This is a genomic window from Variovorax sp. RCC_210 (assembly GCF_041355175.1).
Classification (GTDB): Bacteria; Pseudomonadota; Gammaproteobacteria; order Burkholderiales; family Burkholderiaceae_C; genus Variovorax.
Genome location: NZ_JBFUPJ010000015.1, coordinates 1 through 115,343 on the forward strand (window position 1 = coordinate 1; position 115,343 = coordinate 115,343).

Sequence of the window (115,343 nt, forward strand, 5' to 3'; positions counted from 1 at the left end):
TTAGGCTTCCTCATGACGCGTGAGATCGCGCATCAGAAGTCGTTCGAGAAGGCGCTGTACGCGATCACGCCCAACTTTCCGCCGGGCAAGCTGCCGGGCGATCCGCGCTTCACCAACGTCTATTTCGACATGTCCAAGGGCGGCGAGGTGCGCGGACCCTGGAACCAGGGACCGCAGTGGGAGTTCGTGGACGAGCCGGAACAACAGGTAGCCGTAGATGGAGAGGACGGCCAGGCGAGCGTGCAGCTCACGCCCGAAGAGGAAACCGCGGTCGCGGCCCTGGCGAGCCGAACAGCGTCCGATCCGCTGAGCGATCCGCAGACCGGGGCGGAGCTGGGCATGTCCGAGGACGCGGTGCTCGACCAGCTGAACGATCAGCTGAAGAAGTCGTCTTGACGACGCGGGTTGGCCTTGTCGAGGACATCATGTCCGTGGCACATCAAGTCAAAGGCCGGTACTCGATGCCGCCTTGATCGGCTCTGACCATAGGCGGAGCACTACGAGATTGCCAGCTAGACCTCGCTCCACTTGATGGCCACGAAGCTTGGTGCGAGGAGCGGCCCCTCCTTTGGCAAGCGCTTGGGGGCGATGGCAGAGGCCAGGAAGATCGAACCGGCTGAAGCCGCGAAGTGGCGAAGCGGCGACCCTGGCAAGACCGGGGTTTGCGTTTGGCTTCCAACCGCGTCGCTTTTTGGCATGTGCGTCAAGAAAGCTTCTGTCACAGGCCACCTGTCACATATGCAAACCATCCGAAGGTCCAGTGCTCGATCACCGAAACCAAGAAGAAGCCAAGAGTGATCCAAGCAACGCCATTGCCTTCGCCCGAGGACGCGCGTGAAAACCAAACCGCTCCCGCATTGTTGTTCCGTCGTGGTGCTTGTTGGAAATAGGCGTCGTGGCGCGCAAACGTGAAACCGGTCTCAATCCGCACGGGCGCGAGCCTCGGAGTCCTACTCTCCCATTCGGCTCTCCGTCTCCTTGATCCGATCTATCACTTGTTCCGGCGCTATGTCCTTCAGCAGTTCCTCGAACTCAGGATTGCGCGCCCCCGGCAGGTCCAAGCTTTTTGCAATTTCAGTCACAAGGCTCAATAGCCTGGTAATTTCGTGTTCTGCCAGAAGACTTACTTGAAGGTCCAAGTCAGCACGCTCATCTGCCACCTTGACCAGCCTGTTCTGACTAATCATCACGAAAGTGGAAATAAAGATGGCCTCGACTGAGGCGACCATTGCCAAAACGACAAACGTCGGATCAAATTTCGGAACAGGGCCGATCCAACCTAAATTGATGACAATCCAAGCACCGTAAATCACGACGTGCAGGTAGACAAAATTCATGCTGCCCGCCAAGCCGGTGACTGCATCTGCGACCCTGTCTTGCGTACTGGTTTCTGTACGCTTTACCTGTCGACGTTTTATCAGCGCCGCGATATTGCGGTCGATGACTGAACCACTCAAGGTCGGCTCAGCCTGGCCCGTCTTTGATGGAGCGTCAAACTTGTCGCATTCAGACTGTTCTTTCAAGCGCCCTCCTAACGGCTTGCGTTCCGAAATCAGGTTGCCAAGCTTTTCACCAAAACAAGCCCCGCGGCAGATTGGGGCTGGATGAAAAAGAACAGCGAGCTGCGTCTCCCGTGTCGGTCGATCTGGTACCGGCAAATGGCGTGCCTAAAGCACTGCACCGCCCTCGTCCAAGCCTGGTCCGTGCGCCTGCATTAGGAATCTACGGTTGCCCAGGAGGACTGTGTGCCGACCTGTAGGAAACGACACGAAGCAGCGTCACGCGCTCGATGCAGAGATGAATGCGTTGAAGGACCGGATGGTTACCCCGCGCTTCTGGACGAGCGACGCGCTTTCCTCAACTGACGGTGGCTAGATTGCGAGAGCACCCGAAGTGGCTCGCGTAAACATCGACCGATGCAACAAGTCATCGGTCTGGTCGAGCCGCTGAGAAACACGGGAATCGAAGTGCCATCTTGTTCTGCTCGACAGGCCATTTGGCTCGGGCGACCTCATCACGCCAATGACAGTGCCACCGTCCAGGCGACGGTCGGGTCGTTCAAAGCAAGGGTTGTCGAATGGCATGCGATGTCGGACCGTATCGGGTCGCGTCATGGCCTATCAATTCGACACCAACTGGACTTACATCTCGCACTTTGCCGGCGGCGTGGCCGGGCCGCTGCTGCACTGCGCAGGTGCTGACCGCACTCTTCCTTCTTGACGTGACGCTCTTCGGGCGCGCGCGGTTCCGAGCCGGGCTGGAGCTACCGGGTCTTTCCCGCAAGGTGCGGCATGGCGACGGCCACCACTGACGGCGCAGAGGGCGAGCCGGGCAAAGCTGCGCAAGTGGCCGCGGCGCATCAGCTGGCTGGTGGCGATCTGGCCGACGGGCGTGACGGCGCGCTTCCCGCCGGCCGCGCGTTCAAATCTGCCATGGGGCGGCCCGCCTCTCCCGCCAGCGGCCACCCAGCCGCATCGTTCCTCGGCGCAGGCGCTAGCTAGCGCGGCCGGCGGCGTCGGTGCTTCATCGTCACCGCGACCAGCGCCAGCACGGCAACGCCGACTGCGGCCTTGCGCGCAGCGCCCATGGGGTTGTGCCTGAACTCCGCGCGGCCGCCCATTTCGGCGTACAGGTTAGGCACATGGCCGCGCGACAGATCTTCGATCAGGCCCTCGCCCACATTCACTCGGTCGGCCAGCAGCAACAGCATCCAGCGCCGCAGATCGTTCTCGGAGTGCCGGAACGCATGGCGGCGCAGCCAGCCGCTCAGGCCCGAAGGCGGCAGCGTCGTGCCGAAGATGCGCGTGATGCCGGGGCGCTCGGTCGAGCACAGCACCTCCACATGCGAGTGCTGCTGCTCGGGTGCACCCACCGGGTTCGGCAGACGCGGCGGCGTACGTTCCATAGGATAGGCGGGTCGGTTGGCGTGATCGAGGTCGGCGCCCCATCCGACAATGTGCGCATGGCGGCCGACGTGGCGCGCGGGGCTCTGTTCTTGCGTGTCCGTGATGATCATTGCGGTTCGCTCCGTTGAGGAAAATGGCCATCGGTCTTGCTACGCGGCCAGCGACGCCGGCGGCACCAGCACCGTCTTGATGCAGTTGTCCAGCTTGCTGGAGAACAGGTGGTAGGCATCGGCCACGTCGCAAAGGCCGATGCGATGCGTGATCACGCGCTTGGGATCGATGCGCCCGGCCTGGATATGTTCGATCAGGCGCGGCAGATGCCGCTTCACGCTGGCCTGGTTCATGCGCAGCGTGAGGCCCTTGTTCAGCGCATTGCCGATGGGTACCGCATTGAAGGTCGGTCCGTACACGCCCACGATCGACACCCGTCCACCCTTGCGGACCGAGTTGATGCACCAGTGCAGCACGGTCGCCGCGCCCCCCTGCAACTTGAGCTTCACGCCCAGCAAGGTGTGGGCGAAGCTGCCCGCGGCTTCGCAGCCCACGCAGTCGATGCACACATCGGCGCCCAGGCCCTCGGTCATCTTCTTGATGTGGATCGCCATGTCGCCCACCTGCTTGAAATCGATCACCTCACACTGCGCGTACTGACGCACGAACTCCAGCCGATACTCAACGTGGTCCACCACGATCACGCGACCAGCGCCAAGGAGCCACGCCGACTTGGCCGCGAAGATACCGACGGGGCCGGCTCCGAAAATGACCACCGTGTCCCCCTCTTTGATGTCGCCCATTTCCGCGGCCTGGTAGCCAGTGGGCAGCGCATCGGTGAGCAGCACGGCGTCATCCACGTCCATGTCGGGCGGGATCACCGTGGGGCCGACGTCGGCCATCGGCACGCGCACGTACTCTGCCTGGCCGCCGTCGTACCCACCCGTGGTGTGCGAATAGCCGTAGATGCCGCCCACGGCAGTGGCCTCCGGGTTGGTGTCGTGGCAGTTGCTGTACAGCTCTTTTCGGCAGAAGTAGCAATTGCCGCAAAAGATGTTGAACGGAACCAGCACGTGGTCGCCAGGTTTCAGATGCTGCACGGCCGAGCCGACCGCCTCGACCACCCCGGTGAACTCGTGGCCGAAGGTCGTGCCCACGCGCGTGTCCGGCACCAGGCCGTGATAGAGGTGCAGATCGGAGCCGCAGATGCACGAGCGCGTGACGCGCACGATGGCATCGCCCGGATGCTCGATTTCCGGCTCGGCCTTGCGGGCCGCGCGCACGCGGTACGGACCGCGATAGTTCATTGCAAGCATGATGAGTTTTCCTTGTGGGTCGAAAGCAGATGCAGTGCATGGCAAGCCCCATGCCCGAGCGTGAATGCCCGCCGGGCCGCGCCGCCGGGCACACCGCTTGCAGGTCGGACTCACATTCACCGAAAGGAAACGCCCCATGTCCATAATTGACAAGCCCCTCGACCAGCAAGTCATCGTCATCACCGGCGCTTCCAGCGGCATCGGACTGTGCACGGCGCAACTTGCCGCGCAGCAGGGCGCCAGGCTGGTGCTCGTCGCGCGCAGCGGCGAAGTGCTGCAGCGTCTCGCGCAGGACATCAATGAACAAGGTGGGCATGCGGTATCCGCGCAAGCAGATGTGGCCGATCGCACGCAGATCGACCGCGTCGCACTGCTCGCCATCAGCCACTTCGGACGCATCGACACCTGGGTGAACGACGCGGGCATCTCGATCTACGGCCGGCTCGACAAGGTGAGCGAAGCCGACAGCAGACGTCTTTTCGACACGAACTTCTGGGGCGTGGTGAACGGCTCGCTCGCCGCGCTCCCCTACCTGAAGCTGGTACAGGGCAAGCTCGTGAACGTAGGCAGCGAAGTGTCGGACGCGGTGATACCGCTTCAGGGCATGTACTCGGCGTCCAAGCATGCGGTGAAGGGCTTCACCGACGCACTGCGCGTGGAGCTGGAGGACGTCGACAGGAGCGGCGTGACCGTGACCCTCATACAGCCGACCGCCGTCGACACGCCCTATCCCGAACATGCCCGCAACTACATGGACCAGGAGCCCAAGCTCCCTACGCCCATGATCGATCCGCTGCAGGTCGCCGAGGCCATCCTGAAGGCCGCCGTCAGTGGGGGGCGCGACATCAAGGTGGGCGGCATGGCGGTGATGAACACCGTGCTCGCGAAGGTGCTGCCCTCCGTGGCGGACCGCATGTCGGCCAAGCAGGTCGAGCGCCAGCAAAAGGGCGACCGGGAGCGCGATCCCGAGGGCGCGCTGTACCGCGCAGGCAATTCAGGACGCACCCACGGAAAGCACACCAAGGCGTCGCCAACATGACGGCGACCTGGGCGACTGCGCGCATCCCGCCTATGGCACCTGAGTCCTCTGCTCAACGAGTTGGGGCGCGGCTCGCGGGATGGTATCTGGGCGCTGCCTGGCGGGTATGTCGCGGGGCGCGGCGCAGATCAGGCGGCTGATTTCCTCGGCCGTGGGGGATGCGGGGAGGGTCGCCCAGCGCCAGACCGGCGTCAACGCGATCAGCAGACCGAGAACGAGGATCACTGCTTCGGCATTTCTTTTCAGGAACAGCATGTCAGTCGCCTCCGATCGGCGCCGACACCACACGAGCGCCCGCGGCTTCTTCCCGGTGTCTACGACTTCCGCTCGCCCACAGCCAGCCTCCCGCGCTCACCATCACCGCGCCCCATATCAAGAACCCCGTGTCCCAATAGGGGCGATGGACGAGGGAGACCACCTCGTTGACATGATGAATTCCAAGCAGGTGGTGATTGATGACCCCTTCGACCAGATTGAAGACACCCCAGCCAACCAGTGCTGCGCCCCAGATCAGTTTTCCAGACCAATACACGTGTCCCCGATGCGCAGCGCGCCACAACCGGTGCAAAGCGAGCACAACGAAGACGTACGTCACACTGTGAAAGATGCCGTCCCACAACGTGTTGAGGCGCAAATTTTCCACGGTTGTCGGGGGATACCAATTGCTCACCATGTGGTGCCACTGCAGCAACTGATGCAAGACGATGCCGTCGAAGAAACCGCCTAGGCCGAGACCGAACAGGACGCCCGCACTCACAGGGAACTGGCCTAAGGGGTTTGAGCGCACGGTGAATCCTTTCGACGATTGATCAAGAAACAGCCGCCGCGGCCATGCCGAGCCGGCATGGGCCGTCGCTCAAGGCCTCCTTAGGCTTCGGTTCCAGCGGGCCAGATGTCCCGTGCGGTGCCCTACCAGCAGCGCCACGGCTGTCAATGCGACGACGCTGAGCGCCACGGTGTTGCCCGACGCGGCGCGACCCATGTTGAGCGCAATCTCTCCGCTGCGCGGGCCGATCAGTTGCACACGGCGCTTGGTCATCTGCATGCCCAGTTCGCCCAACTCGTCAGACAACAGCCGCTCGGCCTCCGGCAGCACCAGCGTTTCTTCATCCGCCACGTGATGCATCACGTCGCGCATCAGCGCCATGACGGTTGCATCGTAGTCGCGCGCCTCCGGCTCCATCTGCCGCAGCAAGTTGATCAGCCGTCTCATCTCCTGGTGCTCTTGCAGAGATTCGGCGATCAGTTCGCCCTGCATGACGTTGCGCACCGCCGGGTAGAAGATTTCCTCCTCCAGCTGAGCGTGCACTTCGAGCGCTGTGCACATGGTGTTGACCAGCCCCTTCTTGACACGCACCGGTGCCCCCGACTTGTACTGGTGGAAAGTGGAAAGCACGTGCGTGTGATCCAGCCGGATCATGTTCGTCGCGCTTGGCAGGAGGCGTGAAAAAATGCTTGTCATGCGAAGACTCCAGGCAATTGAAGACGGGGAAATCAGACCAAGGTGACGAGTTTTTCCATCAGTTAGACCTTGCGCGCAGCCACTTGCTCGCGCATGGCGACCAGGCCCGAGCCGCTGGCTGCACGCGCCTTCACGACGAACTCGCTCTCGCGTTCCGCCGCTTCCTGGATCTGCACAATCCGGTCCATGGCGCTCGCATGCTCGACCTCGGCCGCGTCGAACAGGTCGGCTTTCTTGATGGCGCGGTCCAAGGCCGCATGAAATATTTCTTCCTCGATCGGTGCATGGACGGTCAGTTCGGTACCAATCTTGTTGGTCAACCGACGCTTCTCTTGCGCGACGAATGACGCCCGTGAATGGGTCAGTTGCTCGCACGCCTGGAACAGCTTCTTGACACCGCAGTGATGGGTGTCCAGGAGGATGCAGGCGTCGGCCTCCGCGCGTCGGCATGTGGGCATCGTGCAACTCCAGTTGGTCACTTGATTGGGAAGGCCGAAAGGTGAAATAGCACGCTTGCGGCCTGCGTAGGAAAACTTCGTTTTCGTCTGGCAGTGCACATCCGTCGCACATGCTGACGGAGTGTCGAGACCACACAGCGGCGTTCCATGGACACACACAAGATCAAGCGCATTCCTGCCCTTGCTCGCAGTGCCGTCCGGCGCGAAGCTTGAGAGATAGTCGCGGGGAACGGGTCGAGGGCAAAGGTGCCGGCGCCCGGCTCGAGGCCACGTGACCGGGCAGCTCCGCGCCATACGGCACGTGCCGGGAGCAAAGCATTCGTCGTCAGAGCGGCACCCAGTTCGGTGTGGTCGCCAGCGCACGGAAGAATGCGGCGGCATGGCGGTGCGCAATGTCGCCGTCCGTGATGCTCGGCAATTGCAGACCATGGAAGCCCATGAGTGCCCTGATGCGCTCGTCTCGCTTCACCAGCGCCATGGACCACTCCGGAAACTGCCGCACTGCAATGAAGGTCCTGTCTAGCACGACGGGAGCGCGATGTCGTGCGTCGGCTTCTATTCTTGCGTACAAAGCTTCGACGGCGAGTTCGTCGCCCTCGAGGTATTGGAGATAGACCGCGTCGAGCAGGCACAGCGCCCCCGTGATACCGGCCTCAGGATTCCTGGTGCGTGAAACCGTGAGGATTTCGCGCAGGTTCGTCGAGTTCGCTTCGATGGCTTGGCTGCCGTAGATGAGTCGCTTCAGCATCGTCAAATGCTAGCGCTACGCGAAGGGTCTGCGGCAAGCCGGCTCCGGGTACCCGCGAAGACGTGCGCGGCGCTAGCGAAAATTTTGAGACCGCCCGCTTGTTGGGAACAGGCAGGCCGTGCGCGGCCGGTGGGTTCGATGTGGCTTACCGCGCCAAGATGGTGGTGGAGGAAGCGTGGGGCACCAGTTGCACAGAGATCCGAGACGCCCGACTACATGGGCACATGATGTTCATCTCGCTCAAGCTCACCCAGCTGGACTGGTCGGCATCGTCGCCCGTGCCGAGACAGGACTAACGCCGGGCTATCAGGGCCACACAGGAGGGCTGCCCACCTGGTTGCTGAGGGCGAAGCGCTGCGGGAAATCCATGAAGAAAAGCGAAGCAAGCTCGCAGCCATCCGAAGCAACATTGACACATGCCGTCGACGATAGTTTTTCACTGGAAAGCCGTACTACGTTTTTGGAGGATCAGAGCCTACACCGTAGGTGTCGCGGCGCGTGAGCATCGCCTACATCAAGAGCTTGGAAGAGCGGTGAGGCGATGCGGACGCGGTTTCTAGATGGTTCCGCGCGTGGGAGCGAGAAATCGAGTTTTGGCATCTTGGATCTCACGCGCGTGAAGATCAACGGCGCAGCAGCTTGGTGCGCCGCCTACTACGCCGCTTTCCAGTACGCAGCGAAGCGCTTGACACTCGGCGAGAGTTTAGAAACCGTCTTACAGCTGAGACAGTTTGGTGACTGTCGGGTGGCGGCAGGGGTTGCTTTGGAGAACACCAATGGACATTCAACTGTTAATGCGTCTCGACCGCATGACGCCACCGCGAGTTTTGACCTCGCGGGCCGACCTTGCCGCCGCAGAGGAGCTCCTCAATAAGGGACTGATCGAAGCTTCGCACCAGACGCGGTTCACAAAGTCCGGCGCTGCGAAGCAGGCCATTCTGGTGAAGGTCATCACCGAGAAGGGAAGACTGGCCGTTGCGCAGGAAAAGACGCGTCCGCACGGCAATTCCGGCATCTGAAACGCTGTCGCGGACCTGCAGGAGCCGCTTGGAACGCCAGGTTGTGCAGGTGCACATTCGCGACGAATGGCCCACGCCGTCCATCGTCCCGGCGCAAACATCCATGGAAGTTTGCGGGCAACGTATGCCCGTTTGAACTACATCTGATCAGCTCGCTCAAGGCTTGCGGACGAGCGCCAACCCGGCGTGGTGCTGCTCATCACAGCCACGCTCCAGCTGGCGAACAACTTACGCCCATCGCGCACTTGTTGACGTCGTCGCCCCATCCGGCTGGGCACTCTTGGCAAGCAAAACATGCGAGACCCTGATGAGAGACGTCGATGTTCAGAAATGAACGAATCGAAGCGCGTATCTCCGCGCAGGACTTCCAAAGGGCGCGGCGATGGCATGCAGAAAGCTAGCCCCGGGATCCAGTCGAGGAGCGTCCTGGAGGTCTGCGCTGCGAGTCGCCCGGGGCAGCTCTGCCTCCTAGCGTCGTCTGGGCGCATCGGACGATTCGTTCACGCCAACGTGCCTGAACAAACACCGTATTCCTCTTCCTCTGGAAAGCACAACACGGCGGCCCCTCGCTTGATCGCATTGCTTTCTCTAGGGTTCGGCCTTGTCTCGATCTCCGTCCTCCTCTACACGGCGGCGGCGCGCTTGGCCTACGCAAAACTGAAGAGACGCAGGCTGCACGGCAAATAAAGCGGACCCGTGGGTCCGCCGTGCCAGCGCTTATTGGTCTACTGGTTTTTCTGACCGTGCCGGCCATCGTCGGCATGCTGCTGCGAACTGCCACCGCGCGAGCCGGATTGCTCCTGCTGTTTCTGTTGGCCTCCACTGCCGGACTTGCCTCCGCCACCGGAAGAGCCCGTGTTCTTGTGGCTCTGCTGGCCCGCCTTGACGTGCTGCTCGTGCGAGCCGCCGCGTGTCCCGCCCTGTTGATCGTTGGATTGAGCACCCTTGGTCATGTCGAATCTCCTGTGAAATGAATGAGAAACTGCGAGCGGCGCCAGCCGCGCGCACGGTGAACGGTATGGCGCGGCACAGCGCCGTTTGTAGGACAAGTTCGCACGCAAGGGTGGGGCGCCTTGAGATGAAAGCAGACCTGAGGCCAAGACGCCGAATGCCCCTGCAGCAGGTCTCACTGCGAGGAGAAACAGTCAAGCAGTTGACCCGCTTTCCGCTCGCACAAGTACCCATCCGATGACCTCGTCCAGCCAAGGCGTACTCCAGCCAGCTGTCTCCACCCCGGCAGAGCAGCACCCGGCCTCGAATGCCGGATCGACCGAGGTCCGACTGCGGCGAGGACTGACGCAAATGGATGGCCGTGCCCCGGCGGCATCTGCAGCGAGCAACACCACAACAGGCTGGTGACCACGGCCATCGCGCACCTTGGCAAGCTGGACGTACCAGTCGACGGCGACGTGCAGGACGCCCGCCTCACCGGCGTCGAATTCCATCGTGAGCGCGCGGTGGTTCAAGACGCTGTCACCGCCGGAGCAGGTGCTTTGGCACAGCCAAGCGCACGCGGTGAAGTCGGTCCAGCTGGTGACCCGGGTATTCCGCATGCGGCGGAGCCCGCGCTCATGAAGAAGGTCGCGGGCAGCTACGGCAAGACCTTCCACACCTGGCACAGCTGGCACACCGGCCTGCAGAAACAACTGCCCACCGGCGTGCGCCGGGTGATGATGAGCTTCACCGTCGACGGGCAGGGCGATGCCGCCATGGTGGCCACGCGTGATCAGCGCCTGGACACCGACAGCGCGCAATGCAGAATCGACCGCCAGGGCATCCAGCCACCGCCGGACGCATCTCAGAAGGGGCGCGCGGTGCAGTTACCTGACCCGACCGGCACACGGCGCGGCCATGGGCAGGCGCCGGTCGGCAGCTGTCGCTGAGGTACCGCGGCCGGGTGCGCGCAGTCACGGCGACGCAGACTCGCCGGTGCTGTGCCGCTTCACGTAGGCACGCGCTCTTTCGGCGAGCTTGTCCTCCGCAAGTTCCTCCGTGGGCTGGTTCAGACTTACGAGAAGGCAACGATGGACCCCGTGGCACCGCAGCTCCGCCCTCGCGTCGATGCTGCCGTCGTCGTTGCGCTTGATTTCCACGCGGCAGTCCCATCCTCTTTCCAGCTCGATGGGGAGGAAGTAGCGCGAACTCATCGCGCATTGCCTGCCGCGGAACGGCGGCGTGCGAAACGTGAGTGAAAAAGGTTCGGAAACATGCGAACTCCAAGAGTGGTCGAACGCATGGCAATTGCCATGCCCGCGCGATGCGGCAACGCGCGGACCCGCCCGCGGCGCGTCGTCCGACGGCATCGCGCAAACGGGGCTCCTAGCCTGCGGCACATGCAAGGCAGTCACCCTTCCACGGCATCTCTTGCCTCTTTCGCGCCGGCCGACGTCGTGAGCGCGGGGCTGTGCATCGGATGTGGAAACTGCGTGGCGGCGGCCCATGCGCTGCACTGCGACAACGGCGCGCAGATGGTGATGGACAGCCGCGGCGAGCTCAAGCCCGCCGGTGCGGCGCGATGGCTGGCCCAGGGGTCGCCCGGCTTCTCCCGCACCTGCCCCTTCGGGGCCGAGGCTTCCGACGAGACCTCGCTGGCCCTGGCGCTCTTCGGGGACGCGCGCCACGGCGACGAGCGGGTCGGCCGCTTCGAGGCCGCCTACGTCGGGCATGCGGCAGACGGCGGCTTTCGCGAGCGGGGCAGCTCCGGCGGCATGGTCAGCTGGACGGCCGCGGAGCTGCTGCGCGCGGGACTGGTCGATGCGGTGGTCCATGTAGCACCGGGCGGCGGCGGCCGGCTCTTCGGCTATCGCATCTCGCGCAGCGCGGACGAGCTCGCTGGAGGCGCCAAATCGCGCTACTTCCCCATAGAACTCTCGCAGGTGCTGCGCGAAATCCGGCGCGCGCCAGGGCGCTACGCCGTGGTCGGGGTGCCCTGCTTCATCAAGGCGGTGCAGCTGCTGCGTCGCGAGGACGCGTTGATGCGCGAGCGCATCGCCTTCACGCTGGGCCTGTTCTGCGGGCACATGAAGAGCGCCCGTCTGGTCGACAGCTTCGCCTACCAGATGAACGTAGCGCTGGCCGACGTGCGCAGCTTCGACTTCCGGCTGAAGGACGCCCGCAGGCCGGCCAGCTGGTACACCGCGCGCTTCGAGGTGCGTGACGGCCGTGCCGTGCAGCGCGACTGGTTTCATCTCGCGGAAGGCGACTGGGGCTCGGGCTTTTTCCAGAACGCGGCATGCAACTTCTGCGACGACGTGGTGGCAGAGACGGCGGATATTTCATTCGGCGATGCCTGGGTGGAACCGTATGCATCAGACGGCAGGGGCACCAACGTGGTCATTGCGCGCTCCCCTCGGCTGGCGCACCTGCTGGCGGCCGGCGTGGCGTCCGGCCGGCTCGTGCTCGCGCCTGTCGATGCGAACTTCGTGGCGCAAACCCAGGCTGCGGGTCTGCGCCAGCGGCGCGAAGGCCTGGCCTACAGGCTCGCCAGGCGGCCGGCGGCGCAGCGCCCGCGCAAGCGGGTGGCGCCGAGCGCGGGTCTGCCGCTGCGGCGCAAGCTCATCTACCGCACGCGCGCCGCCATCAGCGAATGGAGCGCGCGGCTCTTTCCACTCGCCCGCGCGGCCGGGGCGTTGAGGCTGTATGTGCTGTGGGCGCGCTGCATGCGCGCGCTGTACGGCGCGCTGGCGTACTCCAGCGGGTGGCTGGGCGCCTGGCTCGCGCGGCGAGCGCCGGACACCAAGACCTGAGTCGCGCCCGCGCCGACGGAAGGAAAAGTTGCCGCAAGAATTGCCGTGGGCGCTGTGCTGTGCTGTGCTGTGCTGTGCTGTGCTGTGCTGTGCTGTGCTGTGCTGTGCTGTGCTGTGCTGTGCGATGCAGCTGCAGCGCGACCTTGCCGGGCACGCCGCGTGCCGATCGAATCGCAATCCCTTTCTTTTCAGTTCCAAGCAAAATGGCCAATCCGCTTTCTCCCGATCTGGCGGCCACCGACCCGGTGCGACGGTGCGTGCACGAGGCGCGCAATGCGCTGGCCGCAATCTCCTCGGCCGGAGAGGTTCTGAGCCGCGCGGAGCCACCGCACGAACTTGTCCGAGAAGCCGGCGTGGTGGTGCAGAGACAGGCGCATCAGCTCTCCGCGCGCATCGCTGAAATCCTGGGCATGCTGCAGCCCGCTGCCGAGCCCTGCCGCGTGCTCGTGGTCTCGGACGACGCCCGCCTGTTGGTCAGGGCCGGCCGCGTGCTGGCATCCAGCGACTGCATGGTCGATTTCTGCGCCAACGTCGAGGAAGGGCTGAGCGCGATGCAGCAGGGCCAGCACAGGATCGGGGTGGTTGACGTGCGAACCTCACGCGGCAACGGCCTGGGTTTGGCCCAGCGCGCTCGCCGTTCGGGGTTCAACGGGCGGATTGTGGCGGTGTGGGGTTCGCAGTTGTCGAGGCACCATCAGGTCGAAGACGGACTGGCCGGTTTCGATGCCGTGCTGACCCGCAATTTCGATCCGTCGGCGCTGCGCGGCGCGCTCTGGCTCAACTAACCAAGGCACGCCCGATCCGTGTACGTTCACTCCGCCGGATGCGGGGCCCACGAGTCCGGCAGCGCGCGGTGCATGGCAGACGCGGCAATGGCCGCCCCGCCCATGGCAACAGCGATCTGGTTCAGGCCTACCGACACATCTCCCGCCACATAAAGGCCGGGCACACGGGTGGCATGGTGGGCGTCGGCCTGCACGTACCCGGCGCCGTCTAGCGAAGCGCCCAGGTTGCCCGCGAGTTCGGAATGCACCGTGACGCCCAGCGCGCAGTACAGGGTGTCGCAGTACGCGCGAACGCCTCCCTGGAACAACACCACGCGCTCTCCGACGCGGCGGATCGCCTCCACCGGCATGTCGTTCCACCGGATGCCGGCCCGCGCCAGTTCGCCGCGCTCGCGCTCGCCGATGTCAGCGCCCCCGCGTGCCATGAACAAGGTGATGTCGGCGCTGAAATGCCGCAGGTACAAGGCCTCGGCCACGCCGGCCGGGCCGTCCGCATAGACCCCGATCGAGCGCCCCGCCACTTCGTAGGCGTCGCACACCGGGCAAAAGCGCAGCAGGCCCTCGTCCAGCGCCGCACGCAGGTGCGTCATGACCGGCGGAACGTCGGTGACGCCCGTGGCCAGCAGCACAAACCGCGCCGCCACCGAGCTGCCGCCCATGTGCAGCCGAAAGCCCTCGGGCTCTCGCTGTACGAATTGCACAAAGCGGTCGAGCACCTGCACGGGGTACTCCCGCAGCTGCGTCCGCAGCGCGTCGCGCACCTCCGCGCCCGCAACTCCCCGCGCAAAGCCCGGATAGTTGTGCGTGCGCGGTATGCGGGCCACCCGGCTGTGGCCCGCATCAACCAGCACCACCGAGCGCCGAAAGCGCGCCAGATAGATGGCGCCCATCAACCCCGCGGGGCCGCCGCCGACCACGGCAACGTCGGCGCGCGCGGCGCGAGCGCGCGTGGCATCGGCGCCGGGTTCGCTCATGGGTGCGGTCGCGCGGGCGCGTCGAAGTCGGCCGCCTCGGGCGCCTTCATCGTGAGTTTGCGCAACGCGGACGCCAGCCCCGACAGCTGGTCGGCCTCCCGCAGGCAGGCGGCCCCGGAGCCGGGCACCGAGCTCTCTTGCGTTCGCGCGAGCCGGCGCAGGATGCTCTCCTTTTCCTGCAGCGCCCGCAGGCCGGTCCAAAGTGCCGCGTCGGCCACCTGCTCCTGCGTGGCGGCCAGAGTGCGCAGGCTGAACGCGTGGCCGGTGTGGCAGCGGTAGCGAACCAGGCGCTTGTCGTCCAGCTCGAACAGAACACCGCCGCAGTCCGGGCAGCTGAAAAGGGAAGGTTGGGCAATGGCTTTCAGATTCTCCACGGCTTGGTCCCCCAGAGCCACCGCGTACTCCCGGCGCAGCTCGTCAGGCGCGTCGAAGTGACGATCGTCGGGCATTGGCACGGCAAGCCGCAGCAGCAGCGCGGGCAGTTCGGCCAGCACAACCACGTGGTCGGGCTCCACGGCATCCAGTGCCGCGCGGGGCATGCTCGGCTCGTGCGCATCTTCCGGGTCCTGAACGACGACGGTGCCTCCGCAGTCCTTGATGGCGCGCAGCCCGGCGCTGCCGTCGTCCAGCCCGCCCGTGAGCACCACGCCGACGGCGGCCGGTCCGCAGGACAACGCAGCGGAACGAAAGAGCGGGTCAATGGCAGGGCGGGCATGGTGTTCCTTCGGTCCGCGATTCAACCGGACGACGCCGCCCTCGAGCAGCATGTGGTGATCGGGCGGCGCCACGTAGATGGTGCCCGCCTCCGGCACGTCGCCCTCGCGGGCCTGCACCGCGCGGTTGGCGCCGCGACGGTTCAGCAGTTCCGCCAGTTCGCTCCGGCGTGCGCCGATGTGCTGCACGAAGAAGATGGGCGACGGAAACCCGGCCGGCAGTGCCGCCACGAGGTCGAGCATTGCGTACACGCCGCCCGAAGACGCCCCGATGAATATGAAAGGCGTGCGCCCGGGCTGTGGCTGAATGGACATCTCTCGCGTTCGAATTTCAGGCATCTGTGGTCTCCCTGCGGCAATCCGCGTGCCCGCGGACGGCCTGGTCTATGGTGCCGCCGAGGGCTCCCCGTCGGTGCGGCCTCTCGTGCGAAGCAGGCGCTGAACGTCTGCGGCGGCCACCGGCTTCACCAGGTGCTCGTCGAAGCCGGCCTCCAGGGCCGCGCGCTTGTCGTCGGGCTGACCCCAACCGGTGGCCGCCACCAGGTACATGCCGCCGCCCCAGGGCTGCGCTCGGATGCGCCGCGCCACCTCGTGGCCGTCGATGTCGGGCATGCCGATGTCCAGCACCACCGCCTCAGGGCGGAAGCGCTCGGCGATCGCGAGCGCATCGGTGCCGTTGTGCGCCGTCTCCACCGTGAAGCCCGCGAGCGCGAGCATGCGGGCCATGCCCCACACAGCGTCCACGTTGTCGTCCGCCAGCAGGACCCGACGCGCACCGTCAGCGCCCGTCGCATCTGCGGCGATCGGCAGCGCCGGCGCGGGCGTTGGCGCTGATACGGCTGCGGGTTCCGGTGCCGATTCCGGTGCCGCTGCCGCTGCCGGTGCCAGCGCCGGCCCGGCGCTCGCGCGCGGCCCCGGCTGCGGAATGCGCACGGTGAAGCGGCTGCCGCGCCCCTGCCCGTCGCTTTGTCCGCGCACGGTGCCGCCGTGCAGTTCGACGATGCTGCGCACCAGCGCCAACCCGATCCCGAGGCCGCCGGCGGCCCGCGCGTGCGCGTGCTCGCTCTGCGTGAACATCTCGAACATGGCTTCCACCGTATGGGGGTCCATGCCGATGCCGTCGTCGGTCACCTCGAACACGGCCTCGCCCTTGTCGCTGCTCACCTCCAATGTCAAATGGCCGCCATCGGGCGTGTACTTGGCGGCATTCGACAACAGGTTGGACACCACCTGGGCCAAGCGGATCGGGTCGGCGTCCAGCCATATGTCCTGCTGCGGCGCGACATGCACGCGCAGCACGTGCCCGGCCCGCTCGATGAGCGGTCGCGTCGCCTCCACGGCCGCATCGGCAATGTTCTGCGCGCTCACCCGGTCGCGGCGCAGCACCAGCCGCCCGCGCCGCAGGCTGGACACATCCAGCAGGTCGCCCAGCAGCACTTTCATGGCGGTGGACTGGCGGCGGATCACCCGGGCCGCGCGCGCCTGGTCCTGCGCGGGCAGCGACTCGGGCGCAAGCAACTCCGCCGCGCCGCTGATGGAGGCGAGCGGGTTGCGCAACTCGTGCGAAAGCACCGCCAGAAAACGGTCCTTGGCGGCGTCCGCGGCTACCAGCGCCTTGCGTGCGGATTCGTTGGCGCGCAACGCGTCCAGCAGCTCGGCGCGGCTTTGCTCCACCTCTTCTTCGGCGGCTCGCTGCTCGCTCTGGTCGCGCAGCACCTTGACCATGCCGATGACCGCACCCTCGCCGTTGTGCATCGGCATGAGCGCGCCGCTCGCCCAGAAGCGCGAGCCGTCCTTGCACTGGTGCAGGCGGTCGTCGGCGGCGCGCCCCTGGGCCAGTGCAATGGCCGCCTCCTCCTGCGGCGCGCCGGCCGCGCGGTCCTCGTCCGTGAAGATGATGTCCCCCAAACGCCCGAGGATCTCGGCCTCGCTGTAGCCGAGCAGCCGTTCGGCGCCGGTGTTCCAGCTCTTCACTCGGCGCTCGAGGTCCATCGAGAAAATCGCGTAGTCCACGGCGTTTTCAAGCACCAGGCGAAACCGCTCTTCGCTCTCGCGCAGGGCGTCCTCGGCGAACTTGCGCTCGCTGATGTCGCTGCACACGATGAGCGCCGAACCGGGCCGGCCCTCGGCATCGGTGAGCACCGTGACGCTCTTGTGCAGCCAGATGAACGAGCCGTCCCTGCGCAGGTTGCGGCACTCGGTCTGGAACGCTTCGCCATGCTCGGCCAGGCGCTCGAACAGCAGCCGGGCGGCCTGCCGGTCGGCTCCATGCACCAACTCCAGCGCGTCCGTGCCGGCGAGCTCGCGCTCGTCGTATCCCATCAACCGGCAATAGCAGGTGTTGGTGAAGGTGAGCGTGCCGTCCAGGCGCGCCTGGGCTACCCCGACGGAGGCTTGGTTGACGATAGCGCTGAAGCGCTCCTGCGACTGCCGCAGCGACTCCTGCGCCTCCTTGCGCTCGGTGATGTCCACGAAGGTCAGCACCACGCCGGCAATATGGTCCTCGATGGTGCGGTAGGGGCGCACCCGCGCCAGGTACCAGCGCCCTGCATCGTCGCCCACTTCACGCTCCGAGGGCTGCAGCGTGAGAAGCACGCTGCGCAAATCGCTGGTGAGCTGCGAGTAGTCCAGCGGCGTGGTCAGGTCCGACAGCGGGCGTCCTACGTCGGTGGCGATGAGCTTGAACACCGCCACCGCGCTGGGCGTGAAGCGCGTCACACGGAACTCGCGGTCGAGAAAGACGGTGGCGATGGCAGTGGCGTCCATCAGGTTCTGCATGTCGCTGTTGGCATGGCCAAGGTCCTCGACCTTGCTCTTGAGCTCGTGGTTGACCGTGGTGAGTTCCTCGTTGATCGACTGCAGCTCCTCGCGGCTGGTCTCAAGTTCTTCGGTAGCGGAATGCAGCTCCTCGTTCATGGCGTGCAGCTCTTCGTTGCTTGCCTTGAGTTCTTCGGTGGAGGTCTCGTACTGCTCCACGGTTTCGCGCAGTTGTGCCTTCAGGCGTGCCACCTCGCGCTCCAAGTGTTGGGAGATGGGCTCGGCGTCCACCCGCGCCACCAGCAACTTCGGCTGCTTGCGCGGCTGCGCCTCGCGCTGAAGCGTCACCAACAGGCCGCCGCCGAAGTCGTCCACCGGCTGCACCTTCAGCGACACCTCGGCCTGCTCGTCGCCCAGGCGCACCGGCACTGGCGCCACCTCGACGGGCATGCGCTTGTCGCCTACGTGGTAGAGCGCCGTCTGCAGCTCAGCGCGCAGGTCTGGCACGATCGCGCGCAGCACGTTGCGCGAGGGTTCGCCGCCCGAAAAATGCAGGAACTGCGTGGCACCGGGCGAGATATGCAGCATCTCGTGCTCCGCGTCCACCAGGATGGTGGGCGGCGCGAGCCGGTCGAGCAGCTTCAGGTGCACCTCGGTCCATGTCATGGGCCGTCCGTCGCTTTGAGGCGGCTGCCCGCTCTGGCGCAGCGCGTGCGCCACCGCGAGCGTTGGAATCACCGGGCCCGAGCGCTTGAGGTCCAGCGCAATGGCCGCGCTGCTGCGCCCTGCGGGAATTGGCAGCACCGCGCGCGCCACGTGGCGCTGTGCGTAGAGGCGGTGCTTCCTGTCAATCAGCGCAAACAGCGGGCTGTTTTCTTCCACCGTCTCCGAGGCACCCAGGAAGAGCCGCCCGCCGTTCACCAGGGAAAAATGCAGGGTGTCGAACACGCGCGCCTGGGCGTCTCGGTTCAGGTAGATCAGCAGGTTGCGGCAGGTTGCCAGGTCGACGCGGGAAAACGGCGAGTCCGTCAGCACATCGTGCACCGCGAACAGCACCATCTCTCGCAGGTCGCGGCGCACCCGATAGCCGCGCGGCTCCCGGACAAAGAAGCGGCGCAGGCGCTCCTGCGACACGTCTGCCTCGACTGCCGACGGGTACAGCCCGTCGCGCGCGATGCGGATGGCGTCCTCGTCGATGTCGGTCGCGAAGATCTGGATCGAGGGCGGGCTTTCCATTGTGCGTGCATGCTCGCTCAGCAGCATCGCCAGCGAGTAGGCCTCCTCGCCGGTGGCGCAAGCCACCACCCACACGCGCACGGTGTCGGAGGCAGACTTGTTGCGAAACAGGTCGTGCACGATGCCTTCGAGCGCATGGAAGCACTCGCTGTCGCGAAAGAAGTTAGTCACGCTGATCAGCATGTCCTGCAGCAGCGCGCCGGCCTCGCCTGGACGGGTGCGCAGGCAGTCGAGGTAGGCTGCGAGGTTGTCCACGCTGTTGACCTGCATGCGCCTCCCAATGCGCCGCAGGACGGTTGCACGCTTGTAGTCGACAAAGTCTCGCCCCGTGCGGCTGCGCACGAAACCCAACACCTCGCGGAACGCCGCCTCGTCGGCCGGCTCGACGGAGACCGCCGGGCCGCCCGCGCCCCTGGCCCCGCGCGCGGCCGCCTGCACAGCGTCCCTGCCCATGCCACCGGGGTCGTCGGCGCTGTCCGGCGGCAAGATCTCCGGCGGCAGCCTCAGCCGGGTCTCCATGCGCAGGTAGCCGCGGATGCGCGCGCCGATCTCGCGCACCGGCAGCACCCAGTCGATCATTCCGGTGGCGATGGCCGACTGGACCATGCCGTTGTGCGAGGCCTCCTCCGGCTCCTGCGCCACGGTCAAGCCGCCGCGCTCCTTGATGCGCTTGACGCCGATGGCGCCGTCCCCGTCCACGCCCGACATCACCACCGCGACGGCATGCGGCCCGTGGGTGTCGGCCAGCGCACGAAAGAAATAGTCGACGGCCACGTGGCGACCGTGGCCCGGGGGGATATCGGCCACCTCCAGGAATTTGCCGCGCGTGCGAAGCGCCTTGCCCGGCGCCGCGACGTACACCGTGTTGGGCGTGATGCGCTCGCGCACAGAGACCGGCACCACCCGCATCGACGTGGCGCGCTGCAGTTCCTGCGCCAGCGCGGCCTCGTGAGCGGCGGACATGTGCAGCACCACGACGAAGGCCACGCCGGTGTCCGGCGGCGTCGTCTCCAGCAACGTTCGCAGCGCCTCCATGCCGCCGGTGGACCCGCCAAGGCCCACCACCGGCAACATGCTGTAACCCCGCGAGGGAACCGCGTCGTCGATCTGGTCGGCGAGCGCCTCCTCGAAGTGGTCGGGTGTCAAGTCGTCCAAGCAATTGCTCCCGTCTTGCTGCCGAGGGCTGGATATTGCGGCGAATTGCCCAAGCGCCGCCGACCCTCACGGCGGCGCTCGGCTTGCAGGCGGTGCAACTTCATCGCTGGGACTCCTTCGGCCGGTTGTACGGTGTCTTCATGCTGATGCCGAGCAGCGCAGCCGTGCGCCTTGTGGCGGCCGCAGCTCTCGTAGGTTGCCAGGATCAGCTGCCGCTCGACCTCTGCGAGCTGGCTTCCCACCTGCACGGCGATGTGGCTCTTGCCGTCCGTGCCTGCAATCTGTAACGGCGCCAGCGCCTGAGACGCGGGCGCGGTCCAAGCGGCGACCAAGGCGGCCTCCGAGGCCGGCACCCGCGGCATTGCCTCCGCCATCGCCGGTGCCGTCCGCACCACTGCCGGCAGCCATTGCTCGTCGATCACGTCGCCGGCGGCCATGACCCAGGCGCGCTGAACCGCATTGCGCAATTCGCGGACGTTTCCTGGCCACGGGGGCACCGCCAAGCGCGCGCGCGTCCCGGCGGTGAAGCGCTTGGCCCGCCCTTCTTGGCGCAAAAGGACTTGCATGAAGCTCTGGGCGATCAGGCTGACGTCCTCGCCCCGTTCGCGCAGCGGCGGCAGGCCAATGGGAAACACGTTCAGGCGATCCAGCAGGTCTTCGCGCAGCTGTCCGCGCGCCGCGGCCGCATGCGCATCGCGATGGGTGGCCACAATGATACGCACGTCGGTCTGTTGCACCTGCGCCGAAACCACCCGCGTGAAAGTGCCGCTTTCGAGCACGCGCAGCAGCTTCACTTGAAGTCCGAGCGGCATTTCCGTGACCTCGTCCAAGAACAGAGTGCCGCCGTGGGCACGCTCGACGAAGCCCTGGTGCTGGCGCTCGGCGCCGGTGCAGCTGCCGCGCTCGTGGCCGAAGATCTCGCTCTCGATGAGATGCGGGGAAAGCGCGCCACAGTTCACCGCCAAGAAGGGTTGCTCGCGCCGCCGGCTCAGGTCGTGCACGGCGCGTGCAACCAGCTCCTTGCCGGTGCCGCTTTCGCCGTGGATGAACACTGTCACGGCGGTGCCCGCCACGCGCGACACCTGCCGGTATCCCCTCTGCATGACCGGCGAGCGGCCGATGAGATGACCAAAGCGGTCGGTCTCGCGCCAGAGCTCCTGAGCCTCGTCGATTTCCGCGCGCAGCTGCGAAGGTGCAATGAGCCGCGAGAGCAGGCCCTTCCGGTGCTGCGGGTTGATCGGCTCGACGAGGTAGTCGGCCGCACCCATTCGCAGCGCGCGAATAAACGGTTCCAGGCTGGCTTGGCCGGCCATAAGAATCAGGACGGCGTCATCGGCAAAGCCGCTCTCGCCCATCAGGTCGAGGCCGCTGCCGTCGGGCAGGTGCAAATCCAGCAGCACCACCTCCGCCGGCTGCATGTCCACCCAGCGCCGCGCCGCGGCGAGCGAAGACGCGCAGATGACACTGTGGCCAGCGCGCTCTACCAGGGCGGCAATCGGGCGGGCTGACACTTCGTCGTCTTCAACAACCAGGGCATAGGCCACATTTTCTTTCCGTTGCTTGGAGACAGGCGGCGGCTGCCCCATTCCAACGTGAGCGCTGCCTGTGCCTCTCCTGAGTCTCGAATGATTTCGCGATTTCACGCGGCGGCGGACGGCTCAGTCGGCCAACTGTCGTGCGAGATCATGCACACGCTGTGTCAGCGTAGTCATACGCGCGACCTGCCGCTGCAGCACATCGGCGACCTCGTCGCGAGTTGCGTTGTCCTCGGCGGTGCGCAGCAATTCGAGCGAAATCGCCATGGCCCCGATGGGGCCACGCAGATCGTGATCGATGGCATGGGCCTCCCGCGCAAAACGCGCCTTGATCGCCTGCCGCGCCATCAGTGCGTCGTCTATCAACTCGGCGCGGTGCACCGCCACGGCCAACGCGGGGGCGGACATGCCCGCATAGGCGGGTCCCGAGACGGCCGCTTCCAAGGGCCCGGGTGCGCCTCGCCGCGCCCACAAGAAGAGTCCCGCCAGCGCGGCGCACGCGCCCAGTCCCACATAGATCGGCGCCGCCGCCGCGCCCCCACGTTCGGGCGCGCCTCCTGCGCCTGCCTTGCCTGTTTTTGTTTTCATACCGAGAGTGTGAAGTAAGGCCCCCGCCGGTCTGCCCCAGCCCTGCGGCAAGTTTTGCTGCAAGCACTGCCGAGCTGTCGCGCCGACCGCCTGGGCTAGCCGGCCGGACGCCCGCCGCCGACTGGACTCGTTCCGTCTCCCATGCACGCCGCGCGCCCCTGCGCAGTGAGCCCCGTAACGATGGCGCGCGGTATGCGCCGCTCGCCCGTCTGCGACACCACGCTCGGGTCGGTCAGCGCCACGAGCAGCGAAGCGCTGCGCAACGCCAGAATCAGGTGGATGTCCTCCGGCGCCGAGCACACCACCGGCATCTGGCGGCGCGACAGCAACTGCAGCAACTCGTAGCACTCGACGGCCCGGTTGGCACGTGGAACAGTTTTCTTCTTCATGGGCGAAGGCTTCGCAAGTGGAGAACACGTGCTGCGTAGCAACCGCCGTGCCCGTCGCCCGTCAGCCGTCGACGTCAACCGCCGCTCTGGGGGCCTGCTCGCACCCCGAAGACGGACTTGAACTGCGGCTCGTACACGTCGCGCGCGCCATGCGCCTTGGCGTCGGGCACACACAGATATATCTCGTGGCCCGGCCGCGCCTCCACGCGAAGGCCGCTGGTGCGAAGCATCGCTTCCACACCGGCATGGTTGGGCGCCCACCAGTTGGTGGGGTCGCCGGCCAGCCGGTGCTCGATGAAGGCCATGCGCGGCCAGCCGCTTTCCAGCAGCGGGGTGCGGTCGTCGATGCTGCAATCGGGCGGCGTCGCATAGACCGAATCGCCCGGCATGGTGAGGGTCTGGAACATCATGAAGCGCCGGGTGCGTGCGGACAGCAGGTCAAGCGCCAGCAGCGGATAGCGCAGGTGATAAAAGACGCCCATGAACCATACCAGGTCGAAGCACTCGTCGCAGCGCGCCAGGTCGTAGACCTGCATGTGGCGGAACTCCACCTGCTCGTGCAGGCCGAACTGCCGCGCGGCCCATCGCGCCTGCGCGAGGTAGTGCTCGTCGACATCGATGCCGACCACGCGGGCGCCGCGGCGCGCCAGCTCGAAGCTGTAGAAGCCGGCGTTGCAGCCCACGTCGAGCACCCGCCATCCGCTCAGGTCTTCGGGCACGAACGGACTCATCTCCTGCCACTTGAAGTTGGGAAAGTCGCCACCGAGGAAATGCCGGGGCAGCGTCTGGGCCCCGCCAGGCAGGTGCAGGTTGTGAAACCAGGGCCCGAGCGCATCGATCTGCTGCTGCAGCGGGCCCTCGGGGTCGGCATTGACAGCGTTCGCGTCGTTCATGCGCGCGCCCCTTGCCCCTCTTGCTCACGCGAGCGAAGCAGTTCCCGCGCGTAGCCTTCCAGCTCGCAGGCGCGGTGCGCCGCCGTGTGGTTCGCCAGGATGCGCAGGCGCGCCCGCTCGCCGACCGCGCGGCAGTCTTCCTCCGACATGCCGCGCAGCAGGTGCAGCACCTCGGCGTGGGTCTTGGCCAAGAAAATCTCCACCCCCGGCGTCAGCAACGACCCGATGCCGCTCCAGCTGTCGCTGATGATCGGCGTGCCGCACGCGGCGGCCTCGAAGAGGCGCACGCTGGGAGACCACCCAGCCTGGATCATGTCGGCGCGCGTCACGTTGAGCGCGAAGCGCTGCCGGTTGTAGAAGGCGCGGTGCCGTACCGGCGGCAGGTGCGCCGTGTAGCGCACATTGTCTGGCCAGACCATGTCCTGCGGGTACTGGGCCCCGGCCACTTCGAAACGACCTTCGGGCCAAGCCTGCGCCGGCCTCAACAGCAGCGCGTCGAGCGTGGGCTGGCGATCGACACTGTAGGTGCCCATGTAGCCGAGATCCACCCGCTCGGCCTGCGCCACAGCGGCCTGGTCCGGGTAGTACAGGCTCGGGTCCACGGAACAGTAGAGCACCCGCGCAGCCGGCGAGCCGAACTCGCGCTCCAGCCGGGCGAGCGTCGGACCGCCCGTGAACGACAAGTACAAGTCGTAACCGGCGATCTGGCGCGCCTCCAAATAGGGCGTGCCGCCACGCGCCAAGCCAGCCAGCGTCACGGGCGTGTCGATGTCGTAGAACGCGCAATGGCCGGATGCCTGCGCCTGCACCCAGTCGCCGACGGCCACGCCGTCGGGTACGAACGAGCCGACGACCACCAGGTCGGCTGTTGCCACCGCGAGGCCGTGCTCGCGCTGCAGCTCGTCAAGGTCCGCATAGAGCGCGGTGCGCCCGAACGGAGGTTCCGGCATGTCGCGGTGATCGGCATACCAGGGCACGTCGCGCTCCAGGAACAACACCTGATGGCCGCGCCGGGCCAGTTCGCGAACCAGCGCGCGGTAGGTGGTTGCGTGGCCGTTGCCCCATGACGAAGTGATCGACAGCCCCAGCACGACGATGTTCAGCGGCGCATCGCCGCGCTGGCGCGCCGGGCCTTGATCCTTCAGCGGCAGCGCGCTCATGGCGTTACCTCCAGCACCCGCGCCGCGCTGCGCCCTTCGAGCAAAGCCTCCAGCTGCGCGGCCCGATGCGCGTAGGTGTGCTCGGCCAGCACGCGCCGCCGCGCGGCTTCTCCGATACGCCGCGCGGTGGCGGCGTCCAGCGCCTGCACGTGGCCGGCCACCTGCTCGCCGTCGGCCGCCACCAGCACCTCCCGGCCCGGCTCCAGGAACAGCCCGATGCCTTCCCAGGGGTCTGTGATCAGGCAGCCGGCCGCGCCGGCCGCCTCGAACACGCGCGTGGCCGGCGAGAAGCCGTAGCGCGCCATGCTATCGCGGCTGACATTGAGAACAGCGAGCGGCGTGCGGTTCAGTGCGTTGTGGTCCGCGGTGTAGACGTGGCCCAGGTGGCGCACGTTCGGCGGCAGCGGCTTGTCGCCCCACCCGCTGCCGCCGAGCAGCAGGCGCTTGTGAGGCATGCGTGCGGCCGCCTCGAGAAAGAACGCGTCGACGCGAGCTTCCCGGTCGGGCAGGCGGTTTCCCAGGAAGGCGAGCTCGGCCTCGAAGCGCGGGTCAGGCGCCACAGGGTGATGGGTGGTTGGATCAAGCGCGTTGTAGATCGGCACGCACTCGCTCGCACCGAAGCCGCGGTATGCATCGGCCACGGGTGCGCCGCCGCCATAGGTCAGCACCAGGTCGTAGCGCGGCACGAGCGCGCGGAACGGGTCGTGCGCGTCGCCGGCCATGCGGTCGAGCGTGGCCGGCGCGTCGACGTCCCAGAACGCGATGCGGGTGGCGGGGCCTTGCAGGCCGAGCACGGCCTCCTCGAGCAGTGCGTCGAACACGCCCACGCCGCTGGCCTTCACCACCAGGTCCGCGCCGCGCGCATGCTCGACCATGCGCAGCGCGTTCACCTCGCCTTCACCCGGGTAGACGATGACTTCGGCCCACTCCGGGTCTGCCATGTCGCGGTGCTGCTGACGGCCAAAGGCGTCGGGCTCGTAGAAGCGAATGCGGTGGCCCCGCTCGTGCAGCGCGCGCACCATGCCTCGGTAATAGGTGGCCGCGCCGTTCCAATAGGCCGACACCAGACTGGAGCCGAAGAAAGCGATGTTCATCCGGTTCTTCATGCGACATAGCTCCTCAATGGCAAGGCGGGTCCCGCACAAGGCGCGGCATCGGATGCGGATGCGGATGCGGATGCGGATGCGGATGCGGATGCGGATCCAGGTTCGGGTTCGGGTTCGGGTTCGGGTTCGGGTTCGGGTTCGGGTTCGGCTTCGGACCGGGGACTGTGCTGCGGCCCGAGCTCGTCGAGGATGGCGAAGAGTTCGTCCACTCGGTGCGAGCAGGTATGGCGCGCGCGCACCGTGGCGAGGCCTTCCTGCGCGAGCGAGCGGGCGAACGCGGGGTCCTGCAGCACATCGCGCAGATGCCGCTGCATCGCCTCGCTGTCGTGTGCCACCAGAAAGTCGCGCCCGGGCGTGAACAGGCCTTCGGCATCGCTCCAAGGGGCGCTGACCAGTGGAATGCCGCATGCGAGTGCCTCGAACACGCGAATGGTGGGAATGCCGGGCAAGGCCTGCACATACGGCCTGCGCGGCACGTGCACGGTTGCCTGATACCGGGCGAACACCTCTGGCACCTGGTAGTTGGGAAGCCAGCCGCTGAACTCCACGCCGGCCGCCAGCAGGCGGTCGAGGGCACTTTCGGGATAGCGCACGCCGTGCACGCGGGCCTTCAGCCGCAGGCGTCGCACGGGATCGAGCAGGAACTGGTTGATCTCCGCAGCGCGCTCGTTGTCGCCCCAGTTGCCGATCCACACGAGTTCGCCGGCGCGTGGCTCGTCGGGCATCGGGTAAAAGCGGCGCACATCGGCCGCCTCGTGCCAGGTCCAGGCGTGCTGTGCCCAGCCGCGCTCGCGGTAGAGGTCGCGAATCACGCCGCCGAAGGCCAGCACGCCGTCGTAGTTGGACAGGTCGTAGGCGGCCATTGCGCCCTCGTCGGTCACCGCGCGGTGGTGAGTGTCGTGGAACAGCAGCCGGTAGCGCCCGCCGTTGCGCCGGTGCAGGCCGATACGCCGCACCAGCGAGTGCTCGTTCCATTCATGCACGAGCACCACGTCGGCGCCGTCGAGCGCCACGTCAAGGTCGAGGCTCGCCCGGTCGTAGGCGGTGCTCGACAGCTCGGGATAGGCGCGCGCGAACCCAACGAGCGGCGCGCGCCCGTGCTCGGCTTCCAAGTTGGCACGGCTCCAGCCGCGGCGCGGTTCGAACACGGCCACCTCATGGCCACGTGCGACCAGGTCGCTGCACACGCCGCGCAAGAAGTGCGCGTTGCCGTGGTTCCAGTCGGATACGAGCGAGTGGCAGAACATCACGAAGCGCATTCTTTCTCCTTGGAGTCGTTGTCTGAAGGCGTGGCGCCGAGGCTGCACGTTCCCGCCAGTCGCGCGTAAGCGCCCAGGTAGGCATCCACCATGCGGTCGGGCGTGAAGAAGCGAGCGCGCGCCAGGGCGCGTGCGCCCAGGCACTGGCGCAAAGGCGCATCGTCGATCAGGCGCACCAGCGCCGCATGCAGTGCCGCGTGGTCGTCGGGGGCCACATAGAGCGCGGCGTCGCCCCACAGTTCGCGCAGGCTCGCCAAGTCGCCCAGCACCAGCGCGCAACCCGACAGCGCCGCTTCCAGCACCGATTGGCCGAAGGGCTCGTAGCGCGCGGGCAGCGCGTAGACGGTGGCCTTGGCGAGGCGCGCCGCCAGTTCCTGCTGCGTGAGTTCCCCAAGCGACCGCACGCCGTGGGCGAGCGCGCCGGTGTCCACAAGGCCGGGCGACCCCGGCTTTTCTGTTGCGCCGGCCACGCACACGGGCCAGGGCAGCCGCGAGGCCACGGCGGCGAGCGCCGCCAGGTTCTTGGCCTTGTCCCACAGCCGTCCGGCAGACAAAATCGCAGGTTCCTTATTTCCCGGTGCGAAGCACACTGCACTGCGCCCGTTCGGCAACACCAGGGCGCGCTTGGCCAGCCATGCGCCATGCTCGAAAGCGAGAGCCTCGCGCATGGCATGCGTCGGCGCCGCCACCAGACCGGCGCCGCCCAACCCGCGCCTCACCGCGTCGCGGTAGCAATTCCAAGAGGCAGGCGCCGCTTCGCCGTGCACGGCACGCCACCAGGACATCACGCATGAATGCGCCACCAGCAACGTGGGCGCGGGAAACGCCAGCGCACCGAAGGCGAACTGGTTCAGGTGCACGAGGTCCGGACGCAGCGCGTGCGCCAGGCTGAGCAGCCATTCGCCCGCGCGCTGCACGTCGTGCCACGGATCTTCCATCCACTCGAGCCGCCAGGCGCTCTCATGCAGCGTCAGGCCGCGGGGCAGGTCGGCAACCTGCGCGCGCTGGCCGCTCGACAGCGGCGCGCCCATGGTGGCGAGCGACACGCGCATCCCCCGCCCGACGAGGCCGAGCGAGAGTTCGAGCGCATGGTTCCACACGCCGCCGACAGTGTCCACCGTCATCAGCACATGGCGCGGGTGCCTAACTTGCGTAGATTGCATCCAGCACCTCGGCCACGTCGATGAAGCGTTCGGCTTCGGCGTCGAAGCCGCCGCGACCCTGCGCGAGCGCGCAGGCCCACGCCACAGCGGCGCGGCCGCCCCAGTCGTCGGGCGGCGCCGACAGCTGGGTACTGCGCGTGCCGTCGAAACGCTCGGCGACGAAGTCGTAGAACGAGCCGTCGACATTGCGCAGGGCGGCACCGCCCTGTGTGCCATGGAAGGTTGCCTCGATGACTGCGTCGCGCCCTGCCGACAGGTTCCACGAACACGCCAGCCGAACGACGCAACCGTTGGCCAGGTCGAACTGGGCCACCGCATGGTCTTCCACTTGCGACGACGGGAGCACCAGCCGCTTGCCGCCAGCGTGCAGCCGGCTCGACACCTGGGTGACTTTCGGAAAGCCGAGGCTCCACAGGGCCAGGTCAACGAGGTGGATGCCCAGGTCGATCACGCAGCCGCCGCCGGACAGCAGCGGGTCGCGAAACCATGGCTTGTCGGGCCCGTAGGCGTTGTGAAAAACCAGGTCGACGGCGAACACCTCACCAATCGCGCCCGAGGCGACCTGCTCACGAATGTGCCGCATGCCGGCGGTGTGTCGGTACGACAGGTCCAGGCCCAGCAGCCGGTCGGCGCGGCGTGCTGCATTCACCACGGCGCGTGTTTCGGCGACGCTGCGCGCGAGCGGCTTCTGACAGAACACGGCGATGCCCCGCGCCAGCGCCGCCTCGGCCTGCTGCGAATGCATGGCGCTAGGAGTCGCGATGACGAGCCCGTCCAGCCCGGCATCGAGCACCGACTCGAGCGAGTCGAGCCGCGCAGCTTCGGGCACCAGCACGCCCGCTGCGTCGCGCATGTCAGGCGCGGCATCGGCAATGGCGACGATGTCGGCGACGCCGCTGCGGCAGATCGCCTCCATTCGGTGGCGGCCGATCCAGCCGACGCCGAGAAAACCCAGCCGCGGCGGGCGCGCTGCGCTGCCGAACGGTGAGCCTTCGCCCGGTGCCGAGCCCAACGGGTCCGGCGCTTGCAGCGCCGGCGCCAGCGCGGCGAATAGCGCGGCGCTCATGGCGTGACCACCGCCTTGAGGAACCCGTCGGGCCGGGTGCGCGTCATTTCCAGCGCCTCGCCCAGCCGGTCAAGTGGAAAACGGTGCGTGAACAGCGGCGCGGCGTCCAGCGTGCCTTGCGCCATGAGCGAGATCGCGTCGCGAATGCCCTGCACGTACATGCGCGGGTCGCGCTCGTGCGCGTTCACCACGTCGATGCCGCGCCAGTTCCACATCTGCATGTTGACTTGGCGGGTGCCGTCCTGGTGGTAGCCCGCGACCACCAACCGGCCGCGCTCGCCCGTGAGCTCGCCGGCCAGGTCGAGCGGCCACTGCAGGCCCACTGCCTCGATCACGCGCTCGCACATGGCGCCGCCGGTCAGGCGCTTCACCTCCTCCAGGATGCGCCAGTGGTCCTCCATGGCCAGCGTATGCGCGGCGCCGGATGCGCGCGCCACCTCGAGCGCAAAGGGCCGGCGCGAAATCGCGATGACGCGCGCGCCGGCCTGCGAGGCCAACCGCGTGAGCACCGCACCCAGAAAGCCGATGCCCACGATGGCCACGGTCTGCCCTGGGCCGATGTCGCAGCGACGGAAGATGTTCACCGCGCAACCCAGCGGCTCGCCGGGCATTGCGACGCCGTCCAGCGCTGGCGGCAGCGGCACCACAGCGGTGGAATCGGCAATGTCATATTCGGCATGCGCGCGATAGGTGAGCGCGGCGACCCGGTCGCCCACGCGCAGGCTCTCCACGCCATCGCCCACCGCGGCCACCCGGCCCCAGCCCTCGTGCCCGGGCGCGCCCGCAGGCTGCGGGTACGTGAACCACTCGCGGCCCTCCCAAAGCGGCAGGCTCGATGCACACACGCCCGAGCCCTCCAGTTGCAGCAATACCTGGCCTGCGGCCGGCTCCGGACGCTCGACGCGCTGCAGTACCGCGGTGCGCGGCGACGAGATGACGCTGGCGTACATGCTCATTCCCCCGTCACCGCGAGCGCGCCGCGCCGGGTGCCTTCAAGGTCCGCGGCTTCGGCAGCTTGCACGGCGCCCGGTTCGGCCTGCGCGCGCGACGCGTGCAGCCAGCGACTCAGCCGCTCGATGCCCTCGTGGGCGCCCACGCGAGCCCGCCATCCAGTGGCGGCCTCGAAGCGGCGCGTGTCCGACACGTAGTAGCGCTGGTCGCCCGTGCGCCAGCCTTGCTGCAGCGTCGCGGGCCGTTTGCCTTCCAACGCTTCGATCCGGTCGAGCAGGTCGAGCAGGCTGATCACGTTGCGCGGTCCACCGCCGATGTTGAAGACTTGGCCCGCCAGTGCCTCCATTTGGGCGTCTGCAGCCAGGAAGGCCTCCACCAGGTCGTCCACGTACAGAATGTCCCTCACCTGCATGCCGTCGCCGAACAAAGTGATGGGCGCACCCTGCAGCGCACGCAACAGGAAGTGCGCCACCCACCCCTGGTCTTCCGTGCCGAACTGGCGCTGCCCGTAGATGCAGCTCATGCGGAACACCACGGTCTTCAACCCGAAACTGCGCGCGTAGTCATGCACGTACTGGTCGGCCGCGCCCTTGGAGCACCCATAGGGGCTATGGAAGTCCAGCGGACGCGACTCCGGGACGCCGTGCGCGGCAAAGGCCACGTCCATGGGCGCGTAGCGCTGCCCTTCGAGCCGCAAGCCGATGTCGTCGAGCCCGCCGTACACCTTGTTGGTGGAGGTCATGAGCACCGACGGCGCAACGGCCTGCGCACGCGCGGCCTCCAGCACGTTGAGCGTGCCCACGGCGTTGACCGAGAAGTCGTCGCGTGGATCGGCGAGGCTGGTGGTCACCGCCACCTGCGCCGCAAAGTGGAACACCGAGGCGACGCCCGCCATGGCACGACCGACGGCCGCTGCATCGCGCACGTCGGCCACGCACACCTCCAGCCGCTCGCGGTGCGCGTGCTGCAGCCAGGCAAGGTTGCGCTCGACGCCGGGGCGCGACAGGTTGTCAAGCACGCGCACGCGGCGCCCGTCGCCCAGCAGCCGATGCGCCAGGTTGGCCCCGACGAAGCCGGCACCGCCGGTGATGAGCACCGGTTGCTCGGCTCCAGCGCTCTGCACCCAGCCGCTCCGGGCGTGCGGCACCGGACTCTTTCCGATCGTGCCGCTCATATCGCGAGCCCCCGCGCCGCCAGTTCGGCACTGGCCTGCGCCACTCGGTCGACCGCGGCTTGACCTTCAAGCCACGCCGCGAGTTCGGCCAGCCCGTCGTCCAGCGCCACTCGCGGCGAGTAGCCGAGCACGCGGCGTGCCTTGCCGATGTCCGCAAAGCAATGCCTGATGTCGCCGACCCGGTACTTGCCGGTGATTTCCGGCGCGAGCCTGTCCTTGCCCACCGCCTGTGCAACGCGTTCCGCGATGTCGCGCACGGTGCGAGGCTCTCCGCTGCCGATGTTGAACACCTCGCCTGCGGCATCGGGCATCTCGAGCGAAAGCCGGCATGCGCGCGCCAAGTCGTACACGCTCACGAAATCGCGCTGCTGGAAGCCGTCCTCGAAGATCTTCGGCGGACTGTCGTTCAGCAGGCGCGCGGCAAAGATCGCCAGCACGCCGGTGTACGGGTTCGACAGCGCCTGGCGCGGTCCATAAGCATTGAAGAAGCGCAGCGCCACCACCGGGATGCTGTAGGCACGCCCGATCATCAGGCACATGCGCTCCTGATCGAACTTGGACAGCGCATACACGGAAGCCAACGCCGGCGCCTTGTCTTCCGGCGTGGCCGCAGGCAGCAGCGCCACGCCGTCGTCATCGCGAAATTCCCAGTCGCCTCGGCGCAGCTGATCGAGCGGACGCTCCTGCACCGTGCGCAACTCGCCGCCCGCGCCGCGGTACAGGCCCTCGCCGTACAGGCTCATGCTGGAGGCGACCACCAGGCGCTTCACCGGCTGCGCGATCAACGCTTCCATCAGCACGGCGGTGCCCAGGTTGTTCACCCGCGTGTAGTGCGACACCTCGTACATGCTCTGGCCCACACCCACGGCCGACGCGAAGTGGTACACGGCGTCGATGCCCTTCAGCGCTTGGCGTACCGCGGCCGGGTCGCACACGTCGCCGACCACCAGTTCGACGTCGGCCTCGAGGTAGTCGGGCCGTCGCCCACTGTCGCCATGGACCTGCGGCGCGAGGTTGTCCAGGACACGCACGCGATAACCGTGCGAAAGCAGTTCGTCCGCGACATGCGAGCCGATGAAGCCGGCGCCGCCGGTGATGAGGATGTGCTGCGACATGAATTCCCTTTGTGCATCCGCCCGGGCTGTTGGCAATGTGAACAACGCTTTTTCGTCGCCGCGGGTCGGCGGCTTCGGCGCTTCGAAAGGTTCGGGCGAGCTTCGACGTTCCACGCGTGCGCTGCCTTGGCGATGTACGAAGGTACTTACCTCGGTGTAGGTGCGCTGCCCTGTTACGCCATGGCTGAGTTGGGTATTTGCATCGCGGGTTCCACACCTGCGCGCGGGGGTTGAAACACGCGTAGATTGCAATGGAACAGGCGGTGTCGGGCATCGCCTGCATCGCTCCCGCGCCGCGCCGCGGCCAACAACTCAGGGGTCTACAACATGGGAAAAATTCGTGTCGCAATCGTCGGTGTGGGCAACTGCGCCTCGTCATTGGTGCAGGGCGTCAGCTTCTACGACAGCGCGGGCGGCCCCGACTTCGTGCCCGGCCTCATGCATCCCGATCTCGGCGGCTATCGGCCTTCGGACATCGAGTTCAGCGCCGCGTTCGACGTGCATGCCGGCAAGGTCGGGCAAGACCTGGCGCATGCGATTTACGCGGAGCCGAACAACACGATCCGCTTCGCGGACGTTGCGCCGCTGGGCGTCACCGTGCAGCGCGGCGCCACGCACGACGGCATCGGCAGCTACCTTGCAGACGTGATACCGCCGGCACCGGGGCGGCCAAAGGACGTGGCGAAGATCCTCAGGGACACCGGCACCGATGTGGTCGTCTCCTACCTGCCGGTGGGCTCCGAGAAGGCCACGCGCTGGTACGTGGAGCAGGTGCTGGAGGCGGGCTGTGCCTTCGTCAACTGCGTGCCGGTGTTCATCGCCTCAAACCCCGAATGGGAGCGGCGGTTCGCCGAGCGCGGGCTACCGATCATCGGGGACGACATCAAGTCGCAGGTCGGCGCAACCATCGTGCACCGCGTGCTCACCGATCTCTTTCGAAAGCGCGGCGTCCGGCTGGACCGCACCTACCAGCTGAACTTCGGCGGCAACACCGACTTCCTGAACATGCTGGAACGCGAGCGGCTGCAGTCCAAGAAGATCTCCAAGACGCAGGCCGTCACCAGCCAGCTCGGCAACCCCATGAAGGCCTCGGACGTGCACGTGGGCCCGAGCGACCATGTGCCGTGGCTGGCGGACCGCAAGTGGTGCTACATCCGCATGGAAGGCACCACCTTCGGCAACGTGCCGCTGAACTGCGAGCTGAAGATGGAGGTGTGGGACTCGCCCAACTCCGCCGGCGTGGTGATCGATGCCATCCGCTGCGCCAAGCTCGCGCTGGACCGCGGCGTGGGTGGTGCGGTGCTCGCGCCTTCGAGCTACTTCATGAAGTCGCCGCCGCAGCAGTTCACCGACGACGAGGCGTACGAGCTGGTGGAAGCCTTCATTCGCGGTGACGCCGAAGGCCTGCCACCCGCCGCGAGCCGCCCGCCCGGCACGCGCGCGGCACGAACGGTGCGCGCCGCGGCCGCGCTCGCCTCGCGTCCCGCATCCGGGAGGAAGGTCGCATGATCGAGGCCGTCAAGTTCTGGAACGAGCCCAACAACAAATCGCACTGGGACCTCGAGCTCGACCCCAACTGGTCCGCGTACGCGCGCATGGTCCGCATGGCGAGCGACGCCGTTCGGGCGGAAACGCCATCGCTGACCCAGGTGCTCGGCGGCATCTCGCCCATCGACGCGCGCTTCATGGCGAACCTGCGCGACCGCGGCGTGCTCGCCGGGCTCGATGCGGTGGCCGTGCACGGTTTTCCGCTCGACTGGAACCACTGGCAAATCGACGAGTGGCCGCACCGCATCGCCGAGATCGAGGCGGTCACGCCGCTGCCCGTGTGGGTCACGGAGGTCGGCGTTTCCACCTTCGGCGCTGAGGAGGTACAGGAGTTCGGGTTGCGCCGCACCGCCCAGCTGCTGTTGGGCCGCGTGCCGCGTGTGTTCTGGTATTCGCTGTACGACCTGCCGCAGGCCTGGCCCGCGACCACGCGCCATCGCGAGGCCGAGGGCTCGAGCTACTACCGGCACTTCCACATGGGCCTGCTGCGCGAAGACGGAACGCCCAAGCGCGCTTGCGCGCAGTTTGCCGACTACGCGCCCGAGATGGGCATCTGCCAGTGGTTCCATTTCGAGGACCACCGGCTCGACGACGCGGTGCGCTGGCTGCAGCGCCTGGGCGTGCGGCGGGTTCGCACCGGCCTCAGCTGGGCCGACAGCTTCCGCCCCGATGCTTGGCGCTGGTTCGACCGGCAGATGCACGCGCTGGAGCCCTTCGACGTGACTCTGACTTTCTGCTTCACGCCGGAGCACCGCGGCATCGCCGCCCATCACACCAGCCCGCCGCAGGAACCCGGCGAGTTCGCGGAGTTCTGCGCGGCAATGGTCCGGCGCTACGCGTCCAGCCGCGAAGGCAACACAATGCCGCCGGTGGACACCGCCTCGCTCAGCCCGGGGCTTGCGCCGGCGGTCTGAGGGCGCGGCGACTGGCCGTTTCGCGGGCCTCGCGACGTGCGCGGGCCGCGCGCATCGCGAGGGCCTTGCGGGCCGGCCTGCTCGCCCGACAGCAGCGCGTCGAAGTAGGCAATGGTGCGTCGCAGTCCTTCTTCGAGTTGCACGCGCGGCTGCCACCCGAGCACCCGGTTCGCCAGCGAGATGTCGGGCTTACGCTGCATCGGATCGTCCGAGGGCAGCGGCGCGAAGCAGAGCCTGGACGATGAGCCGGTGAGCCGGATCACCGTCGTCGCCAGCTCGCGCACCGTGAACTCCATCGGGTTACCGATGTTCACCGGCCCCGGCAGGCCCGGCTCCGCATCCATGAAGCGCTGCAGCCCCTCTACCAGGTCGTCGACGAAGCAGAAGCTGCGCGTTTGCAGGCCCTCGCCGTACACGGTGATGGGGTCACCGCGCAGCGCCTGCACGATGAAGTTGGACACCACGCGCCCATCCTTCGGATGCATGCGAGGGCCATAGGTGTTGAAGATGCGCGCCACGCGGATGTCCACGCGGTGCTGGCGGTGGTAGTCGAAGAACAGCGTCTCCGCGCAGCGCTTGCCCTCGTCGTAGCAGCTGCGCACGCCCACCGGGTTTACATGGCCCCAGTAGGCTTCGGCCTGCGGGTGCACGGCGGGGTCGCCATAGACTTCACTGGTCGAGGCCTGCAGGATGCGAGCGCGCAGCCGTTTGGCCAGCCCCAGCATGTTGATGGCGCCGTTCACGCTGGTCTTGGTAGTCTGCACCGGATCGTGCTGGTAGTGCACCGGCGACGCCGGGCACGCCAAGTTGTAGACCTGGTCGACCTCCACGTACAGCGGAAAGGTGACATCGTGGCGCAGGAGTTCGAAGCGGGGTTCGTCCAGCAGATGTTCCACGTTGCGGCGCGCGCCGGTGAAGAAGTTGTCGACGCACAGCACCTCGTGGCCTTGCGCCAGCAGGCGGTCGCACAAGTGGCTGCCGACGAAGCCTGCTCCGCCGGTCACGAGAACGCGTTTCTGGGTGTTGTAGTCGCGCATGGCGATGTGCTCCTTGTTGTTCAGCGGCCGACGGCCACGTAGTCGAACCCCTGGTTGCGGATGTCGGGCTCGTAGAGATTGCGCCCGTCGAAGATGAGCGGCTGGCGCAGCGCGTTCTTCAACGCGCTGAAGCTCGGGCTCTTGAAGGCCTTCCAGTCGGTGAGGATCACGAGCGCGTCCGCGTCCTCGACGGCCTGCATGGGCGCTTGCGCGTAGTGCAGCCTCGCCAGCAGGTCGCAGCGGTCGTGCAGGTCGGTGGCGAGCACGCGGCGGGCCTCGTTCATGGCCACCGGGTCGTACGCCACCACCTCGGCGCCGCGCGACAGCAGGGCGCGGATCACGATGCGGCTCGGTGCCTCGCGCATGTCGTCGGTGTCGGGCTTGAACGCGAGCCCCCACACCGCGAAGCGGCGCCCGGCGAGGTCTTCGCCGAAGCGCCGCACGATCTTTTCCACCAGCACCTGCTTCTGCGCTTCGTTCACCGCGCTCACCGCCTCGAGCACCCGTAAGTGCTGTCCGTGCGTGGCCGCGGTATGCACCAGCGCTTGCACGTCCTTCGGAAAGCAACTGCCGCCGTAACCGAGGCCTGCATAGAGAAAGCTGTAGCCGATGCGCGGGTCGGAGCCCACGCCGCGACGCACCTGCTCGATGTCAACCCCCACCTTCTCGGCCAGGTTGGCCAGCTCGTTCATGAAGCTGATGCGGGTGGCGAGCATGGCGTTGGCGGCGTACTTGGTGAACTCGGCCGCCTTCACCTCCATGTGGATCGTCTTTTCACGCTGCCGGTTGAAGGGCGCGTAGAGCCGGTTCATGATGTCCCGCGCAAGTTGGCCGGGGACGCCTTTCTCGGTGCCGATGACAATGCGGTCGGGTCGCATGAAATCGTCCACCGCCGCGCCCTCCTTCAGGAACTCGGGGTTCGACACCAGCGCCAGTGGCAACTCACGCAGGCCGCTGCCGGCCGCATGGTCGCCTTCGCTTCGCCGCGCCGAAAGCTCTTCCTCGATGGCCGCGCGCAGCCGCTCGGCCGTGCCCACGGGCACGGTCGATTTCTCGACCACCACCTTGAAGCCCTGCATGTGCCGCCCGATGGAGCGCCCGGCGGCGAGCACGTACTGCAGGTCGGCGCTACCGTCCTCGCCCGGGGGCGTGCCCACGGCGATGAAGATCACGTCGCCGTGGTGCACCGCGCGCGCCGCGTCGGCCGTGAAACCCAGACGGCCCGTGCGCACATTGCGCTCAATGAGCTGCGGCAGGCCTTCCTCGTGGATCGGCACGCCTCCTGCGCAAAGCAGTTCGACCTTGGCGCGGTCGACATCGAAGCACACCACGTCGTTGCCAAGTTCGGCCAGGCAGCTGCCCGTGACAAGGCCGACATAGCCGGTACCGAGAACAGATATTTTCATGGGCAGGTGCGTTCCAGGGCGTGTGACGTTGTGCAGGTTTTCCGAGAAAAAACTAGCAGATGTTTTTCGGTCTGACGCAGGACGACACCTCTGCCGTGCGTTGACCACATTGATGAGCGGCGCAAACGCAACACTCCCGCGCCCCCGGCACGCCGATTGCCCGTGTTGACGGGCAACCTCGACCAGCGAGCGCCTGCGCGCGCATCGCCATACGCCCACCATGAACACCTGGACTCCCAACCTCCACTGGATCACGCCCCATCTCGCTGTAGGCGGCAGCTTTGCCGGCGAGGAAGCCGAGCGGCTCGCGGCCGAGCACCGCGTTCGTGCCGTGATCGACCTGCGCGCCGAAGCCATGGACGACGAGGCCCTGCTGCGACGCCATGGCATGGCGCTGTTGCACTTGCCTACCAAGGACATGTGCGGGGTCAATGCGCGCCTGCTTGATGACGGCGTGGCCTTCGCCACCGGCTGGATCGAACGCGGCGAGCGTCTGCTGGTGCATTGCGAACACGGCATTGGCCGCTCGGCCACGCTGGCTTTGTGCATCATGGTCGATCGCGGCCAGGCACCGCTGGAAGCGCTCGAGCAGATGAAGGGCCGGCGTGCAATGGTGTCGCCGTCGCCCGAGCAGTTCGCGTGTTGGGTAGCGTGGCTCGAACGGCACCGCGCGGCGCGGCGTACGGTGGCCTGGCAGCTGCCGGACTTCGAGGCCTTCCAGGCCATCGCCTACCGCCACCTGCACGCCGCGTGATGCAGGTCTTCGGCGACGCAACGCGGCGGGAGCCGGCCCTGCGCAAGCTGCAGCGACTGCGCGGCATGCTCGACGCGCTGAGTGCACTGCCGCCCGGTATCGTGCGCCATGCCTTTCTGGTCGAGGCGCTGATCGAGGCGGGCGAGCTGTGGCAGGGCGTGGCCGACGCCCGGTTCCACGCGGCCGGCGGGCAAGACCGGCCGCCCTCGCCGCCCGTGGCGGCCACGGCAGCGCTCACGCTGGCGCTCGCGCAGCGCTGCGCGGCTTCATGGCTCAGCGGATTCGAGCGCAGCCCGCTCCAACCCATGGGGCTGCTCGCCGAATGCGAAGCGCAGCTCGCGGGCGAGCATGTCGACGTACGGCAGCCCGAGGGTTACGCGTTCTATGCGCTCTACCCCGAGGCCTACTTCATGGCCGCGGCGACGCTCGTGGCCGACAAACACATCGGCACCTGCCGCGTGACCGGGCTGCGCAGCATCGGCACCAGCCTGTGCGCCATGGTCGCCGTCGCCGTGGGCGACCCAGCGCCGCGCACGGTGCGCCCGACCGGGCCGCCCTTCGAGCGAAGGCTGTCGATGTCGGGCGCGTGGCCAGCGGTCGAGGGCGTGTGCCAAGCCGTCGTGGACGAAGGCCCCGGCCTGTCGGGCTCCTCGATGGCGGCGGTCATCGGCCAGCTTCGCGAGCAGGGTACCGCGCCCGAGCACATCCACCTGTTCCCGGGGCACCCGAACGGGCCCGGCGCCGCAGCAACGCCGCGAACGCGCGCACTCTGGCGGGCTTCGGACACCCGCGTGGTCAGCTTCGATGACCTGATCCTGCACGCCAAGACGCCGATACACCGACTTCGCAGTTGGGTGGAGCAGATCGTCGGGCCGCTGCTTGGCCCGCTCGAAGACATCTCGGGGCTGCGCCGGTCGGCACTGCGGCATGGGCACAATGCAACGCCGGTGCATCCATGGCAAGAGCGGCGCAAGTTTCTCGCGCACAGCGCGACCGGCACCTGGCTGGTCAAGTTCGCGGGGCTGGGTCACCAGGCGAGCAAGCGATTGGCCTGTGCGCAGGTACTGGGCGACGCGGGCTTCTCACCGCGCCTTGCGGGCACCTGCCATGGCTTTCTGGTGGAGCGCTGGCACGGCGAGATGACGCCGCTGACGCGCGACGCGTGCGCAAGGCCGGCGCTGCGCGAGCGGCTGCTGGTACGGCTGGCCGCATACATAGCCTTTCGCGCGCTGAACCTCGGCGCGTCGCAGGAGCCCGGCGCTTCGCTGGAGGTGCTCGGGCGCATGGGCCAGTGCAACACCGAGGAGGCCTGCGGCCCGCATGCCGCGCACGCGTGGCAGGCGCTTGTGGCGCGCGCGCGCGGCCTTCAGGCGCGCGTGCGGCGGGTGCGGACCGATAACCGCATGCACCCCTGGGAGTGGCTGGTGCAGGGGCACACGCTGATCAAGACAGACGCCATCGACCATCATGCGGGGCATGACCTTGTGGGATGCCAGGACCCGGCCTGGGACGTCGCGGGCGCGGTGGCCGAGTTCGGCCTCGACGCCCGCAGCGAGACCGCCCTCGTGGAAGCGCTTGGCCGGATCGGCTGCCAGATCGATCCCGCGTTGCTCGCGTTCTACCGGCCGGCCTACCTGGCCTTCCAGCTCGGGCACTTCAGCTTCGCGGTGCGCGACGCCACCGACAGTGCGCAGGGCGCACGGTTGCGCGCGCATGCCCAAAGCACTTACGACGCGCCGCTGCGTCGCTGGCTGGACACCGATGCCGACAAGTGATCCATGTCGGTCCGGTCAGAACGGTGAGCAAGCGGCACATCGGCGCCACGGCATGACGGCAGGGGCGGCAAGAACTTCACGCGGCGTTGCGGCAAGTTGTGCCGCGATGGCGCGGTATGCCGTCGAGGTCAGCGCGCCGGCCGGGCGGGCCTTGGTTCGGCCTCGCGCACCCGAAACGCCCAGAAGGTGGTCGCGAGACGGGACACCGCGCCGTGCGAATAGCAGCTTGCCACCTTCGCGCCCAGGGGCGTGACCTCCGTGACAGTGGCCGTGGCACGGCCGCCTTGGTCTTCAATGCGAGCCCTCACGTGACCCGTTCGGGCGAGCGATCGCACCATGGCGACTTGTTCCGGTCGGCGGAAAGTCGCCGGAAACACTTCGCGCGTCAATTGCGCCATGAAGGACATGTGCATCGGTTCTCTCCTCGCCGTCAATGACTGCAAGGTCAGTGGCAAGCCGCATGCCTGCAGACGCATGCGCCCCGGCCTCCACACTTGGTGCGAGGTGCGTGCGCAGTACCGCGTAGCAGTAGCGGTAACTGCTGCTGCTCGGGTGGATACCGTCCGCCGCGAAGTAGCGGGCGGGGTCCGCGGAGAACGGGTCCTCGCGCGCCTCGCGAAAGAAGTCGAGGTAGCGCAGGCCATGGTGTGCCGCCGCCGCGCCCAGGGCTTGGCGCGCCCGGCGCGCGCGGGCCGCCATCCACCAGGACCACGGGGGGATGAACAGCGGCGCCAAGCCGATGTTGGCGATGCCCATCCACACGCCGATCCGCGCCCTGGCCGCCAGCGCCGCGGCAGCGGCCTCGGCGTCGCGCGCGAGCTGCTCCAAGCCGCGGCCCAGCAGGATGTCGTTGCCGCCGGCCACCAGCACCGCTGCATCGAAGCGGCCGCAAGCGGCCGCCAGCTGGACGGGCACATCAGCGAGCAGCGCGCCGCTGCGCGCGAGCACCGTCACCTGGGCGTCGGGTCGGTCGGCCCGCAAGAGGCCGGCCAGCGTGTCGGCGGGGTCGGCGGCGCCGATGCCGAGCGCAACACTATCGCCCACCACGAGGATCCGCAGCGGCTCGGCTGCCTGCGCCGGGCCGCACGCTTTGGGTGCCGCATGCGGCGAATGTGATGCGGCAAGTGGTGCGTACACCGCCGGGCCCCTCTCGACCGCCCGTGCCGCGTGCCGCAGTCGACCCCACTGAAGCAGCCCCGACAAGCACGCGCCTGCAAGCAATGCACCGGCGCCTACGGCGACGGCGAACGGCACCCCTCGCGGGATGACGCGAGGCATCGCACGGGGGCGGCGATGCGGTGAAGGACAGGGGTCGTTTTGCATGGCGAAGCGGGCAAGAATCGGACGGTGAAAGGTTGAACAGCTGATCGCAGCGGAGCACCGTCAACGGGCCACACCGTGGCTGTGCTGCGGCCCTCCTTCGTCGGACCGTCCAGTGACCTGGCGTAGGTCGCGGGCCGATGTAGCCGGCGCCGCCAAGCAGACGGCATATCCACCTACGCGACGCCACGCGGCGGCGCCCACCGTGCGTCGTGCATGGAGGCGATGGCGCCGTGCGGCGGAATGCAATGCCGCCGTGCCCCTCGCGCCACGCATCACTGGTACGCCTCTTCGCCCAATTTCTTTCAGGAGCACTTGCATGAGCACCACTTTGCGCAGTAACGCCGCGGTCCACCGTCCCACCCTCAGCGTGGTGGACTGGATCGCCCTCGTTCTGATGGTCGTCGGCGTCATCAACTGGGGGCTGGTCGGCGCCTTTCACGTCGACCCGGTAGCGACCCTGTTCGGCGACATGAGCATGGTGAGCCGGGTGGTGTACGTGCTCGTGGGGCTGGCCGGGCTGTACGGCCTGACCATGCCCGTGCGGCAGGCTCCGCGCACATCAACCTGAAGGCCGCGGTTTCGTCGCGGCGCGGCGTCACCAGGCACCGCCGCCGTCCACTGGCGCCCATAAAGCGTTGCGAGAGTGCATGGTCTCTATCCACAGCATCTCGCCTGCGAATCGCGCCGGCGCAAGCCAACAAAGACCGCGCCCGGCCCCGCAGCCGCCGCGCACCTTGTACCAATTGCAACCAACAAAAGGAAACGACATGACCATCGCTGCCCCGAACACTCCCGCAAGCCGCTCGCCGCTCGACTCACTGCCCGTCGAAGCAGAAATCCGCACCGAAGACATCGAATCGACTGCAACGGCGCAGGATCAGGAAACCGAGGAAGCGGCAGAGGAAGCACGGAAAGCGGGGGCCTACACCGGGCCAGCACAGGCCCGCGACCACACAGCCGAGCCAAAGCGCTAGATGAACGCCGCGCTGCTGATATACCGGCTCCTCGCCTCGGAAACGCCGTAGTGCAGCGCGTGGCGGCGACCATCAAGCGGGCGGTTGCGAAACGGACGTGGATCATCAACCACTGCTGGGCCTATCGCCCATGCGCCCCGGCAAGCTGCGGCTGGCGCGCGTGGCGCTTTCGCGAGCTTGCGCTCGCCGTGGCGCGGCGGCTGTCGCGGATGCGCCTCGGAACAAGCTGGTGCTGGAGACCACTGCGAGAGCCGCGTGACCTGCCTCGGCTACCGCAGGCGCGTGCGCTTGGACAGATACCCTGGAACCTGCTGAGCGACGCGGTAAAGTTCACGTCCGATGGCGGCGCATCACGGTGCGGGTGGAAGCCGAGCGCGAGGTCGCCAGGCTGAAGGTGAGCGCTACAGACTGTGGCATCGAGAGCTGCCTGCCGCACGCCTTTGGGATGTTCAATCAAGCCGACGCAAGCACCTCGCCGCCAGACACAGGGTCAGGCAACATCGGGCTGGCGCTGGTGCGGAAACTTGCGCTGGCGCACGGCGGACGCGCAGAAGGCAGGTGCTGGTGGTGGACAACTATGTCGACGCGCTCGTCCGTTCGCGGAGGATGGGGGGCGCCCTGATCGACATTGCCACAGCCGCCCCGCGGCCCTGGCGTTGCTAGATGCAGTCACGCGACCTGCTGGTCTGACCTGGGAATGCCGGAGATGGATGGCTGCGCCTTCGTCGCCGCCGAGGTGCGTTCGCATTCCGCCTCGTGTCAGCTGCGCGCCATCGCGATGTTGGGCTTGGGCCAGCGCGCCCACGCGCGTCATGCGCTCCAGGCTGGATTCAACGCTCACCTGCCGAAGCCCGCATTGATCGAGGAACTAAGACGGCCATTGCGCGTATGTGAAAAGCGCGAAAGTTTGCGTCAGCGCTGACCTCACCAGCGGTTTGTCTTATGGGCCGATGGCAACAAAATACAGCAGCGCGCCCATGAACGCCAATGCCACCGCAACCGTGCCTAACATGGGACCTCGCCAGCGATCTTGTACTTCGGCTGGCTCCTCGACGGGTACTTTGGCGCGGGTCCTGGCGAATGGCGATAGGTTCATGGGGCATTCCTTCTTTGCGATGCCCCAACGTAGGACGCGTCGCCGAGCGTCATGTCGGACAGCGGCTCAGCCGGCTGTCTCAAAGCGCGCCGAACAGCTGAGAAAGCTGAAGAGACTGGGAGAGAACCCAACCTACAGCGCCAGCGGTGCGCTTCCGACGCTACCGCCCCCTTTCGACGTCCACACCATATTGGTCCAATCCCTATGGAGACGGTAGCCCTTGAGTTCAACCCCCAGACCATGTCCTCCCTTGGCCCATCTGGAATGGACGCATGGGAACACAGTGCAACTGCTGGAGAACGGAGAGCAGTTTTTTCCGCGCGTCGCCGACGCCATTGCAAACGCCCGGGAAGTCGTGTTGCTAGAGACCTTCATCCTGCTCGAAGACAAGGTGGGCATCGCGCTGGCCGAGGCGCTGTGCGCCTGCGCCGCGCGGGGCGTGAAAACGGTCCTCACGATTGATGGCTTCGGCTCGCCCGCGCTGTCCGACGCCTTTCTGTGCCGACTCACTTCCGCGGGCGTGCGCGTGCGCATCTTCGACCCCGGCGCAGCGGTGCTCGGTCAGCAATTGAACCTGCTTCGGCGAATGCATCGCAAGCTCATCGTGGTGGACGACTCGGTCGCCTTCGTGGGCGGCATCAACTTTTCGGCAGACCACCTGATGGACTTCGGCAACATGGCCAAGCAGGACTATGCGGTGGCGCTGTCCGGCCCGGTGGTCTCGCGCATCCGCGCCTTCATGCGAAGCGCCGCTGGCGCCGAGGCCCGCGACATTCCCGAACCTCGCGCGCCGATGCCCAGCCAGTGCGCCGGTGCGGACGCGGTGCTGTTCGCGCCGCGCGACGACAAGATTTCGCCGGACGGCATCGAGCAGATCTATCGGCGCGCCATCTGCGGTGCTCGCACGCGGGTATGCATCGCCAATGCCTATTTCTTTCCAGGCTACCGGCTGTTTCGCGACCTCTGCAAGGCGGCCCGGCGCGGGGTGGCGGTCACGCTGGTCTTGCAGGGCATGCCAGACATGAAGTCGGTGCGCTTCGCGGCCACGTTGCTGTACGGCCACCTCCTGCGCGCCGGTGTGGAGGTCCACGAGTACTGCGCACGGCCCTTGCACGGCAAGATTGCGATCGTGGACGACAGCTGGAGCACGGTCGGCTCCAGCAACCTCGATCCGTTGAGCCTGGCACTCAACTTGGAAGCCAACGTGGTGATCGACAGCGATCGCTTCAACGCGCAACTGGCGGCTCGGCTGCAACTGCTCCAGGAGCAATGCCGGCGCATTGAACCTGAGGCACTGCCTCGGTGGACGCGCTGGCCCGCGCTGAGCAGCTTCATCGTTTTTCACGTGCTACGCTGGGTGTCGCTTGTCGGCCGCTGGTTGCCGCGCAGAACGCAGAAGTTCAAGGTGCTGACTCGGGCGGAACACTAGTCTTACTGTGTCACAAGAGGAGCTTTGCGCTTGCCCTTCCGCAGCAGGGGCACTGGCCGAGACGAGCGATCAGCTGATAGCTCAGTCGATGGCGCAGCGTCGCGATCGACGTCGGCACGTGGCGCTGCGCGCGCAGGACTACCGCGGGGGATGTAGTCCTCGGGAAGGGCAGGCACTTGGCGTTCGATGAAGTTTTTTTACCGCCGACAGACTTGTCAGCGACGAGGCGTTCAGCCATCAGGAACCCGTAGGCCGCGATGCTCAAGGCGGCATGGTGATGCAACCCCCGCCACCCTCTGCCCTCGCAATGGCCGAGGCCGAAGTCCTGCTTCAGATCCTGGTAGTCGCGTTCGATGCGTCAGCGGTGATGGGCAACGTCGACCAACTCGTCGATCGGCGTGTCTTCTGGCAGGGTGGACAGGAAGTACTTGCTTGGCTCAGCGTCGCCTGCCGGCCACTCGATGAGCCACTGCTCGGGACGCAGACGCGCCTTGCCCGTATTGCCTCCAGCGTGGCGCACTCGCGCGGCCGCGAAGCGGCCGTTCAGTGTGTCGTTGGTGCCCTCTCGCCAGTTGATGTTCTGGAACGCTAGGCTTGGCAGGGACTGCGCCAATGCCTTGACGCTCACGGCCTGTAGAGCCGCCGTGCGCCGGGGCACCACTGGCGGGCGGCCCATGCCGCTGTAAGGTTTGGGTGGCAGCGGCTGAACGCCAGGCGGCCAGACCACCACGGCAGATGTGACACCTACCGCGTAGAGCAAGCCCATGTCGCTGAGCTCTTGGCGAAAGGCGTTGTCCACCCCGTAGCCCGCATCGGCCAGCACGCAATAGCGCGGTGCGCCTTCATCCTGCAGCGTGCGCAGCTGCTGCAGCGCGATCTGCGTCTTCGTGGCGAAGCGCACTTCATCAGGAACGCCAGCCTTGGCGCGGCGTTCAGCATCTGCCGCCCAGTCCTCGGGAAGGTACAGCTGCCAAGCCACGGGCAGGCTGCCCTGCTTGCTTGCAAGCGAGATGCTCACGGCCACTTGGCAGTTGTCCTGTTTGCCCAGCATCCCGCAGTACTGACGAGTGACCCCGACCGAGTGGCGACCCTTCTTCGGGAACCCGGCGTCGTCGATGATCCACCAGCCACCCTGATTGAAGTCCATCTTGGGCATCACCCACTGGCACACCCGCCGCAGCATCTGCGTGTCAGACCACTCGGCCTTGGCCACGAAGTGGTGCAGTGACTGGTGCCGCGCGCTGGCATGCGTCGGATCCACCCGCGCGGCCATGGGCTCTACGCTCTTGTGCGACAAGGGAAGCATCAGGCCCGTGCAGTACCCACGAAGGCCTGCGTGCCGATCCGCGTGACCCAAGCCTGCGCTCAGGTGCTCCAGGTAGCTATCGAAGCGCTCGACTGCATTCATCAATCCTCCGGTGCGAAGACCAGAGAATCGCATTGCTGCATTTATGACCCAGTAAGACTAGGGCCGCCTGGTAGAACCACGTGCCACCAGCTACCGTCGGTCACGGCCACACACATTCGCTTGGCAAATGTGAGAGCGGCGATGCTCAACGGCGATGAACGCCGTTCGACGCGGCCGCCCTTAATGGGCGGTTAGGCGTCGCGCGAGGCGAGCAGAAGGAAAAGTGGCGCCATCCTTGCGGCCCGAGAAGCAACGCTGATACATCTGCTTGCGGCAAGCTCCTACACACCATACGGGAGCGGGCAGCTTCCTTCGTTTCACGTTCCTCGTTTGCTCACCCTCCACCAGAGCCTTCATGCCGATCCGAAACACATTGAGAACCTGCGAGGCCGACGCCGCCAGTCCCGACAGCGACCTGCCGCTCGCCTGAGGGCGCAGCGGGAACGCGCGCTGGGCAGCGGCACGGATCCGAGCGCTTCGTCATGGACTTCCAGCGTTCGGTATTCGGTCGGCCCCTGCCGCATCAGGCACCAACGGATCGCAAGGTTGGCGTGGCCGAGTCCGTTTCCGCCATGGCCTTGACGGACTGGGCTCGTCCGCCTACGGCACCGGGGGGTCACTGGCCGCGCTCATCCCGGCAGGCACGCCGGGCCTGGGCTTCCTAGGGTCGATCACACCGCCATCGTCGCGCTGCTCGCTATCCTCTATGTTTCCAACCGCCAGACCAACCGCGCCTGTCCGACCACTGGAGGCGCCTACACCGTGGCCAAGGGTAACCAGGGACGCAACGTGAGCGTGGTCGCCGCGGTCACGCTGATGAACGACTACGTGTTGAACGTGGTCGTGGGCATCTCTGCAGGCGTGGCCGCGCTGGTCTCGGCACGACGTCGCTGCACGCGTACACGCTGTGGCTGTGGCTGTGGCTGTGGCTGTGGCTGTGGCTGTGGCTGTGGCTGTGGCTGTGGCTGTGGCTTGGCATCCTGGCGCTCGTCACCTCATGAACCTGCGCGGCACGCTCGATCCGGGTCGGCTGCTCGCGGTGCCGACGTCTGTCTTCGTCGCGAGCTTTCATGGCGCTGCTGGGCACGGAGGTCTTGCAAGACCATTGCTGCCGCTGTCGGCCGCCCGCTACTACAGCGGGTTGAGCATGTAGGTGCGCGAGGAGGTGCCACTGGTGCTCAACCAAGTTCTTGCAAGCACCCGCGCAGGCGTTGCTGAAAACGCCGCAGGCCGGCCGCCCTGCTCGACCTGGTGCGTGGCCTCCGAGTCGACGAGGCGAAATGGCGGTCGCCTTTCTCATTCCTGAACTCGTCGAGCGCAGGTGGTGGCGGTTCCTGCTGCACACGCACCGCGCGCGCCGCCTGCGCACCAAACTGCTGCGCTACGGCGAAGGACGCGTGTGGTCATCAACGTTCCCTGGCCGCTCGATGCATCGCCCTGACGAGAAAGGCATGCACGGCCCGCGCAGCGGACCTGCAGATGCGGCGCCGTCCGACGTGCAGCGCCGGTTGCGCTCGCTAGTTTCGCGCGCATGCTCACTATGGCATCCCCCGTGATTGATGACGTGCAGGCGCTGAACATCGGCGTCCTGACATTCCACAGTTGCATCAACTACGGCTCGTACTGGCAGAGCCGGTGCTTGGTGGAAGGCTTGCGCTCACGCGGCCACCGCGTGGTACTGCTCGACCATCATTCGCCGCGAATCCAGCGCATCGAATGGCGTTGCGCGCTGCAACCGGTCCTGTCGAGTGCCGCGGCCCGCGACGACTTGCCGCTGTATGCGCAGAAGACGCGAAAGTTTCTCTCGGCCGCCGCCGCCTTGCCCAGCTCACGCAGGTTCTTGCTGGAAGACCCGCGCGACATCGAGGACTTCGACGTGGTGGTTGTCGGCAGTGACGAGGTATGGAACTTTGCGCATCCCTGGTATGGTTACCAGCCGCTGTTCTTCGGCCAAGGGCTGCGGGCGCCCCGTTTGGTTTCATACGCCGCCAGCTTCGGCAACTATGCCGCCGAGCGCGGCCTGCCGCAGACATGGGCGGCGATGCTGGGCAACTTTCGCAACCTGTCAGTGCGCGACGAGAACTCCAGCGCGCTGGTGCACGGCGCAACCGGCACCCGGCCGGCGCTGGTGCTGGACCCGTGCCTGCAGTTCCCCAGCGAGGTCGGGCACGGGCATACGCCGCTGCCTGTCCGCGCGACGCGCTATGTTGCCGTGTACGGCCATGATTTCTCGGCGCGCTTCGCCTCGCGGGTGCGCGCTTGGGCCGATCGGCGGCGCGTTCGCCTGGTGAGCATCGGCTACCGCAATGATTGGTGCGATGTGCAGTGGATCGCTGCGGGGCCGCTCGATTTCGCCCGCTTCATGTCGCAGGCAACGGCCGTGGCGACCAACTTCTTCCATGGCTGCGTATTCGCCCTTCGCCACCAGCGGCCCTTCCTTTGCGAAGACACCGCCTATCGCGCGGTCAAGGTGCGCGGGTTGATGTCGATGCTCGGGGCGGATGGCCGCCGTCTGGGGCCGCAGAGCACCGACGCGGAATGCGACGAGTGTCTGTGCGAAGCGCCCTCGGCCGAACTGCAGGCGAAGCTGTCCGTTCTACGATCTGCTTCGACCGTCTATCTGGACGCCGCGTTGTCGCCAACTTAAGAGAGCACGCCGCGGCGCCGGTGCGTCTTGTAGCACGCAAGGTTGCGCCCGACAAATCCTCAGAACGCCGACATCAAGAGCTTCATGCAGATAAGATCGACGACCGCTCCAAGGGCTTGAGCGACACCCAGGCCCTGGCGTCCACAAAGGGTGTGATGCGGCTGGACAGCCCCAACGTGAAGCACCCAGGCGGTGCGCTGGACTGAATTCGCTCGAACGCGGCACCCTTGACAGCCGCTACGTCAAGCAGGAGACGAGGCCGAGTACAAAGCCACAGAGAAGCTGCTGAGGAGGACACAGGTCGCAGGTCAAGGCTGCCGACTTCAAGGCGCACGCCGGCAAGATGCTGCCCGTGGTACAGGCGGACTGCAGCACGCCCAGCGACTGGCCACTAGGAAGTGAGCTGAACGGGCTGGCCGGAGGTCAGCCTTCACGGTGTGCGCCTGGTCGGAGCCTGGATTGGCTCGATCTGCCAGTCGAGCTGACTCGGCACCGGCGCCCCCAACCTGCGTTGCAACTCAATCTCCAGCACGCGCGCAGCGAGCCGCACCGTGTTGTCGCCGCGCGCGGCGCGTCGTCGGAACGCAGCCGCGCGAGTGGCGAGGGCAACGATGTCCAGCTCTGTGATCGGGGTCATCCGGACATTGTGGGTTGCGGCGCCGTCCGCCGCGACTCATGCGTGCGGCAAATGCAACTCAACCACAAAAGATTGCTTTTGAGCCCGCGCAGCGGGGCATAAGACGACCTCTCCTTCAGTTCACGTCCCCCGCGACTTATGCCCGCACAGAGGCGCATTCCGACTGGGCAGTCCTGCGTCCTTTGCAGTTTCTAGATGCTTCGACGCCACCGAAATTGCCTCTTACGGGAGTGTGTTGATTTCTTGATCCGCTTCTCGTGCGCCGGCGGATGTACGAGTCGACCGCCGCGATGAATTGCTCAATGGTGGCGCTCTTCCAATCCCGAGGATAGAACCGCTCGTTCTTCAGCCGACCGAAGAAGCCCTCGCAAGCTGCGTTAGCGGGCAAGCATGCCTTGCGAGACATCGAGCGGGTGAAGTTCCCGTCGTTCACCCTGCTCTCCTGGGACCGCACAGGAAGTTCTGATCAGACTGTCCCGTGGCAGGCCGAGGGCCGCCCTCCCTACCCGCTCCAGATCCCGCTTCCTTTGCGGCCCGAATCCGCGGAAGTTGCGCACCACGCCGGTCCAGCATCCAAACAGGGCAAGCCGTCGGATATTCTGTGGAGATATCAGCCCGGCCCTTCGCTGGCTGCCGCCAAAAGGGGCACCACCAGATCGCTGATCGGCGTTGGGATGCCGTGAACGCGACCCCGACGCTGCACCACCCCGTTGCGGACGTCCCATTCGAGGGGTCGGCCCGCTTGGCGGTCCGCAAGAATGGAAGTCCCCATGTCGCTCGGGGAGGCGTGAAGTTGGTCGACGATCTCTTGGGGCACCTGGTCGCCCAGTACCGCGCCTTCCGCACGGGCCACTTCGAGGCATTCGCGCAGATAGGCCAATGAGAGACTGGCGACGTCGTTCCGGGAGAACATGCCAACACAACGGCCTGACAGAACCTGCAGCCCGGCAACCGCGTTTTGCATCAGCTTTCGCCTCGCCACGGACGCGAAGTCGGCCGTCATGTCAACCGAACAGCGCGTATCACTCAAAGCCGCCATGACCACCTTGGACGCGGGGACGTCGGGCAAGGTGAGGCGCGCCTTGCGGCGCAGCCACACCGAGGCGTCCGGCTCGCGTTGAACGGGGAACCACACCACCGACGGCAGGACCGACTCGCCGGCCAGGTACGGTGCGAAAAGCGCTTTCTGCTCGACACCGTTTTGCAGTATGCAGACCACCGTCTTCGCGCTGCACAACACTGAAAGCCACGGCGCCGCGGCCTCGATCTGCGTTGCCTTGACCGCGACAAACACGAGGTCGAACGGGCTCGGGATCTGGGCCGGATCGATCCGCACGGGTCCGGGAACGACGATGTGGCCGCCATCGAAACGCAGTTCCAGGCGCTCAAGCGCGGAACGACCGCAAATCACGGGCGTTCTCCCGACCTCATGAAGCGCCGCTGCCACGGTGGTGCCGATCGCTCCTGGACCCACAAGGGCAACGGACGGATGGTGGTTTTCAGGAATCGTCGTCATGAGGGTTTTCGATGGTTGTCATTGGCTACCGATGGTCCCGTCACCGTCAGCCGATGGCGATCGTGCCGATGGCGATGACCGAGCAGGCCAGCAGCTTGCGGGCCGTCAGTGTCTCGCCGAGGAAGAAATAGCCGATCAGCGTCGCAAACACCACGCTGGTCTCACGCAATGCAGATACCGCGCCCATGGGCGCCTTGGACATGGCATAGACGACGAGTCCATAGGCCACAAGCGAGACCAGCCCGCCAATGAGAGCCGTGCTGATTCCTGGGCGCATCGTGAATAGACTGCCCACGCCGCGCAGTGCACAGAACACGAAAGGCATCAGGATGCCCCACAAGGCACACATCCACGCCGTGTAAGCCATCGGGGCCCCCGACAGGCGCACACCGATCCCGTCTACCACGCTGTAGGCAGCAATGAAACAGCCGGTTCCCAGCGCGTACGGCAGGCTCGGAACGGCAAGCCTGCGTCCCTTGAAGGCCAGAAACACGATCCCGCCGGATACCAGGGCAATCCCAAGCAGCGCGCCTGTTCCCACCCGCTCTCCGGCGAAAACGGAGGCCGCCATCGTGACCAGCAGGGGAGAAGTGCCGCGTGCAATCGGGTAGGTCTGCCCGAGATCGCCGACGCGATAGCTGCGGACGAGAAACAGGTTGTAGCCAACGTGCAGCCCCGCCGAAAGGCCTGCATAGACCCAGCTCGAGCTGGCCGGAGGCGCCAGGAACAAGGCCACTGCGGCGCTGGCCAGTGCCACAGCTATGCACATGATCGTCATCGACCACAGTCTGTCGTGTCCGCTGCGCAGCAGCGCATTCCAGCCCGCATGCAACAACGCGGCTAGAAGCACTAGCAAGACAATGGGAGCGGACATGCGTCATGCTAACGACGCAGCGCCTCGATCAAAGCGAAACGTCCTCATTGCACAATGAGCAAATCCTCATGGATTATCGATAGTCCTGCTGTGCCCTGTTCGACTCCGCAAGCAGCCAATTGCGAAAGCAGATGACATGGGACTGCGACTCGATGCCCTTGGGGCAGACAAAGTAGTAGGCAACCGGGGACGGAAACGGCAAGTCAAACAGCCTCACCAGACGGCCGTCGTTGATCTCGGATTCGACATGGCCGCTACGGGCCAGCGCAATGCCCTGGCCCAGCAATGCCGCTTCGATGGTCATGTTGGTGTCAGCGAACCTGACATTTTCCCTGAGCGTGGAGAGACCTACGCCGACTTGTTGGAACCACAGTTCCCACTTCGGCACCAGATCCGCGCCGTCGCGTGTCAGCAATGGATAGCGCAACAATTCTGCCGGCTCGCCCGGCGCCCCGAAGCGCTCGAGGAAATCGGGGCTGGCGACCGGAAAAATCTGTTCCCTGAACAGAAGTTCTGAGTACAAAGCTGCATAGTTGCCATTGCCCAGACGGATTGCAACGTCCGACTCCGCGCTTGAAAAATGGATGGCCTTGTCGGTCGTTTCCAGCGTCAACAGGATTTCCGGATGCTGGCGCGACAGGCTCGGCAATCTCGGGAGCAGCCATTTCAAGGCGAATGAGTAGGTCGTACTGACTCGGAGCCGGACCCTGCCTTTTTCCCCTCTTAGATCAGCGAGCGTTGTATTCAGGCTCGTGAAGAATTCACGCACGATCGGCGCGAGCGCCGCACCTTCGGGTGTCAGTCTCAACGACTTCCCTCGCTGGAACAGCTGCAACCCCCAGATCTCTTCGAGATTTCTCAACTGGTGACTGACGGCACTTTGAGTGACGTGCAATTCTTCCGAAGCAGAGGTGAATGTGGCGTGCCGCGTCGCAACCTCAAAGGCTCGCAAAGTGGCAGTAGGAGGCAAATCTCTCATGGGGTTGTTTCTTTGAAAGATTCAGAGAGAATTTCATGAATGAAAACTCATGATAAGAGGTTCGTTCGACCTCGGCCAAAGTGCCATCCTTGTTGACTCAGAAAAATCAGAGCAGACGCGCGCGATGTTAAAGAACCGACTATTGGCACTAAGCCACCAAGTGCCGGGGGCAGCATCTTGCGGATTTTCCGACGAGCCTGGTCGATGAAGGGCTTGATAACGATCGTCGATGAAATGCGCTCTGAGAGATGACTATCGAATAGTTCGCGACGATCTCAGGCTCGAACGGAACGAATTCGAACAACGCTGTACAGACGCTCGCCTTCAGCGGTTCGTCGTCGAGTCTTGGACCTGATCGATCTTGGCGCCGTGTCCTGCTTGCGACACTCACCTCCCCCCACCCCTACCAGCGCACCCGCACGCCCACCGACGCGTTGACCGAGCTCTTGACGCGCGCCGCACCGCCCGAGGCCCACAGCTTGCCAAGCTCGCCGTAGATCGCGGTGCGCTCGCCGAGCGCGAGCGTTAAGCCGCCGGCCACTTCGGTGCTGGTCGATCCGGTCTCGCTACGGATGGCCGTGCTGCCGCCCAGGCTCAGGAACTGCGCCACGTCTGCCCCGCCCGACGCGTGCAGCACGTTGATGCGGCCGTAGGGCTGCAGCGTGCCGGCGCCGGTGGCGATCTCGCCCTTCACGCGCACGCCCGCGCGCACGATGAGGCCGTCGTTCGAGTCCTGTGTGACCAGCGCACCCGCGATGCCCGCATCGTCCATGCGCAGGCTCTGGTGGACGAGCTGCAGCTGCGGCTCCACGGTCCAGCCGCCGCCGACGCCGAAGGCCTTGCCCACCTCCAGCGAGGCCAGCAGGCTCCTGCCCTTGCCCGAACTGCCGAAGCTCGCGATCGGCTGCACGCTGTAGCGGTGCTCGCCAGCCTGCAGCACGCCATCAGCGTGCCAGCCACTGTCACCGCTCCATGTGGCGTATGCGCCGATGTAGCGGCTGCGCAGGTCGTTGGTGCCCGCGTCCAGCCCCTGGATGCCACGCGCAAAACCGCTCACGCGGATGTTGCCCTGGAGCTGGCCGACGTAGACGCCGGCGCGCCAGTCCGCATCGGCCCACAGGTCGGTGCCGGCATGGAAGCCGTTCAGGCGCCCATCGCTGCGCGCGTTCGCAGTGCCGCGCTGGCTCACGTCGATGTCGGTGCTGATCACGCGGCCCCAGGCGCGGCGGCCGCGAGGGGCAGTACCTTCGGAGCGATCGGCGGCGTCACTCGCAACGGTTCGCGCATCCTCTGCGCCGCGCAGGTGCAGGTTCCCCAGCATCGCGAGGTTGCCCTGGCGCAGTTGCTGCGCGAGGGCAGCGTACATCGGCACTTCGATGCGGTAGGTGGGCAGGCCGCCCGGAACGCCCGGGCCACCGGGGTCGCCGGGGCCGCCCGGTGTGCCGCCGCTGGCGGTCGTGGAGCGCAAATACCAGTTCTCGCCGGCACCGCTGGCGTCTGCAGCGTGCAGCCGGTATTCGTACGCGCCTGCATCGACGTGCCCGCCGGCGAGCGTGAAGGCGTCCTTGGTGGTCTGCGCGGTGGAGGTCGCGCCGTTGAGCGCGCTGATCACCTCGATGCCGTTGCCGCTCGTGAGCGCGCCCAGGCCGCCCAGGTTGACGATCTGCACCGTGGTGCGGCCGCTCGCCGCGGCGCCGGCGCCGTCGAGCACCAGCCGGTCGGAGGGGCCTGCAGCATTGAGCACCGTGCCCAGCCGCACAACGCCGTTCTGGCCGCTGTACGGCCCGTTGACGGTGAGCGTGGTGCCCGGTGCGGCGCCTGCCAGCGAGACGGTGCCGCTGTTCGAAAGCGAGGCTACGGTCTGGTTGAAGCCGCCCAGGTCGAGCGTGGCGCCGGCCGCCACGCTGTGCGCCGAGGTCGCGCTCAGTGCGTTGGTCCCGCCCGCGCTCAGCGTGCCGGCGTTCACCTGGGTGGCGCCCGCATAGGTGTTGGCGCCCGTCAGCTTGAAATTTCCCGTGCCCTGCTTGACCACGCCGCCGGCACCCGTCACGGCGCCCGCGAAGGAGGTGTTGGTGTTGTCGCCGCCGGTCGTGAGCGTGGCGCTGCCGAGCTTGACCTCGCCGCCCGCGCTGCCACCACCCGCGAGCGAACCGATCCGCTGGTCGAAGCCGTCCAGGTAGAGCGTGGCGCCGGCCCTGTCGGCCAGTGCGATCGATGCCGCCGCGTTCAGCAGGCCCGGCGCGCCCAGGCGCAGCGTGCCCTCGGCGATGACGGTGGCGCCGGTGCGGGTGCTCGTGCCTGCGAGCGTGAGCGTGCCCGCGCCCGACTTGACCAGGTTGCCGCTGCCGCTGAGGGCGCCGCTGGCGACAAGGTCCAGGCCCGCGTCGGCGATCTCGACGCTGCCGCCGCCCGCGCCGATGTCCAGGTTGCGCGCGGTGCCGGTGAATCCGGTGCCCGAGACCTGCAGGCGCCCGCCGCTTTCCAGCACGACGTTGCCGGCGGCCGCGCCGAGGTTGCTGTCCGCGGACACGGAGAGCACGCCCGCCTGCACCGCGGTGCCGCCTGTATAAGTGTTGGCCCCGCCCAGCACCAGCGTGCCGTCGCCGGTCTTCGCGATGCCTGCGGCGCCGGCGATGGGGTTGTTCACCGTGGCGGTGTAGCCGGCCGAACCCGCGCCGCCGTCGCCCACGCGAATCTCGGCACGGGCGCCGCCGCCCGCGCCGGTCAGCGTGAGGGTATCGCCGGCCAGCGTGTAGCCGCTGCTCGCGAACTGCATGCCGGTGGCCTGTACCGCGCTGCCGGTGTTGTCCACCGTCACCGTGCCCGGCGCGCCGGTGAAGATCGCGAAGCCCGGCTGCGGCAGCATCGGCGCACTCACGGTGCCCACGGTGTCGGTCCACACCGGCGCGGTGCTCGACCAGGTGCCGGTGCCGCCGCCCGATTGCGTCGGGCTCGCCAGGCCGTTCGCGTTCCAGAAGTTCAGCGTCATGCCGGTGCTGTTGACGAGCGTGAAGCGCTTGTCGGCGGCCAGGTTCTGCAGAGAAAGGGCGCTGCCGGCCGGCACGCCGCCCAGCGCCAGCGTGCCGCCGCCGGTGAGCGCGCCGCCATAGTCCACGAGCCGGTACACGCCGGGGCCGAAGCCGCCGGCATTCGTCACGTTCAGGGTGGTGCTGCCCGCGATAAGCAGGTCGCCGCCCACGCTCACGCTGCCGCTCTGGCCGGGCGTGGCGAAGTCGGGGCCGGGCGCGCCGAACTGGTAGTCGAACACGCTGCCGTTGGCCAGCGACAGCTTGCCGCCAATGGTGAGCGTGCCCAGCGCGCCGGCGCCGATGCCCGGCGCCAGCACGGCCGTGGCGTTGAGCGTGACGTCGCCGCCGATGCGGCCGTTGCCCGACAGGGTGCCGCCGTTCTGTATCGTGACCGCGCCATTCCCGGTCGCGCTGCCAGCCACGTTGCCCACCTGAAGCGTGCCGCTGCTGACCACCGTCGGCCCCGTGTAGTTGCTGGCGCCGTTCAGCGCGAGGGTGCCGGTGCTGCCCATCGAGATCCCGCCGGTGCCGTTGATCGTGCCGCCCAAGGTGATGTTCCTGGCGCCTGCAATGCCCAGGTTGGCGTTGAGCACGACGTCGTTCGCGAGCGTCACGTCGGTGCTGGCGGCGAGCGTCGAGGTGCTGCCCACCGTCAGCGCGCCGGTGCCCAGCGCCGCGTTGTTGCCGACGCTGAGCGTGCCGGCCTGCAGGTCGATGCCGCCGCCGAAGTTGTTGGCGTTGTTCAGCGCCAGCGTGCCGGTGCCGTTCTTGACGAGCGAGCCTGCGCCGGTCACCGCGCCGTCGAACGCGATGTCCGGTGCGCCGCCCACCGTGAGCGTGGCGCCCAGCGAGACGGCGTTCGCCAGCGTGAGCGCACCGCCGGTGCTCGCGAGCGTGGCATTGCCGGTCACGCCAAGCGTGCCGGTGCCCAGCGATGTGCTCGTGCCCAGCGACAGCTTGCCGCCCGCCAGCGTCACACCGCCGCCGAAGTTGTTGGCGCTGCCCAGGGTGACGTCCGCGCCGCTGATCGCGAGCTTGCCCGCGCCGCCGGTGCCGCCGTTCAGCGCGAGCGCGTTCGGGCCCGCCAGGCTCAGCGTGGCGCTCGCGCCCAGCCCGACGCTGTTGCCGAGCGCGATGCCCGGCACGCCTGCGGTCAGCGTCGCATTGGCACCGACGGCGAGCCCGCCCGTGCCCAGCGCGCCGTTGTTGCCCACGCTGAGCGTGCCGCTGCCCAGGTTGACGCCGCCCTTGAACGTGTTGGGGCCGTTCAGGGCCAGCGTGGCCGTGCCGTCGTAGCCGAGCGCGCCGGTGCCCGACACGGTCCCGCCGAGCGCGATGTTGCTGGCGCCGCCGATGGCCAAGCCCGCATTGAGCACCACCGCGTTGCCCACGGCCACGTTGGCGCTGCTGTCCAGCGCCGCATTGCCGTTGACCGTGAGCGCGCCAACGCCCAGCGACGTGTCGGTGCCCAGGCGCACGCTGCCGGCTTGCAGGTTCACGCCGCCCGAGGAGTTGTTCGCATTGCCCAGCGTGAGCCGCGAGCTGCCGGTCTTCACGATGCCGCCGAGGCCGCTCATCGCGCCGTTCATTGCCAGGTCGCTGCTGCCTCCGACAGTCAGCTGGGCGTTGAGACTGAATTTGTTGCCCACGCTCACCGGCGTGTTCGCCGAGAGCGAACTGGCGCCGCTGACCGTGACCGCCCCCTGGCCGAGCGCGGTGTCATTGCCGACGGTGAGCGCGCCGCCGCCCAGGTTCATGCCACCGGTGAAGGTGTTTGCGCCGTTGAGCGTGAGCCCCGGCGCGCCGGCCAGGCTGATGCCGCCCGCGCCGCTGACCTTGCCGTTGATCGCGAGCGCGCCACCGCTGCCCCCCGCGCCGAAGTTCAGCGTGCTGTTGAGCACGATGTTGTTGCCCAGCGCAACGCCGGCCGCCCCGGTCAGCGATCCGGCGCCGTCGACGGTCAGGTCGCCCGTGCCGAGCGCGCCGCTGCTGCCCACATCGATCGCGCCGGCCTGCAAGGTGGTGCCGCCGCCATAGTTGTTGCTGCCGGCCAGCGACAGGTTGCCGCTGGCGAGCGTGAGGCTGCCCGCGCCGGCGATGTTGCCGCCCAGCGTCAGGCTGCCCGCGCCGTTGAGCGTGAGCGCGCCGTTCAACTGCACCAGGTTGGTGACCGTGCCGGTGAAGGCGGTGTTGAGCGACGATGGGCCGCCTACGATGAACAGGCCCGTGCCCAGCGAGGCGGCCGAGCCGAGCGTGAGGCCGCCCGCATTGAGCGCGAGCCCCCCGCTGAAATCGTTGTTCCCCGACAGGGTGAGGGTGCCGGCGCCCTGCTTGACCACGCCGCCGCCGCCGCTGATTGTGCCGCCCAGCGTCAGGTCGTTGGCGCCTTGCACAGTCAGGCCAGTGGTCACGTTGATGTTCTGTGCAAGCGTGATGCCGCTGACCGAGGCCTCGATGGCGCCGCCGTTCCCGGTCATCGTGCCGGTGCCGAAAGACAGCGCGTTGTCAAAGATCGCGGTGCCGCCGTTCAGGAAGGTGCTGCCGCTCACCACCGCGCCGGTGAGCGTCCAGGCGCCGCTGTTGACGATGAGGTTCTCGAAATTGAGGTACTTCAGGGCAGAGATGCTCCCGGTGCCGCTGTTGCCCGAACCGGGCGGGTTGACGGTGTTCTGCAGCACCAGCGTGTCGGTGCCGCCAACGCCCGCATCGACCGTGCCCCCCGCCGCGAAAGTCAGGGAGCCCGGCGGCAGCGTGGGCGTGGGAATGGTGTTGCCAGGCAGCGGCGTCGCCCCGCCGTTGATCGACGAGCCGGTCACCGCCGTGAAAGTGTCGCTGCTGGTGCCGGTGCCCAGCGTGACGCTGCCGTTGACCGTGCCCGCGTTGGTGAAGGTATTGCCACCGGCGGTGGGGCTCTCGAAAGCCACGCGGCCGGTGATCGTTCCGGTGTTCGTGAAGTTGACGTTGCCCCCACCGTAGACGGCCACGGCAATCGAGTTGAACGGATCGAACAAGCCCAGCGCGGCCATGCCGATGGTGCCGCTGTTGTTGAACGACATGGCCCCGCTGTTGGCGATGACCACCGCCGCGCCCTGCAGCCCGAAGGTGCCGTCGAACGTGCCTTCAATCGCGCCCTGGTTGTTGACCACGATGTTGCCGCTCGTGGGCGCAACGAGGTTGCCGATGGTGAGCGCGCGCGCGAGCACGAGAGAGCCCGCAGCGTTCGCGTCAATGCTGCCCTTGTTGGTGAGCGTGACGCCGATGCCGCCCAAGGTCATCGCTGTGCCGCCTGGCAGTGTGCTCATGATGGCGCCTGCCTGTACCGTCACGCCCAGGTTGTTGGCATTGCTGAGAAAGCTGTTCGGGTTCGGCGGCAGGAGGATCGGCACGCCGGTGCAGCTCACCGCGTCGCCATCGGCAGGCGCCGCGGGCGAGCAGGCCGCGTCCGCATCGCCGCTGTGCAACTGGAGCGTCACGAGCGCGGCCAGTCCAATCAACGAAGCAGCGGTGGCTGGCTTACGCCGCCGCGAGCCGGACGAGCTCGTACCGCTGCCGCGGCTCGCACGCGCAGCTTCGGAAACGACCTGGGCTTGTCCCAGGTTGCGATTGAACACCACACGGTGAATGCGGTTCATCAGGCCTCCTCTCGGTCCTTGGAGCGCGGATTATTTGAGGCAATGTTTGCCGCGACATCACTTTTACGCGCCTCTGTTGGTGTCACGCATCACACCTCGAGAGACAAATCAAACGCGGTCTTTGGAAGGCAGATCCAAAGTTCTAAACACTGCCGCAAGAGGTGCTGAAGCAGCTGAAGCAGCTGAAGCTCAACGGGCGCAGTATTGCGATGGCCTATGTGCCCGTCGGCGGTGCCCTCCCTCGTACCGCCTCGCATCGGCCGCGAAAACAATTTCCGGCTTCAGGTGTACGACTGCAAGACGATGAGCGTGTGGAACAGAAACCCGCGGCACGCTCGTCGGAGCGCGGCGCGTGGAAGACTTCATCGTCAGCGAATGCTCGATGCGGGCCATTGAAGATTCAATACCTCTCGCGCGACTTGCGCTTCGAGTTGCACCAGGCAACAGCGATCTATTCCCCGAGTTGCACGCCGCACCTGAGGTGCGCCGAGCCGGACCGAGTCGCGCGCATCGACGCGGTGTCGGTATCGCGGGCGTGGCTTTTTACAGCTCTGCCAGGGGCCGGCACCAGTGCCTTGCAGCGTCGCAGCGCCGGCGCGCTCAAACGTGTAGCCCGCGAGGTGCCCGCGCGATAGACCTGCCGACACAATCGGCGCTCGGATAGTCTCATCCTTGCGAAATCGCATGCCGCGCTCTACCCGTGCCTGGTCAGGCCCGCGCCATTCGCGAAGTGGCCCACGGCACTGCAGCTCGTGCTTTCCTACGCGATGGCAGGTCGTTTGCCCACGCGCGATGCGCAGCCGGGAACCATGTTCATGCACTGACCAGCTTTTGATCGGTGCTCTGGCTGGCGCTGACATCCATCGACGCTCACGCAGTCTCGTGCAGCCCCCAGCCCATCCGCACGGCGCTCCAATCCCTCTCCATGTTGCCCGCTCGAATCGACAGCCGCTCCCGGAACCTCGTTTTCTACGCCCAAACGAGGCGGGCGTAAGCGTCACGCTGTCCCACCTTTGCTGCAGCCACCCCAACCTGGCTCGCCAGCAGATCGGTGCCCACGTGCCCGCCTGCAAGACGGGCAGGCGCCCCTCGATGAGGCGCGCACCGTGCCGTTTTGGCGGCTAGATACCGGCGAAAATCAACCGGCCTTTGACGCAGAGGTTGCCGCCTCACGCACCTGACCAGCAGTTACGCCGCGCACATCGTCGTGGCGAATCCGCTGGCTCGGTTCTGGTTGGGGCGATCCGCCCGCGAAATAGCTTGGACCGATCGGCAGCATCATTGCAGGCCCTGCAGACAGCCGCCTGTCGGGCCGCCCCAGGCTGCCTTGGCAGTGGTTGACGCGGCCTACGAGTGACCGCGCCCGCACCTCACGCGCGCGCACGAGCCTGCGTCTAGCATCGAGCTGGCAGTTCCATCCCACTTAATTTCAAGCGAGCATTCATGAATTCGAAGATGGCCGGGTCCCCTCACACATTGGTGTGGTACGCGGGCGCTGATGGTTGCGTCAATGTCGCCAACCCGCTGTGGCAAGAGTTCACCGGGCAGCGCTTCGAAGACTACAAAGGCTGGGGCTGGCTTCAAGCCATTCATGCCGACGACAGGGCGACGGTGCGCCAACGGTGGGCCGAAGCGCTGGAGGCCGGTCAAGCGTTCACCGTGAATTATCGGCTCCTGCGCGCGAATGGCGAGTACCGCGAGGTTGTGGCTCAGGGCGCACCGGTACACGACGCAGGGACCCTTAAGCAGTGGGTTGGCTTCGTCGTCGACACAAGCGAGGGCATCCGCGCGCAAGCTGCGCGCCAGGCGAGCGAGGATCGCCTTCGTGTGCTCGACGAGATCGGTCAGGCGACGCGTCATCTCCAGAGCGCGGACGACATCATGGCGTCGACCGCCTGTGTCCTGGGCAAAGCGCTTGGCGCGACCCGATGTGCCTATGCAGACGTGGACAGTGACAGCAACCGGTTCACCATTCGAAGCGATTGGGCAGTCGAGGGTGTGCCAAGCAGTGCCGGCGTCTACTCGTTGGAGCTGTTCGGCCCGCAAGCCACGTCCAACCTCCGCCAAGGCCTTCATCTCATCGTGAACGATGTGGACGCAGAACTTGGGGACGAAGGTGGCGCGCGCATGTTCAACGCCATCGGCATCAAGGCCATCATCTGCGCCGGACTGGTGAAAGAGAACCGGCTGGTGGCGATGATGGCCGTCCATCAGGCCACCACGCGTCGATGGACCGACGCCGAAGTCCTCGTCGTGTCCGAAGTCGTCGACAGGTGCTGGGCCCACATCGAACGTACGCGAGACGCCGCCCTCCTCAGGGACCAGGACGCAAGGAAGGACGAGTTCATCGCGACCTTGGCCCATGAACTGCGCAACCCCCTTGCCCCGATCAAGTACGCCGTAGCCATCGCGAGTCGTCGCGCAAACGACGACGTGGTCGCATCGAAGCTCGCGGTGATCGATCGCCAGGCGAGCCTCATGGCCCGACTCATCGACGATCTGCTGGACATCTCGCGGATCAGCCGAGGCGTGATCGAACTGCGACGCCAGATCGTCCCGCTGGACATGCTGGTGGCGAATGCGCTCGAAGCCGCGCAGGTGCTGCTGGAGCGGCAGGGCCATCGGGTCGAAATGCGCGTGGCGCCTGGCATGGACGTCTACGCGGATCCGGCCAGAATGGTCCAGGTGATCGGCAATCTCCTCACCAATGCCGCGAAGTACACCCCTGTAGGCGGCAGCATCGTCGTCGAGGCGTACACAAGGGGGCATCAGGCTGTCATCTCGGTGACCGATTCAGGCTATGGGATGTCGTTGAGCGACGCGAGCAGGGTGTTCGACATGTTCACGCAGTTGCCGCACACCAAAGCGCATGCACAAGGTGGTCTTGGGCTCGGGCTGTCGTTGGTGCGCAAGCTGATGGAACTGCATGGCGGCACCGCCCAGGTGAGCAGTCCGGGTGTGGACCAGGGAAGCACTTTCAGGTTGGAGCTGCCCCTGGCAGATCCTTCGCCGCTATCAGTAGAAAGGACTGCGCCTGAACTGGCGAGGGTCACGGACACCACGGACACCACGGACACCACGGACAGCACGGACGACATGAACGGCGCAGGCGGCAGTGCCGATCGGGCTCGGCCCGGAGGCCGTAGGGCACCGCTGCAAGGCGCACGAGTTCTGGTCGTGGAGGACAACGAAGACGGTCGTGAGGGGCTGGTCGCATTCCTGCAAGGCGTGGGCGTCGAGGTGGAGGCGGCCAGCGAAGGCTTGCAGGCCCTGAAGCTCGCTGAGCAGCACCGGCCGGAGATCGTGCTGCTGGATCTCGGCCTTCCGGGCATGGACGGGTATGCGGTGGCACAGGCTCTGCGAGCGCGCCATCCGCCTGAGCGAATGGCCATCATGGCGCTGACGGGTTGGGGCGCGGGCCGGGACCAGGAGCGCACACGTGCTGCGGGGTTTGACGCGCATCTCGTCAAGCCGGTGCAGCCTGACGCGTTGCTTCGCGCGATCGAAGCGGTCATGGGCCGCGCGTCTTCGCCTTGACCGTCCTTCGCCTCGCGTGACAAGAGCAAAAAACCATCCCGTTACCCCCGACGGGCGGTATTTCGTCGTGAATGGCCGGCTGTGGCGGACGAGCGATCCGAATCTCAGCGAACACGCCCGAGAAGCCTGGACTGCCAAGTTGATGGCCGCTCGGCGCCAGGTGGGACTTGCGTTGAAATCGGGTGACATTGTGGCGCTGAAAGCGGCACGTGCGACGGTCGACGCCGCCAAGCGCGCGCTGGGCGAGCGCGGCCCGGTATGGTGGACCGACGGAGCCCCGGACCTCAACAGGCACATGGTGACCCATACGTCCTACAAGCGCTGGTACGAGGAACTGCAACCCGGCCAATGACCGCGGGACACGGTTGCTTGCGCTGCGCATGCGTGCGTTGCACACGTCGGCCCTGCCTTCGCGCTGACCGTACATCGCACGAACCCAAAGATCTTCATGAAAATGCCGACCCTGGTTGGCGCTGCAGCGAGGGGGGTTCGCCCCGGCAGGGCAAGCGCTCGCTCTTTCAGGGAAGGGCAGCTCTGCGCACGTGAGGCACGGCGCGGGCGCAAGGGTGCCAACTGTTCAGCGCCGCATCAGCGCCTTAGAGCCCAGAGCCCAGAGCCCGAGGCTGGTCCGTCAATACCAGGTGCCCCCATGGGATGCGGCCAGTCCCACGCGGCGCCGTCGACCACCGCCCGTCTCGCTCACCGCCCCGCTGACTGCTTCCACCGCACCCCGTCGAACGCACGACATGCAGCTTGAAGGACTGGTTGCGCGTCGCTGAGCCAGACGATTGCTCTTGCTGTCAAACACAGGCGACCACACCACGCGCGGGCGCGTGAACCGCACGCTCCCGCTGCGCCCGTGACAGCCCTGTCAGTTGAAGCCTTCCGTCTGGTCCTTGTACGAGCCGTCGAGCATCTTGTAGCGCCACTGCAGCGTGCGCGACACGTACTGCGACGTGGTCAGTGCCGCAAAGCTGCCGCCTACCGCCACCACCGACCGGCTGCTCGCGCCCTTGGGCACCGAGGTCGAGGCAGAGTTGACGGCGCGCGTGCCGTCGTTGCTGTACACGTTGACCGATTCGATGCGCTCCGCATACGGGTTCACGAGCCATTCGAGCGTCAAGGTGGTGGCCTCCGGCGCACCGTTGCTCGCCAGCGCCTGGGTGCTCTGGGGAATGGTGTGCCATTGCTGCGTGGCCGCATGGGCGGCGGGCACCACGGGGGTCACCATGCGCAGCGAGAAGCTCAGCGCGGGGGTCAGTGTGGTCGGCGTGGCCGGGTCGGCGTCTAAAGCAGTGAACAGCTCGAACTCGTAGCGCGACCAGCCCGGCACCTTGCTCAGGTCGAACTTCCAGTTGGCGCTGGGCAGCTCGCCATACATGGCCGGGTGCGCCCAGTTGGTGTAAGCGGGCGTGGCTTGCGCGATCGACGGCTTCGGCCGCAGCGCGAAGGCGTCGGGGCCCGTGATGTCGCGGCTGCGCTGCAGGTTGAAGAGGTTGATGGAGTTGGCGACGAACTGCTGCGGGCCGGCCGGGATCGTTCCCGAAGTATTGAGGATCGACAGCCAGCTTTGCGGCAGTTCCCCGGGGTCGGCCAGCACCAGGCCCGCATCGGGCAGGCCCGGGCCCTTCACGCGCGCATACCGCAGGTTGGGCAGGCTCGGTCCGTAGCCGGGGCGGGCGACGTAGATTTCCAGTCCGCTCTGGAAGCGCGACGGTCCCGTGGCGTACTGCTCCTGGAAGGCCGCGGGCAGAAGTTGCTCCTGGCGCCGTATGGAGGCGCGCACATAGGCGTTCACCGTGCGGTGGTTTCCGTACAGCCACCAGTTCGTGTTGCGCGCGGTGGTGGCGGTGTTGGCGAACTTCTTCACCACCAGGATGCGGTTGTCCGGCACGCCGTTCTTGTCGGTGAAGCGCAGGTTCACGACGGCTTCGTCGCGGCTGTCCTGCTGCTTGGTGTAGCGCAGCAGCTCGGGGCGGTTGAAGCGCGCGCCGTCCATGTCGGGCGAAGCGATCAGGCCGCCGAAGGAGGCGGCGGCATCGAGGCCGCTGTGCAGGTAGCTTGCGCTGCCGGTCTGCTGGGCCGGGGCATCGTCGACCACCAGGCCGTCGCATGCGGGCGACGAACTGCGCGGTGCCGAGGCCACGGCAAAGCAGGCCGTGAAGCCGGTCTGCAGAAAGTCGAGCTCGGTCACCGAGAAATCGCCGGCGGTCGAGGCCGCCACGGTCGCGGGCGCGGTGGTGGTGGCATCGGCCAGCGGCACCGACGGCGCATCGGGGTTGAGTGTGTTCGACAGCACCGGCGAGCCGTTCTCGAAGGTCACGCGCACCTGGTCGAGCATCCTGTCGGCGCCCGTGTTGGAGCCGCCGACAAAGGGGGTGGAGATGGGGTCGAAGGTGGCCGGGTCGAGCCCGACGCTGGTGAGCACGTCGGCGAGTTGCTTGGCGACGTTGACGCGCACCGCCTGCAGGGCGCCGGCGTCCACCGCCGCCAGCGCGGCCGGGTCGTTCACCAGGGCCAGCGGGTCCTTGTTGGGTGCCAACTGCGCGGCGATGGCGGTGGTCAGCGGGCTGATGTTGGCCGTGGCGTTGCTGCCCGCCGCCGGCAGTGTGGTCACCAGGCTGACCATGGGGTTGCGCAGGCCCGAGGGGTCGGTGGCCACCAGCACGAGCGGCACGGCCGCGGTGCTCTTCAGCTCGCACGTGAAGGCACCCTTGTCGTCGGCCACCAGAGGGGTCACGGTGCAGCGGTCGGCGCCGTTCCTGTCGAGAATGCGCACCTCGGCGCCGGCGAGCGCGGCGCCCGTGGCGACCGTGCCGTCGATCGACGTGACGGCTGCGGCAGGGCCGGGCTCTGGCGCCGGTGCCGGGGTTGGCGAGGGCGCGGGCGCGGCGCCGACCGGAAAGTAGGAAGCCCCGCCGCCGCCTCCGCCTCCACCTCCACAGGCGGCCAGCAACGCCAGCGTCACGATGGACAGGACATGGGGAATCTTCAAGGTCGATGAGGGCATGTTGGGCTCGTCCAAAGGTTGAAAAACTCCGGACCTCCCGGCGTTTTGTGAACCTTAGCGGTCACTTCCGGAAAAGAAATGATGCAAATGCACCATTCTTGAAACGGGTCGGTGGGTGCCAGGGTTTTCGAGGGAGGAGCACAAAGTCGGCCCTTGCGAATCACGGAAACAGGGGATGCGTTATCCCGCGGGCGCGGCAAGACTCGGCCCATGACCCCACCAGCGCCGCACGACATCGGCACGCTCCTGCTGCAGCTGTACCGGCTCTCGCACGAACTGCCGATGCAGGCGTTTCAGGACGCCGCGCTCGAACTCGTCAAGCCGGTACTGCCATTCGACGCCTCGATGTGGGGCACGGCCACAACAGCCGAAGAGGGCATCGACGTTCACACGCTGCACCTCTACCGCAAGACGCCCGACATGATGCGGGAGTACGACGACTTCAAGCACCTCGACTCCGCGGCCGCGAGCTTTTTCGGCAAGGGACAGGGCACCCAGGGCTTCAACTCGGCAAGCTGGTGGAGCGGGCCCCGGTATGCGCCGTTCTTGGACTATGTGCGGCGCTACGACCAGAACAACATCTTCATCACGATGGACAGCAACCCGCAGTCGAACTTCATGCACTGGTTCTCGCTGTTTCGCGCCGACCCCGACGCGCACTGCAAGCCAGAGGAAGTGAGCCTGCTGGCGAGCCTGTCGCCGCACATGATGCAAGCGCTTGCGCTCAACCGCGTGATGCATCTGGACCGGACGCAATCGCCCGCCGCTGCCCTGCAGCCGCGGGGCTCGGCCATTGCGGACCTGAAGGCGCCATTTACCACTGCGACGTGAGCTTCGTGGCGCTGATGCAGGAAGAGTTCGAGGGCTGGCCGCGTCAGAAGCTGCCGACCTCGCTGCTGGAGCACTTCATGACGGTGCAGTGCGCCTATTTAGGGCGGCATGTCGCGGTGTCGTCGCGGCTGGAGCAGCGTCTTTTGTTCCTGGGCGTACGCAAGCGCTGCGCCGCCGACGGCCTCACGCCGCGCGAGCGCACCGTGGCCGAACTGCTGGCGCGCGGCGACACGCACAAGGACATCGCCGCCATCCTGAGCCGCTCGCCGGCCACCGTGCGCAACCACATTCAGGCCATCTACGACAAACTGCAGGTGGGCAACGTCGCCGGACTGATCAAGGCGTTGCGCCTCGCGGCTTGAACACCGTGCTCGCGCCAGAGTCAAGCCTGGCGGCGTCCCCGTCCGCAACGATGCAGCAGCTCGCAGCGCGACACTCAATCACAAGTCATTGCAGCCAATTCGTTGCACGGTCGCCAAACAGGTCCCGCTCATGGCCGCGTACCGTTGCCCGTCCAACGATGCCGCGATCACGCTCACGGCCTGACGCCGATGGACTCCACTGCCAGGAGCGATCCGCGGGCAATCTCTCATTCCGCGCTCGGGGCGATCAACCCAGGAACGCAGAGACCCAAGGACAACGCAAATTGGCTCCAGAGCCGAATTCCGGTGCGGATCGCCAGACGGCAGGGCGCCTTCAGGGCACTCTTCAGAGCGGAGTGATCCTGGCGCTCTTCATCATCTGCCGGGTCAGTTCGATCTCGTGCCGTATCACCTGCAGGTAGCCCTCCGGGGTCGAAGGCGTGACCTGGCTGCCAAGCTCAGTCATGGCCGCGATCACCTGCGGATCTTTCACCATCTGGCTGAACACCTCATAGATGCGCGCGGCGATAGGATCGGGCGTGCCTGCGGGCAGGGAGAGCCCGCCCCATGAAGTCAACTCCACCCCCTGCAATCCCTGCTCGGCCAGCGTGGGCACGTCCGGCAAGTTGGCATTGCGTCGGGTGGCCGCCACGCCCAAGGCCTTGAGCTTGCCGGCCTTCACGTGGGGGTACGCCACTGCGAAAATCGGCATGCCGAAGCTCACCTGCCCGCCGAGCACGGCGTTCACCAGTTCCGACGCTCCTTTGTACGGCACATGCGTGGCGCTGATGCCAGCAGCATGGAGGAACAGCTCGACGCCGAGGTGTGAAGGTGTGCCCACCCCGCCCGACGCGTAGTCGAGCTTGCCGGGGTTGGCGCGCGCTTTTTCGACGAGCTCCTGCAGCGTCTCGATACCCGATGCGGGGTTGACCACGAGCAGCACGTCTGACGTCGTGAGCCGCATCACATGGCGGAAGTCCTTCATCACGTCGTACCCGGGGCTGCGGTACATCAGCACGTTCGCGGCCATGGGCGCCGCGGAGTAGATCCAGGTGTACCCATCCGGCGCGGCTCGGGCCACCTGCCGTGCGCCAATGTTGCCGGCAGCGCCGCCCTTGTTCTCGATGATGATCGCCTGACCGAGCAGGCGGCCGGCGGCCTCGGCGAGGATGCGTGCCCCGGTGTCGGGCCCGGTGCCGGCCAGGTAAGGTACGACCCATTTGATGGGGCGGTTCGGCCAAGGGTCGGCTGCACGCGCAGCGCGCGCGAATGACAGCAGTGGCGCCGCAGCCAAGGCGCGGCACAGCACGCGACGCGACGCGTCGAAGTCGTTGTTCATTTCACTTGTCTCCGGATCTCTTATGTAGCTCTGTTTCTCAGGCACCCGCTTGAGGCGTTTCGCCAAGCAACTCGCGTGCGATGATGTTCTTCTGGATCTCGCTGGTGCCGGTGAGCACGCGGTACATCCGCAGCATGCGAAACAGGAACTCCACGCGGCGACCCTGCACGATGCCCTCGCCGCCGTGGATCTGCACCGCCGCATCGGCGATGCGGAACGCCGACTCCGAACAGAACAGCTTGGCCATCGACGCGTCCGCGCGCGCGTCGCCGCCCGCATCCAGCTGGCGCGCGGTCGAGATCATCAACGCGCGCGCCGCCGCGAGCTGCGTGGCCATGTCGGCGAGCGAATGCTGGATGGCCTGGAACCCCGCAATCGGCTGGCCGAACTGGCGCCGCTTGCGCGCGTAGTCGCGGGCATCCTTCAACGCCACGGTGGCCAAGCCCACCATGGCGGGGCAATGCAGCAGGCGGTTGACAGTGATGCGCCCCAGCGCCAGCGCCAGCCCTCGGCCTGGCTCGCCGATGAGGTTGGCCGCGGGCACACGACAGTCGTTCAACAAGATGTCGCCCGTGGTGGACTGGCCTGCCATGGTCTTGTAGCCCGAGACCACCTCGACGCCGCTTTGGCGCAGGTCCACGAAGAAGGCCGAGATCTGGCGGCGATCGGGCCTGTCGGAGGTAGACGCCATCAACACCGCGTAGTCCGCAAAGGGCGAGCCCGAGATGAAGCGCTTGCGCCCGTTGAGAATGTAGGTGTCGCCGTCCAGGCGCGCTTGCGTCTGCAGCGCGCCGGGGTCGGAGCCGGCCTCGGCCTCGGTGAGGGCGAAGCAGATGGCCTTTTCGGCCTGCGCCACCGGCACGATGAATTTGGCAAGCTGCATCGGCGTGGCGTGGCGCGCCAGCGCGCCCACCCGCGGTGGGCCGCTGAGTTCGCCGAACACGTGCGGCGCGAGGGGCGACCCGCTCGCGTAGATCGATTCCTTGATCAACACATGATCGAGCAGCGAGAGCCCGAGGCCGCCCATGGCTGTGGGCAACGTCATGCCGTAGAAGCCCAGTTCGTGCGAGCGGCGCCACACGCGCTGAAGCGTTGGCTTGTCGGGACTGTGCTCGTGGTCAATCCCTTCCTCTCGCACAAGCGCGGCCAACTCGCCGTGCAGGAAGTCAGCGATGCGCGCTATCAGCTCGGCTGCGCGTTCCGAGCCTTCGAACGGCCCGTCGAACAGCGGCGCGCGCACGCTGGAAGCCGTGGTGGCGCTGGCAGTGGTGTCGTCCGAGAATTTGGAGACAATGGCTTGCGTGGTCATGGCGGTACGTCTCCTCAGTTCACGCGGCGATCGTGGCCTGCCCAATACGGCGACTGGATGAGCTTGCGCGCGATCTTTCCGTTGGCGTTCTTCTGCAGCGACTCGACGAACTCGATGCGGCGCGGCCGCTTGAAGCCCGCAAGCCGCTGCGCGCAGAAGGCGTCGAGCGCGGCCGCGTCCGCGACAACGCCGGGCTTCAAGACGATGTGCGCGGCCACAGCCTCGCCCCACTTGTCGTCAGGTACGCTGAACACGCAGGCCTCGTCGACGGCAGAGTGCTGGTACAGCACCGCCTCCACCTCCGAGGGGTACACGTTGAAGCCGCCGCTGATGACCATGTCCTTCTTTCGGTCGACGATGTAGATGTAGCCCTCGTCGTCAGCGCGCGCGAGGTCGCCCGTGTGGTAACGGCCATTCTTCAGCACCTCAGCCGTGAGCTCGGGTGCGCGCCAGTAGCCCGCGAAGATGTCGGGTCCGCCGACCACGATCTCGCCGATCGCGCCCCCGGCCACCGGGAGTCCTTCGTCGTCCACGATCTCCACCACCGACTCCAGAAACGGCCTGCCACAGGAGGCCAGCCGCTCGGGCATCGCGGCGCGTGCGAACAGGTGGTCTTCCACGCTGAGGCCGCACACGCCCGAGGTCGTTTCGCCTGCGCCGTAGCCCTGCGAGAGCACCGGGCCGAACACGTCCATTGCCTGCATGATGCGCGCAGGCGCCATCGGCGCGGCGCCATAACCCAGGCGCCGCAAGTCGGGCAGCGGGCGGTAGCGGCCCTGCACCTCAGCCAGCAGCATGTTGATCATCGTGGGCACCATGAAGGTGTGCGTCACGCGCTCGCGCTTCATCTCGGCAATGAACCGGCCTGGATCGAAGCCACTGAAAAGTCGGATCGTGGCGCCACTGCACAGCGCCGGCACCAACTGCATGCCCGAGGCGTGCGTGATCGGGCCCACCAGGCCCAGGAGATCGCCAGGCTGCAGGTTGTCGGCGCGCATCAGGAACTTGCGCAGTTGCGCAAGGCGGTTGCCGAAGGTCTGCATCGCAGCCTTGAGCACGCCGCTGGATCCTGAGGTGTAGTGCAGCACTGCAAGGTCATCCGCTTGTACCCGCGCCGGCAGAAAACGGTCGCTGGCGTGCGCAAGCGCGCCTTCGTACGACGTGGGCGAGTCTTCAACGGCGTCGAGCAGCAGCAGGCGCGGCGCAGCCTTGAGGTGCGACAGAAAGCGCTCCGCGCGTTCGGCGGTGGTGACGATCAGCGCCGCCTCGCTGTTGGCGACGACCTCGGCCACCTCAAGCGGCGCGAGCCGCGCGTTGATGGGCGCCTTCACCAGCGCGGCCTTGTAGCAGGCCAGCTCCAGCTCGACGATCTCGACGCAGTTGGGCAGGTACACGCCCACACGGTCGCCGCGCTGCAGGCCCAGGCCGCACAGCGCGTTGGCCAGGCGGTTGGAGCGCTGCTCGAGTTCTTCGTAGGTGACCGAGCGCGACGCGCTCGTGACGGCCAAGCGCTTCGCGTGGATGCGCGCGGCACGCGATGCGAGCTCGCCGACGTTGGCGATCGCGGGGGATGTGGTTTGCAAGTTGTCTCCTGATGTCCGGCGCCATGGCACGGGATGGAGACGACTTTGGCAGCGCAGGACGCACAACAACAAATACGGATTGCTGATGCACGGGCATCAAAACAATTGATAGCCTGCGCGAGCCCCGGTCCCCTGCCCTATGGCCTGCCGCTCGTTTTGGGCAGCGCTTCATCCCGCAAGAGCAATTCCGCCTCCCATCGACCGGACGCGATCAGGCGGCGCGTTTCGTCCACCAGGACGTCCATCACTGCCCGCGTCGCGTCGTCCAGCTTGCGCGCGGACGCGGTCGCAAGGAAATAAGTGCGTGCCAGCTCGGGCTGCACCACGCGCGCTACGAGCCATTGCTTGCCTCTTGGCGGCGCGTCGCCGATGGCACATGCGGGTGAAAAAGTGAACCCTGCGCCCGCGAGGTACAGCGAACGGATCACGCGTGCGGAGTCGTGCTCGTGTGCGATGTTGAGTTCCAAGCCCAGATCCATCGCGGCGCGCTCCACCTGCGCACGGATGCTGAAGCGGCGCGATTGGAGCACCAGCGGCAAGCCCGCCGCACGGGCGAAGGGAATCTCCGGCCGCGCCACAGGGGCAGCCCTGTGCGCGTTGCGCGCCTTGCTCCGCTTCGACGCGCCGGCGACAGGCTGCGCAGTCATGGCCGCGACCTCGCCTCCGCCGTCGTGGCCGCACACGAACATCGCTTCTCGCACGAACGCCTTCACGTCGAGCCCATTCACGTCCTCGCTGTCCACCAGGATGCCGATGTCCGCGCGACGCTCGACCATGGCCTTGCGCACCATCAGGCTCAGGTCATCGATGACGAACACGCGGATGCGCGGATGCGACTGCTTCAGCCGCGCCAGCACGGGCCCCAGCAGCAGTGATGCCAAAAGGAACGGCACCGCCACGGTGACGGAGCCTTCGAGCCCGCCTGGCCCGCGCTGCAACCGCTCGCGCATCGCGCTGGCATCCGACAGCAGCTTGCGTGCGTCCTGGTAAAACTGCAGCCCCGCCGCCGTGGGCGTGACACCGACGTGCGAACGCTCGAACAGCGGCGTGCCAAGCTCTCCTTCGAGCTTCTTGATCTGCGCAGTCAGCGCGGGTTGCGCCACATACAACGCACCTGCGGCGCGCGAAAGACTGCCTGCTTCCAGCACGGCGATGAAATAGCGAAGCGACCGGAGTTCCATAGGTGGGGCATTTTCGTCCCCGCGCGCTGCCGCTGCCGGCGAGATCAAACGCTCGCGCAGCGGAGACGTGCCGGCGCTGGCCAGGCACGCCCGCCGGTCCACCGGCCTTGCACCGCCCCTTTGTGTCTCCTGCCAATCGCACCAAGGGCGGTCGAACCGCCCTTACCTGAAGCCGGCAGACCACCGCCCCGACTGCGCGGCCGCGTCGGCTCCCGTTGGATCGTCCAAGATCCAGCGCACAAGGTGCAGTTCGTGGCCCTTGCGCCAGCCCCCCGGCACAGGTCTACGACGACCGGTTGACGAGCGGTCGTCCTGACGCATGGCTGCAGCGCCCAAGCCGTTGATTCAAAACGCAGGGGCCACAGTCCAACCTGCTGCACAGCTTGTCGCGCTGAAGCTACGACGATTCGGCAACACATGTGTTGGCCGGGCATCGCAGCCGGCGCTGTCAAACTTCGGGAGGCAGCGCGCCGAAGTCGGTTCCCGCAAAGTCCTGAGAAACATGCACCCCCTGCGCATCACGCAGCAGTACGCCGCGCCGTTCCATCTCTCGCATCGTGCGATTGACAACCTCGCGAGACAGACCCGCGTACGACGCGATGACGCCCTGCGTGACACGCTTGTCGTAGACCTCGTGGCCTGCGGGCGCGATCTGCGTCATCTTGTAAAGCACGCGCCCCACCATCTCTTCGGACGACAACGAGGAGACGCGCTGGAGCTGCCGACGCAGCACATTCATCCGTGCGGACACCCCCTCGACCAGTTCCAACGCTATGTTGTGATGCCGCGCGCACAACGTTCGCATCGCTGATACCGGCACAAGATAAAGGGTGGAGGGAAGCACGGCGACCAACCTGTGAGCTGCGCGATACTGCGGCTCACTGAGCGAGCCCCCCAGGTAGAAGTCATGACGACGAATGAAATCGGTGGTGACGCCGGCCTCCTCCTGAGCACCCTCGCGCCCCTCGACCACCACCCGCACCAAGCCGCTTTCCACACAATAGAACGCACACGTCCATTCGTTCGGCGCCAGGATGGTTTCGTTGCGCGCGTAGGAGCGCAATTCGCAAAGCTCCCGGAACGCCAGGCGTTCCAGCGACGGCAGACGGGCAAGCGAGGGATGCAGGTTCACAACGCGATGATGGAAGACAGCGCCGCTAGCGGCAATCACTGAAACAGGGGGTTTTGGCTGTCGCATGCGGCGGTTCCGCCATGCCAGCGGCTATTCCCGCGCACTCAGATCGATCAAGCCCTTTTGCATCGCATCGCGCACCGCCCGTGCCCTCGACTTCACTGCCAGCTTGCGATAGATGTTCTTCACATGCGCATCCACCGTGTGCAGCGAGCGATGACTCGACTCGGCAATCTGCCGGTTGCTCAGGCCCTGCGAGATCATGCGCAGCACATCGAGTTCGCGACGCGACAGCCTCGGGGCCGCTTCTCCCGCTCCTTGTTCCGCTCCATCCGCTCCGTTCGGTAAAGACTCGGCGCGCGGGGATGACTGTGCGCCGAACTCGAGAACCGCGCGGCCCTTCTCCACAATGCACCATGCGACACGCGTCGCCGCGGCCGAGTTGCCCTCGGCGATCAGCCGCATCAAGCGCGCCAGATCCTGCTGTGCGGCTTCGATGAACTGCAGCGCCGGCGTGAGCGCCGTCGTGCGGGGCGGGCCGTGCGCGGTCGCGCTCGCCATCCCATCGACCGGGAACTCGTCGTCGGGACGCCAGCGCCCGGCCATCTCGCCGCGTGCTGCGCTAAGAGGCGTTGTGATGCCGCGCATGGACAGTGCATGGATCGGGTCGCGCTTGGAGATGGACATCGATGCCTTGCGTAGCTGGAAATGAGAGTTGCCGGCACTCTGTCAGATGCGCGCTAGAGCTTGCGTCCACGTGAGTTCGCCGCCGGCGGCAGAGCGCGACGGAGGTAGACAGGATCGAGCTGGTTCGGCGCGACCTGTGCCAGGCTGCGTTCGACGGGAAGCAGACTCCCGAAGTCGGTGGAAGCGAATTCCGCGGGCACGTGCACGCCTTGCTCGTCGCGCCGCACGAGGCCACGCTGCTCCATGTCTCGCATGGTCTTGTTGACGACCTCGCGCGAGAGCCCCGCATACGAGGCGATCACCGATTGGGAGATGCGCTTGTCGAAGGCCCCCGTGCTCGCCGGCGCCAGCACGGTAAGCTGATGCAGGACGCGACTCACCACGTCTCCGGTGGACAGCGCCGACATGCGCCGCAACTGGTTGCGCATGAGGGCCATGCGCTTGATGGCGAGGTCCAGCAGGCCGGTGGCCACATCAGGGTACAGCTCGCAGAGCCTGCGAAACGCCGCAATGGGGATCAAGTGCACGGACGAAGGCAAGGCCGCCACCAGCGTCTGCCGAGACTGGACAGTGTCTTCAGCCAGCGACGGTCCGATGAAGAACTCGTCCTGGCGGATGAAGTCTGTCGTGACATCAATGGGTTGCGCACGGCCGCCACCGTGGCCCACCACGCGCAGGAGCCCGCTGGAAACGCAGTAGATGCAGTCCGTCGAACTTCGTGCAGCGAGCACCACTTCGTTGCGTCGGTAGGAGCGCAGTTCGCTGCTGCGCACCAGGGCCTCGCGCTCTTCCTGAGGAACGCTCGCGAAAATAGGATTCAGGTACATGGCTGAAGGACACGCGGTGCCATCGATAAGGTCAACGCCGACTCACGCGATGGGCGAGAGGCTCGTCGGGGGCACGGCCCGCGCTCTACAGGCCGCGCGCACGGAGTCCACTGGCTGTGGGCAGCACGAGCTGCCATCACTCACCCTATCGAGCAGCGCGACCAGCTTGGCTTCCGGTGTGCGCAGTGCCGCTTCAAGCATCGCGTACTGCGCGGCTTCGACGGGGTTGCGCGCGCGCCTGTCTACCCGCGGCTGCTCGAAGGTGGCGAGCAGTTCCTGGACCGAGCGTTGCAATGGGTTCAGGTCCTTGCTAAGGCGGGGCAGTCGCAGTTCGAAATCGGGCGAAAGTTTCACAGGCACCCCGCCAGGGGATCCACGCAAGCGGCACCGGAAGTGGCACCGGAGCTGCCGTCGTGTGCGTCGGCGTCGGCGGTGGCCCTTGCCCCTGCTGCTTCGGTGGCCCGCACGCCGTAGCCTTGCAGCCACTGCGCGCCCACGCGTGAAGCGATGTGCATGTCTTCTTCACGCTCGATGCCGTCCACCGCCACTTGGGCCGCGACGTGCGTGCACAGGGAGATCATGCCGCGCAGGCACTCGACGCCAAAGGCGCCGCCGCGCGCGCGGCGCAGCAGCGAGGCGTCGAGCTTCACGATGTCGGGCCCGCAGGACTGCAACGCAGCAAGGTTATCGTTGCCTCCGCCGATGTCGCGCAAGCCGATGCGGCAACCGCGCAGTTGCATCTGCACGCAGAAGTCGCGCGCGGCCTCGTGCTCGGCCAGCGTGGCGCTGCCGACGATCTCGATCACCAGCCGCGAAGCCAGCGAGGGCTCCTCGTCGAGCGCCGCGCACAATGACGCCCACCAGTGATCGAGCCTGACGCTTTGCGCGCAGATCCCCACGCCGATGTGCATGGCGTGTTGCCGCCGCAGCGCCGCCAGCGCCTGGCGCACCGCGATGCGATCGAACGCGCGGGCCAGCCCCAGGCGTTGCAGGCAGGGCAGGAACACCTCCTGCGCCAACAGGGCCGGCTCGCTGCGGCTTGCCGGAAGACGCACGCGCCCCGCGTGGTACAGCGTGCCCGGGTTGCTGCCCGCGTGCACCACCGGTTGCCATGCGAAGGAGAGCGCCTCGGTGCGCAGGGCTTCGCTCACGCGCAGGGCGACGTCCATGTCGGCGCGGTAGCGCTGGCACCAGCCATCGGCCCGGCTCTCGCGCGAGTCAGGGAACGGTTGCGCGGTCCACAGCGCAAGCTCGATCTCCGACGTGCCGATCTGCCCGGGCGCGCGCATCTCGATCCAGTCGGCGTGCAACTGCACCAGCGCCAAGATGCCCATCGCACGCACCGGCTCGGCGCCGAGCACGGCGAGCAGCGTCTCGATGGGCTGGCTGGCGCTGCGCACGGCCTGCGGCAGCTCGCGGATGTTGCTCGCGCCGCACACGAAGGCATCGTTTGCCCACAGCAGGAAGCAGTCGTCGCGCAAGCGGGCCATGTCATGGGCCGCCGACGTGATGAAGTGGGCGCACAGCCGGCGCTGCACCTCGAGGCTGGCAGCCGATGCGAAGTCCTGCCCGTAGGCCTCGGCGAGGTGCGGCAGGTTCGAGATGAACACATAGGCACAGGCCCGGGGTGCCGCAGCACGCAGTTCAGGCCAGCGCTCAAACGCAACGCGCGCCGCGCCGCGCACGTCTTGCCCGGCGTACGCCCGGACGTCGCGGCATGCAGACACTACCGCCGTCGGCGCACACGGCGCCTCGGTCTTTGAGAGGGTGAGCATCGGATCCTTCTTCCATGAAACTCGTTGTTTGAACTCCCGGGGAGTGGCGGACCGTTTCGTGCGCTCGAATGAGGCGTCGGGTCCCTCCGCAACAGTCCATAGATCGTGCTGAACGAAGTGGTCGCGCTGTTGATGCAGCGACATCTCAGACATTTGAATACTACGGATTGCCGTAGCAAGCGCGCGCCTTTCTCTGCCTAACTGTGTTCCTTGTCACACATCTCGCTGGACGCGCTCCGCTTCAGTGCGTTATTTCGCTCTGAGCTGCACCCGCCCTCGTCGACCTCGAGCGGCTTGTCCAGGGACGCGCGACGTCGAGGGTGAATACGTCAAATGCGATTGCAGAATGTTCCCGCGCCGACAGCGGGACAACACGGCGCATGCGAGATCGAGCTCTTAGCTACACGTTGTAGTTATCAGCACGCGCAAACACAGTTCGCATGCGCAGCGTTCCCCGTCTCTTCGACTTCCTTGCCATGAGGCAGCGTGCGCAGACCTCGTCTGAAGCACCCTTTGTCATCCCTGCATACGGTGCTGGTGCAGGCGCCCCCCCAAATGCAAGCGCGCCCACGATGAAGGTGCTTGCTGAGAGTGGATTCGGCGACGGGGCCTGCTTGAGTGAGCACCCCTGACAGGGATTGGCCAGCAATCTGAACGAGCACGCAAATCGATCAAGCCACCGCCCGCTCCAGTCGAAGTACGTCCTCGGGCTCGGCTATGACTTGCTCTCGCAAGGGCGGCGCGAAGCTCCCAAGCCGCAAACTTCAGGGAACGCGGCGCGTCAATGGCGATGAAGAGGCACTCATCGTCCTTCTGAAGGCACGCGGTTCAATCTATCGTGAAATCGCGCAGGGGGAAACGAAAAGAAGACAGTGCTCGTACAAAACGGAACGACGTTTCACCGCTCGTAACATGCTCCGTGCCGCGCTACACCCGCGGGTGCTTCCATGGTTGCACGCGTCCCCACGAAATCGTCGCCACTGCGATGACCTGTGCGCGTTGAGCCCGCACTCAGACGGTCGGTCCGTGGAACCAGCCCTCGACAAAGGGCGCCGCGCCAGCCAAGGCCAGGCCAAACCTGACGCTGCCGCGGTGCGCCTGCGCGATGCCCCGTATCCGCGCACGCCGGCTGGCGCTTGCCAACTGCGGTAATGCTTCCACAGACGATGCTCCGGAAACCGAGGCGACGCTATACACCGCGATACGAAAGCGCATGCCCGCAACTTCGCTGACAACAATGCGGCCCAAAGCCGCGGCTTGCATCGAACCCACCTCCTCGAGCGCGAGCCGAATAAACTGCGCAATGCGCGCCACATCGCCGTGAGCGTCGCCTTGGCCCAGACGGTCGTGCTCGATGGCACCGACGCACCGGCCTCCCAGCGCGTCCGCGAGCACTTGCGCCACAGTCGAATGCAATGGAAATGGCCGCATCGCGGCACCGATCGAGCGACCTGCCGCCAGACGACCCAGATCGGCGAGTTCCTCGGCTTGCTCTTCAGCGCGCGCGGCCGCATTTGCAATATGTTCGAGCACGCCGGGCATCTCGCGCACACCTTGGGTTGGGTCGCGCCGCCCCAGCAGCTCGGTGCCCAGCAGGACGGCGGAGAGCGAGTTGCGCATACCATGCACTGCCGCGTCTGCCAACTGGTCCAAGGAAGGATCGGCAGTGTGTCGCCTCGCCGTCCAGGCGCTCGCCACCCAAGCGAGCACATCTTCCCGAGCGGCTGGCCGCCCCACTGCTGGAACGGTTGATAGCGGCTGGCGGGCAGGTTGCAGCCTTGCCCCTGCAGCATGCAGCGCCCAGTCCGAAGTCGATTCAGGCATTTGATCGGTCCCATTCCGTCAAGAAGAGCGGAGCTCGCCCCCTGACGTGCCCCTCGCTGTCGGTTGCGCCAATGGCTTACAAACGGACAGCGCATACTTTGCGATGTTGCAACCCCACATGCTGTCGGCAAACTCAGCACGACGCGTCAGCCAACGCCCCTGTTACGTCGCTTCGGCGCCTCAGGCAAAAGCATGCTAACCAGATGACCCTTGCCCGTCGAGTGATTGGGCCGCTTGGCCCGGCGCGGAGCGCCGATCCATGCGACATCAGAGGTCGACTCCTGACGGGCGCCGCAAAGCAAACGGACCGGATGGCGAGCAAGCCGGCGAACATACGACAGGATCTTGCATCCACGTTGGGTGGCAACTCGATGCGCCGCCGCAGACGTCATTCCTTGCCCCGAGGACACCCCTCAGCAACACACGGGAGGTGGCGGGTCTCGAGGCCAGGATTCTGACGACCAAAGCAACACATTCCCGGTCCGATGCGGCAGCATGCTGCACGCTGGCTGCCGCAGAGACTGCCCAGACGCTCCAGCGCTCAGGAGGTCGGAAATCCTGAAGTCGATGCACCGGGGAGACACCAGCAAAGTGTTGTCGGTCTCACATCGAGCATGTCCGGCAATGGAACTGAATTCACGTCCCTCTCGATCAGCACTTACAGCAAACAAGCTCATGCCTTGCGTCAATGCCGCAGTTGGAAAGGTAGGTGAGGGTGCACTTGTCCCTGCCTGGCCAGACGCACCGTGATCGGGCGGCGCGCCACGAGCAGGTCGTTTCACACCTGCCCCGTTTTTGTGCGACCGTTGAACGCTGACGTATTGCTTCTTGGCCGGACGCCGTGCTCAATTTGTCGGCCGCGAAAAATTCGCCCACAGATTCTGACCGCCCGCTGCCGCCCAGCGAATGTTCCTGATCGCAGTTGTGATGCAGATCACACCTGAAGCCGGATAAAAGCCACGCCCGGAGGAATATTTCCCCTTGCTTCCTCTGACACGCACCCGAGCAGACATGAATGCAATATCGTTCATGCTCTTTTCCGAATGAAAGTGGCGTGATGCGGTTTGCGGACTTTCATCCAGACGGATCGCCCATCTCGCGGCGCGACAGTCATCCCGAGGCGACGGTGATGGGGCAGCTGATGTCCAGGCGGCACAGGACGAGCCTTTGGTCGATCCTCGGCATGCTGGTGGCGCTCGCTGCCGTCGGCGGGTTCCTGATTGCACATGAGCAAAACAAGATCCGCAGTGCAGCAGCCACGGTGATTGCAAAACCGCTCGAGCGGGTCGCAGAGGTGAATGCGGCGTTCCAGGAGCTGCATGCGCTGGACGTTCCAGCATGCTCACCGATGCATCTTGCTGCGTTGCGGTCGATCGCCTTTCGGTCTGCAATCATTCGTGACGTGATCTTCCAGGGAGAACACCCTGGTCAACGGTGCAGTGGGAATCTGGGCGCCGCCGCTTCCGCGCTGCCTTCGAAAAGCCCCGACTTCACCTCGGAGACCGGCCGCCAGATATGGCGCAACGTCGATCTGCCGCTCTCGCCCGGCGTCAAATCCACGCTGGTCCAGGAACGAGGTTATGAACTCCTGATTGCGCCGGAGAGTCAGCCTGCGACGGCGGAGCACGGTTACTACGCCCTGAGTGTGGTTCTTCTGAACAGAGCCAACAGCAGCATGCTTGTGGTACGCGGATCGGATCCGGGAATCGATCAACCACTGCTTGTCTCCGGTGCGACACGTTGGCTTCGGGGCGACCTGGTGTCGGTCGCTTGTTTGCCCGGGCAGATCACGTGCTACGTGCTGAAGGCACATGGAGCTTCCGTGCTGATGAGCAACCTGATGCTGCTCGTCTTCACCGCACTCCTCGCCGGCGTCGGCACGGCGCTCGGCTCTGCCTCATGGTCCGCCCGTCAATTCAAGACGCACACCATTGATGCGCTGCTGCGCGAAGCCGTTCGCAATCAGGAGCTGTTCATGCATTACCAGCCCATCGTCGACAACCGGACCGGCGAGATGGTGTCGGCCGAAGCGCTGATGCGCTGGACGCTGCCCAGCGGGGAAAGCATCTCGCCAGTGGTCTTCATTCCGATCGCCGAGGCGAACGACCTGATTGGCGAGTTAACCCGTCTGGCGCTTCAACGTGTCTCTGAAGACTTCGGCGCCTTTCTTCGCAGCCACCCAAACTTCAAGATCAGCGTGAACGTCGTTCCCGCAGACATGGTGGACGACAACTTCCATCGGTCGCTGCAGCTACATTTCGAAGCGCAGGGCATTGCCCCCACGCAACTGGCTTTTGAACTCACGGAACGCACGTCTGCAAAGCTTGAATCTGCAGTGACCGTGATGGTGGAGTTGGGCGGCCGTGGCCACGAGATCTGCATCGATGACTTCGGCACGGGGTACGCCAACCTGTCTTACCTCAGCGACTTGAAGGTCGACAAGATCAAGCTGGACAAGAAGTTCACCGACACCGTAGGGACGGGCACGTTGAGGGAGAGAATCGTCCCCTCCGTCATCGAATTGGCCAGGGAACTGGGTGTGGAGATCATCGTGGAAGGTGTCGAAAACCACGAGCAGGTCAAATACTTTCGAGATCGCGGCGTGCACCTGATGCAAGGCTGGTTCTATGGTCGACCGCTGCCGCCGGCGGAGCTGATCCACGCGTTGCAGGCTCCACGGAGCGTGGCAGCGAGCCATCCTCGCCGATCGCCGAACACCCTCCACACCGCCGCGCCGGCGTTCGTCTGATCCCACGCCGCCCGCCCCACGATGCCTGCAGTGCCACGCACAAGAGGGAACCCGCTGCGCAATCCAAAGATGATCCGACAGCAACGGGGCAACTGTCTTTCACGCACACGGGAGATGACTCTTGAAGACAATCAGGGCCGCACTTGTCGACCACAGCGAAAGTCGCAGACATGAACTGAGCTCGCGTCTTCGACGGATCGGGCCATCGGTGCGCGAGTTCCGGGACACCAACGAATTTCTTGAGCAGTTGGCCCGCAATCATCCGTGCGATGTCCTGATCATGGCTGTCACCCGTCATGCCGAGTGGTTGGGCGTGTCCGCCATCTGCCGTGCAAAGGATGTCCCCGTCCTTCTCTGCCTGGAGGCGCTGCAATGGAGATCGCTGCCGCGCAGCGACGATTTTTTCGGTGCCACCGTGATTGGCTTCACAGCGCTGAGCGATGACGAACTTGAATGGAGGATCGAGGCACTCCTGCACCAATCGGGGTTTCATGCAAAGCGCGGCGACGCCGAGCGAGAGGTGACCTGGGGCGACTACCGCTTCGTCATGGATGGCCGCCACGTCGTGATTCACAGGGGTCTGGAAATCCAGCTCCAACCGCTCCAGTTCGATCTGGCCATCACCCTCTTCGGCAATGTGGGGCATGTGGTTTCGCGTGATCTGCTCATGCGCTCATTGTGGAAAGGCTCCACGCACAGCAGCCGGTCCCGGGCTCTGGATGTCTGCGTCGCGCGGGTGCGAACACGTCTCGCGTTGCGCAAAGAGAATGGATTTGAGCTGCTGCCGGTCTACGGCCGTGGCTACAAATTGGTGGCTGCCACGTCAGCCCACGGTGATTTCATCATCCCTCACTCGCTCCAGGATGGCGCATCCGCTCCAGTCGTCGCGATCGGCACCTCAAAGCCGCCGCGCCCGGTTGGAGAGCCGACAAACGGCTGACAGGAACACGTCGCAGCGCCGCAGCGGCTGACCGGGGCTCGCCTGCTTCAACGCGTGTGACGCTCTCGGCGCGCGAACGGCCATGTCGCGCGGCAGCGCACGGCAGGCTTCCCGAAGCCGACTCGCGTCGTCGGACGGAGACCCCTCCGCATAATTTATACGTCGAAAAGCGCATGATGTGACGGGAATCACAGGTAGATGCATTGAGCGTTAGTGAAAGATGCATCAAAAGATAAAGTTTCCTTTTGTTTTACAAATGGAGACAAGCCTGTGACTTTCCTGCCAAGCTCGAGGGCTCCAAACCGACGCCCGCCCGCCTGCCTGCTCGCTTTGCTGAAGCTTGCCGGCGTGATGTCCGCGATGCCCCTGCTCGTGCTCAGTGGACCCGCATACGCCGGCAACGGCACGCAACCCGTCACCAACGTCGCCCCCGGGAACATTGCCGAGGGCAGCACGGATGCGATCAACGGTGCGCAGGCCTATCAGATCCAGACGACGGCGCAGACTGCCCTGAGCACAGCCGACGGAGCCATGGGCTTGGCCTCTGCGGCCTATACCGGCGGCATTCGCGCACAGATGGCCGCGGACAACGCCCAGGTCAGTGCGAACAACGCAATGAACTATGCGTACACGGTCAACCTCGCTGCTGGCGCGGCACAGACCACGGCCAACGCGGCGCTGTCGAGCGCGGGCGCTGCACAGAGCTCCGCCGACAGCGCACAGAACACGGCGAACTCGGCATTGAGCGCAGCCGGCACGTCGCAAAGCACGGCCGATGGCGCCATGGGCTTGGCCTCGGCGGCTTACACCAGCGCGACCCGCGCACAAAGGTCCGCGGACAATGCGCAGGCCAGTGCCAACGCTGCGATGAGCTATGCGTACACAGTCAACCTTGCCGCAGGCGCTGCACAAAACACCGCGGACTCCGCCCAGTCGGCCGCCGGCGCCGCACAGGGGACAGCCAACACGGCACTGAGCACGGCCAACACCGCAGCCAGTTCCGCGGGCGCGGCCCAAAGCACCGCCGACGGCGCGATGGGGCTTGCGTCGGCCGCCTACAGCGGAGCCAACGCGGCCCAGCAGTCCGCCAACGCTGCCCATAGTCTGGCAGGCACCGCTCTGGGCGCGGCCAATTCCGCGAACCACGCTGCCGGGGCGGCGCAAAGCACGGCGGATTCGGCGCTTTCGGCTGCGGGCACGGCCCAGACCAGCGCGAACTCGGCCCACGTTGCCGCAGGCGCCGCGCAGAGCACCGCCAACGTCGCGGTGTCTGCGGCCGCCGCTGCGCAACATACTGCCGACGGCGCGCAAGGAACTGCGACGACAGCGCTGGGTCTGGCGCAGAACGCTGCGCAGTACACCTCGGACGGCAAGTCGCTGGCGCTCAACGGCAATGGCGGTGCCGGCACCACGGTCAGCAACGTCCGCGCCGGGCAGGCCTCCACGGACGCGGTGAACGTGGCACAGATGCAGCAGGCCGATCAGGCCACCTTGAGCAGCGCCAACAGCTTTTCAAACCAGCAGGTTCGAGCGCTCCAGGCGGTCATGAACCAGGCCTTCCAGAACGGGCTTTGCAGTTTCAGCAACGGCAGCGTGAGCTGCGGCACGAGCAGCATCGTTCAGGGCAACGGCGCCACGGCGATCGGCAACGGAGCCCAGGCTGTCGGTGACCGCACGACCGCCGTGGGTACCGGTGCAGAGGCGCGCTTCGAGGGCTCTGTCGCGATTGGTGCGGGTGCACGTGCATTGGCCGATCCAACCACAGCCATCGGAAGCAATGCGGTGGCGGCGGGCAACAACTCGGTGGCCGTGGGTGCAAATACGTTGGCAAGCGGCACAAATTCCGTGGCACTGGGGCAAGGGTCGGTCTCGACACGCGACAACACGGTGTCAGTGGGCGATTCCACGACGGGCCTCATTCGTCAGGTCACCAACGTCGCGCCGGGCACACAGGCCACCGACGCCGCGAACGTATCTCAGCTGCAGCAGGCCGTCGATGCCGCATCCACCGCGGCACGCCAGTTCGCCGCCCGGGGAGTGGCCGCTGCCCTGGCCATGCCGCAGACGCCGGCGTTGGCGCCGGGCAAGCAGTGGACAGGTGCCGCCGCAGGCAACTACGCAGGCGAAAACGCATTGGGCGTTTCCTGGGGCTATCAGATCAACGAAGCGCTCAACGTCGGTGTGGGCGTGTCTGGAGCAGTGGGCGGCGGAACCACTCGGCTCGCCACCCGCGTGCAAGTGGGCTTCGCCTGGTAGCACCCGGCAATCTACCGAACCACCTGCGCCAATCGATCGTTGTCATGGCTCATCTATTTTCCGCTTGCCGTTGCGACATAGGGCTGCTCGTGCGGGTGCCGAGGACGGCATGGATGCGCCTGTTGCCTGCGCGACGCCTCTATCGCTGCGCTTTTTGCGGCAAGGCCCAGCTGCTTTCTCAACATGCCGTACAGGAGGAGCGTGCCGCCGCTCGCTCCATGGCAGAAAAGCACCAACACAAGTGATGTCGAAAGCGACAGGAAGTCCAATCCGATGAGCGGCACGCTTTCCGAGCGCTTGCAGGAACTCATTGCCGAAAAGGGCCGTGGTTGCCAAGCCTACCTGGCCCGTCACTGCGGCGTGACCCGCCCGGCAATCACGCACTGGCTGTCGGGCCGCAACAAAGGCGTCGAGTCCACTTACCTGTTCGCGATCGCCGATTATTTTCGAGTCGATGCGAGATGGCTCTCGACCGGGGAAGGGACCAAATGGTCCGGCCCTTCGATGGAGCTCTGGAAGAAGGTGCAGCCTACTGTCGGGGAGGTGCTGGCGTTGTTCGAAGAAAAGGGCTTTGGCAGATCCAGCCTGACCCATGCAGAGCGCGTCGAGTTGTACCTCTGGCTGGTCGGTGAACTCCCAACATATCCTGGACATCGGCAACTTTGAAATCCGCAAGGAAGAGCTGCAGTGCAGCATCGTGTGCTGGAGTGACGCAGTGAGTTCGCCTGCCGGGCTGAGGTGCGAGCACCAGCACCCGGTCGCCGTTCCGGGACACAGTGACTTCCAGCAGTGCCACTCACTGCCCCGCTCTTCAAGGACCGGGGCCCAGCGCCGCTCATGAACCCTCGTGCGCCGGATTGGGACCGACTGCGGTCTCGCACACCGAAGCACGCCTTTCAACCAGTCCAAGCCGTTGCGCCCGAACTGATGTACGAACGACGTGCAGCCTCGGTGCTGCTCGCGGCGTGGAGGCCGCGATCGAATCTCTGGCCGCCGCGTCGACGACCTGGCAACCCGTCGCCTCCGAGCTATCCCCCACCTGAGGCCATGCGGCCGGCTGGGCGCTGACAGGACGCCAGCGGCATGGATGCCGCAGCCGCTCTCACCCGCCGCAGCGCTTCGCGCGCCACGAGATACGCTTCGATCTGCCTTTCTCCCAAGACGACCGGGCCGCGCCGGTGCGGGGCTTTGGAAGACGATTGGTCATTCGCGGGCAAGGAAGAGCCCGATCCAGAAGACATGGTCACTCCTTTCTTCAATCGGGACATTGATGCACGTCCCGCGCCGGCTAATTTACGGATGGCAGTCGCCAGTTTCAAGGTCTCCGGGAGCGCGAACCCGAGGGCGCTGCGGCGCTGCCACATCCCCTGTCCCGGCTTTCACCTCAGCCATTTGAATTTTTTCCATCGTCCTCGAGACGAATCAGCAGCGTGCGACCGAGGCACTGCGAGGGAAGTGCCCTCGGTCGTCCGCGGCCGTGGCGCGCAGCGCTGCTCACTCAGCCGCGTGCGCAGCGGCGGGCGACCCCGCTGTGCTGGAAACTGTCGCCCATGCAACCAACCCCATGAGGCTGAAGCAAGTCGGACAGCGCTGTACATCGCGTCGCAAATCTGGCCGACAGCAGCCACTGTGCGGCACTGGAAAATTTCAAATCTTCGTCAGGAGGACTCCATGCACAGGCAAGATCCAAGAAACCGCCAGCGACCGCCTCGCAGCGAGCTGTGGCTGCTGGCTTTCGTCCTGCTTCTGATTGCAATGCTTGGCTTGCTTCATCTGGCGGTGCAGCGCGAGCGCGAAGCGGGGATTGGCCTGATCGAAAGCCAGGCATTCTCCAAAGTGCTCGGCAGCTTTCCAAGCAGGCCCGCCGCACGCTGAAGTCACCGAGCGAGCGCGCATTCCAGTGAGCGGCCAACATCACAGGCCATCCGGACGACCTCCATGAAGCTGTCCAGCTGTACCCATTGCGGAAGCCGTGTTTGTTCGAGAACGGCACGTGCGAGACCTGCAAAAGCTCACTGCGCTTCTCGCCCACCCGCACCGTGATCGCGCAATGATTGCCGATTTCCCATTTCATCAACGAGATGGATCGCAGTCTGGGCTCGCAGGACAGCGACCCCTTCCTCATCGAGCGATGCAGGCGCGGTGAGATGGCGAAGACACCGACAAGGTCGAATCTTGTATCGACCATTCGCCCCGCAGATAATTCCCACATGTTGGCACGCGTCATCTACCGCAGCATCTCGAAAAGTCCTTCGGCCCACGACATCGCGGCCATTCTTTGCACTTCCAGAAGGAACAACGCCTCGCTCGGGATCACCGGCGCGCTCTGCCATCTCCGCGGCGCATTCATGCAGTACCTCGAGGGGGAGGAGGCATCGCTGGAGCATCTGCTCGGTCGCATCGGGCGCGATCCCAGACATTGCCAGCTTGTGGTGCTGGAGTACCGTCTCATCGCAGTGCGCGCATTTCCGCAGTGGTCAATGGCGGCGTTGGAATCGGATGACGAAATCAATGCATTGTTTGGCGCCCTGCGGGACATGGGTTTGTTCGGTATCCAGGCGAGCAGCGCGGCGCCGGCGGTGCGTGCACTCGCGTCGACGGCGCAATGGGGGCGCTGCGCAGGCTGAAGCAGCCCACCGCTGACAGTTGCATTCAGGCGCAGGCCCCGTCACTGCTCCAGCAGCGGATGGAGCGAGCCAGCGCGGCGCACGGCCAAAGCGTCGAGGACGCAGACTCCATATGCGCGCGCCGCCATTGACGCGCCGGATCTTTGCCGCGGCGAAACGCTGCCATCCCGACACGCTGCTGTCAGCGCGTTGTGGCGAAGCGCCTTGTCTCAGCTCGCCGACAGGCTTGCTCGTGCGCGACTTGGGCAAGAAACAGGGCACAAGAACACGGTCGAATCAAAGTGCCGGCGCTTGATCTCAGGATCTTGCAGACCCTGCCGGATCTGGCAGTTGCGCCATCGCGCAGATGCGCCAAGCATGAACCTCCAGCCCATCACCACGGAGCCCCTCATGCGCACCCTCTTGATCGACAACCACGATTCCTTCACCTACAACCTTTACCAGTACCTTGCCGCAAGCAACGGCGAGGCACCGATCGTTGTCAAGAACGACGAGCGCCCGTGGCGAGAAATCGAGAAGCTGTCATTCGACAACATCGTGATATCGCCCGGCCCCGGGCGACCGCAGCGACCTGCTGATCTCGGCGTCTCGGCCGACGCACTGCGCCAGTCTCGGGTGCCGGTGCTCGGCGTGTGTCTTGGGCATCAGGCGATCGCCCACCATTGCGGTGCCACTGTTGACCTCGCCGTGCGGCCGATGCATGGGCGCATCGATCGGATCGAACACGGTGCGGCCGATCTTTTCCGCGGAATTCCCAATCATTTTGAAGCGGTGCGTTACCACTCGCTGGCCGTCACCGATCTGCCAGCGGATCTCGAGCCGCTGGCATGGGCTGGTGACGGAACCTTGATGGCACTGCGCCACGCCACACGCCCCTGGTGGGGCGTCCAGTTCCATCCCGAGTCGATCTGCACCGAATACGGCGCAAGACTTTTGAACAACTTCCGCGAACTTACGCTTGCTTGGCGCCATCGAGGTCGCCTTGCCAGCACGATGGGCAGCTTCCTGCCGGAATTCAAGGTTGGCACCGGTGCTTCGCTGCGCGTGCATGCCCGCTGCCTGGACTTCATGCGCGAGCCAGAGCACGTGTTCGATGCGCTCTTCGCAAACGCGCCCACTTCCTTTTGGCTCGACAGCAGCCTTGCGGATACGAAGCGCGCACGCTTCTCCTTCATGGGCGACGGCAGCGGACCTCATGGCAAGCGAGTGGTTTACCACGCGGAGGGCAAGGATCTTCACATCCACGCGCACGATGCGGTCGACATCCGCGCTCAGAGCATCTTCGACTACCTGCGCGGGCAGCTTCCCTCGCCACGCCCTCCCGCCGTTCACCTGCCATTCGACTTTGCCGGTGGCTATGTCGGGTATTTCGGCTACGAGCTCAAACGCGAGCTCGGCGGCGCCCCTGCGCACCGCGCGGAGACGCCCGACGCGTTGTGGATCTTTGCCGACCGTCTCGTCGCGTTCGATCACGCAGAGCAGCAGATCTGGATCTTGTGCCTCGATGGCGAGTCTCTGTGCGCATCCAACGTCCAGTGGCTCGACGCGTTGGGCCAGCGACTACTGGACGGCTTCCCCGCATTGCAGGAGGTGCCTGCCAAGGCAGCGGCGGGCCTCAGTGCGATGCACTGGCTGGTCGACCTCGACGACTACAGGCAGCGCATCGAGCGTGCGCAGCAGGAAATCCTCCAAGGCGAAACCTACGAGGTCTGCCTGACCAATCAGTTCAGAGGCGACGGGGAGATCGAGCCGTGGCAGGTTTACCGCGCCCTGCGTGCACGCAGTCCTGCGCCCTATGCGGCCTTCCTGAAGACGCCCGAACTGTCCGTGCTGTGTGCCTCGCCGGAGCTGTTCCTTCGCATCGGCGTCGACGGCGACGTGGAGTCGCGGCCCATCAAGGGCACGGCTCGCCGCGGCGAGGACGCCGCAGACGATCAGCGCATCAAGGACAGGCTCTCGGCCGATGAGAAGACCCGCGCGGAAAACCTGATGATCGTGGACCTCCTACGCAACGACCTCAATCGCGTCTGCGACGTCGACACAGTCCATGTTCCGGGACTGTTCGACATCGAGACCTACGCGACGGTGCACCAAATGGTCAGCACGATACGCGGGCATCTGCGCGCCGGGCTCGGACCGATCGACTGTGTGGGAGCGACGTTCCCGGGCGGATCGATGACCGGCGCGCCGAAAGAGCGGACGATGCGAATTCTCGACGGTCTCGAAGACGCTGCGCGCGGGGTCTACGCAGGCAGCATCGGCTATCTCTCCCTGAACGGCACGGCACAGCTGAACATCGTGATCCGGACCATCGTCAGCGCAGCCGGGCGCGTGTCAATCGGAACGGGCGGCGCGATCGTCGCGCTCTCAGATCCCGACGACGAGGTGGACGAGATCATTCTCAAGGCACGAGCCCCCGCTGAGGTGCTCCAGCAGTGCGGCGGCGCTACAGCGGGAGCGAAGTCGGAAGGACCCGATGTCGCGCCCTTGCGGCAAGCAGCCGACGACGGACAATGATCTTTTCGACGAACCGGCGAGGCGTCGTCCTCATGGTGACAGCCATGGCGTGCTATGCGCTGAACGACGCCCTGGTCAAGCTGACGCTGCACGCGTTCCCCGCAGGGCAGGTGCTGTTGATGCGCGGCCTCTTGGCAAGCACGTTGCTCATGGCGATTTCCTGGAGGCACGCGGGAGGGCCAAGCGCCGCGGGCGACACATCGGCGCTGTGGCATCCTTTGTTGGCATTGCGGTGTCTGCTTGAAGTGACCACCGCGATCACCTCGGTGCTGGCGCTTTCCCAAGCCTCTTTGGCGCTGGTCAGCGCCATCATGATGACCGCACCCCTGCTGATCGCCGCAGCCAGCATGACGTTGGGATGGGAGCGTCCGCATCCGCGCCTGCTCGGCGGCGTGGCTTTGGGGCTGGCCGGCGCGTTGCTCGTGCTTCGCCCGACACCGCAGTCCTCGAGCGCGGGTCTCACGCTGGCGGGTCTGTGCGCGGTGTCGCTCGCCGCGAGAGACATGGTCACTCGTCGGCTGCCCTCGTCGATGCCCTCCTCGCTCGTGGCTGCGCTGACGACCTGCTCCGTTTGCGCGGTGGCACCGGTTTTCAGCTGGGCGATGGGGGAATCCTGGGTCTCGCCGGCGCGACCCGAGGCGATCGCGGTCTCGGCGGCGGCGGGGTGCGCTGCCGTTGGAAACTACGCGCTCGTCGCGGCCTGCCGCGACGCGGACCTCTCGGTAGTGACGCCATTTCGGTACAGCTTGATCGTGTGGGCGTCTCTCGTCGGATTCATGGTGTGGGGGGACGTACCGGATGCTTTGAACCTGGCTGGCATCGCCATCATCGCGACAGCCGGTGTGGTCACGCTGCGCGCAGCAGCCCGTCGATAGCATGTGCCGCCTGCTGACGCGCTGCAGCCAAGCTCTGCGCCTTGATCAACAGAATGTGCGCGAAGGTCGAAGTTCTCTGCGAGTTCGTTTGCGTGCAGTCGTCATGGGCGCAGGCTGAAGGTCGCGCACAGATAGCGAACAGGCGCGTCTTCGACACGCTCCACGCCATGCGGAGCGGATGCGTCGAAGAGCAACGCGTCACCCGCCCCCACGCAGACGCCCCGCGATGCGTAGCGATAGTGCGCCTTCCCGGAGAGCATGTAGATGAACTTGAGACCCTCCTGCGTCAAGGCGGCGGACTCGGGCTGCAGTCCGTCCATTTGCACCAGACTCGGCGCGACGGTCAAACCGCCCGACATAAGGCGGCCAAGCAATTCGTAACGCGCTCCTGTCGCGGCGACGAGGCTGTCCACGACCATGCCTCTCCCGGCGGGAACGTGAAGGAAGTCGAAACGCGCGGAGCGATCGACAAAGAATTGGGAGACCGCCGCACCCATCGCGCCGGCGATGCGCTCGAGTGTCTCGACGGATGGCGAGGCGAGTCCGCGTTCGACCCGGGACAGCATGGAGCGTGACACGCCGGCACGTGCGGCAAGGACGCCACCCGACGTTCCGGTCGCCGCGCGCAAGGTCCTGATCTGCAGGCCAAGTGCGTGTGCACGCTCGTTGCGAGGGGGGGCAGCGACGGGCAGTGGCTTGTTCAAGCGGGCCGGCAGCCGAACGACAGTCGCTGTCGGAAAGGGAGAGGCGACGCGCGCGCGGCTCATTGCCAGGACTCGACAACGGACAGGCGCGCCATGTGGCTGGCGTCCGCGAGCGCCCGCAGGGCATCCGCTTGCAGCGAGGACCCGAGGCCATTTCCGGCGTTGCGACCGTAAGCCATGGTCAACCTCTGGACGCCCCGGCGGGCGCGTTGATCACCTCGAGCTCGAGGCGACACGTCTCCTCGATGATGAGCGCATACAGGGACCGAAGGAAATCGGAGCGGATCCCGTGGTTCACCGCGAATTCCGCGGCGCGTTGCTGCACCAGGCCGATGCGTTGCGGCTGCATCATGGGGATCGCATGGTCGCGCTTGTGCAGCCCGATGCGACAGCAGCAATCGAGCCGCTGACGCAGCGTTTCCATCAGCCGCCAGTCGATGCCGTCGAGCTCGTCACGCAGCGCCTGCAGCACCGCAAGGGCCTCGGGGTTGACGCTCGGGGAAGAGGCGCCGCTGGCAGCGCTCGCAATGTCTGAAATGTCCATGAATAGCAACTTGGGGCATGAGTGGTCGATGCGCCATCGTTGCGCCTTGACCGAGCACGCACAAGGCTTGCATCGGACGCACAGGAGGCCACGAGCGCTGGGCACACCCTTACCTCAGCTGTTTGCGTTCGCGACGTGCATGGCATGCAAGAAAGCGTCGGGCCGGATCCTATGGATGTGCCCTGCCCTCACGGGCACAACTGCCAATACCGGCAGTTTCGCGCCACCTCCCCTTTGTCTCTAATGGAGAGTCACACGACACAAGGGAGAACCCATGGACATCGTGACTGGCACCGCGGAGACACTGCCTGCTGGACTGCTCTTCGACATGGCGCACTACCGCTATCGCGTCTTCATCGAAAGATTGGGATGGAAGCTGGCGCACACCGGCCGGATCGAACTGGACGAGTTCGACCGCCGCGACACGCTGTACGTGATCGCGCGCAACGACAAGGGCACGCTGCGAGGCGTCGCGCGTCTGCTGCCCACCAGCCGGCCCTACCTGCTTGCAGACGTTTTCCCGCAACTCCTGGGGGGCCGCACGCCCCCACGCAGCCCGGACGTGTGGGAGCTGTCACGTTTCGCGGCCCTCGACCCCGATGCGGCTGCGCATGGAGCCACACGCTTCGGCGCGTCCGACGACGCGCTCTGTCTGCTTGATGAGGCAATGCGCGCTGCGGTGCTCGCCGGCGCACGCACGCTCGTCACTGCGTCGCCGATCGGCATCGAGCGCATCCTTGGCATCGCGGGGATCGCCGCCTGCCGGCTCGCGGCCCCTGTGGAAGTGGACGGCCAGCGCATGTTTGCCTGCCGTATCGACCTCGCACCCGCGCTCGCCCTCCACCGCCGCAAGCGCGCAGGCAGCATCTCAACGCGGCCCGTGCTCAGCCCAGAAGGCCAAGGCCCATCGCGCTTGCCACGGCAGCCGTCTTGTTTGCCGCCTGCAGCTTCGCCTTGACGTTGCGCACATGAAAATTGACCGTGTGAACGGAGATGCGCAGCAGCAGCGCGATCTCATCGGATGTCTTGCCATCGGCCATCCATCCCAGCACCTCGATCTCACGCGTCGACAGTTCGGGCAGCGTTGCGCAGTTCTCCCTGCGCAGCGCCGCCGAAAGCGCCACATGGGCGAGTTGGGCGAGCCAGGAATATTCAGGCCCGCGCGTGCGGATCTCAGTGCATGAGAGTGGCTCATGGGATCGAGCCAGCGTCAGCATTCCGACGGAGCCGCTGGCATCGCAAGCCGACTGGGCCCACCCCACGCAGAGGTCGAATGCGCGCGCCTCCGCCCACATCTGCGCACTGTGTCGGAACACACCCCGGTTCCAGACCAAGGGCGCGGTCGACCGAATGCCGTGCGCGACGGTCGGGTCGATCTCCAGATAGCCCGCATCACGGTAACGCTGCTGCCACCGGACGTCATAGTTGCTGATCAGGAAGGTCCGCTTGCGGGTGACGGGGATGCGAAGGCGCACGCCATAGGCGCACCATTCGAACCCGAGCCTGCGGCCCATCTCGGCGACGACGTCGAACGCCGCCTGCGCATCCCCGGCCCGGGCCAGCGCATCGCGAAAGTTCTCTTCCTTTGCACTGTCACACGGGTGCATGGCAAAGCGCCGATGCGTCGCGCCTTGTTCGTCGCGACGCCGTCTTCCTTGAGGGAAATTATCACCAGCGTTCATCAGGCACCTTTCGCGCGGCTTCGATCGCGAACGCGATGGCGCCTTACCTTGTCGGCATAAGATGCAGGCGCGGACCCTGGCCGCGACTGAAAGTCTAAGGAGCCGGGGCGTGTCGCACAGCGACAAATCTTCCATCCTTTTCGCCATCGGCGTCGGCGCGCACCGGTGGCCCAAACGAAAGCATCACAATGCCCCCGCCAGCCCTCAACCATGGCGGTCGGGGCATGACGGTGCAAGGGGAAACGATGTCAGAGGTGCGGATCGTTCTCTTGGACGGGTTCGATCTTTTCGAAGCGATCGCAGCAAAGCAGGCCTTTGAACTGGCCAACCGAGCGTTGCGAACGACGAGGCACTCGGCGATGTACAGCGCCGGGTTCTTTGCTCAACAGGCAGGGCCTGTGCGCAGCGATTGCGAGGTAGCGCTCATCGCACAGGCACTGCCGGACAAATTGGCCCGTCGTGTGGATCACATGATCCTGGTTGCCGGCAGCGATGCCACCCAGGTGCTGCGGCATCCGACAGCAACGCAGCGCGAGTTCATCACCTGGCTTGCCCGCGAGAGTGCGAGGATCGGCCGCCTCGCGGCAATCGGCGAGGCGGCTTTCGTGCTCGTTCATGCAGCGATTGGCGACACGCGCCCGCCTGCACCGAGCGATCAAGCGGCAGCAGCCGCAAGCACCTCCGGCATCGAGCTCGCGCTGCAGATGATCACGCACGACGTCGGTCACCGCACCGCCATGCAGGTCGCGCAGCGCTTTGTTCCCACGCCGGAGCGCATCGGTGCGCCTTTTCGATTTCGCAGTCGCCTGGGCGCCAACGCAAACGGCGACGAACGCGTCCTCACCCTGAACAGGTGGATTGCCTCTCACCTGCGTCAACATCTGACCAACGACCTGCTCGCGCAGCGTCTTTCGATGACCCCGCGCACGTTCCTTCGCTTCTACCAGCGCGCCACCGGATTCACTCCCGCACGCGCGGTCGAGCAGATCCGCGTCGAGCACGCGTGTCACGTCCTGGAGACGACGATGATGACACTCAAGGACATCGCCCACCGCAGCGGCTTCTCGTCACAAGAACTGATGCGAAGAACCTTCGTACGCCTGCTCGAGATGCCACCCTCGCAGTACCGCCGGCAGTTCTACGGTCGGGTCTGAGCTCCAAGCGGGCAGCGCATCCCGGGACAGAACAGCTACGCGTCTGCAGCTTGCGAAGGCTCGCATCGCTGGCTGCAGCGCCGGATCCGGGCAGTCCTCCGGCAGCCTTTTGACTGCGATGCAAAGCGGCCTGCGCGAGCCGGAGCATCTATCGAAGCACGTGGAGAAGTGGTTTCAGCAGCAGCCAATCTTGGGCGGCGCTTCGATCGATTGCACAGCGTGCAACGGTTGACCCTTGCAGACTCGAATCCTAGATTCTGCGCAGTCCGCAGTCGGCGACGTCTTCCCCGGTGGCGTCCTCGGCGCGCGGACCTTGAGCACATTGCTGCACTGCACCGTGTGCAAATCCCGAAGTTCATTAAGGACCCCATGCCATTTCTTCACATTGCGGGCGTTGCGCGCACGCCCTGCCCTCCTGCTGCCCCTGCCACGAACTGGCCGGGGCGTCCGTGGGGTTCTCGCCAAAACGGTCGAGGTCGCGTGCTTGCTCTCTTGCTCGCGGTGCTGGGCACCGCGTCGCAGTGGGCCGGTGCTGCAGAGCCTGCCTTGCTCAAGGTGGGCGCCTTGCGGCTTGCATCGGCCGGCCCGCTGTTCATCGCGCAGCACGAGCGGTTCTTCCAGGACGAAGGGCTCGCGGTGGAAATCCGCTACTTCGATGCTGCGCAGCCCATTGCGCTCGCAGTGACCGCGGGCGACGTCGACCTGGGGGTGACGGCCATGACAGCGGGATTCTTCAACATCGCCGGCAAGGGTGCGCTGAAGGTGATCGCCGGACAGGCTGCCATCGTGAAAGGCCGTCCCGGCGACGTGCTGATGGCCTCCAACGCTGCGTACGCTCAAGGCCTGCGCAGGGCGGCGGATCTGCCCGGCCGGTCCCTGGCGATCACGCAGACCGGCTCTTCGTTTCACTACGAACTCGGTCTCATCGCCGCCGCAGAAAACTTCGATATTCAGCGCGTGACATTGCGGCCGCTGCAGAGCGTGTCGAACATGATGGCCGCGCTCAAGACGGGCCAGGTCGACGGCGCGATCGTCTCGCCCCAGGCGGCGGCGGAGCTCGCCGGCGCAGGCGAAGCCAAGCTGATCGCGCAGGTCGCGGATGCCGGCAGCTACCGCTTCGGGGCACTGTTCGCCGCCAGCAAGGTGCTGGATGCGAGACGCGATGCCGTGGCGCGCTTCGTTAGGGCCTATCGGCGTGGCGCGGCCCTCTACAACGAGGCGTTCTTCGGTTCGGGTGCGCGTCGCAAGGAGGTGGCGCTGATGATCGCAGCGCACATCATGCCCACCGACGCGCCGAGCGACCGTGTCGCGCAACGGGTCACCGAGGGCGCCTACTACGTCGCACCCGATGTCCCGCTCGACGCCGCCGACGTGCAGCGCCAGGTGGACTGGTACAGGTCGCAGGGTTTCATCGATGCGACCGTCAGCGCGAAAGAGATCATGGACTTGACGTTCGCTCGATGAACACCGTGGCTGCCAGCCCCCTCCCATCGGGCCTTCCCTTTCTGCGCTTGCGCAATGGCACCCGGCCCGTTTCCTGAAAGACACCCGATGCGTCTCGACATCGACAACATTTCCCACAGCTACGGCGCCCTCCCCGTGCTGTCGAACATCTCGGTCAGCGTGCCGTCCGGCAAGATCCTGGCCATCGTCGGTCCCTCGGGGTCCGGCAAGTCCACGCTGCTGCGCATCATCGGCGGCCTTGAGGCGCCCGACACGGGACAGGTCCAGCTGACCGGCGCAAAGCCGCCGGGGTGCATCAATCTCCTGACCTTCGTGTTCCAGGACTTCGCGCTGCTGCCGTGGCGCACGGTGCGGGGCAACGTCGAGTTCCCTCTGGAGCAGCGGAACCTGTCGCGCACAGAGCGCGACCGGCTCGTCGACGACGCGCTGCACCGCACCAACCTCTCGGCGTTTGCGGCGGCGCTGCCCAGGCAACTGTCGGGCGGCATGCGCCAACGCGTCGGGATCGCAAGGGCCATGGTGGTGCGCCCCGCCGTCCTGATCATGGACGAGCCGCTGTCTGCGCTGGACGCGCAGACCCGAGAGCTGCTGTTGAACGACATTGCCCACCTGTCGGCGCGAGAAGGCTTCACCGGTGTGTACGTTACGCACAACCTCGCCGAGGCTATCCGCCTGGGCCATTCGGTGCTCGTGCTCTCACGACGCCCCGGCGCGGTGAAGGCCCTCCTCACGATCGACACGCCGCTGCTGGAACGCGAGGCGGACGATCCAGGACTGCAGGCGCAGTCCCGACTGATCTGGAATCTGTTGCGTGAAGACGCACTCGAAGCGGAGCGTGAACTTGTCTGACATGACCTTGCCCCTGGAATCCGCCCGCCGCCCCGTCACGTTCCGAGGCGGGGGGTTCGCGCCGCGGCGCCTGCCCGCCGTCTCGATCGCAGCACTCTGCCTGCTCGTGCTCGCCTGGCAGGCCTTGAGCAGCCTGGGATGGGTGGACGCCGTGTTCCTTCCAAGCCCGTGGGCGATCCTGCAGGTGCTCTGGAACCTGCTGGCGAGTGGCGCGCTGTGGAACCATATGGCCGTCTCCCTCACACGCTTGGCAGTGGGTTGGACCGCCGGGACCGTCACCGGCGTGCTGGTGGGTGTGGCGCTCGGGCTCTACTCCACAGCGCGTTCGATCGGGGTGCCATTGGTTTCGGCGCTCATCACGATTCCGAAGGTCGCGCTGCTGCCGCTGTTCATTGTGTGGTTCGGCATCGGCGAGGGATCGAAGATCATGATCATCTCGTTCGGGGTGTGCTTCCCCACCATCATCAGCACCTACGGGGCGGTGGACAACGTCTCCAAAAGCCTGATCCGAATGGCGCAGAGTTTCGAGGTGAGCAGCGCGGGCATCGTTCGCAAGGTGGTGCTGCCGGCGGCATTGCCTGGGATCCTGTCGGGGTTCCGCGTGTCGGTCTCGATCGGCATCATCCTGCTCGTGACGGCCGAGATGATCGGCTCGAACGAAGGCATCGGCGCCTTCATCCTGGCGGCGGGCAACCTGTACCAGGTCGATCGACTGCTCGCGGGCGTGGTTCTCCTGTGCGGGCTCGGCCTCACGTTGTCGTCGGTCATCACGTGGGCGGAAAAACGCTGGTTGGACTGGCGCTGATGCGCGCCGCCGCCCAGGCGATGGGGCCTGCCCCGAAGCGCCTAGATCAGCCGTGCGTCGTCGAACGCGTGGGCCGAGGCGACATGTCGCCGGTCAGCGCCTGTGCAGCAGCACGCGCAGCGGTGTCGGCGCACGAGGTACGTGTCAGGCATCCTCAGTCGCTGTGCGCCCTGCGGGACGGCTTGCCGCTGGGGGGCGCGCTTGATGAGCGCGTCTTCGCTGCCAGACTCGATGAGCCGCTGCAGCAACGCACGCGGCGTGTGGTTGTCTTTGACGCCCGTCCACATGATGAAAGAGCCTGCCACTACCGCTTGGTTTGGCATTCGCCTCGGGCCCTCAACTTCGGAATCTTTGATGCGTTTACGAATGAAGCAGGCCGCCAAGCCGATCTGTCCGGCAAGGTTGCGGCGGCGGCTTTGATGGCACAGGCGAGTGAATTGTTCTCCGAGCCGCCGTCCATTCAGAGTGTCGACGTGCTGGCTGCAACGCTACTCGGCTAAGCAACCCACCAGGGCGCGCCATCGCGTTGCGCCTCGCTTGCGGAATGCTGACTCGCTTTCAGCGTTGGACGCGGCGCCATTGCGCCAAGCGCACATTGCCACGGTGGGTCAACGCCGACATGCGAGCTGATTCCGGCGGCAACCCTCGATCTGATCTGGTCCTTCAGGCCCACAACTGATCACACAGGCGATGCAGTTTGCCGGGCAGACTTCCCGAATGGAACATGCCCCGGATCAGCAAATGTTTGGCAGCGACGACGCAGTGCCCCTGTCTGCGGCCAGCCGCGTCCCACCCGCTGCCGAGCGCGCGCTCCACGACGTGCTGGATCGGCTTGGGCCATCGGTGTTCGCGGGCCTCCTCGACAGCGAGGGTGTTCTGCGGTATGCCAACCATGCGGCGCTGCGCGCCGTCGGCTGCACGTCTGAGCAGGTGATCGGCCAGCGCTTCGACACCACGCCATGGTGGCAAGGGTGCGAACTGTCCCGGCGACGTCTGCAGGGGGCATTGGCAAGCGCCCTGCGCGGAGAGGCCTCGCGCTTCGATGCGCGCGTCGTCACGAACGGTGCTCACACACTCGTCATGGATTTCTCATTACTGCCTCTGTATGGTCCTGACGGACGCGTGGTGTGGCTGATCCCTTCCGCATTCGACGTCAGCGAACGGGAGCATGCCCAGCGGCAATTGCTGCTGACCCGCCATGCCGTTGAACAGGCCAACGATGCGCTGTTCCTGGTGGGGCCCGACAGTGCATTTCACGATGCCAACGCAGCCGCCTGTCGACTGCTGGGCCTTGATCGCCGACAGGTGCTGCGATTGCGCGTGGCGGACGTCGACACCCAAATGGAGGGGACGACATGGCCTCAGTGCTGGCGCCAGTTGTGCGAACAGGGTGCGCTGCGGTTCGAGACCAGCATTCGCCACAACGAGGGGCATGAGATACCTGTCTCTGTCTCCGTCAGCCTTGTGACGAGTGACGGCGAGACATTCGCTCATGTCTGCATGGACGACTTGCGGGAGCGCCGTACGGCCGAACGCCGCATCCGGCAACTGCTGCGCTTTGACGAGCTGACCGGTCTTCCGAACCGCCAGGGCCTCTATGAAAGCCTGGTCGCCACTTTGCAGACCAGCGCCCAAACGGCGGTCCTGATCTTGGAAATCGACCGCTTCAAGCGCGTCAACGATGGCCTCGGCCTCCAAATCGGCGACGCGGCGTTGCGTGAATTGGCACAGCGAATCGTTTCGACCGTGCGCAACGTCGACCTGGTCGCGCGCAGGGGCAGCGATGAATTCGTGATCGTGATGCCCGCTCCTTCGGATTCGGTATTTGGTACGGCCCAGGCGCTACTTGAGGCCATCGCCCAGCCCTTGATGATCGAAGGCCACGAGATCCACCTGACTTGCAGCATCGGCGTCGCAACGGCGCCAGAAGACAGCGACGGCGTCGATCCATTGATGCGCCGCGCGAGTGCCGCGCTGCAACAGGCCCAGCGCCTGGGCCGCAATCAGTTCTGCGTCTATGCCGACGCGGCACCGGATGACGATCCCGAACGGTTGACGCTGGAGACTGCGCTGCGCTATGCGCTGCGCGACGAGCAGTTAGAACTGCACTACCAGCCGCAAATCGACTTGAAACACGGAAGCATCGTAGGCGTCGAGGCCCTGCTACGCTGGCATCACCCCACGTTGGGCACCATCGCCCCGGATCGTTTCATCCCCATCGCAGAAGAGTCCGGTCTGATTGTCGCCATCGGCGATTGGGTATTGCGTTGCGCGATAGAACAGGCCGCGGCCTGGCAACGTGCCGGGCTGCCGCCCCTGCGCATGGCGGTGAACCTGTCTGCGCGCCAGTTGCTGCAGCATGACCTGGCACAGCGAATCGAAGACCTGCTCGCCGCGGCCGGGTTGAACCCGCGACTCTTCGGTGTCGAGGTCACCGAGAGCACGCTGATCGTCAACTTCAATCGAGCGGTGCAACACCTGCAGGCACTGCGCGCGCTGGGCGTCGAGGTCTCGCTCGACGACTTCGGCACGGGCTATTCAAGCCTGGGCTATCTACGCCGTCTGCCGGTCGACGTGGTGAAGATTGACCGCTCTCTGGTGCCGGACGTCGCTGCGCCGGCTGAAGATGTGTCGATCACGCGGGCCATCATCACCATGGCGCACCGGCTGCAGATGAAGGTGGTTGCCGAAGGTGTCGAGAGTGAAGGCCAGGCGATCCTGCTGGCCGCCAACCGATGCGACCAGATGCAGGGATATTGGTTCAGCGCCGCGGTGACGGCCTCCGAGGTGGAGACCATGCTGCGCGAGGGACGTCGGGTTGATGCGACGCTGCTCGGACAGCGCTCCAACCCCGAGCAGCGCACCCTGCTGTTGGTTTGCAACGATGAAAGCAACGCCGCAGCGCTGCGTCGGCATCTGCTCACCGACGGCTGGCAGGTGCTCGAGGCCACCAATGCCGAGCAGGCACAGCATTTGATGGCAAGACACCGGGTGGACGCGATCCTTTCCGACCCTGCCACCCCTCAAACAATCGGCGTACAACTGCTTGGCGGTGAAAAGGAGCAGTAGCTGGGAAAAATCTGGCTGCACTGTCTGGTGGAGGTTGCCCTCAGCCTTGCGGCCCTGTTGCGCTTGGGCCGCATGTGGCGCAGCGCCAGCCCTTGCTCCCTGTAAGGGCGACAAATCCTCCTGTGGTCATTGAAGCCCTCGCGCCGCAGCCTCACGTGCACACGCACTGTCGTCGTAGTGCACGCGTGTCTGGGCGATCGCTTTCATGCGCATGATCAACGCTTTATCGCTGGCGTGCGACTGATCGATAGATATACACGGCAACTTTCCGTGGCAATCAACATCACGGTGCTGCCCAGTGCACATGGTCCGTGATTTCAGTAGTCCTCGAGCTGCCGCGTCTGCTGGTTTGCGGCGATACGGCGGAGCTCCGTCTCTCAGACATCGAAGCTGCCTGACACGTCTGCGACTACCTGCCGCTCGGTCGCGCCAGCCTGGCCGCTGCCGCCAAGGTTGTCGAAGGTCTGTTCATGCAGCACCACCGAGCCGGGACGAGGCTGATCTCGCGCTTGAGAGCCGGTCCACCACCTGCCGGTTAGCGGGCAGCTTGCTGGTGACCTGGACCGATCAGCACGTAGTCGTGACGGCATTGACCAGCTGGGCGGCGCAACGCCTTTCAGTCCATGCGATACGCGAGCCCTGGCGGCGCGCCCTACCAGGGCGCGCAGCAGGCGCGGTGCCCGCCAGTTGTGAGCAGATTTGGGAACCTTTGGAGGACCGTGTTTTGGCGATGCATGCCCGTGATGTGGGCCCTGCAGACGCCCTCCCCTACGCTGTGGCGATCATCAACAGGTCGCGGTCCGTGGGCTTGTCCCAGTTCTCGCCATACGCGGCCGTCGCGTAGAAGCTCACCATCTCATGGCGCACCATGCCGTGCGTCCATCCCTTGGCAGCGAGCCGCTGGATCACAGCGGGATGCGCATTGCGGTGCACCAGCGCCTCTCGCAGGCCTTCGACAAGTTCGGACTGGCGCGCGGGCGCCAACGCGCCGATTTCCCGCACGATCTGCTCGATGCGCTCGGCGAGCCACCGCTTCTCCCATTGCGCCAGCCTCTCGCTGGGCGGCAAGGCCGTTGGTACGGAAGCGTGGACCTCGGCCTGCGCCTCCTGGACCTGCAGCTGCTCGGCCGCGTGCCCGGGCAAGACGCTCTTCAAATAGCGCAGCGGATCGCGCAGCGGTTCCGGAAATGCGCTGGCCGCGCGCTTCTCAACGGCCTCAAGCCCGGTGGTGACCGCTGCCTCGCCGAATTCGTCGATGAGGCGCTCGACGCGGGCGTGGTCAATCCCGAGGCGTTGGGCGCTGGCCAGGACGCTGACATTGACCGGTTCCGTTGCGCTCCTTTGCTGCAACGCCAGCGCCTTTTGCGGTTTCTTTCGCACCGTGAACTGCAAGTCCGACACGAAGCGACCGGACTTGAATTCGAGCATCTCGATCTCGATGTCCGCCACGGCGTTGATCTCGGCCACTGCAGGGCGCAGGGTGTCACGCTTGAAAATGCGGTACTCAAGTTTCTGCAGCCGCTCGTCATCGGGGCGTCCTAGCAACACCGGCCGCCACCAGCCCCAAGCCTTGCGGGCTGTCTGGCCGACGCCGATATAGCGTGAGCAGATCTCATACAAAGCCACGGCCGGATGCGACCCCAGCTGTGAGATGACATCCAGCGAGAGCTTGGCGAATATCTCCGGGTCCAGCAGCTCGTGGCGCATGTTCACCGCGTACGACCATTCCACGAAGACCTGACCGCGTTCCTTGCTCAGACGGGCGTGCGACAACATCCCGCACACGTCCCATGTCTGCCACTCTCCACTGGTCGGCGACTGCCACTCGACCAAGGTCGAAACCATCGCGCGCAAATGCGTCTTGATGATCTTCATGTCCCCTGAGTTGTAGTCCAGCCCGCGGACGATATCGGTCAACGCGGCGCGAAAGGTTTCCTGCTCGAGGCCCTGGTTCTGCGCCAGGTGAAGGAGCACGTTCCATGTTCGGCGCCCCAGAGCGGTGATCTTGCTGTTCTGAGGCACCAACGCGAGCGAGAACACCGGTTTGCGCAGGGGTCCTGCCACCCGGGCCACCGATGTGAGTTCGCGCGCGCCTTGATTCATTGCCGGGAACTTTACCGCACCCTGCACGACACGTGAATCGGCGATTCACGTGTCGTTGGATGACGAGCCCGCCCCTGTCTACTGAAAAAGCTCCACTTCGACCCCGCCTCAGGGGCAATTTGCCAAGCGATATCAACTGTAAAAGCTCCGTGGCAGCGCTCTTACGGTCACTTGCAGCGCCGCTGGGCGCGTTTTTTGGCGGTTCTTGGCGTTCACCGTATCCACCGCTAGATCTCCCTGTGCAGGCTCCAGTTGAAGCCGTATCCACTCCGCTCCTTACTGGATTGGCTCCGATGCTCACTGTAAAAGCTCCGGTAGATCATGTAAGTTGTTGATAAATAACAACTTTTTCTGTTTAAAGAGATAAAGGATTTGAAGGGATATGACTTAGAAATACCCGCGCGCTGGGTCTCTGGAGCTTTTTCAGGAAAGATGCACTCAACGTTGGACGAGATTTGGTTGGTTTGCGCAAAACACGTCCAACCCGCACAATCTCGCCATCAAACAAGAAACGGCTTAACAATGGAAATACGACCGCAAATCACGCTAGCAGGGGTTCATCAACAGGCGGAGGACGCTGCCGAGATGTTGGCCAGCATTCGCTCGGCGATGTTGGCGCCCATGGTTCGCAAGGCCTCACCCACCTTCAGCGCTGACCAGGTGGCCACGATGTGCGAAGCATCCTCGCGCGGCTCGTTCGCGCACAAATTGGGCAGCCGCAAGGACATGCCCGCGGGGACCCTCGTTTCCAATGGACGCAAACGGATCTTCGAATTGGCGGAGGCTCGCCAGTGGGTGCGTGAGTATCGCAAGGACATGCTCCGACCGGAAGGTGCGGAAGCCGTCACGATCTCGATCGCGAACTTCAAGGGTGGCACCACAAAGACGACAACGGCAATGACCTTGGCACAGGGACTGAGCCTGATGGGGCACAAGGTCCTGGTGATCGACACTGACCCGCAAGCATCGCTTACCACCCTGTTCGGGATCCTTCCTGATGTGGAGATCGATGCCAAGGACACCATCATGTCACTGGCAGATGGATCACTCACGACCGTGCGCCCGCTGATCCGAAGCACGTACTGGGACGGCCTGGACCTGGTGCCAGCTGCTTCTTCGCTGTTCGATGCGGAGTTCATGCTGCCTTCGCGCCAGGGCAAGGAAGGTCTTTCTGGTTTTGAGTTCTATAAAGTTCTCGACCTCGGAATCGATGACGTCCGCGCCGACTACGATGTGATCATCATCGACAGCCCCCCTGCCCTGTCCTACCTCACCATCAATGCATTGATGGCTGCGAACGGCATCATCATGCCGCTTCCGCCTGAGACGCTTGACTTCGCATCGTCGACCCAGTTCTGGTCCCTGTTCTCGGATTTGACCGAAAGCATGCTGGAGTCGAGAGGGCAAACCAAAAGTTTTGATTTCATCAACGTTCTACTTTCCCGCGTGCCGCCGAAAGCAGGTAGAGGGGCGTCTACAACCGCTGACGCAGTGCGCGAATGGATCTCAGCCACCTATAAAGAAAAGGTCCTTCCGCTGGAGATTCCGCGCACCTCCATTGCGTCTCAGAAATCGTCCGGGTTCGGCACGGTCTACGACAGCGAAGCGAGTGACGCGAAGGACAAGACGTACAAGCGGGCTCGGGATGCGTACGACCTTTTTGTGCAGCATGTCGAGGTGTCAGTGAGGAATGCATGGAACCGGCAGTTGCTGGCCGATGATGTCTCGGCAGGTTTGAACCGTTCAAACCCCCAGGAGTTGGCAGTTTGACGTCGTCTGATCATGGTGTTGGTGGTTCCCGACAAGGCGCATCGATGACCGCTTCATTGATGCGGCCACCCGCGTTTGGCCATCGCAAACACGTCGTTCCCACTTCAGTACGCGGGCGGTTCAGTCCATTCACGAAGCACCGGCGCTGGGGGTTTGAACGGTTCAAACCTTGGACGCCAGTTCACTGCTCGTTTGCGTGTGGGGCGCAATTTTTAGCGCCCACTGGGCCGGCGCTCGCCAAAATTGGGAGCTATGAACAGAAGCGGTGGGAGGGTAAGGTCGGGACTCGAGGCGCTGCAGGTATCGGCAGTTTGTACGCGGAAGGCAGGGGGTTTGAACGGTTCAAACCTTGTACGCTAGTTCACGGCTCGTTCTCGTGCGACGCGCAATCTTCACCGTCCCGGCCAGCACCCGCCAAACTTTGGACCGGCGAATGGGTTCAGGGTGGGGATAAAAATGCGGTTCGGGGCGCAGCAACCGGCGACGTTTTATACGCAGGAAGAGGGGGGTTTGAACGGTTCAAACCCTGGGCGGCGGTTCATCGCTGGTTTTTGGATGACACGCGATCCCTGGCACCCACTGAGCCCGCACCCGCCAAAATTGGGAGCTATGAAAGGCTGCAGTTCGATGGCAAAAATGCGACTCAGGGCGCTACAAGCAGAGGCATGTGGTGCGCAGATGGCAGGGGGTTTGAACGGTTCAAACCCTGGACGGCCGTTGGTGGTTCGTGCTCGTCTAAGACGCAAATTTTGGCGCTTACAGAACTAGCACCCGCCAAAATTCTAAGCAACGAAGGGTTGCGGTTTGAACATGAAGTGGCAGGCCGAGGTGCAGTGAGCAGCGGCCTCTTGTATTCAGGAGGCAGGGGGTTTGAACGGTTCAAACCCTGGGGATGGACTAGCACGTATCTCGTGGATGCCGTGACATGTCGGCCATCCGCAGCGCACAGCGGCATGCGTTGCTCGACGCCAGAATTGGCGAGCACGCATCAAACCGACCTTCTGGCTGCCTCGCTGGACCAGCAAACAGGCCAGGGCTTTTAAAGGATTGATCGATGGCAAACAAGAACCTTATCAAGCGTGCGTTCAGCGTCACCGCCAACCTCCCTTCGCAACGTGCTGAAGGGCCGCTCCCTACTGGATCGGCAATGCCTGAGCCGATTGCCCGCCAAACGGTGCCCCCGCCAGACGCGCCCGCGCCCGAGGAACGACCGATGCGGCTCCTCGAATCGGTCGCCGCGCCTGCGGAGACCCCTCATGCCCAACGACTGAGCGCGGGGCCGCGTACGAGCCCGGGTTCCATGCTCGCGTTCATGGCGGAGCAGTCCGAAGTGCACAAGGAAGTTGTGGAACTGCGTCAGCGACTTAATGCTTTCGATGGCGCTGACGTGGTGAGACGTCTTGATCCTGCGCTGGTGTCAGTCTCCCAGTGGGCGAACCGGGATCGCGCGCACTTCGCGACAGAAGCGTTTGCGAGACTCAAGGCTGAAATCGACAGCGCTGGCGGAAACATTCAACCCATCAAAGTACGCACCATTGCCAGTCCGGCCCAGGGAGCGCCACAGTTCGAGATTGTGTATGGGCACCGTCGGCACCAAGCATGCCTTGAACTCGGCATTCCGGTTCTCGCGCTTGTTGAGGAGGGCATGAAAGATGCCCAGCTTTTTGTCGAGATGGACCGTGAGAATCGCGAGCGCGAGGATTTGTCACCTTGGGAGCAGGGCGTGATGTACACGCGCGCCCTGGAGGAGGGCTTGTTCCCTTCTGCCAAACAGCTTGCGGCGGCGCTGGGCGTCGACATGGGCACCGTCTCGAAAGCAAGGACGCTCAGCGCGCTACCGCGGGAGGTGGTCGATGCATTCGCCTCACCGCTCGACCTCCAGTTCCGCTGGGGCAAGCTGCTCACCGAGGCCCTGCAACGAGACCCTGAAGGGGTGCTTGAGCGAGCCAGGATCGTCGCTGCGCAAACGCCGCGGCCGTCGTCCACCGAGGCGTTGAAGACGCTGATCCAAAGGTCGACCGGCAAGGCGCGGCCACTGGGTTCGGCGACTTGGCTCAATGGTGAAGGCCATCAGGTCGCCACCATGAGCACGGATCGAAAGGGGAGGGTGACCGTTTCTGTTGACCGCCTTGAGGAGGGGCAACTACGGCGCTTGATCAAGCTCCTGGACGGTTTTCTGGGGGTCAAGTCGGAGTAGCGCGCCAAGCCTCGGTCGGCGTGCACCAGGCGCGCTACGAGCTCGTTTTGTTGTTTGTTTGCGCTCACTATCGAGTTATTGGACATGTTTGCTGGGTCCAACGCATTGCAGCTATTGAGTGACCAATGGATGCGACCAAAATGGGCTGTTTGGCACCCATTTATTGCATAGATGATTATTCTTGCGAGATGACAGCTGAGATGGCAGTTGTCCCGCCCTCAGTCGCAGGTCGGCGAAAGTGTTTGCAGTGCGTCTCCACGCCCGCGAATTGCATCGGCGGCTGGGCCGCTTGCGCCTGCGAAAGCCAGAGGTTGCGCCACACCGTTCGGGCCCCCGCGAGGATTCCGCACGGTATTTCTTTCTGGGCCGCGATCAGACGGCTGGACACCAAGCCGGCATCTTCCTTCACTCCATGCCGGCACCCTTTGCCTAGGTTGAACCGGGCGGAGTGGAAGGGGGTAGGGCGGGTCGAGGCCTGCGGTCTGCCCGCGCCGCTGTGGCGGAGCCCCAATGAGCCTTGGCGCATCTGTCGATAGCGGACGTCCCGCTCAGCCGTGCGTTAAGGCTGCGTTGAACGCGGAGCTTCGCTCCATCACCTCAACGAGAAAGTCCATGGCAGCCCGGACTGGGCCTGCGTTTTTCAAGTCACCGTGGACCACCAGCCAGATGTCTCGCGAAAAAGATGGCTCGTTGTTGGCTACGCGAAGCAATGTCTCGTCGGCTTCGCCCAAGAAGCAGGGGAGCCCGCCCACACCTGCGCCCGCGCGAACTGCCGCGTGGTGGCCATTTATCTCGCTGAGCTCGCAGGCGATGGGGCGCTTGCCCGCAACGCTACGAAGCCATTTTTGCTGCGGCATATCTTCGAATCGCGCATCGTAGGCAATGAATTCCCAAAGCTCCGGGTGCGCAAGCGCCTCGTAGCTCCGGCTCGCGTACAGGGCGAAGGGCATTGTTCCCAACTTCCGCACGACGCTGCCCGGCTCCGTTGGACGCACCAGTCGCACCGCAATGTCCGCCTCGCGCCGACCCAGCGACACGTGCTGAGCTTGGCCGGACACGGACAACTGGATGCCAGGAAACCTTTTGCGGAACTCCGGCAGATGCTGCGCCAGGAAGCTTGCAACCAAGACCGGCGGCACGCTAAGAGAAACTTTACCGGTGAGTGGCGATTGGCTGGCACGGACGGCCCGCTCGATGGCGAACGCGTCGTCTTCCAAGGCCAGCGCCAGCGTGAACACGTGCGACCCTATATCGGTCAGACGACAGGCTCGCGGCAGCCGCTCCACGAGGCGCACCTGCAGATCGCGTTCCAGGGAGGTCAATCGACGGCTGATGGTTGCATGGTCAACCTTCAACTCGCGGGCCGCGCCCGACAGGGTGCCCATGCGGCCGACAGCGACGAAATGCCTCAGGTCTTCCCAGTCGAACATCTGTGCATTTTCTCCAGGATGGATTGCAGCTTTATGGAGTTTACGCACAGAACTCCCCTCCATAGCATTCGAGTTCTCTTTTCACGGGACAGTCTGATGGAAACCATTTCCCTGAGTCACCGCCAGCGCGCAACCCTGGTTGCAGCAGGCCTTGGATTCGTCGTGGTGCTGCTGGATGTCAGCGTCGTCAACGTCGCACTCGAGACCCTGCGTGTCAGCTTCGACACCGATGTCGCCGGCCTGCAGTGGGTGGTCAATGCCTACACGCTGGTCTTCGCGGCATTGCTCTTGACCTCCGGAGCGCTTGGTGACCGGATGGGGGCCAAGCGGGTCTTCACGGCGGGCTTCGCCGTTTTTACACTGGCCTCTCTCGCTTGCGGTCTCGCGCCGGGCTTGGCGTTGCTGGTGGTTTCGCGCGTCGTCCAGGGCATGGGGGCGGCTCTCCTGGTTCCCAGCTCCCTGATGCTGCTGCAGCAGGCATTTCCCAATCCTGCTCAACGCAGCCGTGCGGTAGGTTGGTGGGGAGCTGCCGGAGGTATCGCCCTGGCAGCCGGACCGGTGCTGGGCGGACTGCTCATTGCGCATGTGGGATGGCGTGGCATCTTTCTCATCAACCTGCCGATTGGCGCGCTCGGATTGGCGCTAACGCTGTGCTACGCACCCACCGCAGCTGCGAAGCCAAGCCGTGGACTTGACCTGCCAGGTCAGCTTGCGGCCATGCTTGCACTCGCTTCCTTGACCGCCGCTTTGACAGAAGCGAGTCAGCTGGGGTGGTTCCATCCCCTGGTCTGTGGGGGAGTAGCAATATCACTCATCAGCGCAACCGCGTTCTACTGGCTGGAGCGGCACAGCAAGGAACCCATGCTTCCGCTCTCGTTGTTCCGCAGCACGACCTTCTCGATAGCGACTGCGGTGGGCGTGGTGGTGAATTTTGCCTACTACGGGCTGGTGTTCGTCTTCAGCCTGTTCTTTCAAGCGGTCCAGCAGCTCTCTCCGCAACAGACCGGGTTGGCCTTCTTGCCTATGACGGCCATCCTGATGGTCATGAACATCGTCGCCGGAAGGTTGGTTACCCGCTTAGGTGCGCGAGCCCTGATGGTCGCCGGACTGGCGCTCGCCTCGTTTGGCTATCTGCTGCTGCTGCTTCAGGTCGACGCCGACCGCGCCTATCTGACACTGGTGCTACCGATGCTGCTTGCAGCAAGCGGCATCGCGGTGGTGGTTCCAACCATGACCAATGCGACTTTGTCAGCAGTCGACGCCGCGCATGCCGGCATCGCGTCCGGTGTCCTCAACTCGGCCCGTCAGATTGGAGGAATGCTGGGGGTGGCCGTGTGCGGGTTCTTCGTGCGCGACACCGAACCAGGCATCTTTCTGCACGGCATGCATGTGTCGCTTGCCTTGGCCGTCGTTCTCTTGTCTGCGGGAGGCATCCTCAGCTACTTCGGATTGAAAAAGCCTAACCTTGCAGACACGACGGCGCAGCATGGTTGAAACCGGCAAACGACCTTCGGCTTCTGGCCGGCGCCGGTCGCACTCTTCCGTGGTCCGAAGGCACGGCCGCGCGACGAAGAGGGGCGGTTCGGGTGCCACGTGTCTCATCCAGAAGACTCGATGTCCCACTGACGCTGGATCGTCGATCCTGGGTCAACCTGAGAGGTCAATTTTTGCCACGGCACGGCAATGAATGCCGCGAGCGAGCTTTCAACAGAATCCGCCCAAAGCCGCCATCCAGATTCCGCTAAAGCAGCCGTTCCCTCCAATCTCGCGGAAGCTCCGCTGCAATGCGAAGCACTTTCCCGGCCGCTATTCAGTATGCTCACGCCACCAAGAACCAGCGGCTTCCTCGTCGCAGCCCATTCCACGCTCACCGCCTTGCTGCTTGAGGTAAGGCGAGGGAACCGGTCTCCAAACGTCGTGATCGGCAAGTTTTCCTGCAAGGGTGAGGTTGCCCGTCGCCCGGATGCCCGCGCATGTGCCAGCGCGCGCCGCGCCGAATGTTCCCGCGCTCCACCCGTGGCCTTCGGGGCACATCGGACGACCCCTAAGCCGCGGAAAGAGGTCTTTCATTCAAACGCTTGCTTTCTTGATTCACGCGCCAGCGCCGATCTGTTAGTCCTTAGGGCGATAGGTCCAGCAGTGCTACGATAAAAGCATCGGGAATACAGCCTCCCGGTCTGCAAAGTAGACGGTGTCCCGTCCAAGCGCTGGTTACTCATAACGGAGCTACCGTGGACACCGCCTCGCCTGACGCAGATTCCGCATCCCCCGCGTCTTCTGCGCGCCCTCAGCCCGTTTCTTTCACAGAAGCACTTCGCTTCTGGCTCAAGCTCGGCTTCATCAGCTTCGGCGGTCCCGCCGGGCAGATCGCGATCATGCACACCGAGCTCGTCGAGCGGCGGCGCTGGATCAGCGAGAAGCGCTTTCTTCACGCACTGAATTTCTGCATGCTGCTGCCGGGTCCCGAGGCGCAGCAACTGGCCACGTACATCGGCTGGCTCATGCACCGCACGCGCGGCGGCATCGTTGCGGGCGCACTGTTCGTGCTGCCGTCGCTGCTCATCCTGATCGCGTTATCCTGGATTTACTTGCGCTTTGGCAACGTGCTGGTGGTAGCCGGCATCTTTTACGGCATCAAGCCTGCCGTCACTGCGCTGGTGCTGCACGCGGCGCATCGCATCGGCAGCCGCGCGCTGAAGAATCGGTGGATGTGGGGCATCGCTGCCGCTGCGTTCGTGGTGATCTTCGCGTTCGACACGCCGTTTCCGGCGATCGTGCTGGCAGCCGCCCTGATCGGCCATTTTGGAGCGCGCTGGGCCCCTGGTGTTTTCGCGCTCGGCGGCGGGCATGGGGGCTCCGCGCAAAGCTACGGCCCGGCGCTGATCGACGACGACACGCCGACACCACCGCACGCGCGCTTCTCGCGTTTAAGCCTGATCAGTATCCTCGCGATCGGCGTGGGCCTTTGGCTGCTCACCATGGGCGTGCTGATCGTCACGCAGGGACTGCAGGGCACGCTCACGCAGATGGGCTGGTTCTTCACCAAGGCGGCGTTGCTGACCTTCGGTGGTGCCTACGCCGTTCTGCCCTACGTCTACCAGGGGGCCGTCGAACACCATCAATGGCTCTCCGGCGCGCAGATGATCGATGGCCTTGCGCTGGGCGAGACGACGCCAGGTCCGCTCATCATGGTCGTGGCTTTCGTCGGCTTTGTCGGTGGATGGGTTCGACAGGTGCTGGGGCCGGATTCGTTGTTCCTGGCGGGCGCGCTGGCCGCAACCGTCGTGACCTTCTTCACCTTCCTGCCATCGTTCATCTTCATCCTCGCGGGCGGGCCCGCTATCGAGGCCACGCATGGCAAGCTCGGCTTCACGGCCCCGCTGTCGGCGATCACTGCGGCGGTGGTGGGCGTGATCCTGAACCTGGCACTCTTCTTCGCGTACCACGTGCTCTGGCCGCAGGGCTTCGGCGGCCACTTTGACACGGTCTCAGCGGTGATTGCCGTGGCGGCCGCGGTGGCGCTGTTCCGCTTCAAGGTCGGCGTGATGACGCTGCTCGGTACCTGCGCGACCATCGGGTTGGCGGTCACGGTGTTGCTTCCCCAACTGCGGTGAGGGGCCTGCCATGAATGCTCGAATTCAAGCCTCGCATGTGCACGCAGGCAGGGCTGGACCCCGTTCAATGAGCACCTCTTCGATCCCGCGCTCACGCGTGGCTCTACTGGCTTGGCGCATCCCTTTCATCGTGAACAAGGGACGGCCCGCGCCGCATGCTTCGGCTTGAAGCTTTCGCACGAGCTTCTCGACGTCGACCACGGCATCGCTGACCAGCTCCCCGACGGCAATGGTCAAGCCGCCGAGCGTCATCGCGTTGATCGGTTGCACGAGCACCTTGAATGCCAGCGTGGTGACCGCCCGTGACAGCGGAATCGCAACCCGCGAAATGCCCCTGGTGCGCGCCGATCGCAGGGATGCGAACAGCACGATGGCCCCCATGTTCGCGCCCTCGCGCACGCTGCACGGTGTCCGCCGCGGCCCGCCGTCGCACGCTCACGATCATCGCAGGCGTACCGTGGTCGCCGGCGTCGTCGCGCTTCATGGCGGCTGCGCAACGCACCTGGGCCATCTGGTTCAACAGGATGGCGCGGCTGTCCTTCGAGGCCACGGTGGTGCTTTGAAGGTCGTCCACGCGGCTCCTGCGCGCGATGTCCCAGATCAGGTATTCGGGGCTGTTGAGGTCAATAAAACCCCGTCCGCGTTGCCGGCGAAGCCGCGCAGCGCTTGCTCGACCTGCGTGAGCGAGACACGGACCTCGCCTTGCGCGCCGTGCAGGCTCCGCGCGCAGCTGGTGCACGTAGCCGCCGGTCAGGATCACCCGCCCCCATCGGGGGCAGTCTTGCCGTCGCCCGTCGACAACGGCAGTGCGATGAGCATCACCTCCCTGTTGCACGCGGTTCAATGGATCCCGTCCGCACAGAGGGCCGACCGACACCTAGCGCGCCTCACGCATTGCAGCGTGTGAACGTCTTGCCGAGGAACGATGCCCGCGAAAGACTTGTCTGGAAGTTGTCGAAAGCGCGACGCGCTGCGGGTGTCGAGTCTCGAGCTCGCGACGGTGTCGCCTGCGCTCCACGGACTCGGCCGGCCCGGGGTTGGCTGCTCAAGTTGTTCCACTTTGCCGCCAATGCCATGATCAATCTTCGAATCATTCACGCCGCTGCTTGCGGATTCCTCTTCCTTGGACACGCCATGAACCACACATGGGCCGCACCGATCGGCTACCTGGGCCCGGCCGGCAGTTGGACCCACCAGGCCTGCCTGGACCTGTTTGGCGCGAAAGACCTGGTTGCCTTGTCGCGCGATGCCCTCTTCAAGGAGTACGCCGAAGGCCGGCTGGAGCGTGCCTGCGTGCCTGTGGCGACCTCCGTGGTGGGTGTGACGCCGTATATGGATGCGGTGCTGGATCTCCCCGAGGTGCTGGTCGTGGCCGAGTACCCCAAAATGCTCGGATACAGCCTTTTGGCGAAGCCGGGCACAAGGCGTGAGGACATCGTTGAGGTCCGCGCCCATCCCGTGGCGTTCGAGGAGGTCAGGCCCTGGCTCGAGCGTGAAATGCCGCACGTGCGCCGTGTGGACGCGACCAGTGGTGGGGCGGCGGCGCAGGCGGTCGCAGACAGCGCGGCACTGGACAAGGCATCTTTCGGTCCGAAAGTGGGGGCGAGCATTTATCCACTCGTCTCCTTGCTCGACGGCATCGAGGAAGGGCCGCACAACGTCACACGATGGTGGGTGCTCGGGCGCCAGATGCCAATGCCGACGGGTCGGGACAAGACTTCGCTTCTGATCGAGACGTCGGATGCCGGCCTGTCGGCTATCCTGGCGTCCTTCGATCGAGCTGGCGTGCAGATCCTCACGATCTACGAGCGCCCGAGCAAGAAGACGTTGGACACGCACCGCTATTTGGTCGAGGTGGCGGGACACGCGAAGCAGGGCAAGCTGGCAGGCTTCCTGGGCGTGCACAGAGAACTGCGGGTGCTGGGCTCCTATCCGCGGCGCTGAAGACTTGAGGTCGGATCAGCTCGGCATGTCAGAAGTGGCCGTCGCGCTTCTCCTGTCCACTGAACCGTGTCAGTGAAGTCGTGATCAGTGGCTCAGCTGGCCAAAGATCGCATCAGCACTGGCTAGGCTGGCATCGCGGGTCTCCGCCGAGCCCGTTGAAGAGATTTCAACGCCGAGACGCCCGTATCGGGCACTCGGCCATGCGCCGCAGAAGGCGCTCGAAGCTCGAGCCTCTGCTCGAGTCAGCTCTCAGGTCGAGAGTGCCATCACTTCCTGCATCGCACGGCTGCGCTCGCTGTTGGCAGCTTCCAACGAGGCTTGGCTTTCTGCGCGAATCACTGTGATGTCCAAGATTCCGATGAAGCGGAACGCGGTCCTCATGAAGGGTTCAATGAAGTCGATCGCTCTGGCGGCTCCCTCTGAGTATGCTCCGCCACTCGATACGAACAAGATGACTTTCTTTCCCGGCGGCAGCAGTCCCGTGGGGACCCCGTCGATATAGGCAAACGTCCGTTTCGCGCGGTAAACGTGATCGATCCACGCTTTCAGCGCAGACGACACCATGAAGTTGTACATGGGCGCCCCAATGACGATGGTGTCGGCGCTTTCGAGCTCCTCAATGAGAGTGTCCGCCAAAGTCCGCACTGCGGCGGGCCCGTCAGGTGACGCAGTCGGTGCCAGTCCGAGCACGGAGGGGACCAGGTCGGGATGCAAGTGCGGAACAGGCTCGGTCACCAGATCGCGTTCGATGGTCGTGGCACCGGGATGGTCAGCGAGGAACCGTTTCACAAAAGTGGCTGTTAGATCTCGAGTGACTGAACTGGCAGAGTTCAGGCTGGTGTGAAGGACAAGCAAGGTGGGCACAGGTCGATTCTCCGAAGGTTGTGTTGACCCCGGAAGTATTCGCAGACGTCAAGAAAGATGAAACTGGGAAAATTTAAGCAATGACCATCGAAAGACTCGATCGTGTT

The 115,343-nt window shown here is 65.6% G+C and carries 94 protein-coding genes and 4 pseudogenes (1 of these 98 running past the window's edge); 44 read left to right on the top strand and 54 right to left on the bottom strand.

The window, feature by feature from the left end; genetic code table 11:
* Positions 1-396: manganese catalase family protein (locus tag AB6807_RS30825; RefSeq protein WP_371087562.1), on the top strand; the 396-nt coding region annotated here is incomplete at its 5' end.
* Between the two features lie 322 nt (positions 397-718).
* Here the strand turns inward: AB6807_RS30825 and AB6807_RS30830 are convergent.
* The 4 genes from AB6807_RS30830 to AB6807_RS30845 form a co-directional block, all read right to left on the bottom strand.
* Positions 719-931, bottom strand: coding sequence for a hypothetical protein (locus AB6807_RS30830; RefSeq protein ID WP_371087563.1), 213 nt, complete (start codon positions 929-931; stop codon positions 719-721).
* A 19-nt stretch (positions 932-950) separates the two neighbouring features.
* Positions 951-1,523 (bottom strand): DUF1003 domain-containing protein, encoded by a 573-nt coding sequence (locus AB6807_RS30835; protein ID WP_371087564.1) that lies wholly within the window; start codon positions 1,521-1,523, stop codon positions 951-953.
* Positions 1,524-2,497: 974 nt separating this feature from the next.
* Entirely contained in the window at positions 2,498-3,016 is a 519-nt protein-coding gene (locus AB6807_RS30840; protein ID WP_116912641.1) for a hypothetical protein, read from the bottom strand.
* A gap of 39 nt (positions 3,017-3,055) precedes the next feature.
* A complete protein-coding gene (locus tag AB6807_RS30845) occupies positions 3,056-4,213 on the bottom strand; it encodes a zinc-dependent alcohol dehydrogenase (protein ID WP_371087565.1) in 1,158 nt (385 codons plus the stop codon).
* A 136-nt stretch (positions 4,214-4,349) separates the two neighbouring features.
* Here AB6807_RS30845 and AB6807_RS30850 point away from each other — a divergent pair, with 136 nt between their 5' ends.
* Positions 4,350-5,252 (top strand): SDR family oxidoreductase, encoded by a 903-nt coding sequence (locus AB6807_RS30850; RefSeq protein ID WP_371087566.1) that lies wholly within the window; start codon positions 4,350-4,352, stop codon positions 5,250-5,252.
* A gap of 30 nt (positions 5,253-5,282) precedes the next feature.
* On the opposite strand, the gene AB6807_RS30855 is transcribed toward AB6807_RS30850, so the two are convergent.
* From AB6807_RS30855 to AB6807_RS30875, 5 genes are all read right to left on the bottom strand, one after another.
* Positions 5,283-5,507 carry a hypothetical protein gene (locus AB6807_RS30855; RefSeq protein ID WP_371087567.1) on the bottom strand — a complete coding sequence of 75 codons (225 nt, stop codon included), beginning with the start codon at positions 5,505-5,507 and terminating at the stop codon, positions 5,283-5,285.
* 1 nt (position 5,508) lies between these two features.
* On the bottom strand, positions 5,509-6,039 hold the full coding sequence (locus AB6807_RS30860) for a DUF2243 domain-containing protein (RefSeq protein WP_371087568.1): 531 nt from the start codon (positions 6,037-6,039) through the stop codon (positions 5,509-5,511).
* Between the two features lie 69 nt (positions 6,040-6,108).
* Positions 6,109-6,714 carry a hemerythrin domain-containing protein gene (locus AB6807_RS30865; protein WP_371087569.1) on the bottom strand — a complete coding sequence of 202 codons (606 nt, stop codon included), beginning with the start codon at positions 6,712-6,714 and terminating at the stop codon, positions 6,109-6,111.
* Positions 6,715-6,776: 62 nt separating this feature from the next.
* Positions 6,777-7,172, bottom strand: coding sequence for a hemerythrin domain-containing protein (locus AB6807_RS30870; RefSeq protein ID WP_116912635.1), 396 nt, complete (start codon positions 7,170-7,172; stop codon positions 6,777-6,779).
* A 325-nt stretch (positions 7,173-7,497) separates the two neighbouring features.
* Positions 7,498-7,920, bottom strand: coding sequence for a BLUF domain-containing protein (locus AB6807_RS30875; protein ID WP_132748961.1), 423 nt, complete (start codon positions 7,918-7,920; stop codon positions 7,498-7,500).
* 776 nt (positions 7,921-8,696) lie between these two features.
* Between AB6807_RS30875 and AB6807_RS30880 the strand changes: the two genes are divergently transcribed.
* Positions 8,697-8,939 (top strand): hypothetical protein, encoded by a 243-nt coding sequence (locus AB6807_RS30880; RefSeq protein ID WP_116912633.1) that lies wholly within the window; start codon positions 8,697-8,699, stop codon positions 8,937-8,939.
* A 725-nt stretch (positions 8,940-9,664) separates the two neighbouring features.
* Here the strand turns inward: AB6807_RS30880 and AB6807_RS30885 are convergent.
* Entirely contained in the window at positions 9,665-9,892 is a 228-nt protein-coding gene (locus tag AB6807_RS30885) for a hypothetical protein (protein WP_116912632.1), read from the bottom strand.
* 402 nt (positions 9,893-10,294) lie between these two features.
* Here AB6807_RS30885 and AB6807_RS30890 point away from each other — a divergent pair, with 402 nt between their 5' ends.
* Complete coding sequence (locus AB6807_RS30890; RefSeq protein WP_371087570.1) at positions 10,295-10,822, top strand: DUF1264 domain-containing protein; 528 nt, start codon at positions 10,295-10,297, stop codon at positions 10,820-10,822.
* 24 nt (positions 10,823-10,846) lie between these two features.
* Here the strand turns inward: AB6807_RS30890 and AB6807_RS30895 are convergent, their stop codons facing one another.
* Complete coding sequence (locus AB6807_RS30895; RefSeq protein WP_132748962.1) at positions 10,847-11,242, bottom strand: hypothetical protein; 396 nt, start codon at positions 11,240-11,242, stop codon at positions 10,847-10,849.
* Positions 11,243-11,272: 30 nt separating this feature from the next.
* On the opposite strand from AB6807_RS30895, the gene AB6807_RS30900 reads away from it, so the two are divergent.
* On the top strand, positions 11,273-12,685 hold the full coding sequence (locus tag AB6807_RS30900) for a Coenzyme F420 hydrogenase/dehydrogenase, beta subunit C-terminal domain (RefSeq protein WP_116912628.1): 1,413 nt from the start codon (positions 11,273-11,275) through the stop codon (positions 12,683-12,685).
* A gap of 203 nt (positions 12,686-12,888) precedes the next feature.
* Positions 12,889-13,470, top strand: a complete 582-nt coding sequence (locus AB6807_RS30905; protein WP_371087571.1) for a hypothetical protein — start codon at positions 12,889-12,891, stop codon at positions 13,468-13,470.
* A 26-nt stretch (positions 13,471-13,496) separates the two neighbouring features.
* On the opposite strand, the gene AB6807_RS30910 is transcribed toward AB6807_RS30905, so the two are convergent.
* From AB6807_RS30910 to AB6807_RS30980, 15 genes and pseudogenes are all read right to left on the bottom strand, one after another.
* A complete protein-coding gene (locus AB6807_RS30910; RefSeq protein WP_371087572.1) occupies positions 13,497-14,444 on the bottom strand; it encodes an NAD(P)/FAD-dependent oxidoreductase in 948 nt (315 codons plus the stop codon).
* Entirely contained in the window at positions 14,441-15,496 is a 1,056-nt protein-coding gene (locus tag AB6807_RS30915) for a chemotaxis protein CheB (protein WP_371087573.1), read from the bottom strand. Before AB6807_RS30915 ends, AB6807_RS30910 begins: the two co-directional genes overlap by 4 nt.
* Positions 15,497-15,541: 45 nt before the next feature.
* On the bottom strand, positions 15,542-20,305 hold the full coding sequence (locus AB6807_RS30920) for a CheR family methyltransferase (RefSeq protein ID WP_371087574.1): 4,764 nt from the start codon (positions 20,303-20,305) through the stop codon (positions 15,542-15,544).
* Between the two features lie 100 nt (positions 20,306-20,405).
* A pseudogene (locus tag AB6807_RS30925) lies at positions 20,406-21,849 on the bottom strand (sigma-54-dependent transcriptional regulator).
* A 114-nt stretch (positions 21,850-21,963) separates the two neighbouring features.
* A complete protein-coding gene (locus tag AB6807_RS30930; protein ID WP_371087575.1) occupies positions 21,964-22,428 on the bottom strand; it encodes a histidine kinase dimerization/phospho-acceptor domain-containing protein in 465 nt (154 codons plus the stop codon).
* A gap of 95 nt (positions 22,429-22,523) precedes the next feature.
* Complete coding sequence (locus AB6807_RS30935; protein WP_371087576.1) at positions 22,524-22,817, bottom strand: hypothetical protein; 294 nt, start codon at positions 22,815-22,817, stop codon at positions 22,524-22,526.
* A 74-nt stretch (positions 22,818-22,891) separates the two neighbouring features.
* A complete protein-coding gene (locus tag AB6807_RS30940; protein WP_371087577.1) occupies positions 22,892-23,710 on the bottom strand; it encodes a TIGR04290 family methyltransferase in 819 nt (272 codons plus the stop codon).
* Positions 23,707-24,870 (bottom strand): glycosyltransferase, encoded by a 1,164-nt coding sequence (locus AB6807_RS30945; protein ID WP_371087578.1) that lies wholly within the window; start codon positions 24,868-24,870, stop codon positions 23,707-23,709. The genes AB6807_RS30940 and AB6807_RS30945 overlap by 4 nt, the downstream gene beginning before the upstream one ends.
* Positions 24,867-25,964 (bottom strand): glycosyltransferase, encoded by a 1,098-nt coding sequence (locus AB6807_RS30950; RefSeq protein WP_371087579.1) that lies wholly within the window; start codon positions 25,962-25,964, stop codon positions 24,867-24,869. Before AB6807_RS30950 ends, AB6807_RS30945 begins: the two co-directional genes overlap by 4 nt.
* An 8-nt stretch (positions 25,965-25,972) precedes the next feature.
* Complete coding sequence (locus AB6807_RS30955; protein WP_371087580.1) at positions 25,973-27,235, bottom strand: glycosyltransferase; 1,263 nt, start codon at positions 27,233-27,235, stop codon at positions 25,973-25,975.
* On the bottom strand, positions 27,223-28,359 hold the full coding sequence (locus tag AB6807_RS30960) for a glycosyltransferase family 4 protein (protein ID WP_371087705.1): 1,137 nt from the start codon (positions 28,357-28,359) through the stop codon (positions 27,223-27,225). The genes AB6807_RS30955 and AB6807_RS30960 overlap by 13 nt, the downstream gene beginning before the upstream one ends.
* Positions 28,360-28,378: 19 nt before the next feature.
* The gene (locus AB6807_RS30965; RefSeq protein WP_371087581.1) at positions 28,379-29,464 is read right to left on the bottom strand and encodes a Gfo/Idh/MocA family protein; all 1,086 of its coding nucleotides are present in this window, start codon (positions 29,462-29,464) and stop codon (positions 28,379-28,381) included.
* The gene (locus AB6807_RS30970; protein WP_371087582.1) at positions 29,461-30,420 is read right to left on the bottom strand and encodes a zinc-binding dehydrogenase; all 960 of its coding nucleotides are present in this window, start codon (positions 30,418-30,420) and stop codon (positions 29,461-29,463) included. Before AB6807_RS30970 ends, AB6807_RS30965 begins: the two co-directional genes overlap by 4 nt.
* The gene (locus AB6807_RS30975; protein WP_371087584.1) at positions 30,417-31,562 is read right to left on the bottom strand and encodes an NAD-dependent epimerase/dehydratase family protein; all 1,146 of its coding nucleotides are present in this window, start codon (positions 31,560-31,562) and stop codon (positions 30,417-30,419) included. The genes AB6807_RS30970 and AB6807_RS30975 overlap by 4 nt, the downstream gene beginning before the upstream one ends.
* 23 nt (positions 31,563-31,585) lie before the next feature.
* Complete coding sequence (locus tag AB6807_RS30980) at positions 31,586-32,704, bottom strand: NAD-dependent epimerase/dehydratase family protein (protein ID WP_116912613.1); 1,119 nt, start codon at positions 32,702-32,704, stop codon at positions 31,586-31,588.
* Positions 32,705-33,031: 327 nt separating this feature from the next.
* On the opposite strand from AB6807_RS30980, the gene AB6807_RS30985 reads away from it, so the two are divergent.
* Both AB6807_RS30985 and AB6807_RS30990 read left to right on the top strand, forming a co-directional pair.
* Positions 33,032-34,213 carry an inositol-3-phosphate synthase gene (locus AB6807_RS30985; protein ID WP_116912612.1) on the top strand — a complete coding sequence of 394 codons (1,182 nt, stop codon included), beginning with the start codon at positions 33,032-33,034 and terminating at the stop codon, positions 34,211-34,213.
* Complete coding sequence (locus AB6807_RS30990) at positions 34,210-35,166, top strand: glycosyl hydrolase (protein WP_116912611.1); 957 nt, start codon at positions 34,210-34,212, stop codon at positions 35,164-35,166. The genes AB6807_RS30985 and AB6807_RS30990 overlap by 4 nt, the downstream gene beginning before the upstream one ends.
* Here AB6807_RS30990 and AB6807_RS30995 read toward each other — a convergent pair.
* Both AB6807_RS30995 and AB6807_RS31000 read right to left on the bottom strand, forming a co-directional pair.
* Positions 35,085-36,203, bottom strand: a complete 1,119-nt coding sequence (locus AB6807_RS30995; RefSeq protein ID WP_116912610.1) for a UDP-glucuronic acid decarboxylase family protein — start codon at positions 36,201-36,203, stop codon at positions 35,085-35,087. The two genes, AB6807_RS30990 and AB6807_RS30995, sit on opposite strands and share 82 nt — an antisense overlap.
* 20 nt (positions 36,204-36,223) lie before the next feature.
* Positions 36,224-37,609: a UDP-glucose/GDP-mannose dehydrogenase family protein gene (locus tag AB6807_RS31000; protein ID WP_116912609.1), complete on the bottom strand. Its 1,386-nt coding sequence runs from the start codon at positions 37,607-37,609 to the stop codon at positions 36,224-36,226.
* 220 nt (positions 37,610-37,829) lie between these two features.
* Between AB6807_RS31000 and AB6807_RS31005 the strand changes: the two genes are divergently transcribed.
* Together AB6807_RS31005 and AB6807_RS31010 are read left to right on the top strand one after the other, a co-directional pair.
* Positions 37,830-38,363 (top strand): dual specificity protein phosphatase family protein, encoded by a 534-nt coding sequence (locus AB6807_RS31005; RefSeq protein WP_371087585.1) that lies wholly within the window; start codon positions 37,830-37,832, stop codon positions 38,361-38,363.
* Positions 38,363-40,138, top strand: a complete 1,776-nt coding sequence (locus tag AB6807_RS31010) for a hypothetical protein (protein WP_371087586.1) — start codon at positions 38,363-38,365, stop codon at positions 40,136-40,138. Before AB6807_RS31005 ends, AB6807_RS31010 begins: the two co-directional genes overlap by 1 nt.
* A gap of 291 nt (positions 40,139-40,429) precedes the next feature.
* On the opposite strand, the gene AB6807_RS31015 is transcribed toward AB6807_RS31010, so the two are convergent.
* Entirely contained in the window at positions 40,430-41,275 is an 846-nt protein-coding gene (locus tag AB6807_RS31015) for a GDSL-type esterase/lipase family protein (RefSeq protein ID WP_165840459.1), read from the bottom strand.
* A 502-nt stretch (positions 41,276-41,777) separates the two neighbouring features.
* Between AB6807_RS31015 and AB6807_RS31020 the strand changes: the two genes are divergently transcribed.
* From AB6807_RS31020 to clsB, 5 genes are all read left to right on the top strand, one after another.
* Positions 41,778-42,029, top strand: a complete 252-nt coding sequence (locus tag AB6807_RS31020; RefSeq protein WP_116912605.1) for a DUF378 domain-containing protein — start codon at positions 41,778-41,780, stop codon at positions 42,027-42,029.
* A 199-nt stretch (positions 42,030-42,228) separates the two neighbouring features.
* A complete protein-coding gene (locus AB6807_RS31025) occupies positions 42,229-42,435 on the top strand; it encodes a hypothetical protein (RefSeq protein ID WP_371087587.1) in 207 nt (68 codons plus the stop codon).
* 394 nt (positions 42,436-42,829) lie between these two features.
* Positions 42,830-43,057, top strand: coding sequence for a hypothetical protein (locus tag AB6807_RS31030; protein WP_371087706.1), 228 nt, complete (start codon positions 42,830-42,832; stop codon positions 43,055-43,057).
* An 84-nt stretch (positions 43,058-43,141) separates the two neighbouring features.
* Positions 43,142-43,357: a response regulator gene (locus AB6807_RS31035; protein WP_165933358.1), complete on the top strand. Its 216-nt coding sequence runs from the start codon at positions 43,142-43,144 to the stop codon at positions 43,355-43,357.
* Positions 43,358-43,781: 424 nt separating this feature from the next.
* Positions 43,782-44,960: a cardiolipin synthase ClsB gene (gene clsB, locus AB6807_RS31040; RefSeq protein WP_371087588.1), complete on the top strand. Its 1,179-nt coding sequence runs from the start codon at positions 43,782-43,784 to the stop codon at positions 44,958-44,960.
* 2 nt (positions 44,961-44,962) lie between these two features.
* On the opposite strand, the pseudogene AB6807_RS31045 reads toward clsB, so the two are convergent.
* A pseudogene (locus AB6807_RS31045) lies at positions 44,963-46,368 on the bottom strand (IS701 family transposase).
* Between the two features lie 997 nt (positions 46,369-47,365).
* Here AB6807_RS31045 and AB6807_RS31050 point away from each other — a divergent pair.
* The 3 genes from AB6807_RS31050 (at position 47,366) to AB6807_RS31060 (ending at position 49,015) form a co-directional block, all read left to right on the top strand.
* A complete protein-coding gene (locus AB6807_RS31050; RefSeq protein ID WP_165840458.1) occupies positions 47,366-47,521 on the top strand; it encodes a hypothetical protein in 156 nt (51 codons plus the stop codon).
* Positions 47,522-47,648: 127 nt separating this feature from the next.
* Positions 47,649-47,924 (top strand): hypothetical protein, encoded by a 276-nt coding sequence (locus AB6807_RS31055; RefSeq protein WP_132748972.1) that lies wholly within the window; start codon positions 47,649-47,651, stop codon positions 47,922-47,924.
* Positions 47,921-49,015: a polysaccharide pyruvyl transferase family protein gene (locus AB6807_RS31060; RefSeq protein ID WP_371087589.1), complete on the top strand. Its 1,095-nt coding sequence runs from the start codon at positions 47,921-47,923 to the stop codon at positions 49,013-49,015. The genes AB6807_RS31055 and AB6807_RS31060 overlap by 4 nt, the downstream gene beginning before the upstream one ends.
* A 430-nt stretch (positions 49,016-49,445) precedes the next feature.
* On the opposite strand, the gene AB6807_RS31065 is transcribed toward AB6807_RS31060, so the two are convergent.
* From AB6807_RS31065 to AB6807_RS31090, 6 genes and pseudogenes are all read right to left on the bottom strand, one after another.
* A complete protein-coding gene (locus AB6807_RS31065; protein WP_116912600.1) occupies positions 49,446-49,652 on the bottom strand; it encodes a hypothetical protein in 207 nt (68 codons plus the stop codon).
* 191 nt (positions 49,653-49,843) lie between these two features.
* Positions 49,844-50,073, bottom strand: a pseudogene (locus AB6807_RS31070) (IS3 family transposase); the annotation flags it as partial.
* Positions 50,074-50,262: 189 nt separating this feature from the next.
* Positions 50,263-51,168, bottom strand: coding sequence for an oxidoreductase (locus AB6807_RS31075; RefSeq protein WP_371087590.1), 906 nt, complete (start codon positions 51,166-51,168; stop codon positions 50,263-50,265).
* A 46-nt stretch (positions 51,169-51,214) separates the two neighbouring features.
* On the bottom strand, positions 51,215-52,042 hold the full coding sequence (locus AB6807_RS31080) for an EamA family transporter (protein WP_371087591.1): 828 nt from the start codon (positions 52,040-52,042) through the stop codon (positions 51,215-51,217).
* Positions 52,043-52,115: 73 nt separating this feature from the next.
* Positions 52,116-53,021, bottom strand: coding sequence for a transcriptional regulator GcvA (gene gcvA, locus AB6807_RS31085; RefSeq protein ID WP_371087592.1), 906 nt, complete (start codon positions 53,019-53,021; stop codon positions 52,116-52,118).
* A 403-nt stretch (positions 53,022-53,424) separates the two neighbouring features.
* The gene (locus AB6807_RS31090) at positions 53,425-59,682 is read right to left on the bottom strand and encodes an autotransporter outer membrane beta-barrel domain-containing protein (protein WP_371087593.1); all 6,258 of its coding nucleotides are present in this window, start codon (positions 59,680-59,682) and stop codon (positions 53,425-53,427) included.
* A 1,443-nt stretch (positions 59,683-61,125) separates the two neighbouring features.
* Here AB6807_RS31090 and AB6807_RS31095 point away from each other — a divergent pair.
* Complete coding sequence (locus AB6807_RS31095; RefSeq protein WP_371087594.1) at positions 61,126-63,219, top strand: ATP-binding protein; 2,094 nt, start codon at positions 61,126-61,128, stop codon at positions 63,217-63,219.
* A gap of 16 nt (positions 63,220-63,235) precedes the next feature.
* Entirely contained in the window at positions 63,236-63,571 is a 336-nt protein-coding gene (locus AB6807_RS31100; protein WP_371087595.1) for a hypothetical protein, read from the top strand.
* A gap of 519 nt (positions 63,572-64,090) precedes the next feature.
* Here AB6807_RS31100 and AB6807_RS31105 read toward each other — a convergent pair.
* Positions 64,091-66,229, bottom strand: coding sequence for a hypothetical protein (locus AB6807_RS31105; RefSeq protein ID WP_371087596.1), 2,139 nt, complete (start codon positions 66,227-66,229; stop codon positions 64,091-64,093).
* A 210-nt stretch (positions 66,230-66,439) separates the two neighbouring features.
* On the opposite strand from AB6807_RS31105, the gene AB6807_RS31110 reads away from it, so the two are divergent.
* Entirely contained in the window at positions 66,440-67,060 is a 621-nt protein-coding gene (locus AB6807_RS31110) for a hypothetical protein (protein WP_371087597.1), read from the top strand.
* Entirely contained in the window at positions 67,057-67,422 is a 366-nt protein-coding gene (locus AB6807_RS31115) for a LuxR C-terminal-related transcriptional regulator (RefSeq protein WP_371087598.1), read from the top strand. The genes AB6807_RS31110 and AB6807_RS31115 overlap by 4 nt, the downstream gene beginning before the upstream one ends.
* Before the next feature lie 346 nt (positions 67,423-67,768).
* On the opposite strand, the gene AB6807_RS31120 is transcribed toward AB6807_RS31115, so the two are convergent.
* From AB6807_RS31120 to AB6807_RS31165, 10 genes are all read right to left on the bottom strand, one after another.
* Complete coding sequence (locus AB6807_RS31120; RefSeq protein ID WP_371087599.1) at positions 67,769-68,761, bottom strand: Bug family tripartite tricarboxylate transporter substrate binding protein; 993 nt, start codon at positions 68,759-68,761, stop codon at positions 67,769-67,771.
* A gap of 37 nt (positions 68,762-68,798) precedes the next feature.
* A complete protein-coding gene (locus AB6807_RS31125) occupies positions 68,799-70,070 on the bottom strand; it encodes an acyl-CoA dehydrogenase family protein (RefSeq protein WP_371087600.1) in 1,272 nt (423 codons plus the stop codon).
* Positions 70,071-70,084: 14 nt separating this feature from the next.
* The gene (locus AB6807_RS31130) at positions 70,085-71,653 is read right to left on the bottom strand and encodes an AMP-binding protein (protein ID WP_371087601.1); all 1,569 of its coding nucleotides are present in this window, start codon (positions 71,651-71,653) and stop codon (positions 70,085-70,087) included.
* A 137-nt stretch (positions 71,654-71,790) separates the two neighbouring features.
* The gene (locus tag AB6807_RS31135) at positions 71,791-72,834 is read right to left on the bottom strand and encodes a LysR family transcriptional regulator (protein WP_371087602.1); all 1,044 of its coding nucleotides are present in this window, start codon (positions 72,832-72,834) and stop codon (positions 71,791-71,793) included.
* A 448-nt stretch (positions 72,835-73,282) separates the two neighbouring features.
* Positions 73,283-73,966 (bottom strand): Crp/Fnr family transcriptional regulator, encoded by a 684-nt coding sequence (locus AB6807_RS31140; protein WP_371087603.1) that lies wholly within the window; start codon positions 73,964-73,966, stop codon positions 73,283-73,285.
* A 90-nt stretch (positions 73,967-74,056) separates the two neighbouring features.
* On the bottom strand, positions 74,057-74,653 hold the full coding sequence (locus AB6807_RS31145) for a response regulator transcription factor (protein ID WP_371087604.1): 597 nt from the start codon (positions 74,651-74,653) through the stop codon (positions 74,057-74,059).
* A gap of 53 nt (positions 74,654-74,706) precedes the next feature.
* Positions 74,707-75,480, bottom strand: coding sequence for a Crp/Fnr family transcriptional regulator (locus AB6807_RS31150; RefSeq protein WP_371087605.1), 774 nt, complete (start codon positions 75,478-75,480; stop codon positions 74,707-74,709).
* A 42-nt stretch (positions 75,481-75,522) separates the two neighbouring features.
* Complete coding sequence (locus AB6807_RS31155) at positions 75,523-75,834, bottom strand: hypothetical protein (RefSeq protein WP_371087606.1); 312 nt, start codon at positions 75,832-75,834, stop codon at positions 75,523-75,525.
* The gene (locus AB6807_RS31160) at positions 75,831-77,399 is read right to left on the bottom strand and encodes an EAL domain-containing protein (RefSeq protein ID WP_371087607.1); all 1,569 of its coding nucleotides are present in this window, start codon (positions 77,397-77,399) and stop codon (positions 75,831-75,833) included. Before AB6807_RS31160 ends, AB6807_RS31155 begins: the two co-directional genes overlap by 4 nt.
* 867 nt (positions 77,400-78,266) lie before the next feature.
* Positions 78,267-78,908: a hypothetical protein gene (locus AB6807_RS31165; protein ID WP_371087608.1), complete on the bottom strand. Its 642-nt coding sequence runs from the start codon at positions 78,906-78,908 to the stop codon at positions 78,267-78,269.
* Positions 78,909-80,094: 1,186 nt separating this feature from the next.
* Between AB6807_RS31165 and AB6807_RS31170 the strand changes: the two genes are divergently transcribed.
* The 8 genes from AB6807_RS31170 (at position 80,095) to AB6807_RS31205 (ending at position 91,043) form a co-directional block, all read left to right on the top strand.
* A complete protein-coding gene (locus AB6807_RS31170; protein ID WP_371087609.1) occupies positions 80,095-81,828 on the top strand; it encodes an EAL domain-containing protein in 1,734 nt (577 codons plus the stop codon).
* A gap of 121 nt (positions 81,829-81,949) precedes the next feature.
* A complete protein-coding gene (locus AB6807_RS31175; RefSeq protein ID WP_371087610.1) occupies positions 81,950-82,768 on the top strand; it encodes a winged helix-turn-helix domain-containing protein in 819 nt (272 codons plus the stop codon).
* A 330-nt stretch (positions 82,769-83,098) separates the two neighbouring features.
* A complete protein-coding gene (locus tag AB6807_RS31180; protein WP_371087611.1) occupies positions 83,099-85,024 on the top strand; it encodes a YadA family autotransporter adhesin in 1,926 nt (641 codons plus the stop codon).
* A gap of 273 nt (positions 85,025-85,297) precedes the next feature.
* Positions 85,298-85,690: a helix-turn-helix transcriptional regulator gene (locus tag AB6807_RS31185; RefSeq protein ID WP_371087612.1), complete on the top strand. Its 393-nt coding sequence runs from the start codon at positions 85,298-85,300 to the stop codon at positions 85,688-85,690.
* A gap of 1,005 nt (positions 85,691-86,695) precedes the next feature.
* Entirely contained in the window at positions 86,696-86,899 is a 204-nt protein-coding gene (locus AB6807_RS31190; RefSeq protein WP_371087613.1) for a hypothetical protein, read from the top strand.
* Positions 86,900-87,078: 179 nt separating this feature from the next.
* The gene (locus AB6807_RS31195) at positions 87,079-87,651 is read left to right on the top strand and encodes a BLUF domain-containing protein (RefSeq protein WP_371087614.1); all 573 of its coding nucleotides are present in this window, start codon (positions 87,079-87,081) and stop codon (positions 87,649-87,651) included.
* Positions 87,652-88,041: 390 nt separating this feature from the next.
* Complete coding sequence (pabB, locus tag AB6807_RS31200; protein ID WP_371087615.1) at positions 88,042-90,168, top strand: aminodeoxychorismate synthase component I; 2,127 nt, start codon at positions 88,042-88,044, stop codon at positions 90,166-90,168.
* Positions 90,165-91,043, top strand: coding sequence for a DMT family transporter (locus AB6807_RS31205; protein ID WP_371087616.1), 879 nt, complete (start codon positions 90,165-90,167; stop codon positions 91,041-91,043). Before pabB ends, AB6807_RS31205 begins: the two co-directional genes overlap by 4 nt.
* Before the next feature lie 101 nt (positions 91,044-91,144).
* On the opposite strand, the gene AB6807_RS31210 is transcribed toward AB6807_RS31205, so the two are convergent.
* Both AB6807_RS31210 and AB6807_RS31215 read right to left on the bottom strand, forming a co-directional pair.
* On the bottom strand, positions 91,145-91,747 hold the full coding sequence (locus AB6807_RS31210; RefSeq protein ID WP_371087617.1) for a helix-turn-helix domain-containing protein: 603 nt from the start codon (positions 91,745-91,747) through the stop codon (positions 91,145-91,147).
* A 181-nt stretch (positions 91,748-91,928) separates the two neighbouring features.
* Entirely contained in the window at positions 91,929-92,291 is a 363-nt protein-coding gene (locus AB6807_RS31215; protein WP_371087618.1) for a chorismate mutase family protein, read from the bottom strand.
* 274 nt (positions 92,292-92,565) lie between these two features.
* Here AB6807_RS31215 and AB6807_RS31220 point away from each other — a divergent pair, with 274 nt between their 5' ends.
* Positions 92,566-93,249 carry an acyl-homoserine-lactone synthase gene (locus tag AB6807_RS31220; protein WP_116912574.1) on the top strand — a complete coding sequence of 228 codons (684 nt, stop codon included), beginning with the start codon at positions 92,566-92,568 and terminating at the stop codon, positions 93,247-93,249.
* Here AB6807_RS31220 and AB6807_RS31225 read toward each other — a convergent pair.
* Entirely contained in the window at positions 93,176-93,973 is a 798-nt protein-coding gene (locus tag AB6807_RS31225; protein ID WP_371087619.1) for an autoinducer binding domain-containing protein, read from the bottom strand. The two genes, AB6807_RS31220 and AB6807_RS31225, sit on opposite strands and share 74 nt — an antisense overlap.
* Positions 93,974-94,197: 224 nt before the next feature.
* On the opposite strand from AB6807_RS31225, the gene AB6807_RS31230 reads away from it, so the two are divergent.
* From AB6807_RS31230 to AB6807_RS31255, 6 genes and pseudogenes are all read left to right on the top strand, one after another.
* Positions 94,198-95,127, top strand: coding sequence for a helix-turn-helix domain-containing protein (locus AB6807_RS31230; protein WP_165840454.1), 930 nt, complete (start codon positions 94,198-94,200; stop codon positions 95,125-95,127).
* A gap of 501 nt (positions 95,128-95,628) precedes the next feature.
* On the top strand, positions 95,629-96,591 hold the full coding sequence (locus tag AB6807_RS31235; protein WP_371087707.1) for an ABC transporter substrate-binding protein: 963 nt from the start codon (positions 95,629-95,631) through the stop codon (positions 96,589-96,591).
* An 87-nt stretch (positions 96,592-96,678) separates the two neighbouring features.
* Positions 96,679-97,440, top strand: a complete 762-nt coding sequence (locus AB6807_RS31240) for an ABC transporter ATP-binding protein (RefSeq protein WP_116912570.1) — start codon at positions 96,679-96,681, stop codon at positions 97,438-97,440.
* Between the two features lies 1 nt (position 97,441).
* Positions 97,442-98,245, top strand: coding sequence for an ABC transporter permease (locus AB6807_RS31245; protein WP_116912569.1), 804 nt, complete (start codon positions 97,442-97,444; stop codon positions 98,243-98,245).
* Positions 98,246-98,539: 294 nt separating this feature from the next.
* Positions 98,540-98,745: pseudogene (locus AB6807_RS31250) on the top strand (antibiotic biosynthesis monooxygenase); the annotation flags it as partial.
* 217 nt (positions 98,746-98,962) lie between these two features.
* Positions 98,963-101,314 carry an EAL domain-containing protein gene (locus AB6807_RS31255; protein ID WP_371087620.1) on the top strand — a complete coding sequence of 784 codons (2,352 nt, stop codon included), beginning with the start codon at positions 98,963-98,965 and terminating at the stop codon, positions 101,312-101,314.
* A gap of 768 nt (positions 101,315-102,082) precedes the next feature.
* Here AB6807_RS31255 and AB6807_RS31260 read toward each other — a convergent pair.
* Entirely contained in the window at positions 102,083-103,417 is a 1,335-nt protein-coding gene (locus AB6807_RS31260) for a replication initiation protein (protein ID WP_286518137.1), read from the bottom strand.
* Positions 103,418-103,939: 522 nt separating this feature from the next.
* On the opposite strand from AB6807_RS31260, the gene AB6807_RS31265 reads away from it, so the two are divergent.
* Entirely contained in the window at positions 103,940-105,187 is a 1,248-nt protein-coding gene (locus AB6807_RS31265) for an AAA family ATPase (protein ID WP_207786795.1), read from the top strand.
* A gap of 1,054 nt (positions 105,188-106,241) precedes the next feature.
* On the top strand, positions 106,242-107,384 hold the full coding sequence (locus tag AB6807_RS31270; RefSeq protein ID WP_371087621.1) for a ParB/RepB/Spo0J family partition protein: 1,143 nt from the start codon (positions 106,242-106,244) through the stop codon (positions 107,382-107,384).
* Between the two features lie 548 nt (positions 107,385-107,932).
* Here the strand turns inward: AB6807_RS31270 and AB6807_RS31275 are convergent.
* Positions 107,933-108,814, bottom strand: a complete 882-nt coding sequence (locus AB6807_RS31275) for a LysR family transcriptional regulator (RefSeq protein ID WP_371087622.1) — start codon at positions 108,812-108,814, stop codon at positions 107,933-107,935.
* A gap of 96 nt (positions 108,815-108,910) precedes the next feature.
* On the opposite strand from AB6807_RS31275, the gene AB6807_RS31280 reads away from it, so the two are divergent.
* Together AB6807_RS31280 and chrA are read left to right on the top strand one after the other, a co-directional pair.
* Positions 108,911-110,308, top strand: coding sequence for an MFS transporter (locus tag AB6807_RS31280; protein WP_371087623.1), 1,398 nt, complete (start codon positions 108,911-108,913; stop codon positions 110,306-110,308).
* 737 nt (positions 110,309-111,045) lie between these two features.
* Positions 111,046-112,428 (top strand): chromate efflux transporter, encoded by a 1,383-nt coding sequence (gene chrA, locus AB6807_RS31285; protein WP_371087624.1) that lies wholly within the window; start codon positions 111,046-111,048, stop codon positions 112,426-112,428.
* 24 nt (positions 112,429-112,452) lie between these two features.
* Here chrA and AB6807_RS31290 read toward each other — a convergent pair whose 3' ends face one another.
* Complete coding sequence (locus AB6807_RS31290; protein WP_371087625.1) at positions 112,453-112,809, bottom strand: efflux RND transporter permease subunit; 357 nt, start codon at positions 112,807-112,809, stop codon at positions 112,453-112,455.
* A 26-nt stretch (positions 112,810-112,835) separates the two neighbouring features.
* Here AB6807_RS31290 and AB6807_RS31295 point away from each other — a divergent pair, with 26 nt between their 5' ends.
* Both AB6807_RS31295 and AB6807_RS31300 read left to right on the top strand, forming a co-directional pair.
* On the top strand, positions 112,836-112,991 hold the full coding sequence (locus tag AB6807_RS31295) for a hypothetical protein (RefSeq protein ID WP_371087626.1): 156 nt from the start codon (positions 112,836-112,838) through the stop codon (positions 112,989-112,991).
* Between the two features lie 571 nt (positions 112,992-113,562).
* Entirely contained in the window at positions 113,563-114,372 is an 810-nt protein-coding gene (locus AB6807_RS31300) for a prephenate dehydratase (RefSeq protein ID WP_371087627.1), read from the top strand.
* A 249-nt stretch (positions 114,373-114,621) separates the two neighbouring features.
* Here the strand turns inward: AB6807_RS31300 and AB6807_RS31305 are convergent, their stop codons facing one another.
* On the bottom strand, positions 114,622-115,236 hold the full coding sequence (locus AB6807_RS31305; RefSeq protein ID WP_371087628.1) for an FMN-dependent NADH-azoreductase: 615 nt from the start codon (positions 115,234-115,236) through the stop codon (positions 114,622-114,624).
* An 80-nt stretch (positions 115,237-115,316) separates the two neighbouring features.
* On the opposite strand from AB6807_RS31305, the gene AB6807_RS31310 reads away from it, so the two are divergent.
* Positions 115,317-115,343: the 5' portion of a LysR family transcriptional regulator gene (locus tag AB6807_RS31310; RefSeq protein WP_371087629.1), read on the top strand. Its footprint extends 918 nt past the window's final position; only the first 27 of its 945 coding nucleotides appear in the window; the start codon lies at positions 115,317-115,319; its stop codon lies beyond the right edge, outside the window.

Bases quoted from the DNA above. Each gene is read 5' to 3' on its own strand.
- AB6807_RS30910 (WP_371087572.1), bottom strand. From the start codon at position 14,444: ATGAGCGAACCCGGCGCCGATGCCACGCGCGCTCGCGCCGCGCGCGCC.
- AB6807_RS31260 (WP_286518137.1), bottom strand. From the start codon at position 103,417: ATGAATCAAGGCGCGCGCGAACTCACATCGGTGGCCCGGGTGGCAGGA.
- AB6807_RS31150 (WP_371087605.1), bottom strand. From the start codon at position 75,480: ATGTACCTGAATCCTATTTTCGCGAGCGTTCCTCAGGAAGAGCGCGAG.
- AB6807_RS31055 (WP_132748972.1), top strand. From the start codon at position 47,649: ATGGCGGTCGCCTTTCTCATTCCTGAACTCGTCGAGCGCAGGTGGTGG.
- AB6807_RS31280 (WP_371087623.1), top strand. From the start codon at position 108,911: ATGGAAACCATTTCCCTGAGTCACCGCCAGCGCGCAACCCTGGTTGCA.
- AB6807_RS30960 (WP_371087705.1), bottom strand. From the start codon at position 28,359: ATGACGGTGGACACTGTCGGCGGCGTGTGGAACCATGCGCTCGAACTC.
- AB6807_RS31185 (WP_371087612.1), top strand. From the start codon at position 85,298: ATGAGCGGCACGCTTTCCGAGCGCTTGCAGGAACTCATTGCCGAAAAG.
- AB6807_RS30870 (WP_116912635.1), bottom strand. From the start codon at position 7,172: ATGCCCACATGCCGACGCGCGGAGGCCGACGCCTGCATCCTCCTGGAC.
- AB6807_RS31110 (WP_371087597.1), top strand. From the start codon at position 66,440: ATGACCCCACCAGCGCCGCACGACATCGGCACGCTCCTGCTGCAGCTG.
- AB6807_RS30915 (WP_371087573.1), bottom strand. From the start codon at position 15,496: ATGCCTGAAATTCGAACGCGAGAGATGTCCATTCAGCCACAGCCCGGG.
- AB6807_RS31005 (WP_371087585.1), top strand. From the start codon at position 37,830: ATGAACACCTGGACTCCCAACCTCCACTGGATCACGCCCCATCTCGCT.
- AB6807_RS31125 (WP_371087600.1), bottom strand. From the start codon at position 70,070: ATGACCACGCAAGCCATTGTCTCCAAATTCTCGGACGACACCACTGCC.
- AB6807_RS31065 (WP_116912600.1), bottom strand. From the start codon at position 49,652: ATGACCCCGATCACAGAGCTGGACATCGTTGCCCTCGCCACTCGCGCG.
- AB6807_RS31120 (WP_371087599.1), bottom strand. From the start codon at position 68,761: ATGAACAACGACTTCGACGCGTCGCGTCGCGTGCTGTGCCGCGCCTTG.
- AB6807_RS30855 (WP_371087567.1), bottom strand. From the start codon at position 5,507: ATGCTGTTCCTGAAAAGAAATGCCGAAGCAGTGATCCTCGTTCTCGGT.
- AB6807_RS30995 (WP_116912610.1), bottom strand. From the start codon at position 36,203: ATGCGCGACTACAACACCCAGAAACGCGTTCTCGTGACCGGCGGAGCA.
- AB6807_RS30840 (WP_116912641.1), bottom strand. From the start codon at position 3,016: ATGATCATCACGGACACGCAAGAACAGAGCCCCGCGCGCCACGTCGGC.
- AB6807_RS31205 (WP_371087616.1), top strand. From the start codon at position 90,165: ATGATCTTTTCGACGAACCGGCGAGGCGTCGTCCTCATGGTGACAGCC.
- AB6807_RS31240 (WP_116912570.1), top strand. From the start codon at position 96,679: ATGCGTCTCGACATCGACAACATTTCCCACAGCTACGGCGCCCTCCCC.
- AB6807_RS31245 (WP_116912569.1), top strand. From the start codon at position 97,442: ATGACCTTGCCCCTGGAATCCGCCCGCCGCCCCGTCACGTTCCGAGGC.
- AB6807_RS31050 (WP_165840458.1), top strand. From the start codon at position 47,366: ATGAACCTGCGCGGCACGCTCGATCCGGGTCGGCTGCTCGCGGTGCCG.
- AB6807_RS30905 (WP_371087571.1), top strand. From the start codon at position 12,889: ATGGCCAATCCGCTTTCTCCCGATCTGGCGGCCACCGACCCGGTGCGA.
- AB6807_RS31255 (WP_371087620.1), top strand. From the start codon at position 98,963: ATGGAACATGCCCCGGATCAGCAAATGTTTGGCAGCGACGACGCAGTG.
- AB6807_RS31190 (WP_371087613.1), top strand. From the start codon at position 86,696: ATGCACAGGCAAGATCCAAGAAACCGCCAGCGACCGCCTCGCAGCGAG.
- AB6807_RS31095 (WP_371087594.1), top strand. From the start codon at position 61,126: ATGAATTCGAAGATGGCCGGGTCCCCTCACACATTGGTGTGGTACGCG.
- AB6807_RS30945 (WP_371087578.1), bottom strand. From the start codon at position 24,870: ATGAGCGCGCTGCCGCTGAAGGATCAAGGCCCGGCGCGCCAGCGCGGC.
- AB6807_RS31080 (WP_371087591.1), bottom strand. From the start codon at position 52,042: ATGTCCGCTCCCATTGTCTTGCTAGTGCTTCTAGCCGCGTTGTTGCAT.
- AB6807_RS31215 (WP_371087618.1), bottom strand. From the start codon at position 92,291: ATGGACATTTCAGACATTGCGAGCGCTGCCAGCGGCGCCTCTTCCCCG.
- gcvA (WP_371087592.1), bottom strand. From the start codon at position 53,021: ATGAGAGATTTGCCTCCTACTGCCACTTTGCGAGCCTTTGAGGTTGCG.
- AB6807_RS31000 (WP_116912609.1), bottom strand. From the start codon at position 37,609: ATGAAAATATCTGTTCTCGGTACCGGCTATGTCGGCCTTGTCACGGGC.
- AB6807_RS30895 (WP_132748962.1), bottom strand. From the start codon at position 11,242: ATGCCGTCGGACGACGCGCCGCGGGCGGGTCCGCGCGTTGCCGCATCG.
- AB6807_RS31300 (WP_371087627.1), top strand. From the start codon at position 113,563: ATGAACCACACATGGGCCGCACCGATCGGCTACCTGGGCCCGGCCGGC.
- AB6807_RS30930 (WP_371087575.1), bottom strand. From the start codon at position 22,428: ATGAAAACAAAAACAGGCAAGGCAGGCGCAGGAGGCGCGCCCGAACGT.
- AB6807_RS30970 (WP_371087582.1), bottom strand. From the start codon at position 30,420: ATGAGCATGTACGCCAGCGTCATCTCGTCGCCGCGCACCGCGGTACTG.
- AB6807_RS31025 (WP_371087587.1), top strand. From the start codon at position 42,229: ATGACCATCGCTGCCCCGAACACTCCCGCAAGCCGCTCGCCGCTCGAC.
- AB6807_RS31170 (WP_371087609.1), top strand. From the start codon at position 80,095: ATGCAATATCGTTCATGCTCTTTTCCGAATGAAAGTGGCGTGATGCGG.
- AB6807_RS31010 (WP_371087586.1), top strand. From the start codon at position 38,363: ATGCAGGTCTTCGGCGACGCAACGCGGCGGGAGCCGGCCCTGCGCAAG.
- AB6807_RS30985 (WP_116912612.1), top strand. From the start codon at position 33,032: ATGGGAAAAATTCGTGTCGCAATCGTCGGTGTGGGCAACTGCGCCTCG.
- AB6807_RS31090 (WP_371087593.1), bottom strand. From the start codon at position 59,682: ATGAACCGCATTCACCGTGTGGTGTTCAATCGCAACCTGGGACAAGCC.
- AB6807_RS31075 (WP_371087590.1), bottom strand. From the start codon at position 51,168: ATGACGACGATTCCTGAAAACCACCATCCGTCCGTTGCCCTTGTGGGT.
- AB6807_RS31275 (WP_371087622.1), bottom strand. From the start codon at position 108,814: ATGTTCGACTGGGAAGACCTGAGGCATTTCGTCGCTGTCGGCCGCATG.
- AB6807_RS31290 (WP_371087625.1), bottom strand. From the start codon at position 112,809: ATGGGGGCCATCGTGCTGTTCGCATCCCTGCGATCGGCGCGCACCAGG.
- AB6807_RS30885 (WP_116912632.1), bottom strand. From the start codon at position 9,892: ATGACCAAGGGTGCTCAATCCAACGATCAACAGGGCGGGACACGCGGC.
- AB6807_RS30875 (WP_132748961.1), bottom strand. From the start codon at position 7,920: ATGCTGAAGCGACTCATCTACGGCAGCCAAGCCATCGAAGCGAACTCG.
- AB6807_RS31035 (WP_165933358.1), top strand. From the start codon at position 43,142: ATGGATGGCTGCGCCTTCGTCGCCGCCGAGGTGCGTTCGCATTCCGCC.
- pabB (WP_371087615.1), top strand. From the start codon at position 88,042: ATGCGCACCCTCTTGATCGACAACCACGATTCCTTCACCTACAACCTT.
- AB6807_RS31230 (WP_165840454.1), top strand. From the start codon at position 94,198: ATGACGGTGCAAGGGGAAACGATGTCAGAGGTGCGGATCGTTCTCTTG.
- AB6807_RS30900 (WP_116912628.1), top strand. From the start codon at position 11,273: ATGCAAGGCAGTCACCCTTCCACGGCATCTCTTGCCTCTTTCGCGCCG.
- AB6807_RS30940 (WP_371087577.1), bottom strand. From the start codon at position 23,710: ATGAACGACGCGAACGCTGTCAATGCCGACCCCGAGGGCCCGCTGCAG.
- AB6807_RS31135 (WP_371087602.1), bottom strand. From the start codon at position 72,834: ATGGAACTCCGGTCGCTTCGCTATTTCATCGCCGTGCTGGAAGCAGGC.
- AB6807_RS30865 (WP_371087569.1), bottom strand. From the start codon at position 6,714: ATGACAAGCATTTTTTCACGCCTCCTGCCAAGCGCGACGAACATGATC.
- AB6807_RS31270 (WP_371087621.1), top strand. From the start codon at position 106,242: ATGGCAAACAAGAACCTTATCAAGCGTGCGTTCAGCGTCACCGCCAAC.
- AB6807_RS30845 (WP_371087565.1), bottom strand. From the start codon at position 4,213: ATGCTTGCAATGAACTATCGCGGTCCGTACCGCGTGCGCGCGGCCCGC.
- AB6807_RS31265 (WP_207786795.1), top strand. From the start codon at position 103,940: ATGGAAATACGACCGCAAATCACGCTAGCAGGGGTTCATCAACAGGCG.
- AB6807_RS30935 (WP_371087576.1), bottom strand. From the start codon at position 22,817: ATGAAGAAGAAAACTGTTCCACGTGCCAACCGGGCCGTCGAGTGCTAC.
- AB6807_RS30990 (WP_116912611.1), top strand. From the start codon at position 34,210: ATGATCGAGGCCGTCAAGTTCTGGAACGAGCCCAACAACAAATCGCAC.
- AB6807_RS31020 (WP_116912605.1), top strand. From the start codon at position 41,778: ATGAGCACCACTTTGCGCAGTAACGCCGCGGTCCACCGTCCCACCCTC.
- AB6807_RS31225 (WP_371087619.1), bottom strand. From the start codon at position 93,973: ATGAACGCTGGTGATAATTTCCCTCAAGGAAGACGGCGTCGCGACGAA.
- AB6807_RS31145 (WP_371087604.1), bottom strand. From the start codon at position 74,653: ATGTCCATCTCCAAGCGCGACCCGATCCATGCACTGTCCATGCGCGGC.
- AB6807_RS31105 (WP_371087596.1), bottom strand. From the start codon at position 66,229: ATGCCCTCATCGACCTTGAAGATTCCCCATGTCCTGTCCATCGTGACG.
- AB6807_RS31220 (WP_116912574.1), top strand. From the start codon at position 92,566: ATGGACATCGTGACTGGCACCGCGGAGACACTGCCTGCTGGACTGCTC.
- AB6807_RS30850 (WP_371087566.1), top strand. From the start codon at position 4,350: ATGTCCATAATTGACAAGCCCCTCGACCAGCAAGTCATCGTCATCACC.
- AB6807_RS30880 (WP_116912633.1), top strand. From the start codon at position 8,697: ATGGACATTCAACTGTTAATGCGTCTCGACCGCATGACGCCACCGCGA.
- AB6807_RS30950 (WP_371087579.1), bottom strand. From the start codon at position 25,964: ATGAACATCGCTTTCTTCGGCTCCAGTCTGGTGTCGGCCTATTGGAAC.
- AB6807_RS30965 (WP_371087581.1), bottom strand. From the start codon at position 29,464: ATGAGCGCCGCGCTATTCGCCGCGCTGGCGCCGGCGCTGCAAGCGCCG.
- AB6807_RS31160 (WP_371087607.1), bottom strand. From the start codon at position 77,399: ATGTCGCTGCATCAACAGCGCGACCACTTCGTTCAGCACGATCTATGG.
- AB6807_RS30955 (WP_371087580.1), bottom strand. From the start codon at position 27,235: ATGCGCTTCGTGATGTTCTGCCACTCGCTCGTATCCGACTGGAACCAC.
- AB6807_RS30980 (WP_116912613.1), bottom strand. From the start codon at position 32,704: ATGTCGCAGCACATCCTCATCACCGGCGGCGCCGGCTTCATCGGCTCG.